Source organism: Mesorhizobium sp. M0243 (genome assembly GCF_040321775.1).
In the GTDB taxonomy this organism is placed as follows: domain Bacteria; phylum Pseudomonadota; class Alphaproteobacteria; order Rhizobiales; family Rhizobiaceae; genus Mesorhizobium.
Genome location: NZ_JAMYSF010000005.1, coordinates 167,899 through 279,356, shown reverse-complemented (window position 1 = coordinate 279,356; position 111,458 = coordinate 167,899). Strand labels below are relative to the sequence as shown.

General features: G+C 63.9%; 109 protein-coding genes, 1 tRNA gene and 2 pseudogenes (2 of these 112 only partly in view). 59 read left to right on the top strand and 53 right to left on the bottom strand.

Annotated elements, in window-relative coordinates; translation table 11 throughout:
• A protein-coding gene (locus tag NKJ11_RS09345) for a nucleotidyltransferase domain-containing protein (RefSeq protein ID WP_245472976.1) crosses the window boundary here: on the top strand, positions 1-515 show its 3' portion. Its footprint begins 298 nt before the window's first position; only the last 515 of its 813 coding nucleotides appear in the window; its start codon lies beyond the left edge, outside the window; it ends in the stop codon at positions 513-515.
• Entirely contained in the window at positions 512-1,141 is a 630-nt protein-coding gene (locus tag NKJ11_RS09340; RefSeq protein WP_352793124.1) for a YceH family protein, read from the top strand. Before NKJ11_RS09345 ends, NKJ11_RS09340 begins: the two co-directional genes overlap by 4 nt.
• Before the next feature lie 51 nt (positions 1,142-1,192).
• Here the strand turns inward: NKJ11_RS09340 and NKJ11_RS09335 are convergent, their stop codons facing one another.
• On the bottom strand, positions 1,193-1,618 hold the full coding sequence (locus NKJ11_RS09335) for an OsmC family protein (RefSeq protein ID WP_023811251.1): 426 nt from the start codon (positions 1,616-1,618) through the stop codon (positions 1,193-1,195).
• Between the two features lie 220 nt (positions 1,619-1,838).
• Between NKJ11_RS09335 and NKJ11_RS09330 the strand changes: the two genes are divergently transcribed.
• The 3 genes from NKJ11_RS09330 (at position 1,839) to NKJ11_RS09320 (ending at position 3,081) form a co-directional block, all read left to right on the top strand.
• A complete protein-coding gene (locus tag NKJ11_RS09330; protein WP_352677521.1) occupies positions 1,839-2,060 on the top strand; it encodes a hypothetical protein in 222 nt (73 codons plus the stop codon).
• Positions 2,057-2,413 carry a YciI family protein gene (locus NKJ11_RS09325; protein WP_352772628.1) on the top strand — a complete coding sequence of 119 codons (357 nt, stop codon included), beginning with the start codon at positions 2,057-2,059 and terminating at the stop codon, positions 2,411-2,413. Before NKJ11_RS09330 ends, NKJ11_RS09325 begins: the two co-directional genes overlap by 4 nt.
• Positions 2,414-2,553: 140 nt before the next feature.
• Positions 2,554-3,081, top strand: coding sequence for a hypothetical protein (locus NKJ11_RS09320; protein WP_352793123.1), 528 nt, complete (start codon positions 2,554-2,556; stop codon positions 3,079-3,081).
• Between the two features lie 240 nt (positions 3,082-3,321).
• On the opposite strand, the gene NKJ11_RS09315 is transcribed toward NKJ11_RS09320, so the two are convergent.
• The gene (locus NKJ11_RS09315; protein ID WP_352793153.1) at positions 3,322-4,599 is read right to left on the bottom strand and encodes a ubiquinone biosynthesis hydroxylase; all 1,278 of its coding nucleotides are present in this window, start codon (positions 4,597-4,599) and stop codon (positions 3,322-3,324) included.
• Positions 4,600-4,696: 97 nt separating this feature from the next.
• Between NKJ11_RS09315 and tesB the strand changes: the two genes are divergently transcribed.
• The 7 genes from tesB to NKJ11_RS09280 all read left to right on the top strand — a co-directional run bounded on the left by tesB (position 4,697) and on the right by NKJ11_RS09280 (position 12,853).
• The gene (gene tesB, locus NKJ11_RS09310; RefSeq protein ID WP_013528888.1) at positions 4,697-5,572 is read left to right on the top strand and encodes an acyl-CoA thioesterase II; all 876 of its coding nucleotides are present in this window, start codon (positions 4,697-4,699) and stop codon (positions 5,570-5,572) included.
• Positions 5,573-5,789: 217 nt separating this feature from the next.
• Positions 5,790-6,128 carry a P-II family nitrogen regulator gene (locus NKJ11_RS09305; protein WP_013528889.1) on the top strand — a complete coding sequence of 113 codons (339 nt, stop codon included), beginning with the start codon at positions 5,790-5,792 and terminating at the stop codon, positions 6,126-6,128.
• Positions 6,129-6,159: 31 nt separating this feature from the next.
• Positions 6,160-7,581, top strand: a complete 1,422-nt coding sequence (locus NKJ11_RS09300; RefSeq protein WP_352793122.1) for an ammonium transporter — start codon at positions 6,160-6,162, stop codon at positions 7,579-7,581.
• Positions 7,582-7,836: 255 nt separating this feature from the next.
• Positions 7,837-8,112: a hypothetical protein gene (locus tag NKJ11_RS09295; RefSeq protein ID WP_013528891.1), complete on the top strand. Its 276-nt coding sequence runs from the start codon at positions 7,837-7,839 to the stop codon at positions 8,110-8,112.
• 261 nt (positions 8,113-8,373) lie between these two features.
• Positions 8,374-11,043, top strand: coding sequence for a DNA translocase FtsK (locus NKJ11_RS09290; RefSeq protein WP_352793121.1), 2,670 nt, complete (start codon positions 8,374-8,376; stop codon positions 11,041-11,043).
• A gap of 151 nt (positions 11,044-11,194) precedes the next feature.
• A complete protein-coding gene (locus NKJ11_RS09285; protein WP_023811243.1) occupies positions 11,195-11,878 on the top strand; it encodes an outer-membrane lipoprotein carrier protein LolA in 684 nt (227 codons plus the stop codon).
• A gap of 168 nt (positions 11,879-12,046) precedes the next feature.
• Positions 12,047-12,853 (top strand): exodeoxyribonuclease III, encoded by an 807-nt coding sequence (locus NKJ11_RS09280; RefSeq protein WP_352793119.1) that lies wholly within the window; start codon positions 12,047-12,049, stop codon positions 12,851-12,853.
• A gap of 29 nt (positions 12,854-12,882) precedes the next feature.
• Here NKJ11_RS09280 and NKJ11_RS09275 read toward each other — a convergent pair whose 3' ends face one another.
• The 4 genes from NKJ11_RS09275 to NKJ11_RS09260 all read right to left on the bottom strand — a co-directional run bounded on the left by NKJ11_RS09275 (position 12,883) and on the right by NKJ11_RS09260 (position 16,381).
• Positions 12,883-13,662: a DUF8692 domain-containing protein gene (locus NKJ11_RS09275; protein ID WP_164892947.1), complete on the bottom strand. Its 780-nt coding sequence runs from the start codon at positions 13,660-13,662 to the stop codon at positions 12,883-12,885.
• A 122-nt stretch (positions 13,663-13,784) separates the two neighbouring features.
• Positions 13,785-14,867, bottom strand: coding sequence for a glycosyltransferase family 9 protein (locus NKJ11_RS09270; RefSeq protein ID WP_352793118.1), 1,083 nt, complete (start codon positions 14,865-14,867; stop codon positions 13,785-13,787).
• Positions 14,868-15,121: 254 nt separating this feature from the next.
• Positions 15,122-15,577 carry a cyclic nucleotide-binding domain-containing protein gene (locus NKJ11_RS09265; protein WP_023811239.1) on the bottom strand — a complete coding sequence of 152 codons (456 nt, stop codon included), beginning with the start codon at positions 15,575-15,577 and terminating at the stop codon, positions 15,122-15,124.
• A 120-nt stretch (positions 15,578-15,697) separates the two neighbouring features.
• A complete protein-coding gene (locus NKJ11_RS09260; RefSeq protein WP_013528898.1) occupies positions 15,698-16,381 on the bottom strand; it encodes a response regulator transcription factor in 684 nt (227 codons plus the stop codon).
• Positions 16,382-16,525: 144 nt separating this feature from the next.
• Here NKJ11_RS09260 and NKJ11_RS09255 point away from each other — a divergent pair, with 144 nt between their 5' ends.
• A complete protein-coding gene (locus tag NKJ11_RS09255) occupies positions 16,526-17,062 on the top strand; it encodes a L,D-transpeptidase family protein (RefSeq protein ID WP_352793152.1) in 537 nt (178 codons plus the stop codon).
• A gap of 87 nt (positions 17,063-17,149) precedes the next feature.
• Here NKJ11_RS09255 and NKJ11_RS09250 read toward each other — a convergent pair whose 3' ends face one another.
• Positions 17,150-17,416, bottom strand: a complete 267-nt coding sequence (locus tag NKJ11_RS09250) for a hypothetical protein (RefSeq protein ID WP_352442088.1) — start codon at positions 17,414-17,416, stop codon at positions 17,150-17,152.
• Positions 17,417-17,547: 131 nt separating this feature from the next.
• On the opposite strand from NKJ11_RS09250, the gene gcvA reads away from it, so the two are divergent.
• Positions 17,548-18,483, top strand: a complete 936-nt coding sequence (gene gcvA, locus NKJ11_RS09245; protein ID WP_352442089.1) for a transcriptional regulator GcvA — start codon at positions 17,548-17,550, stop codon at positions 18,481-18,483.
• Between the two features lie 73 nt (positions 18,484-18,556).
• Here gcvA and NKJ11_RS09240 read toward each other — a convergent pair whose 3' ends face one another.
• From NKJ11_RS09240 to tsaD, 6 genes are all read right to left on the bottom strand, one after another.
• Positions 18,557-18,973 (bottom strand): DUF1761 domain-containing protein, encoded by a 417-nt coding sequence (locus NKJ11_RS09240; protein WP_352793116.1) that lies wholly within the window; start codon positions 18,971-18,973, stop codon positions 18,557-18,559.
• A gap of 50 nt (positions 18,974-19,023) precedes the next feature.
• Positions 19,024-19,680, bottom strand: a complete 657-nt coding sequence (locus tag NKJ11_RS09235) for a class I SAM-dependent methyltransferase (protein ID WP_352793151.1) — start codon at positions 19,678-19,680, stop codon at positions 19,024-19,026.
• Entirely contained in the window at positions 19,677-20,102 is a 426-nt protein-coding gene (locus tag NKJ11_RS09230; RefSeq protein ID WP_352612988.1) for an EVE domain-containing protein, read from the bottom strand. The genes NKJ11_RS09235 and NKJ11_RS09230 overlap by 4 nt, the downstream gene beginning before the upstream one ends.
• Before the next feature lie 117 nt (positions 20,103-20,219).
• A complete protein-coding gene (locus tag NKJ11_RS09225; protein WP_127269714.1) occupies positions 20,220-20,516 on the bottom strand; it encodes a YciI-like protein in 297 nt (98 codons plus the stop codon).
• A gap of 33 nt (positions 20,517-20,549) precedes the next feature.
• The gene (locus NKJ11_RS09220) at positions 20,550-21,569 is read right to left on the bottom strand and encodes an NAD(P)H-dependent glycerol-3-phosphate dehydrogenase (protein WP_352612986.1); all 1,020 of its coding nucleotides are present in this window, start codon (positions 21,567-21,569) and stop codon (positions 20,550-20,552) included.
• Positions 21,566-22,651 (bottom strand): tRNA (adenosine(37)-N6)-threonylcarbamoyltransferase complex transferase subunit TsaD, encoded by a 1,086-nt coding sequence (tsaD, locus tag NKJ11_RS09215; RefSeq protein WP_352613018.1) that lies wholly within the window; start codon positions 22,649-22,651, stop codon positions 21,566-21,568. Before tsaD ends, NKJ11_RS09220 begins: the two co-directional genes overlap by 4 nt.
• A 101-nt stretch (positions 22,652-22,752) precedes the next feature.
• On the opposite strand from tsaD, the gene hemC reads away from it, so the two are divergent.
• From hemC to NKJ11_RS09185, 6 genes are all read left to right on the top strand, one after another.
• The gene (hemC, locus tag NKJ11_RS09210) at positions 22,753-23,679 is read left to right on the top strand and encodes a hydroxymethylbilane synthase (RefSeq protein WP_352612984.1); all 927 of its coding nucleotides are present in this window, start codon (positions 22,753-22,755) and stop codon (positions 23,677-23,679) included.
• A 1-nt stretch (position 23,680) separates the two neighbouring features.
• Positions 23,681-24,397 carry a uroporphyrinogen-III synthase gene (locus NKJ11_RS09205; RefSeq protein WP_352612983.1) on the top strand — a complete coding sequence of 239 codons (717 nt, stop codon included), beginning with the start codon at positions 23,681-23,683 and terminating at the stop codon, positions 24,395-24,397.
• Between the two features lie 110 nt (positions 24,398-24,507).
• The gene (locus NKJ11_RS09200) at positions 24,508-26,004 is read left to right on the top strand and encodes a COG4223 family protein (protein WP_352612981.1); all 1,497 of its coding nucleotides are present in this window, start codon (positions 24,508-24,510) and stop codon (positions 26,002-26,004) included.
• Positions 26,005-26,014: 10 nt separating this feature from the next.
• A complete protein-coding gene (locus tag NKJ11_RS09195; RefSeq protein ID WP_352612980.1) occupies positions 26,015-27,616 on the top strand; it encodes a heme biosynthesis protein HemY in 1,602 nt (533 codons plus the stop codon).
• Between the two features lie 36 nt (positions 27,617-27,652).
• Positions 27,653-28,132: a tellurite resistance TerB family protein gene (locus NKJ11_RS09190; RefSeq protein ID WP_352612978.1), complete on the top strand. Its 480-nt coding sequence runs from the start codon at positions 27,653-27,655 to the stop codon at positions 28,130-28,132.
• Between the two features lie 15 nt (positions 28,133-28,147).
• Complete coding sequence (locus NKJ11_RS09185) at positions 28,148-28,864, top strand: glutamine amidotransferase (protein ID WP_352612976.1); 717 nt, start codon at positions 28,148-28,150, stop codon at positions 28,862-28,864.
• Between the two features lie 96 nt (positions 28,865-28,960).
• Here the strand turns inward: NKJ11_RS09185 and NKJ11_RS09180 are convergent, their stop codons facing one another.
• The 8 genes and pseudogenes from NKJ11_RS09180 to NKJ11_RS09145 all read right to left on the bottom strand — a co-directional run bounded on the left by NKJ11_RS09180 (position 28,961) and on the right by NKJ11_RS09145 (position 38,306).
• Positions 28,961-29,269: an NIPSNAP family protein gene (locus NKJ11_RS09180; protein WP_023811223.1), complete on the bottom strand. Its 309-nt coding sequence runs from the start codon at positions 29,267-29,269 to the stop codon at positions 28,961-28,963.
• Between the two features lie 49 nt (positions 29,270-29,318).
• On the bottom strand, positions 29,319-30,557 hold the full coding sequence (locus NKJ11_RS09175) for an MFS transporter (protein ID WP_352793115.1): 1,239 nt from the start codon (positions 30,555-30,557) through the stop codon (positions 29,319-29,321).
• A 162-nt stretch (positions 30,558-30,719) separates the two neighbouring features.
• Complete coding sequence (locus NKJ11_RS09170; RefSeq protein ID WP_352612974.1) at positions 30,720-31,820, bottom strand: aminotransferase class I/II-fold pyridoxal phosphate-dependent enzyme; 1,101 nt, start codon at positions 31,818-31,820, stop codon at positions 30,720-30,722.
• Between the two features lie 180 nt (positions 31,821-32,000).
• Positions 32,001-32,462 (bottom strand): Ros/MucR family transcriptional regulator, encoded by a 462-nt coding sequence (locus NKJ11_RS09165; protein ID WP_023811220.1) that lies wholly within the window; start codon positions 32,460-32,462, stop codon positions 32,001-32,003.
• A gap of 215 nt (positions 32,463-32,677) precedes the next feature.
• Positions 32,678-33,397 (bottom strand): ROK family protein, encoded by a 720-nt coding sequence (locus tag NKJ11_RS09160; RefSeq protein ID WP_352612972.1) that lies wholly within the window; start codon positions 33,395-33,397, stop codon positions 32,678-32,680.
• A 12-nt stretch (positions 33,398-33,409) separates the two neighbouring features.
• Positions 33,410-34,786 carry a glucose-6-phosphate dehydrogenase gene (gene zwf / locus NKJ11_RS09155; RefSeq protein WP_352793113.1) on the bottom strand — a complete coding sequence of 459 codons (1,377 nt, stop codon included), beginning with the start codon at positions 34,784-34,786 and terminating at the stop codon, positions 33,410-33,412.
• 22 nt (positions 34,787-34,808) lie between these two features.
• Positions 34,809-35,822, bottom strand: a complete 1,014-nt coding sequence (gnd, locus tag NKJ11_RS09150; protein ID WP_352612968.1) for a phosphogluconate dehydrogenase (NAD(+)-dependent, decarboxylating) — start codon at positions 35,820-35,822, stop codon at positions 34,809-34,811.
• A gap of 64 nt (positions 35,823-35,886) precedes the next feature.
• A pseudogene (locus NKJ11_RS09145) lies at positions 35,887-38,306 on the bottom strand (glucan 1,4-alpha-glucosidase).
• 401 nt (positions 38,307-38,707) lie between these two features.
• On the opposite strand from NKJ11_RS09145, the gene NKJ11_RS09140 reads away from it, so the two are divergent.
• The 9 genes from NKJ11_RS09140 (at position 38,708) to NKJ11_RS09100 (ending at position 49,841) form a co-directional block, all read left to right on the top strand.
• The gene (locus NKJ11_RS09140) at positions 38,708-39,988 is read left to right on the top strand and encodes a sensor histidine kinase (protein ID WP_352793112.1); all 1,281 of its coding nucleotides are present in this window, start codon (positions 38,708-38,710) and stop codon (positions 39,986-39,988) included.
• Positions 39,988-40,710: a response regulator transcription factor gene (locus NKJ11_RS09135; protein WP_127318792.1), complete on the top strand. Its 723-nt coding sequence runs from the start codon at positions 39,988-39,990 to the stop codon at positions 40,708-40,710. Before NKJ11_RS09140 ends, NKJ11_RS09135 begins: the two co-directional genes overlap by 1 nt.
• 81 nt (positions 40,711-40,791) lie before the next feature.
• Entirely contained in the window at positions 40,792-41,793 is a 1,002-nt protein-coding gene (locus NKJ11_RS09130; protein WP_502905789.1) for a YihY/virulence factor BrkB family protein, read from the top strand.
• Between the two features lie 194 nt (positions 41,794-41,987).
• Positions 41,988-42,878, top strand: coding sequence for an SMP-30/gluconolactonase/LRE family protein (locus NKJ11_RS09125; protein WP_352793111.1), 891 nt, complete (start codon positions 41,988-41,990; stop codon positions 42,876-42,878).
• Between the two features lie 90 nt (positions 42,879-42,968).
• Complete coding sequence (locus NKJ11_RS09120) at positions 42,969-43,982, top strand: ABC transporter substrate-binding protein (protein ID WP_023811211.1); 1,014 nt, start codon at positions 42,969-42,971, stop codon at positions 43,980-43,982.
• Between the two features lie 49 nt (positions 43,983-44,031).
• Positions 44,032-45,501, top strand: a complete 1,470-nt coding sequence (locus tag NKJ11_RS09115; RefSeq protein ID WP_352793110.1) for a sugar ABC transporter ATP-binding protein — start codon at positions 44,032-44,034, stop codon at positions 45,499-45,501.
• A gap of 1 nt (position 45,502) precedes the next feature.
• Positions 45,503-46,483: an ABC transporter permease gene (locus NKJ11_RS09110; RefSeq protein ID WP_352750671.1), complete on the top strand. Its 981-nt coding sequence runs from the start codon at positions 45,503-45,505 to the stop codon at positions 46,481-46,483.
• 3 nt (positions 46,484-46,486) lie between these two features.
• Positions 46,487-47,434, top strand: a complete 948-nt coding sequence (locus NKJ11_RS09105; protein ID WP_023811208.1) for an ABC transporter permease — start codon at positions 46,487-46,489, stop codon at positions 47,432-47,434.
• Positions 47,435-47,768: 334 nt separating this feature from the next.
• Complete coding sequence (locus NKJ11_RS09100) at positions 47,769-49,841, top strand: 3-hydroxyacyl-CoA dehydrogenase NAD-binding domain-containing protein (protein ID WP_128304133.1); 2,073 nt, start codon at positions 47,769-47,771, stop codon at positions 49,839-49,841.
• Between the two features lie 29 nt (positions 49,842-49,870).
• On the opposite strand, the gene NKJ11_RS09095 is transcribed toward NKJ11_RS09100, so the two are convergent.
• Complete coding sequence (locus tag NKJ11_RS09095) at positions 49,871-50,677, bottom strand: response regulator transcription factor (protein WP_127270019.1); 807 nt, start codon at positions 50,675-50,677, stop codon at positions 49,871-49,873.
• Between the two features lie 114 nt (positions 50,678-50,791).
• On the opposite strand from NKJ11_RS09095, the gene NKJ11_RS09090 reads away from it, so the two are divergent.
• The 6 genes from NKJ11_RS09090 (at position 50,792) to NKJ11_RS09065 (ending at position 56,660) form a co-directional block, all read left to right on the top strand.
• Positions 50,792-51,928, top strand: a complete 1,137-nt coding sequence (locus NKJ11_RS09090; RefSeq protein WP_352793108.1) for an ABC transporter ATP-binding protein — start codon at positions 50,792-50,794, stop codon at positions 51,926-51,928.
• Positions 51,909-53,072 (top strand): ABC transporter substrate-binding protein, encoded by a 1,164-nt coding sequence (locus tag NKJ11_RS09085; RefSeq protein WP_023811205.1) that lies wholly within the window; start codon positions 51,909-51,911, stop codon positions 53,070-53,072. Before NKJ11_RS09090 ends, NKJ11_RS09085 begins: the two co-directional genes overlap by 20 nt.
• Before the next feature lie 73 nt (positions 53,073-53,145).
• A complete protein-coding gene (locus NKJ11_RS09080; RefSeq protein ID WP_352750666.1) occupies positions 53,146-54,009 on the top strand; it encodes an ABC transporter permease in 864 nt (287 codons plus the stop codon).
• Positions 54,009-54,821, top strand: coding sequence for an ABC transporter permease (locus tag NKJ11_RS09075; protein ID WP_128304128.1), 813 nt, complete (start codon positions 54,009-54,011; stop codon positions 54,819-54,821). Before NKJ11_RS09080 ends, NKJ11_RS09075 begins: the two co-directional genes overlap by 1 nt.
• A 10-nt stretch (positions 54,822-54,831) precedes the next feature.
• Positions 54,832-55,593 (top strand): SDR family NAD(P)-dependent oxidoreductase, encoded by a 762-nt coding sequence (locus tag NKJ11_RS09070; RefSeq protein WP_352555545.1) that lies wholly within the window; start codon positions 54,832-54,834, stop codon positions 55,591-55,593.
• Positions 55,594-55,895: 302 nt separating this feature from the next.
• The gene (locus tag NKJ11_RS09065) at positions 55,896-56,660 is read left to right on the top strand and encodes a hypothetical protein (RefSeq protein WP_352793107.1); all 765 of its coding nucleotides are present in this window, start codon (positions 55,896-55,898) and stop codon (positions 56,658-56,660) included.
• 119 nt (positions 56,661-56,779) lie between these two features.
• Here the strand turns inward: NKJ11_RS09065 and NKJ11_RS09060 are convergent, their stop codons facing one another.
• The 9 genes from NKJ11_RS09060 to NKJ11_RS09020 all read right to left on the bottom strand — a co-directional run bounded on the left by NKJ11_RS09060 (position 56,780) and on the right by NKJ11_RS09020 (position 64,988).
• Positions 56,780-58,288, bottom strand: a complete 1,509-nt coding sequence (locus tag NKJ11_RS09060; protein ID WP_352793106.1) for an aldehyde dehydrogenase family protein — start codon at positions 58,286-58,288, stop codon at positions 56,780-56,782.
• Between the two features lie 20 nt (positions 58,289-58,308).
• The gene (locus NKJ11_RS09055) at positions 58,309-58,653 is read right to left on the bottom strand and encodes a cupin domain-containing protein (RefSeq protein WP_136618026.1); all 345 of its coding nucleotides are present in this window, start codon (positions 58,651-58,653) and stop codon (positions 58,309-58,311) included.
• A gap of 23 nt (positions 58,654-58,676) precedes the next feature.
• The gene (locus NKJ11_RS09050; RefSeq protein WP_352442114.1) at positions 58,677-59,018 is read right to left on the bottom strand and encodes a cupin domain-containing protein; all 342 of its coding nucleotides are present in this window, start codon (positions 59,016-59,018) and stop codon (positions 58,677-58,679) included.
• Between the two features lie 17 nt (positions 59,019-59,035).
• On the bottom strand, positions 59,036-59,386 hold the full coding sequence (locus NKJ11_RS09045) for a cupin domain-containing protein (RefSeq protein WP_352442115.1): 351 nt from the start codon (positions 59,384-59,386) through the stop codon (positions 59,036-59,038).
• 232 nt (positions 59,387-59,618) lie between these two features.
• A complete protein-coding gene (locus NKJ11_RS09040) occupies positions 59,619-60,893 on the bottom strand; it encodes a glycosyltransferase (protein WP_352613387.1) in 1,275 nt (424 codons plus the stop codon).
• A gap of 12 nt (positions 60,894-60,905) precedes the next feature.
• Entirely contained in the window at positions 60,906-61,979 is a 1,074-nt protein-coding gene (locus NKJ11_RS09035) for an ABC transporter ATP-binding protein (RefSeq protein WP_352613385.1), read from the bottom strand.
• A complete protein-coding gene (locus NKJ11_RS09030) occupies positions 61,976-62,770 on the bottom strand; it encodes an ABC transporter permease (protein WP_023811194.1) in 795 nt (264 codons plus the stop codon). The genes NKJ11_RS09035 and NKJ11_RS09030 overlap by 4 nt, the downstream gene beginning before the upstream one ends.
• Positions 62,763-63,605 (bottom strand): ABC transporter permease, encoded by an 843-nt coding sequence (locus NKJ11_RS09025; RefSeq protein WP_352442154.1) that lies wholly within the window; start codon positions 63,603-63,605, stop codon positions 62,763-62,765. The genes NKJ11_RS09030 and NKJ11_RS09025 overlap by 8 nt, the downstream gene beginning before the upstream one ends.
• Before the next feature lie 318 nt (positions 63,606-63,923).
• Positions 63,924-64,988: a polyamine ABC transporter substrate-binding protein gene (locus NKJ11_RS09020; RefSeq protein ID WP_023811192.1), complete on the bottom strand. Its 1,065-nt coding sequence runs from the start codon at positions 64,986-64,988 to the stop codon at positions 63,924-63,926.
• 239 nt (positions 64,989-65,227) lie between these two features.
• Here NKJ11_RS09020 and NKJ11_RS09015 point away from each other — a divergent pair, with 239 nt between their 5' ends.
• Genes NKJ11_RS09015 through NKJ11_RS09000 form a run of 4 tightly spaced genes read left to right on the top strand, consistent with a single transcriptional unit; the run spans position 65,228 to position 70,149 of the window.
• Positions 65,228-66,166, top strand: a complete 939-nt coding sequence (locus NKJ11_RS09015) for a GntR family transcriptional regulator (protein WP_352722579.1) — start codon at positions 65,228-65,230, stop codon at positions 66,164-66,166.
• A gap of 10 nt (positions 66,167-66,176) precedes the next feature.
• Positions 66,177-67,460: a glycosyltransferase gene (locus tag NKJ11_RS09010; RefSeq protein WP_352793104.1), complete on the top strand. Its 1,284-nt coding sequence runs from the start codon at positions 66,177-66,179 to the stop codon at positions 67,458-67,460.
• A 5-nt stretch (positions 67,461-67,465) separates the two neighbouring features.
• Complete coding sequence (locus NKJ11_RS09005) at positions 67,466-68,845, top strand: glutamine synthetase family protein (protein ID WP_352750660.1); 1,380 nt, start codon at positions 67,466-67,468, stop codon at positions 68,843-68,845.
• Between the two features lie 2 nt (positions 68,846-68,847).
• Positions 68,848-70,149, top strand: coding sequence for an NAD(P)/FAD-dependent oxidoreductase (locus NKJ11_RS09000; protein WP_352793103.1), 1,302 nt, complete (start codon positions 68,848-68,850; stop codon positions 70,147-70,149).
• Between the two features lie 238 nt (positions 70,150-70,387).
• Here the strand turns inward: NKJ11_RS09000 and NKJ11_RS08995 are convergent, their stop codons facing one another.
• On the bottom strand, positions 70,388-71,158 hold the full coding sequence (locus NKJ11_RS08995; protein WP_352793102.1) for an IclR family transcriptional regulator domain-containing protein: 771 nt from the start codon (positions 71,156-71,158) through the stop codon (positions 70,388-70,390).
• Positions 71,159-71,278: 120 nt separating this feature from the next.
• Here NKJ11_RS08995 and NKJ11_RS08990 point away from each other — a divergent pair, with 120 nt between their 5' ends.
• The 7 genes from NKJ11_RS08990 to NKJ11_RS08960 all read left to right on the top strand — a co-directional run bounded on the left by NKJ11_RS08990 (position 71,279) and on the right by NKJ11_RS08960 (position 79,003).
• Positions 71,279-72,136 carry a CoA transferase subunit A gene (locus NKJ11_RS08990; RefSeq protein WP_023811186.1) on the top strand — a complete coding sequence of 286 codons (858 nt, stop codon included), beginning with the start codon at positions 71,279-71,281 and terminating at the stop codon, positions 72,134-72,136.
• A complete protein-coding gene (locus tag NKJ11_RS08985) occupies positions 72,133-72,930 on the top strand; it encodes a CoA-transferase subunit beta (protein ID WP_352722575.1) in 798 nt (265 codons plus the stop codon). The genes NKJ11_RS08990 and NKJ11_RS08985 overlap by 4 nt, the downstream gene beginning before the upstream one ends.
• A gap of 1 nt (position 72,931) precedes the next feature.
• A complete protein-coding gene (gene pcaF / locus NKJ11_RS08980; RefSeq protein WP_128304112.1) occupies positions 72,932-74,137 on the top strand; it encodes a 3-oxoadipyl-CoA thiolase in 1,206 nt (401 codons plus the stop codon).
• Between the two features lie 154 nt (positions 74,138-74,291).
• Positions 74,292-75,323, top strand: a complete 1,032-nt coding sequence (locus NKJ11_RS08975) for a BMP family protein (protein ID WP_352613373.1) — start codon at positions 74,292-74,294, stop codon at positions 75,321-75,323.
• A gap of 172 nt (positions 75,324-75,495) precedes the next feature.
• Positions 75,496-77,007 carry an ABC transporter ATP-binding protein gene (locus NKJ11_RS08970; protein WP_502900189.1) on the top strand — a complete coding sequence of 504 codons (1,512 nt, stop codon included), beginning with the start codon at positions 75,496-75,498 and terminating at the stop codon, positions 77,005-77,007.
• Positions 77,007-78,062 carry an ABC transporter permease gene (locus NKJ11_RS08965; protein WP_127329777.1) on the top strand — a complete coding sequence of 352 codons (1,056 nt, stop codon included), beginning with the start codon at positions 77,007-77,009 and terminating at the stop codon, positions 78,060-78,062. Before NKJ11_RS08970 ends, NKJ11_RS08965 begins: the two co-directional genes overlap by 1 nt.
• On the top strand, positions 78,059-79,003 hold the full coding sequence (locus NKJ11_RS08960; protein WP_352793101.1) for an ABC transporter permease: 945 nt from the start codon (positions 78,059-78,061) through the stop codon (positions 79,001-79,003). Before NKJ11_RS08965 ends, NKJ11_RS08960 begins: the two co-directional genes overlap by 4 nt.
• Positions 79,004-79,211: 208 nt before the next feature.
• Here NKJ11_RS08960 and NKJ11_RS08955 read toward each other — a convergent pair whose 3' ends face one another.
• The gene (locus NKJ11_RS08955; RefSeq protein ID WP_352722573.1) at positions 79,212-79,979 is read right to left on the bottom strand and encodes an SDR family NAD(P)-dependent oxidoreductase; all 768 of its coding nucleotides are present in this window, start codon (positions 79,977-79,979) and stop codon (positions 79,212-79,214) included.
• Positions 79,980-80,269: 290 nt separating this feature from the next.
• Here NKJ11_RS08955 and NKJ11_RS08950 point away from each other — a divergent pair, with 290 nt between their 5' ends.
• Positions 80,270-80,425: a hypothetical protein gene (locus NKJ11_RS08950; RefSeq protein WP_023811179.1), complete on the top strand. Its 156-nt coding sequence runs from the start codon at positions 80,270-80,272 to the stop codon at positions 80,423-80,425.
• Between the two features lie 109 nt (positions 80,426-80,534).
• The gene (locus NKJ11_RS08945; RefSeq protein WP_127414918.1) at positions 80,535-81,476 is read left to right on the top strand and encodes an LLM class flavin-dependent oxidoreductase; all 942 of its coding nucleotides are present in this window, start codon (positions 80,535-80,537) and stop codon (positions 81,474-81,476) included.
• A 229-nt stretch (positions 81,477-81,705) separates the two neighbouring features.
• On the opposite strand, the pseudogene NKJ11_RS08940 reads toward NKJ11_RS08945, so the two are convergent.
• The 5 genes and pseudogenes from NKJ11_RS08940 to NKJ11_RS08920 form a co-directional block, all read right to left on the bottom strand.
• A pseudogene (locus NKJ11_RS08940) lies at positions 81,706-82,376 on the bottom strand (cysteine hydrolase family protein).
• Between the two features lie 36 nt (positions 82,377-82,412).
• Positions 82,413-84,137, bottom strand: coding sequence for an ABC transporter ATP-binding protein (locus NKJ11_RS08935; protein WP_352442124.1), 1,725 nt, complete (start codon positions 84,135-84,137; stop codon positions 82,413-82,415).
• A 109-nt stretch (positions 84,138-84,246) separates the two neighbouring features.
• Entirely contained in the window at positions 84,247-86,250 is a 2,004-nt protein-coding gene (gene fhuB, locus NKJ11_RS08930; protein WP_352793100.1) for a Fe(3+)-hydroxamate ABC transporter permease FhuB, read from the bottom strand.
• Complete coding sequence (locus tag NKJ11_RS08925) at positions 86,247-87,107, bottom strand: ABC transporter substrate-binding protein (RefSeq protein ID WP_352772706.1); 861 nt, start codon at positions 87,105-87,107, stop codon at positions 86,247-86,249. The genes fhuB and NKJ11_RS08925 overlap by 4 nt, the downstream gene beginning before the upstream one ends.
• Before the next feature lie 25 nt (positions 87,108-87,132).
• Complete coding sequence (locus NKJ11_RS08920) at positions 87,133-89,316, bottom strand: TonB-dependent siderophore receptor (RefSeq protein ID WP_352793099.1); 2,184 nt, start codon at positions 89,314-89,316, stop codon at positions 87,133-87,135.
• Between the two features lie 215 nt (positions 89,317-89,531).
• Between NKJ11_RS08920 and NKJ11_RS08915 the strand changes: the two genes are divergently transcribed.
• The 4 genes from NKJ11_RS08915 to NKJ11_RS08900 all read left to right on the top strand — a co-directional run bounded on the left by NKJ11_RS08915 (position 89,532) and on the right by NKJ11_RS08900 (position 92,767).
• The gene (locus NKJ11_RS08915) at positions 89,532-90,323 is read left to right on the top strand and encodes an ATP-binding cassette domain-containing protein (protein WP_164762277.1); all 792 of its coding nucleotides are present in this window, start codon (positions 89,532-89,534) and stop codon (positions 90,321-90,323) included.
• A 65-nt stretch (positions 90,324-90,388) separates the two neighbouring features.
• Complete coding sequence (exbB, locus tag NKJ11_RS08910; protein WP_352442128.1) at positions 90,389-91,354, top strand: tonB-system energizer ExbB; 966 nt, start codon at positions 90,389-90,391, stop codon at positions 91,352-91,354.
• Positions 91,355-91,358: 4 nt separating this feature from the next.
• Positions 91,359-91,826 (top strand): TonB system transport protein ExbD, encoded by a 468-nt coding sequence (exbD, locus tag NKJ11_RS08905; RefSeq protein WP_352793097.1) that lies wholly within the window; start codon positions 91,359-91,361, stop codon positions 91,824-91,826.
• Positions 91,823-92,767, top strand: coding sequence for an energy transducer TonB family protein (locus NKJ11_RS08900; protein WP_352793096.1), 945 nt, complete (start codon positions 91,823-91,825; stop codon positions 92,765-92,767). Before exbD ends, NKJ11_RS08900 begins: the two co-directional genes overlap by 4 nt.
• A gap of 150 nt (positions 92,768-92,917) precedes the next feature.
• Here NKJ11_RS08900 and NKJ11_RS08895 read toward each other — a convergent pair whose 3' ends face one another.
• From NKJ11_RS08895 to NKJ11_RS08870, 6 genes are all read right to left on the bottom strand, one after another.
• Positions 92,918-93,241, bottom strand: coding sequence for a hypothetical protein (locus NKJ11_RS08895; RefSeq protein WP_352793095.1), 324 nt, complete (start codon positions 93,239-93,241; stop codon positions 92,918-92,920).
• A gap of 121 nt (positions 93,242-93,362) precedes the next feature.
• Entirely contained in the window at positions 93,363-93,620 is a 258-nt protein-coding gene (locus NKJ11_RS08890; RefSeq protein WP_352793093.1) for a hypothetical protein, read from the bottom strand.
• A 4-nt stretch (positions 93,621-93,624) separates the two neighbouring features.
• Positions 93,625-93,879, bottom strand: coding sequence for a hypothetical protein (locus NKJ11_RS08885; protein ID WP_023811699.1), 255 nt, complete (start codon positions 93,877-93,879; stop codon positions 93,625-93,627).
• A 67-nt stretch (positions 93,880-93,946) separates the two neighbouring features.
• Entirely contained in the window at positions 93,947-94,909 is a 963-nt protein-coding gene (locus NKJ11_RS08880) for a SagB/ThcOx family dehydrogenase (protein WP_352793091.1), read from the bottom strand.
• A gap of 530 nt (positions 94,910-95,439) precedes the next feature.
• Positions 95,440-96,189, bottom strand: a complete 750-nt coding sequence (locus NKJ11_RS08875; RefSeq protein ID WP_128304096.1) for a helix-turn-helix domain-containing protein — start codon at positions 96,187-96,189, stop codon at positions 95,440-95,442.
• Between the two features lie 326 nt (positions 96,190-96,515).
• A tRNA-Ala gene (locus NKJ11_RS08870) sits at positions 96,516-96,591 on the bottom strand.
• Between the two features lie 259 nt (positions 96,592-96,850).
• Between NKJ11_RS08870 and NKJ11_RS08865 the strand changes: the two genes are divergently transcribed.
• Together NKJ11_RS08865 and NKJ11_RS08860 are read left to right on the top strand one after the other, a co-directional pair.
• Positions 96,851-97,141: a YggT family protein gene (locus tag NKJ11_RS08865; protein ID WP_023811703.1), complete on the top strand. Its 291-nt coding sequence runs from the start codon at positions 96,851-96,853 to the stop codon at positions 97,139-97,141.
• A gap of 13 nt (positions 97,142-97,154) precedes the next feature.
• Positions 97,155-97,472 carry a DUF167 family protein gene (locus NKJ11_RS08860; RefSeq protein WP_128304095.1) on the top strand — a complete coding sequence of 106 codons (318 nt, stop codon included), beginning with the start codon at positions 97,155-97,157 and terminating at the stop codon, positions 97,470-97,472.
• A 17-nt stretch (positions 97,473-97,489) separates the two neighbouring features.
• Here NKJ11_RS08860 and NKJ11_RS08855 read toward each other — a convergent pair whose 3' ends face one another.
• Genes NKJ11_RS08855 through NKJ11_RS08845 form a run of 3 tightly spaced genes read right to left on the bottom strand, consistent with a single transcriptional unit; the run spans position 97,490 to position 100,186 of the window.
• Positions 97,490-98,371, bottom strand: coding sequence for a MurR/RpiR family transcriptional regulator (locus tag NKJ11_RS08855; protein WP_013528979.1), 882 nt, complete (start codon positions 98,369-98,371; stop codon positions 97,490-97,492).
• A gap of 10 nt (positions 98,372-98,381) precedes the next feature.
• Positions 98,382-99,449 (bottom strand): ABC transporter ATP-binding protein, encoded by a 1,068-nt coding sequence (locus NKJ11_RS08850; RefSeq protein ID WP_352793090.1) that lies wholly within the window; start codon positions 99,447-99,449, stop codon positions 98,382-98,384.
• A gap of 2 nt (positions 99,450-99,451) precedes the next feature.
• Positions 99,452-100,186, bottom strand: coding sequence for an SDR family oxidoreductase (locus NKJ11_RS08845; RefSeq protein ID WP_352793150.1), 735 nt, complete (start codon positions 100,184-100,186; stop codon positions 99,452-99,454).
• A gap of 270 nt (positions 100,187-100,456) precedes the next feature.
• Between NKJ11_RS08845 and NKJ11_RS08840 the strand changes: the two genes are divergently transcribed.
• The 4 genes from NKJ11_RS08840 (at position 100,457) to NKJ11_RS08825 (ending at position 105,392) form a co-directional block, all read left to right on the top strand.
• Positions 100,457-101,689 carry an ABC transporter substrate-binding protein gene (locus NKJ11_RS08840; RefSeq protein WP_352793089.1) on the top strand — a complete coding sequence of 411 codons (1,233 nt, stop codon included), beginning with the start codon at positions 100,457-100,459 and terminating at the stop codon, positions 101,687-101,689.
• 491 nt (positions 101,690-102,180) lie between these two features.
• Positions 102,181-103,050 carry a carbohydrate ABC transporter permease gene (locus NKJ11_RS08835; RefSeq protein ID WP_023811708.1) on the top strand — a complete coding sequence of 290 codons (870 nt, stop codon included), beginning with the start codon at positions 102,181-102,183 and terminating at the stop codon, positions 103,048-103,050.
• Between the two features lie 11 nt (positions 103,051-103,061).
• Positions 103,062-103,886, top strand: a complete 825-nt coding sequence (locus NKJ11_RS08830; RefSeq protein WP_128304144.1) for a carbohydrate ABC transporter permease — start codon at positions 103,062-103,064, stop codon at positions 103,884-103,886.
• A gap of 24 nt (positions 103,887-103,910) precedes the next feature.
• Positions 103,911-105,392, top strand: a complete 1,482-nt coding sequence (locus NKJ11_RS08825; protein WP_352793088.1) for a M81 family metallopeptidase — start codon at positions 103,911-103,913, stop codon at positions 105,390-105,392.
• 114 nt (positions 105,393-105,506) lie between these two features.
• Here the strand turns inward: NKJ11_RS08825 and NKJ11_RS08820 are convergent, their stop codons facing one another.
• The 6 genes from NKJ11_RS08820 to NKJ11_RS08795 all read right to left on the bottom strand — a co-directional run bounded on the left by NKJ11_RS08820 (position 105,507) and on the right by NKJ11_RS08795 (position 110,799).
• Positions 105,507-107,561 carry a M3 family metallopeptidase gene (locus NKJ11_RS08820; RefSeq protein ID WP_352793087.1) on the bottom strand — a complete coding sequence of 685 codons (2,055 nt, stop codon included), beginning with the start codon at positions 107,559-107,561 and terminating at the stop codon, positions 105,507-105,509.
• A gap of 97 nt (positions 107,562-107,658) precedes the next feature.
• Positions 107,659-108,093 (bottom strand): nuclear transport factor 2 family protein, encoded by a 435-nt coding sequence (locus NKJ11_RS08815; RefSeq protein ID WP_352793086.1) that lies wholly within the window; start codon positions 108,091-108,093, stop codon positions 107,659-107,661.
• Complete coding sequence (locus NKJ11_RS08810) at positions 108,090-108,734, bottom strand: carbonic anhydrase (RefSeq protein WP_027037320.1); 645 nt, start codon at positions 108,732-108,734, stop codon at positions 108,090-108,092. Before NKJ11_RS08810 ends, NKJ11_RS08815 begins: the two co-directional genes overlap by 4 nt.
• 148 nt (positions 108,735-108,882) lie before the next feature.
• Positions 108,883-109,653 carry a DUF429 domain-containing protein gene (locus NKJ11_RS08805; protein WP_352793085.1) on the bottom strand — a complete coding sequence of 257 codons (771 nt, stop codon included), beginning with the start codon at positions 109,651-109,653 and terminating at the stop codon, positions 108,883-108,885.
• Positions 109,650-110,534, bottom strand: coding sequence for a pyridoxal kinase PdxY (gene pdxY / locus NKJ11_RS08800; protein ID WP_352632363.1), 885 nt, complete (start codon positions 110,532-110,534; stop codon positions 109,650-109,652). The genes NKJ11_RS08805 and pdxY overlap by 4 nt, the downstream gene beginning before the upstream one ends.
• A gap of 13 nt (positions 110,535-110,547) precedes the next feature.
• On the bottom strand, positions 110,548-110,799 hold the full coding sequence (locus tag NKJ11_RS08795; protein WP_352555505.1) for a hypothetical protein: 252 nt from the start codon (positions 110,797-110,799) through the stop codon (positions 110,548-110,550).
• 162 nt (positions 110,800-110,961) lie between these two features.
• On the opposite strand from NKJ11_RS08795, the gene NKJ11_RS08790 reads away from it, so the two are divergent.
• Positions 110,962-111,458: the 5' portion of a LemA family protein gene (locus NKJ11_RS08790; protein WP_023811716.1), read on the top strand. 142 nt of this gene lie beyond the right edge of the window; 497 of the gene's 639 nt are visible here — the first part of the coding sequence; the start codon lies at positions 110,962-110,964; its stop codon lies off the right edge, out of view.

Below are 111,458 nucleotides of genomic sequence, written 5' to 3'. Positions count from 1 at the left end.
CGGTCATCGTCGAATGGGCAAAGTCACCGATCGTCTATGAGGAAGTCGCGGGATTTCGCCGGCGCCTTCTCGACCTGTTGGCTGAGATCGTCGATCCGGCAAAGGTTTCGCATCACTATCTCGGACTTGCACGGTCGCATGTCGCCAAGATCGGCAGTTTCTCTGGCGAGGTGAAGCTGAAGAAGCTGTTTTATCTCATTCGGCCGCTGGTAGCGCTGGACTGGATGGAGCAGCACGGCTTTGCCAGCCTGCCTCCGATGAATCTTGGCGAGTGCCTCGACCAGACCGAGATACCCGCACGGGCATGCGACGAAATCCGCAGCCTGATCGAGCGGAAAAGCCAGACGCGGGAGATGGGGTCCGGTCTCACCCCGACGGCAATCGCGCGCTACCTTGAGGCCCGTTATGGACACTATGAAATGAATCTTGCTGGCACGGTCAGGGATGAGGGCCGCCAAGCGCACAATCGAGCCCTTGCAACCGATTTTTACCGCCGGGAGGCTGAACTTCAATGAGCGATGACCTTCCCATCCTTTCCCCCATCGAAGCCCGCATCCTCGGCTGCCTGATCGAGAAGAAGGAGCTGACGCCGGATGTCTATCCGCTGACGCTCAACGCGGCACTGGCCGCCGCCAACCAGAAGACGGCGCGCGAGCCGGTGATGGCGCTGGAGCAGACCGAGGTGCATCGGGGGCTGAAGCTGCTCGAACAAAAGGGGCTGGTGAGGCAGATGTTCGGTTCGCGTGTCGAGCGCTACGAGCATCAGATGGCGCAGCGCTTCTCGCTGACCACGCCGCAGACCGCTTTGATCGGCCTGCTGTTGCTGCGCGGGCCGCAGACGGCCCATGAATTGTCGGCGCGCACCGAGCGCATGGCACGGTTTTCGTCGATCGAAGATCTGCGCGCCGAACTCGACATGCTGATCGGCCGCCGACCGCCACTCATCCAGGAAATCCCGCGAGGACCGGGCCAGCGCGAGGACCGCTACGTGCATCTCCTCAGCGGCCCGGTGGACGTTGCCGCCCTTTCGGTGCAGCGAAGTGCATCGGCCCTGCCTGCTTCCGACCTGGACGCGCGGTTGGAGGCACTGGAGCAGGAAGTCGCCGCACTGCGTGCTCGCCTGGACGCGCTGGGAGCATAGGCCGGCGCGCGCCTGGCGTTCGCGCCGGGTCTTTACACGGATGCAGCGCTTTCAGCCGAGCCGGGCATCAAGCGATACGTTTATGGCGCCGAGCGCCTTCGAGACCGGGCATCCGGCCTTGGCCTTTTCAGCCAACTCCCCAAATTTCGCCGCATCGATGCCAGGCACCTTGCCGACCACGGTGAGTGCGCTCCCGGTGATCCCCGTGCCGGGAACCAGCGTCACCACGGCCTTGGCGTCGAGTTCGGCGGCGGGGGTGCCGTTCTCGGCCAGGAAATGCGAAAACTGCATGGCAAAGCAGCCGGCGTGCGCGGCGGCGATCAGTTCTTCCGGGTTGGTGCCGGATTTGCCGCTTTCGTCCTCGAAGCGTGCCTTGAACGAATAGGGCGTGCCTTTCAGGGTCCCGCTCTGGGTGTCGAGCGTGCCTGTGCCCCCTTTCAGATCGCCTTTCCAGATGGCGTTTGCGGTGCGGTCCATGAATTCCTCCTTGTTACAGCGGTGGCGCCGGCCAGGCGGCGTTCCTCCCAACTATAGCGCGGGCGCGAGGGAAGGCCACCGCGCTGTTTGTGCGCGCATGCAGCGCCGGCGGACCGCGCCGAATCTTTTTTGAAAGAATGTGCGTGGAAAAATGTCGACTTGCATCGGCCCCGACCGTCCTGCGGGCGACCACGGATTCTCGTGGCGGATGGAGGTTCGGATGAACAATCTGTTTTCTGCTCATTGGACAAGCACCGGCCGAAGGGCTGATCTAGGGGAACGCGACCCGCTGCATGTGCCGCCCTCCGGCTTCGGCCGGCTGCTTGCGGCAGTTGCCATTATCGGCATTGCGATCAGCCTTCTCGATCATGTTGCTGCCGGCAAGGACTCAACCGATATCGTGATCGCCTATGGTTCGTCACAGCAAGGGAGCTGGAAATGAGATATGTCTGTCTGGTCTATGGCGAGGAAAAAGACCTCCATGCCATGACGCCGGAGCGTCTGGCCAAGCTCGATGCCGATTCCATGGCTCACGACCGGTCATTGGATCGGCGTGGGATGCTGATCGTCGCACAGGCGCTCCAATCGGTGAAGACGTCGAAGACGCTGCGGCGACGCCAGGGCAAGCGGCTGATCACCGACGGCCCGTTCGCCGAAACCAAGGAGCAGTTGCTCGGCTTCGTCATGATCGAGGCGGACAATCTCGACCAGGCGCTGGAGATCGCTGGCGAGATCCCGCTGGCCGAAATAGGCACTATCGAGGTGCGGGCGATCTACGATGTGCCGGGGTCATAGCCCCCGCCATGTGCTACAGCCACGCGGAAACCAAGACATTCGATTGAACGATCGTCCTGGTTCATTTCGTGCGCAACTTTTGCGTGTTGAAGCAAGGCGAGAGTTCTCCTATCGTCGCCGGGGTTCTTGGGGATTTCGACATGCCTTTCCTGATTGCTATCCTTGGCGTGATGGGCGCGGCGGCGTTCTGGTGGTACCGGATGAAGGCCATGAACGAGGCCGCGCGTGACGTTGCGGACGTTGTCGGGCGCGTACAGGGCAACATCCGCCGCAAGAAGCTGCGCAAGCAGGCAGCGCTGTCGCCGCTGACGGCGATCGATGATCCGGTCGTAGCGGCGGCTACGCTGATCACGTCGATCGTCTCCGAGGATGGGCCCATACTGCCGCAGCGCGAGGCCGTCATCCGCGCCGTGATTTCCGAGATCGCCGACAAGAAGAAAACGGACGAAGCGGTGGTCTACGCCAAATGGGCGGCGTCACAGATCGACGACACCACAATCGTCATCGACAGACTGGCGCCGTTCCTGCGCGAGCGTCTGGATGTCGCCGAGCGAAACGATCTGCTGCAGATGGTCAACCGGGCCGCCCAGGGCGGCGAGAAACGCCTCGAAATATCCGACCAGAGGATATTGCGGCTGCGGCAGAAGCTGGGTTTTGAGGTCAATTGATCGCATACCTTGGCGATTGGCGGAAACGCCCATCGCTTTCGTCATCCTGGGGCGGAGCAAGGAGCGAAGCGACGCGGCGCAGACCCCGGGATCCATGCCGCGACTCAAACGCGTCATCACGGTGCAGAATTCTGCTCCGCTGCATTCTTCAGCCAAGGTCGCGGCATGGATCCTTGGGTCTTCGCTCCGCTTCGCGTCGCTACGCCCAAGGATGACGACGTTGGGGATGCTGGCCGCGGGTCAAATCGCCTCGCCCTTCAACAGTCTTGGCGTGCCGGCGGACAGTCCCGACGCCTGGCGGATGAAGAATTCCTTCAGGCGCGGCATGCGTTCGACGAGGCCGAGGCCGATGTCGCGGACGGTGCGCAGCGGGCCGATATCGTTGGAAAACAGCCGGTTCAGCGCGTCGGTGGTGACACCCATCTGCACCGTGTCGAAGCGGCGCCACTGCTGGTAGCGCTCGAGCACGTCGAGCGCTCCGATATCCTGGCCGAGCCGGTCGGCCTCGACGATCACCTCGGCAAGGGCTGCGACATCCTTGAAGCCGAGATTGAGGCCTTGGCCGGCGATCGGGTGGATGCCGTGGGCGGCATCGCCGGCGAGCGCGATGCGGGGTGCGACGAAGGCACGCGCAATGGTCAAGCCGAGCGGCCAGGCGCGCGGCTTGTCGGCGACGCGGATTTCGCCAAGCTTCAGGCCAAAGCGCTGTTCGAGTTCGTGTTCGAAGAGGAGATCGTCACCGGCCACCAGCTTCTCGGCGTCGGGCGTACGTTCGACCCAGACGATCGACGAGCGGTTGGTGCCGTCCTCGCCGGGCTTGAGCGGCAATGTGGCGAAGGGGCCAGCCGGCAGGAAATGCTCTTCGGCGCGACCATTGTGCGGGCGTTCATGCGCCACCGTGCAGACGATGCCGGACTGGCCATATTCCCACTTCACCGTCTTGATGCCGGCCATGTCGCGCAGCTTCGAGTTGACGCCGTCGGCGGCGACCAGCAGCCGGGCCTTCAGCGTCGCGCCGTCGGCGAGATGCACGGTGATACCGGCGCCGTTGGTCTCGAACCCCTGCACGGCGACGCCTTCGATGATGTCGATGCCGAGTTTTTCGGCACTGGCCCGCAAGGCGCCGTTCAGCACCCTGTTGGCGACCATATGCGCAAAAGGCTCGCCCGGCGCCACTTCGCCGTCGAAGGTCAGGAAGACCGGACGCACCGGATCGGCGGTGCGCGAATCGGTGATAATCATCTCGGTGATCGCCTGCGCCTGGGGCACGATCTCGGCCCACACGCCGAGCTGGTCGAGCATGCGGCATGCGGCGGCGGCAATGGCCGAGGCGCGGCCATCCCTTTGCCAGGCGCCAGCAGGTGCGGCATCGACGAGAGCGATGGCTAGACCCGGTCGCGCCTGCTTCAGCGATATGGCGGCGGCCAGGCCGACATAGCCGGCGCCGGCGACCAGGACATCGAGCCCAGATCTTGTTTTCGCGTTTGCCCCGGTTTTCGTGTCCGCCTTGCGTTCCATCATCTTCGCTCCTGCGCGCCGCCGGGCCCTGCACCCTTGACTGCCTGTCCGTCCTGTCGGAAACCGCCATAACACTTCTACGACGAGGGCGCGAAATATGACGGCAGCCATGGACGAGCTTCTCGGCATTCTCGACCTCGAGAAGCTGGAACACAATCTGTATCGTGGTCGCAGCCCGCTGCTCGACTGGCAGCGCGTGTTCGGCGGCCAGACCATCGCCCAGGCGCTGGTGGCGGCGCAGCGGACAGTGGATCCCGATCGGTACGTGCATTCGCTGCACGGCTATTTCATGCGGCCTGGCGACACCAAGGTGCCGATCGTCTACGAGGTCGACCGTATTCGCGACGGCGGCTCCTTCACCACGCGGCGCGTGGTAGCGGTCCAGCACGGCCAGGCGATCTTTTCGCTCGAAGCCTCGTTCCAGCAGGATGAGGTCGGCCTGGAGCACCAGGTGCCGATGCCGCAGGACGTTCCGGGGCCGGACACATTGCTGTCGCAGCGCGAATTGCTGGGCAAATTCGGCGAGGCGGTGCCCGATGGCATCAAACGCTACTGGGAGCGCGACCGGCCGATCGAAATGAAGCCGGTGATGCTCAAGCATTACACCAGCCGCGAAAAACTGGAGCCAAAGCAGAACATCTGGATCCGCACCACCGGTCCGGTGCCGGCGGACCGCGCCATCCAGGCGGCGGTGCTCGCCTATCTTTCCGACATGACACTGCTCGACACATCGACCTTCGCGCATGGCCGCGCCATTTTCGACCGCGATATCCAGGCGGCGAGCCTCGACCACGCCATGTGGTTCCATCGCAGTCATGCGCTCGACGACTGGATGCTCTACACGCAGGACAGCCCGTCGACACAGGGGTCGCGCGGCTTTACGCGCGGGTCGCTGTTTGCCCGCGACGGCACGCTGATTGCCTCGGTTGCGCAGGAAGGGCTGATCCGGCTCAAGCGATCGCCTGCAGAGTAGGCATTTTTCAAAATTTGCCCAATTTTTAAGCAGATGCATCGCCGCAGCTATCAACAGGTTGCGTCGGAACGCTCCTCAATCTCTTTGTTTACAATGGGTTAACACACTGCTTCCGCACTTGGCACGGAGCTTGAATCCTCGTGGGCACTCTCCGGCTTTTTAGGATCGGTGAAGGTGTGCAAACGCGGGGGACCGCAACAGCGAAGGGTGAAACCTTATGAAAATTGTGATGGCAATCATCAAGCCGTTCAAGCTCGACGAGGTACGCGAAGCGCTTACCGCCGTCGGCATCCAGGGCCTGACCGTCACCGAAGTCAAAGGCTACGGGCGTCAGAAAGGGCATACGGAGATCTATCGCGGGGCGGAATACGCGGTCAGCTTCCTGCCGAAGATCAAGATCGAAGTCGCGGTCAGTGCCGACATGGTCGACAAGGCCGTCGAAGCCATCACCGCAGCCGCCAAGACCGGCCAGATCGGCGACGGCAAGATCTTCGTTTTCGGCATCGATCAGGCGGTGCGCATCCGCACCGGCGAAACAGACACCGACGCGCTCTGAGCGGCGATCACGTATTCCAATGGAGAGTTCAATGAATATTCCTTCCACCTTGAAGTCAGCGGCGCGCTCCGCGCTGCTCGGCTCGTTCGCGCTCGGAGCATTGGGCACGGTCGCCGCATTCGCGCAGGAAGCGGCTCCCGCCGCGGCCGCAGCAGCGCCAGCTTTCACCGTCGACAAGGGCGACACCACGTGGATGATGGTTTCCACCGTTCTGGTGCTGTTGATGACGGTTCCCGGTCTTGCGCTTTTCTACGGCGGCCTGGTTCGCAGCAAGAACATGCTGTCGGTGCTGATGCAGGTCTTCACCATCACCAGCGTGGTCATGATCATCTGGGTTTTCTACGGCTACAGCCTCGCCTTCACCCCGGGCAACGCCTTCGTCGGCGGCCTTTCCAAGATGTTTCTCTCCGGCGTCGATGTGACGACCCTGTCGGAGACCTTCACCAAGGGTGTCGCCATTCCTGAACTGGTGTTCGTCGTCTTCCAGATGACCTTCGCCTGCATCACGCCGGCCCTGATCGTCGGCGCCTTCGCCGAACGCGTCAAATTCTCCGCTTTGATCCTTTTCGTCATCCTGTGGGTCACTTTCATCTACTTCCCGATCGCTCATATGGTCTGGTTCTGGGGCGGCCCGAGCGCTTATAGCGATCCGACGGGCCTCATCTTCAGCTTCGGCGCTATCGACTTCGCCGGCGGCACGGTCGTTCACATCAATGCGGGCATTGCCGGCCTCGTCGGCGCGCTCATGATCGGCAAGCGCAGCGGCTACAAGAAGGATCTCATGGCGCCGCACTCGATGACGCTGACCATGGTCGGTGCTTCGCTGCTGTGGGTCGGCTGGTTTGGCTTCAACGCCGGTTCGAACCTTGAAGCGAACGCCTATGCGGTGCTGGCCATGATCAATACCTTCGTCGCCACGGCGGCGGCGGCGGTCACCTGGATCGTGCTTGAATCGGTGCTGCGCGGCAAAGCCTCCATGCTTGGTGCTGTTTCGGGTGCGGTGACCGGCCTCGTCGCCGTCACGCCTGCTGCCGGCTTTGCCGGCCCGATGGGCGCCATCGTGCTCGGCATCGTCGCGACCTTCGTCTGCTACTTCTTCGTCTCGGTGGTGAAGAACGCGTTCGACTACGACGACAGCCTTGATGTCTTCGGCGTCCACTGCATCGGCGGCATCATCGGCGCGCTCGGCACAGGCATCCTGGTCAATCCTGCCCTCGGTGGCGCCGGCATTGTCGACTATTCGACGGCCGACTTTGCTGCCGGCTATGCCGGCACGGCCACACAACTCCTGGCGCAGGCCAAGGGTGTCCTGGTGACCCTGTTGTGGTCGGGTATCGGCAGCGCCATCCTCTACAAGATCGTCGACCTGATCATCGGCCTGCGTCCGACAGCCGACGCAGAGCGCGAAGGCCTCGACCTCACCTCGCATGGCGAAGCGGCCTATCACTCGTAAGCCCTGTGCGAGGCGGCCTCGGCCGCCCCGCATTCTCCCATCCCGTCGTGACGCTCCCGAAAGGAGTTCACGCATTGAGGCCCGGATCATGTCCGGGCCTCTTTTTTTGGCAAGCCGTTCCGGCAATGCCCGGCTTCACGCAATCACGTTCGGGTGATCAGGTTTTTTGAGGAAACAACGACCGCTCTGGTTCCGAACAGTGGAGGCGATCGTCGTTCTGACGCTCGTGCCAACAACAGGGAAGGAAACCATCTCATGAACCTCAAGAACATCTGCCTCGGAGCGCTTGCTCTTTCCATGATCGGCGGCGTGGCTTTTGCCGGTGCTCTGGATGAGCCCGACAACATGGCGCCGTTCTTCACGGACTCCGGCATGAAAACCATGAAGCCGATGGCGGATTTCAAGACAGCCTTCATGGCCATGCCGATGGAAAAGCAGGAAGCGATGAAGAAGGAATGCCAGGATGCGGCGATGAGCAAGCCGCATGCGGAATTCTGCGCCAATGTGCAGGCGCTCGGCGGCGCCAACTGATTTGCCGCGATCGGGCCGAGACCCGATCTTTGTTCCAGACGACCAATGGCGGGCTGCCAGCCCGCCATTGTGTCGTTCGATGGAAGCTCCATCGGCCCGTCGTCCATCATTGCCTCATACGGCTCAACCGGCGGTAACGAGGTTTGATCATCTCAACCTCTTATAGTTAATGCGCCCTTAACCTTCCCACCGATAGTCTGAGACCCGAATCTGCCGGAGTGCGCCACGCACCCGGCGAGACCATGACAGACGGGGAAGAGCATGCGTTCAGGGGCTTCAGCACCGCTCGCGCTGGCCGATACGGGGCACGGCATCCAGGCGTTCGCGCGGCGTCAGGTCGGACGGCTGGTCGGCGTCGGCCTGTTCGCGCTGGCCGCCTTTGGCGTTGCCAGCCTTGCCACCTGGAATGTCGCCGATCCGAGTTTTTCCCACGCGACGAACAACACCGTCACCAACGCCATGGGCTATGCGGGTGCCGTGTTCTCCGACCTGGCCATGCAGTTCTTCGGCCTCGCCGCCGTCGCGGCCCTGGTTCCGACGGTCATCTGGGGCTTCCTGCTGTTTTCCGCGCGCGGTGTCGACAGGCTGCCCAAGCGCGGGCTGACCTGGTTCGGCTTCGCGCTGCTGGCCGCGGCGATGGTCGGCTGCGTTGTGCCGCCCAAGACCTGGCCGCTGCCCACCGGCCTCGGCGGCGTGTTTGGCGACATGGTGCTGAAGATCCCCGGCGTCGTCATCGGCGGCTATCCGACCGGGTTGATCGCCAGCATCATCGCCATCCTGCTGGCCGCGCCCGCACTGTGGCTCTTCGCCCATGGCTCGGCGCTGATCGGACGCAAGAACGGCTTCGCCGTGATGGAGGACGAGCCCGCCGCCGATCCGCGCGAGGACGACCTTCTGTTCGACAATGACGAGGACGAGGGCGACGAGGGCATCCTGGCACTCGGGGCAATTACTCATTGGTGGCTCTCGCTCCGCGCGTGGATGCACCGCCGCGCCTTGCGCCGCAGGCAGGAGCGGGACGAGTACGAGCCGGAGATGGAGCAGCGCTCCACCGCTTGGCGGCGCGCCGCAGAACGGGTCGAATCGGCCGAGTTTGCCGAGCAGCGGATGAGCCAGGATGGCCGCGCCCGCGTCGAGCCCGAATTCTTCGCCGCCATGGTCAATGACCGCAGCGTCTCGCTCGATCCCGACGATGCCGATATCTTCGACGACCGCTTCGACAATGCGGGCGAGGATGCCGATTTCGACGATGAGCCTGTCGTGCAACGCCGCGGCGCGCCGACCGCCAAGGTGCAGCCGTTCCGCTCCGACGCAGCCACCCGCGTCGAGGCGCCGGCGGCGCGCCCCGTGCCCGGCGCCCGCGTGCAGCGCGAGGCGCAGACATCGCTGATCGGCTCGGAAAAATTCGAAATGCCGTCGCTGCACTTCCTCTCCGAACCGAAGAACGTGGTGCGCGACGCCAGCCTGTCCAAGGACGCGCTGGAACAGAACGCCCGTCTGCTCGAAGGCGTGCTGGAGGATTTCGGCGTCAAGGGCGAGATCATCGCCGTCCGTCCTGGCCCGGTGGTCACGCTCTATGAGCTCGAACCGGCGCCCGGCATCAAATCGTCACGCGTCATCGGCCTGTCCGACGACATCGCGCGCTCGATGAGCGCCATCGCCTGCCGCGTCGCGGTGGTGCCAGGCCGCAACGCCATCGGCATCGAACTGCCGAACGCCAAGCGCGAAACCGTCTATCTCAGAGAGATCCTGGCCAGCCGTGACTTCGAGACGACGAAGGCCAAGCTGGCGCTGGCGCTGGGCAAGACCATCAATGGCGAGGCGGTCATCGTCGACATTGCCAAGATGCCGCACGTGCTTGTCGCCGGCACCACCGGCTCGGGCAAGTCGGTCGCCATCAACACCATGATCCTGTCGCTGCTCTACCGGCTGACGCCGCAGGACTGCCGGCTGATCATGATCGATCCGAAAATGCTGGAACTCTCGGTCTATGACGGCATCCCGCATCTGCTGACGCCCGTCGTCACCGATCCGAAGAAGGCGGTGGTGGCGCTGAAATGGACCGTGCGCGAGATGGAGGACCGCTACCGCAAGATGTCCAAGGTCGGCGTGCGCAACATCGACGGCTTCAACGCCCGCGTCAGCCAGGCGGACAAGAAGGGCGAGAAGATCTCACGCACCGTGCAGACCGGCTTCGACCGCCAGACCGGCGAGGCGATCTACGAGACCGAGAACCTCGATCTCGAGCCGATGCCCTATATCGTCGTCATCATCGACGAGATGGCCGACCTGATGATGGTCGCCGGCAAGGACATCGAAGGTGCCGTGCAGCGCCTGGCGCAGATGGCGCGCGCCGCCGGCATCCATGTCATCATGGCTACGCAGCGGCCGTCGGTCGACGTCATCACCGGCACCATCAAGGCCAATTTCCCGACCCGCATCTCCTTCCAGGTGACGTCCAAGATCGACAGCCGCACCATTCTGGGCGAGCAGGGCGCCGAGCAGCTGCTCGGCATGGGCGACATGCTCTACATGGCCGGCGGCGGTCGTATCCAGCGCGTGCACGGCCCGTTCGTCGCCGATGAAGAGGTCGAGAAGATCGTCGCGCATCTGAAGCTGCAGGGCGTGCCGGAATACCTCGACGCCATCACCGAGGATGACGGCGAGGACGACGACGAGCCGTCGGGCAAGGGTGGGTCCGGTGGCGGCAACAGCAATTTCGAGGATTCCGACGATCCCTACGATCAGGCGGTCTCCGTGGTGCTGCGCGACGGCAAGGCCTCGACCAGCTATATCCAGCGCCGGCTGGGCATCGGCTACAACCGCGCCGCCTCGATCATCGAGAAGATGGAGAAGGAAGGTATCGTCGGCCCGGCCAACCATGCCGGCAAGCGAGAGATCCTGGTGCCGACCGAAGACGACAAGTTCTGACTGGAAAGCCTGACCCTTGTGACATCCCGGTCCGGCAACCTTGAACCTTTCAAGGCGTTGAAGCGACCAAGGGACGCCCGACCCGCCAAATTTCAGCCTAACTGGGGGTCCAAGCACGGAACAACTCAGGAATCAGATGAGAGTGACCGACATGAAAAACGATCTTTCAGCGCTCAGCACATTTGCTCCCTCCCGGCGTCAGTTGCTGGGCCTCGGCCTGGCGTTTGCGGGGGCGGCAGCCTTCAACGCGGTGCCCGGCTTCCAGGTGCTGGCTTCGGCGCAGGCGGCTGTGCCGGCCGCTGCGCAGAAGATCGCCGACCACTTTTCCTCGGTCAAATCGATGAGCGGCGAATTCGTGCAGTTCGGCCCCAAGGGCGAGCAGACCGGCGGCAAGTTCTTCCTTGAACGGCCAGGCAAGATCCGCTTCAACTATGACGGCTCTTCGAATTTCCGGGTGATTTCAGACGGCCAGTCGGTGGTCATCCTGAACAAGAGGCTCAACACGTCCGATCTCTATCCGTTGTCGAAGACGCCTCTGAAGCTGCTGCTCGACACCAGGATCGACCTCTCCGGCGACCGCGTCAAAAGCGTCAAGCAGGAGGATGACCTCACCACCATCCAGCTCGCCGACAAATCCGTATTCGGCAATTCGAAGATCACCATGATGTTCGATCCGAAAACCTTCGATTTGCGGCAGTGGACGATCACCGACGCGCAGGGCAAGGATACGACGGTGATGATCTTCAACACCAAGGAAGGCGTCAGCTTCGCGCCGGATACTTTCGCCATCGACTACACGGCGAACCGCGAGCTCAACACCAACAAGGCGCGCTAACCCAGTTGTTATAGCTGTGGAAAGCACCGGGGCCGCGCCTCGTCGGGCGTGGCCCGGCTTGTCTTTGCGGCCCGCGGCTGGCAATTTCCCGGGCTGACTCCGTCAAAAGGCGTCTTCCCCGCCGGAACCCATCGGTTCTGGTCGGCCGCACGCTGTCCTGGATTGCCAATGCCCTTCTCCATCGCCACCTGGAACATCAACTCCGTTCGCCTGCGCATGCCGATCGTCGAGCGCCTGCTCGTGGAGCAGGCCCCCGACGTGCTGTGCCTGCAGGAAACCAAGGTTCCCGACGACCTGTTTCCCGAAAAGGCTTTCCGCAAGCTCGGCTACGAACACATCGCCTTCCATGGCCGGAAGGGCTACCACGGCGTAGCAACCGTGGCGCGGCGGCCGATCGAATTGGTCGAAAAGCGACGCTTTTGCGAAATCGAGGATAGCCGGCACCTCTCGGTGAGGGTGCGGGCCGGCGGCAAGGCGATCCTGCTGCACAATTTCTACGTCCCGGCGGGCGGCGACGAACCGGATCCCGTCATCAACAGGAAGTTCAAGCACAAGCTCGACTTCGTCGCCGAGATGAATGCCATTCGGGCAGAACATGACGAGGTGTCCGGCTCGGTGCTGGTCGGCGACCTCAACATCGCCCCGCTCGAGCATGACGTCTGGTCGCACAAGCAATTGCTCAACGTGGTCAGCCACACGCCGGTCGAGACAGAAAATTTCGAGGCGATGCGGCGCGCCGGCGACTGGGTCGACCTGATGCGGCTCAACGTGCCGCATGAGCAGAAGCTCTACACCTGGTGGAGCTATCGCGCGCAGGATTGGGAGCTGTCCAACCGCGGCCGCCGTCTCGACCACGTCTGGTCGTCGCCGAACCTGGTGCCCAGCTTTTCCGGCTACGAAATCCTGCGTCCGGCGCGCGGCTGGGAGCGCCCGTCGGACCATGTGCCTGTGATCGCGCGGTTCGATCTGGACTAGCCTGCTTGAAGATGCGGGGCCTGCGGCAGTCAGTCGGTAGAGGTGGAGTCGGCTGGATCCACCCACGGACGGCCCAATCGTGTCACCATCGCCGCGTACCCAACGGCACCTGCCGCCCAAAGGAAGATGCCAAGCTCTTTGACGACGTCTTCGGCGATGGCGGCCGCAGAACCAGGGGTAGGAAACAGCTCTCCGAGCTGGTCAATCGATGCTGACATCGCAAGCAGGAAGCCTGCGGCCACAAAGACGATCGTGCCGTCGAATGTCTTTCGTCGCAGCCGAAAGAACCAGAACAACCCGGCGGCGGCGTAGACAATCATCGGAACGATCTCCGGTATCCCTACAATGGGCAGCACGTCCTCATGGATCAACAACAGGTCATCGAGGCCCAAGAACAGGGTAAGACCGCCGAGAAACGTGCAATCCCATCGATGCGTGAGCAGGCCAGCAAACAGGGTGGCAGCGCCGGTGCCGATCCATAGCGAAGCACCCAGGGACGAAATCCACCCCGTATAGAAGCCGACTTCGGCGGCTGCAGATGGATCTCGATAAAAGATCCAAGCGTCCAGGCCACGAATTTGCGCGATGAACAGCGCGGCTAAGAGCATCGCAACATTAATCGCCGTCGCCGCCAGTACGACCAAGCGCCAGGCTATTATCCATTCGCCGCCATGCTTTGTGTTCAGCGCGTTGTTCTCTGGCATTGCTATTCTCATTGAGGACTGAGAGGAACTCCACTGGAACCAAAGTACGACAGCCGCCAGATTTGCCGCCGAGAACTTCGCCTGCATTGTGCCGGTGGTCACCATGATTGCAGCGCTTCGCCCCACCGAACCCATTATACCATGGCGTCGATGTTCAGGTGAGGCTGGCCTGCAAATGGCCGACCTGAATCTCAACGCGCTTCGAAGCGCGCCAAATGAATTCAAGTTCAAACCGCGCGCTTCAAGTCTTCATGCATGTCGTTATCGCGAAATTGCTGGACTGACAGGCCTGCGAGATCCGGCAGATGGGGATGGTCGCGGCGGCGCGTCGCCAGCATCCGTTGCGCCGCTTCGACGATTGTCGACGCAGGCACATCGGCGACCAGGCCGGTCGGGCTTGCAAGACGGGATTCGATCACGTCCACGCAGTTCGAAAGCGGCCTCCAACGGGCCATGTTGGCGCCGCCACTGAGGATAACCATCGGCGTCATCACGGTTGCCATGAGATGTGCGGTACCGCCTTCGGCGCCGATGTAAAGATCGGCAAACTCGCCGAGCGCCAGCAAGATGTCACCGATATCGACACCCTCGATCGCGGCGGAATCGACAAGCCGCAGCTTCGGTACGCGCTGAGCCAGTTCAGCCATATCGGGACCATCGCCGGGAGTTTTCACATAGAGAAGGTCCGCCCCGTCGGCGATCAGGCTGTCGGCGATCGCGGCAACCTGATCCGCCGACATGCGCTTGCTGGCGCTGCCGTGCGCCGCGATAATGATCAACGGAGCATGCTTGCCGTCCGCAAGGCCCCTGGCCGCCGCTCGCGCGGCCGGGCCAGGCTCCAGCCGATGATCGAAAGGCAGCCGCTTGCCGGCAAGGCGTTCGATGAGGCGGTGGTAGCGCCAGGCATTGTGCCCGGGTCGTGCTTCAGGCCTTTGGCCCAGGCGCCAGGAAAGGGCGAAAGCCGGAAAGTTTGCCTCATAGGCGATGCCGCGGCCGAGCAGTGATGCCGAGGCTTGAAGCAGCCAACGCGCCGAGATGCGGAAATCGACCACGGCCAATCGCCCCTTGCCGTTGCGGTGACCGGCGATCAGGCGCGCCAGGGGCGTCCGCACATTGATCGCATCGACCAAATGGCCGGCATGGCGATTGAGGCTATGTTCAAGGGACGACGACCGGGTGGTTCCGTAGACGATGAAACTATCGGGGAATGCCGTTCTGGCGGCGCGCAAAGCCGGAATCCGGATTAATCCGTCGCCGAACGCGTCATTGCGGGAATACAAGATAATCGTCTCGTACCGCCCTGATGGCATGGCTCGCTCCCCCCAGGAGCCTGGTGGTGATGGCGCCTGCTGTGCCGGCCGCCTTCGAGGTGCTTTAGGATTTCACCTCATGCCTGTCAACGGACCCTTGCCCCTGGATCCGGGCGTCCGGATGAACGAACCTTGGCGATTCCCGCTCCGGCCGCAGTGCGCCACGATCAGGTCATCGCGGCCAATGTCGTTGAAAAGCGCTGCCGCGCTTCCGCCTTTGGCCGCGACACAACAGCTTCGCAGGCGGGCAGCCTTCAGCCAGAGAAGCGCGGCGCCAGTTCCTCGATGCGGCGGATCATCGCCTGAAATTCCTCCGAGATGCGCTGGTGGAGCTTGACCGCGATCTCGGGATATTCCTCCAGGATGCGGCGGAACATCTTGCGGCTGAGCCGCATCACTTCGGAATCGATCTCGGCCGAGGCGCTGGTCAACCGGTTGGTGTCGGCGATCAACGCCAGTTCGCTCAGGATTGTGCCGGGGCCTGCCGTGCCAATTGGGATGCGTTCACCACCCTGCTCCCGGTAGAGCACGATGCGCCCACTGACGACGATATAGGCGGAATCGGCCTCATCGTCCTCGCGATAAAGCTTGTGGTTGGCAATCAGCCTGGTGTTCTCGGCGCCAAAGGCGAGCAGGCGCAATTGTTCCTGCGTGAAGCCCTCGAAGAGCCTCACGGCGGACAGGACGCGGATGTCGTCATCCAGCGCCATCTAGCTATGTCCCCGAACCGACAGTCCGACTCCTCCTCTGCGAGTTCGATCCAAACCACCCTCCAACTGGATCGTACCCGAAAGCGGCCCCGCCCGACCGCTCATTGGATAATGAAATGTTTAAGGAACCAGCTTGTAGCCGCCGCTTTCTGTCACAAGAATTTCCGCATTGGAAGGATCGCGCTCGATCTTCTGGCGCAGCCGGTAGACATGGGTTTCCAGCGTGTGCGTGGTGACACCGGAATTGTAGCCCCACACCTCCTCGAGCAGCACGTCGCGCGTCACCACCTTCTGGTCGGCGCGATAAAGATATTTGATGATCGAGGCTTCCTTCTCCGTCAGCCGCACCTTGCCGCCGCGCGGGTCAAGCAGCAGTTTCTGGCTGGGCTTGAAAGTATAGGGCCCGACCGAGAAGGTGGCGTCCTCGCTCTGCTCATGCTGGCGCAGCTGCGCCCGAATGCGCGCCAGCAGCACGGCAAAGCGGAACGGCTTCGTCACATAGTCGTTGGCGCCGGCCTCGAGACCAAGAATCGTATCCGAATCGGTGTCGTGACCGGTCAGCATGATGATGGGCGCCTTGTAACCGCCCTTGCGCAGGATCTTCACCGCTTCGCGGCCATCCATGTCGGGCAGCCCGACGTCCATGATGAGCAGATCAATGAGGCCGCCGCGCGCTGCGGCGACACCTTTTGCCGCAGTCGATTCCTGCAGCACGTCGAATTCCTCGTAAAGGGATAATTGCTCGACCAGTGTGCCGCGCAGGTCATCATCATCGTCGACGATCAGTATGGTGCGTGAAGTCATGGATCAATCCGTTGTTTTGAAAAGAAAATTCAGTTGACCGCTGCCTGTTTATGCGGAAGCTGACCGGCGCAACAGCCGTTCACAGTGATTTGTTCCGTGGCACGATCATACAAGAAAAAACACGATCGCAATGCAGCCGGCGCAATTTTGCGAAAAGGGCTGCGTGTGCTGACCGTGCGGGCCAAGCCTGGGCATCCAAGCCAGGGCCTGCTGCAGGCCGGTAAAACGGTGTTTGCCTGTGCGTTGGGGCGCGGTGGCATCTCGGCCGGCAAGCGCGAAGGCGATGGCGCCACGCCGCTGGCCGCGATGCGGATACTGTCGGGGTATTTCCGGGGAGATCAGTTCTCCAGCGGCCGCAGGACCCGTCTGGCGATGACGCCGATCGGGCCCGATCTGGGCTGGTGCGAAGTGCCTGACGACCGCAACTACAACAGGCCCGTCAAGATACCCTATGGCGCCAGCCACGAACGCATGCGGCGCGACGACCGGCTCTACGACGCCTGTCTTGTGCTCGACTGGAACCTGTCGCCGCGCCGGCGCGGGCGCGGCAGCGCCATCTTCTTCCATCTGGCGCGCCCCGGCTTCACGCCGACGCAAGGCTGTGTGGCTGTCACGGCTCGTACGATGGCGCGACTGCTGCCGCTGCTGTCGGATCGGACGGTGGTGAGGGTGGTAAGATAGTAGGGGAGTAGGGGAGTAGGGGAGTAGGGGAGTAGGGGAGTAGGGACAGTCCCGGCGCAGCCTTAATTTTCCTATTCCCCTATTCCCCTATTCCCCTATTCCCCTACGACCAGGTTTCTGCCAGCCGATGTCTAGCAGGCCCAGCCGGCCAAGTTCTCTGTCCATTGCGCGAGCGACGTCGCGACGCTCGCCGCCGATATCGCGCAGTTGGCGATCGGAGAGATCCTCGACGTCCTGGTAGGCAATGTCGCGGCGGGCGAGGCGTATCGCGATCCGGGCGTGACGCAGCCAGTCGAGGGTTTCGGCCAGCCAGGCCGGGCGGGGTGTCGATGAATTCAAAACGATGATGGACATGGTTATGATCCGTTGTCTCCGGATATCAAATCCGGCTTGATGATGTGTCGATGATGGGATCATGCCAGATTGAAATCCCTGCGAGAAACGAGTAGTTTTCTCTGGATCATCAAGTTTTATTTGAGGATAGGATGGCTCGTCTTCTGCCCGGGACTCGTGCCTTGAGGACGCTGGAAGCAGCGGCCCGGCACCTCAATTTCACCCGCGCCGCCGACGAGCTCGGCCTGACACCGGCCGCCGTCAGCCATCAGATCAAAGAAATCGAGGATCAACTCGGGCTGGTGCTGTTCACACGCACCAGCCGCACCATCCGGCTCACCGAGGCGGGGACGGTGCTGTTCGACGCCTCGGCCGACGCGCTCGACCTGCTTGGCCGGGCCGTTTCGCGGGCGCAAAAGCTGGCGCGCGGCACCGCCCTTTTAAAGGTAACGCTCGACGCGCAGTTCGCGTCAAAATGGCTGATGCGACGCGTCGACGATTTTCGCAAGCATCACCCCGATATCGAATTGCGATTCGACATTGCCTATGAAGTGCGGGATTTCGAACTCGATGACATCGATGTCGGCATCCGTTTCGGCGCCGGCAAATATCCGGGTCTTCGCACCCACCGGCTGTTCGACAACATCCTCATTCCGGTGTGCAGCCCGAGCCTCTTGACGTCCGGTCCGCCGCTGCGTGAGCCGCGCGACCTCTTCAATCACACGCTTGCGCATATCGAATGGTCGCGGCAAGGCGTGACATGGCCCAACTGGCGGATGTGGATGGCGGCGGCCGGCATCAATGATTTCGACGACAGCCGGACCGTCGTCTTCGGAAACTCCACGGATGCCGTCCAGGCAGCGCTCGACGGCAATGCCGTTGCGCTCGCCGATTTCGCCATGGTGGCGAACGACCTTTCCCAGGGCAGGCTGGTGCAGCCTTTCGAACTCGGCCTGCGGGTGGCGCCCGAGTTCGCCTACTTCCTGGTCTATCCCGAAAATACCGCCGACGATCCGCGCATCGTCGCCTTTCGCGAATGGATGCTCGAGGAAGTCGCCAAGACGCGGACCACGGACAAAGGGCAGTAGGGCAGTAGGGATAGCAGTCGGTGCCGTTTGCCCCCTATTCCCCTACTGCCTTACTGCCCTACTCCCTTCTTGATCAGGTTGCCGCCGCGCCGAACCAGCCGATCACGGCGCCGATGATCAGCAGCACGCCGAGCCAGTGGCCGCCGTCGATGAGGGTCAGGTCCCAGCCGAAATTCTCGTAGCGATGGTTGACCGAGAGCGTCGTGGCGACGAAACCCAGCCAGAGCACAAAGCCAAAGACTAGTCCGGCGATCCATGTCGGCTCGCCGCCGGTCATCGCGCCGACGACCAGGGCCAATGTGGTGGCCATGACCAGTTCGGCGATGAAGCTGATGACGAAGGGCAGCGGCGATTTTTTCATCGTCGCCGGATCGAGCTTGGCGGCCTTCAGCCACGCCTTGCTCAGGCCCATGTACCAAGCGGCGCCGAACAGCCACGCGGCGATCGCGGCAGCGACTACCGCCAGCCAGTTCACTGCTGAAAAATCCATGAGCTCCCCCTCTGATTTGTATGTGATGGAACGCCTGTTCGGCGATCGCGTCAAGCGAACCGCCAGACCGTCGTGCGCTTGACCAGCGCATCCTCCAGCGCCCGCGTGACGGCCACTTCATACACAGAAAGCGGCTCCAGCCCTGCCTTCGGCAGATACGACCGTCCGGGATCGCCGACGAGGATCTCGGCGCCGCGCGCCTTCAGCGTTGCGAACCATGGCATCAGCCGGTCCGCGAAAGATTTGTCGTAGAAAACATCACCGGCCAGGACCACGTCCCAACCTGCATCGGTGCCGATGCAATCCGTGCCGAGGAATTCGGTCCCGGCACCGTTGATCTCGCTGTTGAGCCGGATCGCGGTGGCACAGAACGGATCGACGTCGGTTGCGATCACCTTGGCGGCACCTGCCTTGGCGGCGGCAATGGCGACGAGGCCGGAGCCGGAAGCGAAGTCGAGCACGCGCTTGCCCCGCACCGTGCCGGGATTGTCCAGGACATAGCGGGCAAGGCCCTGGCCGCCGGCCCAGGCAAAGGCCCAGAAAGGCGGTGGCAGGCCGATCTCGACCAGCTCATCCTCGGTCCGCTGCCACAAATCATGCGCTTCGTCGGCAAGATGAAGCAGGATCTCCGGCACGTGCGGCGGCGCCATCAGCGCCGTGTTGTCGAGAATGAATTGCCTCGCGCTGTTGGGCGTCAGCGCCGTCACGGAGCCGGCGTCAAGCCGCCCATGCGGCAGACTTCCTTCCACTCGGCCGGCGTCACCGGCTGAACGGAAAGCCGGCCGAGCCGCACCAGCGCCATGTCGGCAAGCTTCGGATTGGCCTTGACCTGTTCCAGCGTCGGCGGGTTCGGCACATCCCTTACGGCGCGGATGTCGACGCATTCCCAGCGCGGATCGTCCGAGGTGGTGTCGGGATGGGCAAGCGCGCAGACTTCAGCGATGCCGACGACGTTCAGCCCCTCGTTGGAATGGTAGAAGAAGCCGAGATCACCGATCTGCATCGCCTTCATGTTGTTGCGCGCGGCGTAGTTGCGCACGCCGTCCCATTGCGTGCCGGCCTTGCCCTTGGCCTTCAGCATCACGAAGGAGAACTTGAATGGCTCGGATTTGAACAGCCAGTAGTTCATGTCTTTCTCCTCCTGGACTCTTTGTTTTGACGCAATTCCCAAGGGAAAGCGCTATGCGCTTTTCCCGGGAAAACCGTTTCACACTTTTCCTGGAATTACTCTAGCGGGCGACCGGGATTAACTAGCCGCCGGCTTGTTGAACGTCCAGTTCCACGGGCGGATTTCGACGCTTTCGAACAGCCCGGCCTTGGCGTAGGGGTCGGCGGCCGAGAGAGCCTGGGCGCCAGCCAGGTCGGACGCTTCGACGACCACGAGGCTGCCATTGGGCTTGCCCTCGGCATCAAGGAACGGACCGGCGAAGGCCAGCTTCTTGTCGCCGTTCAACCCCTCGAGAAAGGCAATATGCTCAGGCCGCGTGTCGAGGCGCACCTGCAGGCTTCCGGGCTTGTCCTTGCAAATCACAGCAAACAGCATCTTTTTTCTCCTGATCGTTCAAAGTCGTGGGGATCAATCGTTGGTTTCGGTCTTCAGCGGCCGGGTCATCAAGGCCGTCACAGCCTGCCGGACGGTGATGGCACCGTCCAGTATGGCGGCGACGGCGGCAATGATCGGCGCGTCGATGTTGCGCTCGGTGGCGATGCGGGCAGCGATCGCCGCCGTCGGCACGCCTTCGGCCAGCGGCAATCCGGCAAGCGGCTTGCCTTGCCCGAGCGCCAAACCATAGGCGAAATTGCGCGACTGGGTGGACGAGCAGGTCAGCAGCAGGTCGCCAAGGCCGGAAAGCCCCATCAGCGTCTCGGGCCTGGCGCCGAAGGCAGCGCCGATGCGGCGCAGTTCGACAAAGCCGCGCGTCACCATGGCGGCCTGGGCGCTGGCGCCGAGACCCGCGCCAGCGACAGCACCTGCGGCAATGGCGAAAACGTTCTTCAAGGCGCCGCCGATCTCGACCCCGATCAGGTCGTCGTTCGAATAGCAGCGCAGGTTTTCGGCGGAAAAGCGGGCGGCGAGATCGGCGGCCAATGCCTCGTCGCGGGCAGCGACCACAACGGCCGTCGGCAGGCCGCGGGCGACGTCGGTGGCGAAGCTCGGACCCGACAGAGCGGCAACCGGATTTAGCGGCAGGATTTCTTCGACGATCGCCGACAGCAAGGCGCCGGTCTCGCTTTCGATGCCCTTGGCACACAGAACCAGCGGGACACCGGCCGGCATATGGTCCTTCGCTGCCGCCAGCGTAGTCCGCAGCGACTGGGCCGGCGTCACCGCCAGCACGCAGTCGGCACCGTCGAGCGCGGCCCGGATGTTGCTCGTCGCCACGATGCCTGGCTGGAGCGCAATGCCAGGCAGATAGCGTGGATTTTCGCCGCGGTCGATCGCGGCGACGGTCTCCGGGTCGCGCGCGTAAAGGCGGACGAAATGGCCGGCGCGCAGCATGGCCAAGGCCAAGGCAGTGCCCCAGGCCCCGCCGCCGAGCACGGCAACGCGCCAGCCGGTTGGCGCGGTGTCGTTGCCGCTTGCCCGCTCGTTCATGCCTTGGCTCCGCGCCGGCCGGAGCCGACCATCGGCGCCGAGATGCTGTCCAGCGGCCAGCGCGAGCGCGGCACGAAATCGAAGCCGTTCTCCTGCGCCATGCCGGCGCGCAGCCGCTCGATGCCGGCCCAGGCGATCATCGCCGCATTGTCGGTGCAAAGCTTCAGCGGTGGCGCAATGAAGGTGAAGCCGGTCTCGGCACAGAGCCGCTCCAGCATGATCTTGATCGCGCGGTTGGCGGCGACACCACCGGCAACGACGAGGGCCGGGTTTTTCGTGCCGGGAAATGTCTGGCGAAAGCGCGTCAGCGCGCGAGAAACGCGGTCGGCCAGAGCATCGGCTACCGCTGCCTGGAACGAAGCGCAGATGTCGGCGACGTCCTGGTCGCTCAGCGGCGCAATGGCGCTCGCCGCCTGGCGCACGGCGGTCTTGAGGCCGGAGAAGGAGAAGTCGGGCTGGGCCGAGCCCTTCATCGGACGCGGAAAGGCAAAGCGCGAGGCATTGCCGGCCTGTGCCGCCTTTTCGACATTCGGTCCGCCGGGATAGGGCAGGCCGAGCATCTTGGCCGTCTTGTCGAAGGCTTCGCCGAGCGCGTCGTCGATGGTCGTTGCCCAGCGCTGGTAGTCGCCGACGCCGCGCACGGCGACGATTTGCGTATGGCCGCCGGAGACCAGCAGCAAGAGATAGGGAAAGTCGAGCCCGTCGGTCAGCCTTGCGGTCAGCGCATGGCCTTCGAGGTGGTTGATGGCGATCAGCGGCTTGTTCGCCGCCGCGGCGATTGCCTTGGCGGTCATCAGCCCGACGATCAGCCCGCCGACCAGGCCGGGACCGGCTGTGGCGGCAATCGCGTCGATATCGGCGAGCGCCGTGCCCGAATCGGCAAGCGCCGCCTCGATGATGCCGTCCAGCGCCTCGACATGGGCACGCGCGGCGATTTCCGGCACGACGCCGCCGAACGCGGCATGTTCCTCGATCTGGCTGAGCACGATGTTGGACAGGATTTTCGGCGCGGCGTCGCCGTCGATGGCCACCACGCTGGCGGCGGTCTCGTCACAACTCGTCTCTATGCCCAGCACGCGGATCAATTCGTCGCTGTCCCTAAAGATTGTATCATGGGGCTTTCCCCGTTAGGAGAACCCCGGAAAAGCCTCGCTTGCCGGGGGGTTATCACGGACTGCGCGCCATGCAAACAATCTTGAGAATCGGAACACGCGGCAGCCCGCTGGCGCTGGCACAGGCGCATGAAGCACAGGCGCGGCTGATGGCCGCGCATGGCATGCCGGCGGAGGCGTTCGAGGTGGTCGTCATCTCGACCAGCGGCGACCGCATCCAGGACCGGCCGCTGTCGGAAGCCGGCGGCAAGGGCCTGTTCACCAAGGAGATCGAGGAGGCGCTGCTGGCGGGCCGGATCGATATCGCCGTGCATTCGTCGAAGGACATGCCGACGCAACTGCCCGACGGTCTCGAACTCTCGGCCTTCCTGCCGCGCCAGGATGCACGCGACGCCTTTGTCGGCAAGGCGGCGAAGACGATCGCCGAACTGCCGCGCGGGGCGAAAGTCGGGTCGTCGTCGCTGCGGCGGCAAGCGCTGATCCGCCGGATGCGGCCGGATCTCGACGTGGTGATGTTCCGCGGCAATGTGCAGACGCGGCTGCGCAAGCTCGAAGAAGGCGTCGCCGCGGGCACGATCCTGGCCTATGCCGGGCTGAAGCGGCTTGGGCTCGAGCATGTCGTCACCGACCTGATACCGCTCGATGTCTTCCCGCCGGCGCCGGGGCAAGGCGCGATCGGCATCGAAACCCGTATCGGCGACCGCGATGTCGAAAAGATGCTGGCAGCCGTCCATGATGTGCCGACCGGCCAGGCGCTGGCCTGCGAGCGTGCCTTCCTGGCGGCGCTGGATGGCTCCTGCCGCACGCCGATCGCCGGCTATGCAGCGATCGAGGCCGAAAAACTGTCTTTTGCCGGGCTGATCATCTCGCCCGACGGGACGCAATCGTACACGGTCGAGCTGCAGGGACCGGCGCAAGACGCCGCCAGCATCGGCGGTGAAGCAGCCCGGAGCGTGCGTGCCAAGGCCGGCGAAAAGTTCTTCGACGGCTGGCTCTGAAATGCTTCGCGTCCTGGTCACCAGGCCGGAACCGGGTGCTTCGCGCACTGCGCGTCGGCTTGAGGAGACGGGCTTTCAGCCGGTTCTTTTGCCCCTGACCGAAACAAAGGCGTTGCCTGTCGCCGCCGGACTGATCCCGGACGATGCCGTCGCGGTGGCCGTCACCAGCGCCAATGCCGTGCGCCATGCGCCGGAAGAAATCATCGCGACGCTCGCCGCCTTACCTTGCCATGCGGTCGGCAAAAGGACGGCGCAAGCGGCGCGTCGAGCGGGGTTTTCGTCGGTCAGTGAAGGCCCGGGCGATGCGGAGGCGTTGGCCGACAGTCTCGCCGCCGATTTTTCTGGAAAGACGATTGTCTATCTCTGCGGGCGCGTGCGTTTTCCGGCGTTCGAACAGAGGCTCGTGACGGCGGGCGTTCGGGTCCACGCCGTCGAGACGTATGACACGCTGACAATGGGCTATCCGGACGAAGTCATCCTCGAACGCCTGTCCGGGCAACCTGCCGACGCGGTGTTGCTTTATTCAGCCAAGGCGGCGGCGGCGATGCAAATCCTGGCAAGACGGCCCGCTCTGCGCGGTCTCTTCGAAAAAACATGGGTTTTTGCGCTTTCCACTCGCATCGCCGCAGCCTTCGACGATGCCGCCAGTGAAAGGATCCGCATCGCGGCACAGCGTGACGAGGACGCACTGCTGGCGCTTTTGCAGGCGCCGCGCTGAGCCGCGTCATCACACCGCCCCTTTTCACCGCTTGGTGATGTGCTAGACCCTTTCTGAACCATCATGCGCCGCCAGGCGTTGAGACGAAGCGAATTGTGCGGAGCCCAGGCATGGTCAAGACGCCGAAGATGCGACACTCGAAAAGCCGCCGCGAGCCGGTGACCATCGATCTCGAGCCGGGCGCCGTCTCACGCATCGCCGACGAGGATGCCGCCAGGCAGGGGGCCCAGACAGACGAGGCGAAGGCCGAGGAAGCAGCGAATGCTTCGCAGCCCGAGGTTCCCGAAGAGCCGATTCATGCCGACCAGACCGATCTCGAGCCCTGGGAGCATACCGACGCCCGGGCCGAACCGGAGCAGCCGCCGGCAGCGGCGACAAAGCCCGCTAGCGAGGCCGAGATCCCTTATCCCGGATCGTCCGACGAGCCCGGATCGTCCGATGCGCCGGCCGGCAAGACCAAAGCCTATGACTACAGTTTCGAGGACGCATCGGCGAAGCGCACGCAGACTGACGGCAACAAGGCAAAACCCGAGACACGGGGCGAGAAAATGGCGCCACCACCTGAAAAGCGTGGCGGCCTCAACGGCGTCGCCGCCGGCATCATCGGCGGCGTCATCGCGCTGGTCGGCGCCGGCGGGCTGCAATTTGCCGGCCTGCTCGGCGCGCCGGGTTCCGGTGCCGGCGTCTCGCTCGATGGCGTCAATGGCGACATCGCCTCGCTGAAGACCGAAATCGCCGGTTTGAAGGACGCCGGCGGCAACGGCGATGGAGCGGCCAAGATGGTCGGCCTGTCCTCGGGCCTTGAACAGGTCAAGGCCGATGTGGCGGCGCTGAAATCGGCTGTCGAGAAAGGTGGAGCAGGCGACGCAGCCGGGGTCGCCGCACTGGGCGACAAGGTCGCGCAGATCGAGACGGCGGTCGCCGCCCTCGGCAAGGCCGGCAGCTCGGCGCCGGTCGATCTCGGTCCGCTCAACGAGAAACTGGCAGGCCTCGACGCGCTGGTGAAGTCGGCCGGCGAGGCTACGACGGCGCAGGAGGGCCGGCTGACGGCGCTGGAGCAGTCTGTGTCGCAGCTGTCCGGCAAGGTCGAAGCGGCGGCGGGACAGCCGAAGATCGCGCTTGCCATCGCGGCGTCGGCCTTGAAGGCGGCGCTTGAGCGTGGCGGGCCGTTTTCGGCCGAACTCGAAACCCTCGCTGCGATTTCGCCCGATGCGCCGCAGCTTGCGGCACTGCGCGCCTATGCTGAAAAGGGCGTTCCGACCCGCGCCGAGATCGCGTCGCAGGCTGATGCCGCCGCCAATGCCATGGTCACAGCCGCGACGCCTGTCGATGAGAATGCCGGCTTCGTTCAGAGCCTTCTGTCGAGCGCCGAATCGCTGGTCAAGGTCAGGCCGATCGGTGCCGTCGAAGGCGCCGGCGCACCGGAAACCGTCGCGCGCATGGAGGCGGCGGTCAACCAGGGCGATTACGCCAAGGCACTCAGCGAGTATGAAACGCTGCCCGAGGCCGCCAAGGCCGCTGGCGCGGACTTTGCCGGCAAGCTGAAGGCACGCATCGAGGTCGAAACCCAGGTCGATGCGCTGATCTCGGGCGCGATGAAGGCATGAGGGCAACACAATGATCCGCCTGCTCGCCTTCCTCATCGTCGTTTTCGCGCTCGGGCTGGGCTTTGCCTGGCTGGCCGACCGGCCGGGCGACATGGTCGTCACTTTCAACGGCTATCAATACCAGGTCAGCCTGATGGTGGCGGCGGTGGCCGTCGTTGCCGTGGTCGCCGCGGTGATGATCCTGTGGTGGCTGCTTAAGTCGCTGTGGAACAGCCCCTACACCATCTCGCGCTATTTCCGTGTCCGCCGCCGCGACCGTGGCTACCAGGCGCTGTCGACCGGCATGATTGCCGCCGGCGCCGGTGATGGCGCGCTGGCCCGCAAGAAGACCAAGGAAGCCGCCAAGCTGATCCGTTCCGACCAGGAGCCGCTGATCCACCTGCTGGAAGCGCAGGCGTCGCTGCTCGAAGGCGATCATGAAGGCGCGCGGCAGAAATTCGAAAGCATGCTCGACGATCCGGAAATGCGGCTGCTGGGCTTGCGCGGGCTTTATCTGGAAGCCGAACGGCTCGGCGACCGCAACGCCGCCAGGCATTATGCCGGCCGTGCCGCGGTGATGGCGCCGCAGCTGGCCTGGGCGGCGGAATCGACGCTGGAAGAGCTGACCGCGCGCGGCGACTGGGACGGCGCCCTGAAACTGGTCGACGCGCAGAAATCGACACGGCAGATCGAACGCGATGCCGCCAACCGCCGCCGCGCCGTGCTGCTGACCGCCAAGGCACAGGCGCTTGCCGACAGCGATCCCGCTGCCGCCAGGACGGCGGCGATCGAGGCCAACAAGCTCAGGCCCGATTTCGCGCCCGCCGCCGTTGCCGCCGCGGCCGCATTGTTCAAGCAGAACGACGTGCGCAAGGGCTCGAAAATCCTCGAGGCGGCGTGGAAGGCGGAGCCGCATCCGGAAGTCGCCGAGCTCTATACCCATGCAAGGCCGGGCGACGCCGTGCTCGACCGCCTCAACCGGGCGAAGAAGCTGCAGGAAATGAAGAAGAACCACGCCGAATCGTCGATGACGGTGGCGCGCGCCGCGCTCGACGCACAGGATTTCTCGACCGCCCGCCGCGAGGCCGAGGCGGCGATCCGGATGGACCGCCGCGAGGGCGCCTACCTGCTGCTCGCAGACATCGAGGAGGCCGAGACCGGCGATCAAGGCAAGGTGCGGCAGCTGCTGTCCAGGGCGGTGCGGGCGCCGCGCGATCCGGCCTGGGTCGCCGACGGCGTGGTGTCGGAACGCTGGGCGCCAGTATCGCCGATCACCGGCCGGCTCGACGCCTTCGAGTGGCGCGCGCCGATGGAGCGTCTTGGCCAGTTGATCGACAGCCATGATGACGTGCCCGCCAGCGCGGCGCCGGTCATCGAAGCATTGGCAAAGCCGACGAGCGAAAAAAGGCCGGTCGAGGTGATCGATGATGCCGGTCCTGACACGTTTGCGGGCAAGGATGCCGAGCGCCACGAGGATCATGTCAGGCCGATCACGGCAGCGGCCTTCGCCGCGGTGCCGAGTGATGCGGAGGGCGTCGAGCCGGCCGAGGAGCTTGCGCGGCTGCCGGACGATCCCGGCGTCGATCCGGACGAGGAAGCGGAGAAATCGCCGCGCCGGTTTCGGTTGTTTTGAGTTGGGCAGGCCGTCAGGCCGTTGGGGTATGGATCTATGTTTGAACGCGTTCTGTCGTTTCTCAGGGATTTGCCGGCCGGTGCCGGCACGCATGCCAGCACGGACGATCCGCGCATCGCTGCCTCGGCGCTGCTCTACCATGTGATGAACGCCGATGGCGTGCGCCAGGATGTCGAGTGGGAGCGGTTCAAAGCGGTGCTGGCGGAGAGCTATTCGATCAGCGGCACGGAACTCGAAGCGCTTGCCGCCGCCGGCGAGCGGGCCGACAATGAGGCGATCGATCTCTATGCCTTCACCAGCGTCCTGAAGCGCCATCTCGATGCCGATGCGCGCAAGGCCTTCATCGGCCTGATGTGGGAAATCGTCTATGCCGACGGCGAGTTGCACGAGCTCGAGGACAACACCGTCTGGCGCGTCGCCGAGCTGATCGGCGTCGAACGCCATGATCGCGTCGAGGCGCGCCGCAAGGCGGCGGCGCACGCGCCGGGCGCCACCGGAACATCGAGCGACGAATAGGATCTTCGCCTTCCCATGCCGCGCCAAACGAGTTCGAAGCCAAAGATCCTGATCGTGCTGCATCAGGAGAGTTCGAGCCCGGGGCGTGTCGGCCACATGTTGCTGGAAGAAGGGTTCGACCTCGATATTCGCCGGCCGCCGCTTGGCGACGCCTTGCCCGAAACACTGGACGACCACGCCGGCACGGTGGTGTTCGGCGGCCCGATGAGCGCCAATGACGAGGACGAGTTCGTTCGCCGCGAGACCAGCTGGCTGGAAATACCGCTGAGGGAGAACCGGCCATGTCTCGGCATCTGTCTCGGCGCACAGATGCTGGTCAACTGTCTCGGCGGCAAGGTCGAAGGACACGGTGAAGGGCTGGTCGAGGTTGGCTGGTATCCCCTGAAGGCGACCGAAGCCGGCAAGCAACTGATGCACTGGCCGGAGATGGTCTACCAGTTCCACCGCGAGGGTTTTTCGCTGCCCAGGGACGCGACGCTGCTGGCGACCGCCGAAACCTATCCCAACCAGGCCTTCCGTTACGGCGACAATGCCTGGGGCATCCAGTTCCATGGCGAACTGACCAGGGTGATGATGCAGCGCTGGGTGGTGCGCGGCGCGCATCGCTTCGAATTGCCCGGTGCCCAGCCCGGCCGCGATCATCTCGGCGGCCGGCTGATCTGGGACATGCATCTCAAGCGCTGGCTGGACGAGTTTTTGCGGATGATTTTCGGCAAGCCGAGCAATGGCTAAAGCGCGTCGCGTTTGAACGGATTCAGGCGCCGCGCTTTAGGTCTTTGTCTTTATGCATGTAGGTCTCCCAAAACCGGGGCCACTTTGCGACATGCATCAAGGTTCGAGCACCGGCCGCAGGAAGCTGCGCTCGTAGCTGAGAATGCTGCGATTGCGTTTTTCCATTTCAAACACTTCCTGGCATTCCGGGTCGGCAGCCATACGCTTGCGATAGTCCTCGTAGGCGGCGAGGCTCGGGAAGCTGAACATGGCAAAAGCGACATTGTTAGCCCCCTCGCTCGGAAGGAAATAGCCGTGATGGTTTCCGCCGAGGCGGTTGACCAGGCCTATCCAGCGACGGCCATAGTCTTCGAACTCGGCAAGCTTGTAGGGGTCGATGACATATTTCAGGTAGCAAGTGATCATGGGAGCTCCTGTGTATAGGCGAGGCATGTCGGCTGTCAGCCGTAAGAGATCAGTTGCGTCCGTTGAGGTGGCGCTCCTTGCGCAGTTGCGGGAACAGCACCATCCACAGGCCCGCGACGGCGATGGCGCCGATGCCGCCGATCACCACGGCCGGCACCGTGCCGATCAGTGCGGCCATCGTGCCGGCGCGGAATTCGCCGACCTCGTTGGAGGCTCCGACAAAGACCTGGTTGACGGCGTTGACGCGGCCGCGCACCTCGTCGGGCGTCCACAGCTGGATCAGGGTCTCCCTGATGTAGACGCTGAACATATCGGTGGCGCCGAGGCCGGCAAGGGCTACGATCGACAGCCAGGTGATGGTCGAAAGGCCGAACAGCACGGTGAAGGCGCCGAAAGCGGCGACGAAGCCGAGCATGATCTTGCCGGCATTGTCTCGCAGCGGGTGACCGGCAAGCCAGACGGCGACGCAGATGGCGCCGATGCCCGGCGCCGAGCGCAGCAGGCCGAGGCCCCAGGGGCCGAGTTCCAGAATATCGCGGGCATAGACCGGCAGCAGCGCCGAGGCGCCAGACAAAAGCACGGCGAAGAGATCGAGCGAGATGGCGCCGAGCACGATCTTCTCGCTCCAGATATAGCGAAAACCGGCAAACAGCGTTTCCATCGTCGGCTTGTCGGTGACGCCCTGCTGCGCGGGCTTGGGAATGGTGAAGATCAGCAGGCCCGCCACGAGCATCAACACAGAGGCCACTCCGTATGCGATCTCGGGCGAGACTCCATAGAGAAGGCCGCCGGCAACCGGGCCTACGATAGTCGCCGTCTGCCAGGCGGATGAATTCCAGGCAATCGCATTGCCGAAATCCTCCGGCGGCACCAAATTGGCGAATAGCGACGACGAGGCCGGTCCGTAAAAGGCGCGCGCCAGGCCAAACAGCGCCAGCACGATGAAGATCGGCAGCGGGCTGACGAGGCCCCGCAGCGTGAAATACAGGAGAACAAGCGCACAGCATGCCTCGACCACAGTCGCCAACGCCATGATCAACCGGCGGCCGAAGCGATCGGCGACGACGCCGGTGACCAGCACCAGCAGCAGTGAAGGCAGGAACTGAACGATGCCGACAATGCCGAGATCGAAGGGATCGCGCGTCAAATCATAGACCTGCCAGCCGACCGCGACAGACACGATCATGGTGGCGAATGTGGTGAGGAAACGTGCCGCCCAATAGCTCAGGAAGGAGCGATGGCGGAACGCGGCATAGCGCTGATCCGGCGATATCTGTTCTGCTGTCATGATTTAAGAGGCCCCGTTGCAGTGACGTCAGCTGGCGGGGCACTTCCACGATGGGCGCTGGTCCGGCTGGCGGAACTTTTAGCTCAGTTCGCAGCGGATATGCGTTAAAATCAGTGCTGGATCAAGGAATTTTCAGCCTGCTCCGTCACCGGCACGCGTAAGTTACTGCCGCAGCGCGGCGGAGATGGCATCAAGGCCGCCGCGCAATTCGGCTTCCGTCGGCCAGCCAAAGCCGACGCGGAAGAAGCGCTTCTCCATCTCGAACCAGTGGCCGGGCCCGACATAGGTGCCATGGTTTTCCAGCAGATTCACATAGAACCGGTCGAGGTCGAAGCCAGGTTCGACATTGAGGCGCGGGAAGCCTACGACACCGCCTTCGGGCCGCACCCAGTCGACCAGCGGTTCGCGATCGATCCAGGCCTGGACGATGTCGCGGCGCTTGGCCATTTCGGGCAGCAGCGTCGCCAGGAAAGCGTCCCGGCGCTCGAGCATGCCCCGTGCAATGCCTTCATCGATAACGCTGCCGCAAATGCCGATCTGCTCCTTGGCGGCGAGGAATTTTTCCTGGAGCGCCGCGTCCCGGGTGATCAGCCAGCCGATGCGGATGCCGGGAATGCCGAAGGCCTTGGACAATGACGAGACGCTGATCGCCTTCGGGCTCAGCGAGGCAGCGGTCGGCAGCCGCCGGCCGTAGGAGAGGTCGCGATAGGTCTCGTCGACCAGCAGATGGCAGTTGCTGCTTTCGGCAAGCGCCACCAGGGCATCGAGTTCGGTTCGGCTCATCATCGTGCCGGTCGGGTTGTGCGGGCAGGTGACGCTGATCAGCTTCGTGTCCGGCCGCATCGCCGCCTTGACGCGTTCGACATCGATGGCAAAGCCTTCCTCGAAGGCCAGGTCGACAAAGCCGATCGCGCAGCCGATCGCCCTTGGGGTTTCGATGTTGGTGGCGTAGTTGGGCCTGATGACGACGAGATGGTCATTGGCCGACAAAAGCGAGGTCGAGATGATGAACAGCGCGCCCGCGGCACCGGCGGTGACCAGGACATCATCCGGTGAAATGCCGGCATCCTGCGCCGAGATCAGGGCACGCAACTGCTTGTCGCCGCGATGCTCGCCATAGAAAAGCGTGAGATCAGGCAGCGACAGGCCGATGTCGGAGAGCTTGTGGTCGGCGATCGAACTTTCCGAAAGATTGTAGCGGATACGGTCGTAGCCGTATTCTTCCGGCGCTTCTTTCTCGATCACCATCCTGGTGTAGTTCATGGCTCGCTCCCCAAGGCCCCGTCCGTCCATCCAAGCCATAAAAACATCAAGCCTGCCAAGGCGGATTCGCCGGCAGGCTTCTGTTCCAGTCGTCCTAACTGTTGGCTCAGGACTGAACTAGATCTCTGCTTTAGGCAGGTCGTCGTCCCAAAACCGCTGCGCACTTTTGGGCGACATGCCTCAGGCCGAGGCCTTGGCCTTCCTGCCCTTGGCGGGTGCCTTCACGGGGGCCGCCTTGCGGCCGAGGCCGATCGATTTCGCCAGCAGCGAACGCGAGGCCGCATAGTTGGGAGCGACCATCGGATAGTCCGACGGCAAGCCCCATTTGGCGCGATAGGCGTCCGGCGTCAGGCCGAAATGCACGCCCAGGTGACGCTTCAGCGATTTGAACTTCTTGCCGTCTTCGAGGCAGATGATAAAATCGGGCGTCACCGACTTCTTGGGGTTGACCGCCGGGACCAAGGGGGCAGCCACCGGGACCGCAGGCTTGCCGAGCCCGTTTATCGAGGCGCTGACGCTGGCGATGAGGTCGGCCAGGCCGGAGGCGGGCAAGCGGTTCTTCTCGACGTAAGCGGACACGATGTGAGCGGTCAGCTCGAGCAGATCGATGTCTTTACGGGCACTGTTGCTATCGTCGGTCACTCTATTTCTCCGTCTACAGCGAATGACCTGAAAATCGGATTCGACTTCCGGAAAGGATCATGCGCGAAATCAAAATGCTATGGCGTCCTTCGTGCGTCCACGGGACGAATGGCGTTGGTGTAGCGCGGAATTCCTAGTCGGCAAATCTGCGTATTGCAACGACTTGATGGCATATCACACGTTATTTTGAACAACTATATTAAACAATAACAGTATCAGACTATCAGCGCCTTGTCGCGCCACAAACGAAACCCGCCTTCAAAGGCGCGTGTGTTGTCGCCGCGCCTGGAGTCGGCGGGCAATTCATCGAGCTTGTCGACGTTGCCGCCGCCAATCACGACATAGTCCGGCTGCATGGCGGCACGGAGCCGGTCGACGACGTCGAAGACGTATTTGCGCCATTTCTTCTTGCCGCGCTTTTCCAGGCCGCGTTCGCCGACATAATCCTCGAAACTCCTGCCCTTCTTGTAGGGCAAATGCGCGAGTTCCATCGGTTGGGCGACGTTGTCGGCAATCATCGCCGCACCGAGACCGGTGCCGAGCCCGAGGAACAGCATACGCCCGCCCTCGTAGCTGCCGATGGCCTGCATCAGCGCGTCATTGACCACTTTCACCGGTTTGCCGAACGCGCCCGCAAAGTCGAATCCAGCCCAGCCCGTGCCGAGATTGGCGGGGTCGGCGAGCGGCCTGTTGTGATTGACCGGGCCGGGATAGCCCATCGAGACGACGTCGTAGGACAGGCCTTCGGCGAGCTTGTTGACCGTATCGATCATCTGCCGCGGCGTCAGGCCCGGCCCCGAATCGGCGCGGCGCTCCTCGCCCCCGGCGCTGGTGAGGATCTTGACGTGCGAGCCGCCGATGTCGATCGTGAGCACGATTTTTTCAGTGTCCGGCTTCTCGGTGCCCGATGCTGGTTGCTTCACTTTCTTGGCCATCGTGTGATCCTCTCACTTCACCGGATCGATCCAGCCATTGGGCGGTCCGAACCCGGCCATGACGTCCGCGGGTCCCCATGTGAGCGGCTCGTAGAGGTGCGGCGGCGTGGTGTCGCCAAGCACCGGGCCGACGATGCGCCAGGCCAGTTCGCTGGCGTCCTGGCGGGTGAACAGCTGGCCGTTGCCGTTCATGGCATCACCGATCAGCCGCTCGTAGGGCGGCATGTCGCTTTTGCTGTCGTCGAGCGCCGTCAATTCCACCTGCTCGCCGATCATGTCGTCGCCCGGCGCCTTGCGCTGTGCTCCGATGGCGATCACCACCTGCGGGTCGATGCGGAAGCGGACGTAGTTCTGGTCGGCGGGCTTGATCGGATCGAAGACATCGAGCGGCGGCCGCTTCAGCCGCACCACCACTTCGGTGACGTGCACCGGCATGTTCTTGCCGGCGCGGATGAAAAACGGCACGTCCTGCCAGCGCCAGGTGTCGACGAAGAAACGCACCGCCGCGAAGGTCTCGACCGGCGAGTTCGGCGCTACGCCGGGTTCGGCGAGATAGCCGGTGAACTGGCCACGCACGACATCGTCTTTGGTCAACGTGCGGATGGCGCGCAGCACCTGCACCTTCTCGTCGATCAGGTCATCGGCGGAACGGCCGACAGGCGGCTCCATGGCAAGCAGCAACAGGATGTTGAGCAGATGGTTCTCGATGACGTCCCTGATGCAGCCGACATCGTCATAGAAACGGCCACGTCCCTCGACGCCGAAATCCTCGGCCATGGTGATCTGCACGCTTTCGACGTAGTTGCGGTTCCAGATCGGCTCGAGGAAGGAATTGGCGAAGCGGAAATAGAGCAGGTTCTGGATCGCTTCCTTGCCCAGATAATGGTCGATACGGAAGATCGACTGTTCGTCGAACACCAGATGCAGGACGCGGTTCAGCCAGCGCGCCGATTGCAGATCGTGACCGAAGGGCTTTTCCACCATCAGCCGTGCGCCATGCGCGGTGCCTGATTGCTCCAGCCCCTGGACGACGGTCTCGAACATGGTCGGCGGCACCGCCATGTAGTGCAGCGGCCGCTGTGCGGTGCCGAGCGCGCTCTTCAGTTTCTCGAACGTCGCTCCATCGCGGTAGTCGCCGCTGACGTAGCGCAGCAACGAGGCGAATTTGGCGAACGCTTTCTCGTCGATCTTGCCGAGCGCATTGACGATGCCGTCGCGGGCGCGCGCCTGCAACTGCTTGAGATCCCAGGCGTCGAAGGCGACGCCGATCACCGGCTCGGTGAGCGTGCCCTTGGCGACCATCTGGTAAAGGGCTGGAAATATCTTCTTGTAGGCGAGGTCGCCGGTGGCCCCGAAGAGCACCAGCGTGTCGGACCGTTCCTGGCTCATGCGCGTGTCTTTCCCCGTGTCGTCACTTGCCGGCCTTCGGCTTCTCGACATGGCCGCCAAAGGCATAGCGCATGGCGGAGAGCAGCTTGTCGGCGAATTCGGATTCGCCCTGCGAGGAGAAGCGGTCGAACAGCGCCGAGGACAGCACCGGAGCCGGCACGCCGGTGTCGATAGCCGCCTTCAGCGTCCAGCGACCTTCGCCGGAATCCGAAACGCGGCCGCCGAAATTCACCAGGCCCGGATCGCTTTTCAACGCGCCGGCCGTCAGGTCGAGCAGCCAGGAGCCGATAACGCTGCCATGCCGCCAGACCTCGGCCACCTGGGGAAGGTCGATGTCGAACTGGTAGTATTGCGGGTTTTCCAGCGGACTGGTCTCGGCGTCCGCCGTCCGTTGCCGCTTGCCGGCATTGGCCGACTTCAGGATGTTCATGCCTTCGGCATAGGCGGCCATGACGCCATATTCGATGCCGTTGTGCACCATCTTGACGAAGTGGCCGGCGCCGCTCGGTCCGCAATGCAGATAGCCGAAGGGCGCGGTGCCGGCATCCGCAGGCGGATTGGAGCCGGCATCGGCGCCCGGCGCCAGCGTGGCGAAGACCGAATCGAGGTATTGCACCGCCACATCGGGACCGCCGATCATCAGGCAATAGCCGCGCTCCAGGCCCCAGACCCCGCCGCTGGTGCCGACATCGACAAGATGGATACCCTTGCCGGCCAGTTTCGCGGCCTGGTCGACGGCGTCGTGATAGTAGGAATTGCCGCCGTCGATAACGATGTCGCCGGGCTCCATCAGGGCCGCCACCTGGTCGATGATCCTGCCGGTGATGGCTGCCGGCAGCATCAGCCACACGCAGCGCGGCTTGGCGAGCTTGCCGACGAATTCTTCCATTGAAGCCGCCCCCAGCGCGCCGTCGGTCACCAGAGCCGCGACGCTGGCCGGGTTGATGTCGTAGACGACGCATTCGTGGCCGTCGCGCATCAGGCGGCGGACCATGTTGGCGCCCATCCGGCCCAGTCCCATCATTCCGATCTGCATGGTTTCGTCCCTGTTTGCTTGGAGATTTGCGGGGTTTATCGGGGGAAGGTCTACTGGCTATGATCTACTGGCCATCTTGGTCGCCCGATATGACGGAGAAGTCGACATTCTCCCAATCGCCGGTCCCGGGCCAGAGAAAAGTGAAGGTCAGCGTGCTTCCCTCGGGGAGGCTTGCCGCGGGCAGATCGGCAAGATGGATGCCGAAGGCGTTCTCTACCGTCTGGCTGTCATGGGCGGTCGCCCAGTTGTCGGTGCTCCAGTGGACTGTAGCCGGGTCCAACACTTCGACGCGCAACGTCTTGCCGGCTGGGACCGTGCGGATCTTGTTGTTGAACCGCCAGGTTCTGAACGGGGATACGGTCTTGTCCTCGATATAGCGCTTGACGCCTTGCGGCGGCATGTCGAAGACCGCGCCGTCGCGCAGCGAGCGCAGCAGCTTGATATGCTCCGAATGCGCCCAGACCAGCGGCATGGCGCTGCCCGAGGGGCGGCCATGCAGCAGTTCGCGTTCCGGCAGATCGGCGCCGTCCCAGACCTGCTCCGGCAACAGGCCGCCCGGTCCGGCCGAGCCTTCCAGCGCTGCCAGCAGGCTGGCTGCCTTTTCCTCGTGTCCAGCCGCCAGCTCATAGTGGGCGCGTTCGCCGGCCAGCAGCGGCCAGGGGCGACCCTGGCCGGTGCCATCGAAGGGTGCGCCGTCTTCGTGCTCGCCATAGCCATCGCCGTTGTAGCGGTACCAGAGCGGCCCTTGCGGCAGATCGCAGCGCAATTGCGCGTCGATGACCTTAACCGTGTCTGTCATGCGCGGATCGTCGGCCGCCGCAGACCGAAACGGACAAGTGCCAGTGCATCCGGGCTGACGATCTCCTTGGCGGGCCGATCCGTGTCGCCGGGCGGCCGGTTCTTGATCGGGACATAGCCGTCCTTCGGCGAACCGGCCTCGGCACTGTCGGGTGGTGCTATGCGGACATAGTAGCCTTCGACGCCGACTTGACTGCAGATCGCCGTGCCGGTGACGTAGGTCCAGCGCTCGACCTGGTCGTTCCAGACGTCTGATGTCTCGCGCAGATAGGTCGCGGCGTCTGTCTTGCCGCAGGCGTCGAGCAGGTCTGCCGCGGCAAGCAGTGCGGCGATTTCGACGGCGAGCGTGAACGGGCTGTAGCCGGCATCCTCTTCCCAGCGGTCCTCGCCGGTGACGGGTCCGTTGCGCACGACATAGCCGGCGGCGCGCTCGATCATTGGCAGGAAGGTCATGAGCCTGGCGCGCGGCAAATGGCCGGCGCGGCGCAAAGCATCGGCCAGCAGCAGCGGAAAGGCGCATTCGTCCATCTGGATGCCGGGCCAATAGGCCGATCCGTCGAGCCAGGCGTTCTGCGGCCAATGGCCGTCCGGCTGCTGGATGGAGCTGAGGTAATCGAGGATTTGCAGGGCCGAGGCAGCATCGCCGGCAGCAAGAAAGCCGCCCGCCGTCTCGACCAGATCGCGTGGCCAGACCAGATGGTAGCCGCCGAGGTCGTCGTCACCCTTGTTGAAGCCCCACGGGATCGACAGGCTGGCGACCGCGGCGCCCGGTGTCGCGATCGACCGGTGCATCGCCAGTACCGCGGTGCTGGTGCGATAGCTGTTGATACCCGATGATGCCGTGTGTCGATCTAGCGGCAGCAGGCCAGTCTGCCATTGGCGCCAGTTCTGGAGGTAGGATTTCGCCGCGGGTTCAAAACCCTGCTTCAGGCTGGCGAAAGCATGTTCCGCGGCCTCGTCTGATGTCGCGCCAAACCCAAGCGCCAGCAAGGCCTTGGTCTCTGTGGCGGAAAAGCCGATCTCGCCCGTCAGCGCGACATTGCCGTCCTCGGCCCGCTGGCAAGCCGGATCGAGTTCTCCGATGTTGTGGAGTTGCTGCCAGCCGTCGGAAAAGCCGACATAGCCGGCCGAACCGGTCTTCCAGGGCAGCGACGAGGCCAGCGCCAGGCAAGAGCCGCGCCCCGAGGCGAACAGCACGGGCTTTCCTTCGTGCTCGCCGACCCAGGCGGTGTTGCCCATGCCGGCATTGACCAGATGCGGCGCCAGAAGCGCGTAGACGCGGTAGTCACCGGGCATCCCTTTCAGCGCCGTGAAGGTGATTTCCTGCAGCAGCGCCGGGCGCTCCGGGTCGGCGAGGATGCGCTTTTCGATCCGCCAGGCGCCGTCATTCGCCGTGTTGACCAGCCGGTAGGCGGGCACGCCGTCCTCGAACGGTTCGATCGTATGCACGGCATCGCGTTTCTCTTCCGAAAAATAGCCGCCGGGGCCGGTGACGATCAAGCCGAGGTCGCGGGTGCAGGCGCTGTCGACGCGCGGATAGTAGACTTCGTTGAGGATGCCGTGGCTGATCGTGAACCAGATCCGGCCGGCCGGCGAAAGCGACGTTCCGACGCCACTCTTGGCGCTTGATGTCCAGCGCGCCGGGATTCCCGGGGCGCCCGGAGCAACGTTTTGCGTCACTGGCATTCTGTTTCGGTCTCCTGGCCTCCTCCCTAGACCAGGACGCGAACCCTTTACAATCATTGCACCGCAAGTTGATCGGGCGGGCCAACGGCAGGGCAACGAACTCGGGCTGACGGGTTTCTTCGGAGCCTTCGCCCGCGCGTAGCTGACGAAGCATCAAACGAAAAACCCGCCTGTGCGGCGGGTCACTGGCGCAAATCAGCACCATGGACAAAAATGTACCATAGCTGAGGGCACGCAGTCAAGAAAAAATTCCTATACCGCCACAAGGCTGCCGACACCGCCGAGCTGTCGTCAGCTCTTTTGTCAAGCTGAGTGCGGGGCCCTATGGCCAACGGCGCCGTCGTTGACAGCGGCGGCGGCATGCGTCCACTATTTCGCGGCACGGGAGGATCGTGAAAACAATGGCGGAAGTGTCCCTGGTCCTGATGGACCGGCTGCTGGCGATATCGCGGGCGCTTGCCGGCCATATCGATCCCGGCACGGCGTTCCGCGCGACCGCCATCGAGATCGGCTCGCTCATTCCGCACGACCACATGGATCTGGCGGTGCTGTCGCATGACGGGCGCCGGCACGCCTGTTACGAAGCCGGCTTCCACACCAGCTGGAGCGAGCTTGCCCAGCATCCGCTGCCGACCGAAGTCAGCCCGATCCGCTCGGTGCTGTGGGGCGAAGTCCCCTATCTGCTCGCCGACGACGCGTTGAGCGACGAGCGGTTCCATTTCGCCACCGCTATCGACGGCCCGATCTTCGCCGCCAGGCTGCGCAGCCGCATCGTCGTGCCGCTCAGGGCGCGGGGCGGCATCATCGGCGCGCTCAACATCAGCCGGCACGAGGTCGACTGCTACACGCTTGCCGATGTCGCGGTCGCCCAGCAATGCGCCGACCTGATCGCGCCCTACATCTTCGCGCTGATCCAGACTGAGGAGGCGCGCCGCGCCATGCTGGCCGAGAGCGAGGCGCGCAACCGCGTCGAGCTGCTGCGCGTCGGCGCCTCGCAATTGACCGAAGGCATGGAGCGCGAACGCCGGCGCATGGCCATGGACCTGCATGACCAGACGCTTGCCGATCTCGCCCGCATCGCGCGCCAGCTTTCGGCGCTTCGCGGCCAGGGCGTGGCGCGGGCGGCACAGCTTGCCGATCTCGAAAAGGAGGTCGCCGGCTGCCTGACGGAACTGCGCCACATCGTCGACGACATGCGGCCGAGTGTGCTCGAACTGTTCGGCCTGCGCGACGCGGTCGAGGCGCATCTCAACCGCAGCGTCGCCAGGGCCAAGCCGCCGATCGCCGTGCGCATCGCCGACACCAGCGGCGGTGGCGCCGACAGCCTGTCCGAGCCAGTGCGGACCGCGCTCTACCGGATCGTGCAGGAAGCGATCAACAATGCCGTGCGCCATGCCGCGCCGCACCGCATCGACGTGCTGCTGGCGTCGACCGCGAGCGTGCTGCGGGTGATCGTGACGGATGACGGCCAGGGCTGCGGCGCTGTTGATCCGGCCGCGTATGGCGGCATCGGCCATATGCACACGCGGGCAGCCCTTATCGGGGCGCGGCTGCGTATCGGCCAGGCCGGCCGCAAGAACGGCGGCACCCGTGTCGTCGTCGAGATCGACCGCCAGCCGTCGCGAGACCTGGCGGCGGCTGCAGCGGTTCCTGGCGAGCTCGCCGTATCGGAGGCCATGTGATGCTTGTGATGATAGCCGAGAATGACGGGCTGCACCGTAGCTTCGCGCGGCGAACGGTGGAGCAGTTGTGGCCCGGCGACGTCGAGGTCATCGAAGCGAGTGACGGCGAGGACGCCATCAACCTGGCGGCCGAACGCGAGCCACTGCATGTCGTGCTCGATTTGCAGATGCCGAAGGCGACGGGAATCGAAGTTGCCAAGGCGATCTGGAACCGTCGCGCCGGCACGCACATCCTGTTCTGGTCGAATTTCGCCGACGAAGCCTATGTGCGCGGCGTGGCGCGCATCGTGCCGCCGGGCTCGGTCTATGGCTATGTGCTCAAATCGGCGACGGAGGAGGGCATGCGGTCCGCCCTGCGCGGGGTTTTCCGCGAAGGCCACTGCATCATCGACCGCGAGATCCGCGGCATCCAGCACCGCGTGCAGGACAAGTTCGAGGGCATCACCGACGGCGAATATGAGAGCCTGATCGACATCGCGCTCGGCCTGACCGACCGGGCGATCGCGGCGCGGCGCGGCCTGTCGATCCGTGGTGCGCAGAGCCGCATCAAGCACTGCTACGACAAGCTCGGCATCGTGCCGGCGGAGGACGGTGCCGGCGATGCTTCCGTGTTCAACTCGCGGACGCGGGCGATCTATCTCGCCATGGCGCGCGGCCTGATCAACATCGACGCACTGCGCCGCGAACAGGACCGGCTCGATGCCTGGCTGGCGGAGCACTGAAACAGCGGCGGCCACGCCCCGGAACTTCGGAAGGTCCGGCGCATTGCTAGTGAACGCCAACTCGATGCCTGCGGACCCGAAGTGCGACCCTCAATCACAGATTCATGGCACCTGGTGCGTGAAAGCATAGTCGGCTTCATCAACGATAATGCGCTTAGTCATGGTGCGGCGATGGCTTTCTATGCCACCACCTCGCTGGCGCCGATCTTGCTGATCGTGGTTGCGATTGCTGGACTCGTCTTCGGCCACGATGCCGCACAATTGGCCTTGTCCGCGCAGATATCAGGGCTGATGGGACCGGAAAGCGCCGATCTCCTGAAGACTGCGCTGGAAAGTGCATCCGACAGTCTGTACGGCACCTGGGCCGCGATCATAGGGCTGGTCACCTTGCTGGTGGCCGCGTCTGGTGTCTTCGGCGAAATGCAGCAGTCGTTGAACACAATCTGGAAGATCGAACCGCAAGGCAACTCCCTGTCGCGTCTGGTGCGGGCGCGGGCCGCCAGTCTGGGGTTGGTGGCCGCACTCGGGTTCCTGTTGCTGGTCTCTCTCATCGCAAGCGCCGCGATTTCGGCACTGGGCGCTTTCATCAACGCCTATCTGCCGTTCGGAACGATCATACTCAGCGGGATCAATGGCGTCGTTTCGTTTGCGCTTATCTCCGTGATGTTTGCCGCCATTTACAAGGTTTTACCCGATCGAACTTTGGAATGGCGCGATGTGGCAATTGGCGCTGTCGGGACCGCGGCCCTGTTCACATTGGGAAAATCGCTTATCGGCTGGTACATCGGCACCAGCGCGATTGCGTCTTCGTATGGCGCCGCCGGCGGCCTCCTCGTCATATTGCTCTGGGTTTACTACTCGTCGGAAATTTTCCTCCTCGGTGCCGAGTTCACGCGCGCCTATTCCGTTCGGCACGGCAGCCGGTCCGATCTGAACACCTTGGTTCACAGCCCTCAACCCACGCAGCAAGACCCATTTCGCGCAGGGCAAAAATCCAACGCTGCCGGCGTGGTCGTGCTTGTGGCGGTGGCTTGCGCGAGCGCAACCTTGACCGCGCTTTTGCGGCGTGTTCGCCGGCCCTGATCTGGCGTCGCCCTATTCTATGCTCGATAGGCAGGGCCGACTGTGCAAACGCACAGTCAGCCCTGCGCTTTGACCCGTATCGGCTCGTCGGGACCGCGCCTACGCTCTACTCCAACAAGAAGACTGTATCGGGAAGCGCTCATGCCATTCGTCACCATGCGGAGTAGCACGGCTGTTCGCGCCGGGAGCCGATGATGTCGGTGTCGGCGCGTGCGCGCCATTCCGGCTTCGACGACGTCGTCGGCGATGCGACCATTGAGACGCTGGCGAGCGGCTTCGGCTTCCTCGAAGGGCCGGTCTGGCACCCCTACGAAAAATGGCTGGTCTTCTCCGACATTCCGGAAAGCCGGATGTATCGCCGCAATGCCGAGGGCGAGATCGAGCTGTTCCGCGCGCCGAGCCACAAGGCCAATGGCAACACGCTGGACCGCCAGGGGCGGCTGGTCACCTGCGAGCATGCGACGAGCCGGGTGACCCGCGCCGAGCCCAACGGCAGCGCGACGGTGCTTGCCACGCACCATCAGGGCAAGCAGCTCAACAGCCCGAACGACATCGTCGTCGCCACCGGCGGATCTATCTACTTCACCGATCCGGGCTATGGCCGGAAGGAATTCTATGGCGTGCCACGCCCGCAGGACCTGCCGTTCCAGGGCGTCTACCGCATCGATGGCGACGGCGCCCGGCTGACATTGCTGGCCGACGATTTCGGGCAGCCGAACGGGCTGTGCTTTTCGCTGGACGAGTCGCGGCTGTTCATCAACGACACCGAACGCGGGCACATCAGGGTGTTCGGCGTGGAAGCCAATGGCGACCTCAATGGCGGCGCGGTGTGGGCAGTGACCGAGGGCGAGGGGCCGGGAGCGCCCGACGGCATGAAGATCGACAGCCGCGGCAATCTTTACTGCACCGGTCCCGGCGGCATCCACATTTTCGACGCGTCGGGCGCCATTCTTGGCGTCATCCGGACGCTGGAAGATTGCGCGAATTTCACCTTCGGTGACGACGATCTGCAAAGCCTCTACATCACGGCGTCGACGTCGCTGTACCGGCTCAGGGTGCGCGTGCCGGGATTGAGACTGTTTTGAGCTCGCGACAATCCGTGCTCAAATCAGAGTTGAGGCCGGGGTCAAAGCCGGTGGGAATGCAGCAGTCAACACATCTGGGAGGATAACGACATGAAGAAACTGTTCGTTCTGGGCGCTCTGGCGGCAATGCTCGCCTCGGGCACGGCGCTGGCCGACACCAGTGGCAAGAAAATCGCTTTTTCCAACAATTATGCCGGCAATTCCTGGCGGCAGGCGATGCTCGACAGCTATGGCATCGTCACCAAGAAGGCGGTCGCCGACAAGATCGTCGGCGCGGCCGACATCTTCACCACCGCCGACAAGGAGGTGCCGACGCAGGCAGCACAGGTGCAGAACCTGATCCTGCAGGGCTATGACGCAATCGTCATCAACGCCGCCTCGCCGGATGCGCTCAACGGCGCCATCAAGCAGGCCTGCGATGCCGGCATCGTCGTCGTCTCCTTCGACGGCACGGTGACCGAGCCTTGCGCCTACCGCGTCGTCGTCGACTTCAAGGACATGGGCAAGCAGGAAATCGAGCAGATGGCCAAATTCCAGCCCAAGGGCGGCAATCTTCTGGAAATCCGTGGGCTTGCCGGGACCTCGATCGACGATGCCATCCATGCCGGCATCCTCGAAGGCGTCGCCGCCCATCCCGAGTTCAAGATCGTGGGTTCGGTGACCGGCGACTGGGACCAGACGACGGCGCAAAAGGCGGTGGCGACCATCCTGCCGTCGCTGCCCGACATCGTCGGCGTCGTCGACCAGGGCGGTGACGGTTACGGTGCGGCCCAGGCCTTCGCCGCCGCCGGCAAGCCGCGTCCGACCATCATCATGGGCAACCGCCAGGACGAGCTGCAGTGGTGGAAGGAACAGAAGGACAAGGACGGCTACCAGACCTGGTCGGCCTCGATCGCGCCCGGCGTCTCGTCGCTCGCCTTCTGGGTGGCGCAGCAGGTGCTCGACGGCCGCACCGACATTCCGCACGATCTGCTGGTGCCGTACCTGGCCTTCACACAGGACGATTTCGAGGCCGAGCTGCCGAAGATCCCCAAGGGCGGCGTCGCCAGCCACGAATACACGCAGGAAGACGCGATCGCGGCCATTAAAGCCAACATCAAGTGAGCATAACGGCAGCGTTGCCGTCCGTATCGCCGAGCGGATATCGTTGAGCATGCCTGAAGGGAACGCTGACATCATCAGACTGAACGGCGCCGAAAAGCATTTCGGCGCCGTTCGCGCACTGGGCGGCGTCGATTTTCACGTCGGTCCCGGCGAGTGCGTCGGTCTCGTCGGCCATAATGGCGCCGGCAAATCGACGCTGATGCATATGGTGGCGGGCACGCTGGTGCCCGACAGCGGGCAGATCGGCGTGCATGGCGACACCGAGGACAATTACTCGGTGGCACGGGCGCAGCAACTCGGCATACGCTGCGTGTTCCAGGAATTGTCGCTGTGCCCCAATCTCAGTGTCGCCGAGAACACGCGCATCAACCATGCTTCGCTGCGCGGGGTTGGCTGGCGGCGCAAGGCCGCCGAGCTGATCGCCGCCAAGCTCGACGAGATCTTTCCGGGTCACAGCATTTCGGCGTCGGACATCGTCGGCGACCTGTCGATCGGCCGGCGCCAGATGGTCGAGGTGGCGCGCGCCTTCACCGCCACTCAGGACCGGCTCGACCTCGTCATCCTCGATGAGCCGACCTCGTCGCTCGACGCGCATACGGCGGGCCAATTGCTGGCCTTCGTGCGCCGCTTCGTTGCCGGCGGTAAAAGCTGCATCCTGATCTCGCATGTGCTGGGCGAGGTGCTGCGCAACGCCGACCGCATCGTGGTGATGCGCGACGGCAAGGTGGTTGTCGCCGACGCCGCCAGCGCCTTCGACCGCGACCGGCTGGTGACGGCGATGGGCGGCGCGGAAGCGCGCCAGAAGATCGCGGCGCAAATCGCGGCTGCCAAGCCCGCCGCCAGTCCACTGCGGGTCCGGGCGCGGCCCACTGCGCAGAAGGACGGCACCGACCTTGTCGCCTGTGCCGGGGAGATCATCGGCCTTGCCGGGCTGGCGGGACATGGCCAGACCGATCTGCTGCTGGCGATCTTCAGCGCGGCGTCGCGCGCCCGGACCGGTATCGAGGTGACGGCACCTGTGGCGCTGGTCGCCGGAGACCGTCAGTCGGACGGCATTTTTCCGCAATGGTCGATTGCTGAGAACATCGGCATCCGCTCGCTGGCGCGGCTGCGCAGCGGGCTGTTGATCTCGCCGCAGCGCGAGGCCGAGCTTGCTGCATTTTGGCAGAAGAAGATCGGCATCCGCACGCCTGATATGAACAACAACATCTTTTCACTGTCGGGCGGCAACCAGCAGAAGGCGCTGTTTGCGCGTGCGCTCGGCTCGGACGCGCAGATCGTACTGATGGACGACCCGATGCGCGGCGTCGATATCGGCACCAAGCTGGAGGTCTATGATCTCGTGCGCGAAGAGGCTGCCCGAGGCCGCACCTTCCTCTGGTACACCACGGAAACCGAAGAGCTCGACAATTGCGATCACATCTATGTCTTCAAGAACGGCCGCATCGTCGCCAATCTGCGCCGCGACGAGTTGACCGAAGAGAAGATCATCCAGTCCTCCTTCGGCGACGCGGCCTGAGATGACGACCGCCAGCCTCGACACCGCCGCCGGGACATCCGCCGAACGTGGCGCGCTGGCCCGTGCCCGCCTGCTGCGCGGGCTGCTGCCGGCGCTGTCGCTGGCGCTGGTGCTGCTCGCCATCGCCTGGCTCAACCCGCGCGCCATCAGCTATTTCGGCTTCAGCCTGATGCTGAACCTGGCAATCCCGATCGCGCTGGCGACGATCGCGCAGATGTTCGTCATTGCCGGCAATGAGCTCGACCTGTCGATCGGCACCTTCGTCGGCTTCGTCGGCTGCGTCACGGCGACCTGGCTGAAGGACGCGCCGCTCATCGGTGCCGTCATCCTGCTCGGGTCGATTGGCGTCTATGCGCTGCTCGGCGCGCTGATCCATCTGCGCAATTTGCCTTCCATCGTGGTGACGCTCGGCATGAGCTTCGTCTGGCAGGGCCTCGCCATTCTCGTTTTGCCCAAACCCGGCGGCAAGGCGCCGGACTGGCTGCTCGGGCTGATGGCGTTCAAGCCGCCTTTCGTGCCGTTCCCGATCATTGCCGCGCTGCTCATCGGCCTCATCGTCCATTTCGGCCTGATGCGCACCTCCTATGGCGTGATCTTGCGCGGCTCCGGCGGCAATCCGGCGGCACTCGGGCGCGCCGGCTGGTCGCTGCTCAAGACCAAGATCGTGCTGTTTGCGCTCGCGGGTCTGTTCGGCGTGCTGTCCGGCATGGCGCTGATCGGCATCACCACCTCGGCCGATGCCAATATCGGCAATGGCTACACGCTGCTGGCGATCGCCGGCGTCATCCTCGGCGGCGGCGAATTCGTCGGCGGCCGGGTATCGCCGATAGGTGCTGTGATCGGCGCGCTGACGCTGGCGCTGGCCGCATCGCCATTGCTCACCTTCATGCACATCCCGCCCGACTGGCAGGTGGCCGCCAACGGCGCCATCCTGATCATCGTGCTGGCGGCGCGGGTGCTGATCAGCCGCAAGGAGAGGTGAGCGATGACATCGGTGAAATCGCTGCTCACCAAACCCTGGATCTGGTCGTTCATTGGCGCGCTTCTGGTGTGGCTGGCGACGATCGCCTTCACCGGCGGTTATGGCGCCGGCGGCATGGTCACTGCGGCCCTGTCGCTTGCGGTGTTCACCGTCATTGTCGGCGTCGGCCAGATGTTCGTCATCACGCTGGGTCCGGGCAATGTCGACCTGTCGCTGCCGGCCAATATCGGCCTTGCCAGCGCCGTCGCGATGAAAGTGATGGACGGCAACGATTCCATGATCGCGGTCGGGCTGCTGGCGGCGCTTGCCTGCGGGGCGGCGATCGGCGCCGCCAACTATCTGCTGATCTGGGCGCTGCGCATCCCGCCGATCATCGCCACTTTGTCGGCCAGCTTCATCATCCAGTCGATCGACATCAGCTACGGACGCGGCTTGCAGATCAAGCCGCCGCCGGGCTTCGCCGATTTCGCCAACCGGCAGGTGCTGGGCATTCCGGTGCTGGCGATCCTCACCGTGCTGTTCACCATCGGTGCGGCCGTCGCCCTGCAGCGTATGATCTATGGCCGCTCGGTGCTGGCGATCGGCCAGAACATTCGGGCGGCGTGGCTCGCCGGCGTCAATGTCGGCCGCATCCGCTTCCTCACCTACACGCTGTCGGGCGCGCTCGGCGGCATCGACGGTGCGCTGCTCGCCGGTTATTTCCGGGGCGCCAATGTCGATATCGGCAATGAATATCTGCTGGCCTCGATCGCCGTCGTGGTCATCGGCGGCACGTCGGTCGCCGGCGGCAAGGCCAATGTGCCTGGCGTGTGGGGCGCGGCGCTGTTCCTGGTGCTGCTTTTGACCATGCTCAACACGTTTGGGGTGAGTGCCGGGGTGCGATTGCTGCTCACGGGGCTGATCATTGTCGGGGTGATCACGGCGGCGGGCGGGCAGAAGGCGCCGCGGTAGCGGGAGCAGACGCCGACGCTGGCGGGACAGCACCCCCCTCTGGCCTGCCGGCCATCTCCCCCGCAAGGAGGGAGATCGGCAGCTTCGCCGTTTCGTCCGCCTTTCAACGTTGAAAATTGGGAAGGCCGTCGTGACGTCCGATCTCCCCCCTTGCGGGGGAGATGCCCGGCAGGGCAGAGGGGGTGTGAAGGATCTCTACTTCGGCGATGATGGCAGCCGGGCACCTCGAGCCGCTAATCATTGTGCCAGGCCTCCCTCTGGTTTCCATCCACGTCATAGCGCTGTAAATCCAATCGCGCGGCTGCAGGCCGTTCACCATTGTCCGGAGGTTTGCGTGTCCGATTTTGTGAAGGTCAGCCGCGACGGCGACGTCGCCGTCGTCACTATCGACAACCCGCCGGTCAACGCGCTGAGCTTTCATGTCCGCGAACCGCTGATGCAGGCGCTGGTTGAGCTGCGGGATGATGCTTCGGTTGCCGCCATCGTCATTGCATGCGCCGGCCGGACCTTTGTCGCCGGCGCCGACATCACCGAATTCGGCAAGCCGATGCAGCAGCCCGAGCTGCGCGCCATCGTGGCGACGCTGGAGACCATCGCCAAGCCGACGGTCGCCGCCATCCACGGCACCGCGCTCGGCGGCGGGCTGGAGCTGGCGCTCGGCTGCCATTTCCGCGTCGCCGATGCCGGCGCCAAGCTCGGCCTGCCGGAGGTCAAGCTCGGCCTGCTGCCGGGCGGTGGCGGCACGGTGCGGTTGCCGCGCCTGGTCGGCGCGCTGAAGGCCTTGAAGATGGTCGTTTCCGGTTCACCGGTCGGTGCGACCGAGGCGCATGCCGCCGGTCTCGTCGACGCCGTCTTTGAAGGCGATCTGGCCACCCATGCCGTGAACTTTGCCAGGGAAATAGCCCGCAAGGGTGGTCCCTTCACGTCGGTGCGCGATCGCAATGAGGGGCTTAAGGAGACCGACCTCGCGGCTTTCGACGCCGAGGCTGCGGATCTTGCCAGGAAAGCGCGCGGGCTCGAGGCGCCGATCGCCTGTGCGCTGTCGGTGCGCAATGCCGTCACACTGCCCTTCGACGCGGCGCTGGCGGCGGAGCGTGCGCTGTTCGTCAAACTGGTCGCCGGCGACCAGTCGCGAGCGCAGCGGCATTTGTTCTTCGCCGAACGTGAGGCGGCAAAGCTTGCGGGCAAGGACACCGTCAAGCGCCGGATCGCCCGCGTCGGCGTCATCGGTGCCGGCACGATGGGCGGCGGCATCGCCATGGCTTTCGCCAATGGCGGCTATCCCGTAACCTTGCTGGAAACCAGCCACGAGGCCCTGCAGCGCGGCCTGGCGACGATCGACAGGAACTACTCGGTGTCCGTCACGCGCGGTTCGCTAAGCGAAGTCGCCAAGCGCGAGCGGCTCGCCCAGTTCAAGGGCTCCACCGACTATGCCGATCTCGCCGATTGCGACCTGATCGTCGAGGCGGTGTTCGAAGACATGGCGGTCAAGAAGGAGGTGTTCGGCAAGCTCGATGCCGTGGCCAAACCGGGCGCGATCCTCGCCACCAACACCTCCTATCTCGACATCAACGAAATCGCCGCCTCGACCTCGCGGCCGCAGGATGTGCTCGGCCTGCATTTCTTCTCGCCGGCCAATGTCATGAAGCTCTTGGAGATCGTGCGCGCCGACAAGACCGCGCCCGATGCGCTTGCGACCGTCGTCGACCTAGCGCGGCGGATCGGCAAGGTGGCCGTTGTGGTTGGCGTCTGCCACGGCTTCGTCGGCAACCGCATGCTGGCCGCGCGCGGCTCGGAATCGGAAGCGCTTCTTCTGGAAGGCGCGACGCCCAGCCAGATCGACCAGGTCTTCACCGATTTCGGCTGGCCGATGGGGCCTTTCCAGATGGGCGATCTCGCCGGTCTCGACATTGGCTGGCGCAACCGCAAGGCGCGTGGCCTGTCGGCCGTGATCGCCGACACGCTGTGCGAACAAGGACGTTTCGGCCAGAAGACCGGCCGGGGGTTCTATCTCTACGAGAACGGTTCGCGTACCCCGGCCCCGGATCCGGAGGTCGAGGTGCTGATCCGCGACAAGGCCGCCGAGAGGGGCATCGCGCCGCGCGCGATCAGTGCGGAAGAAATCATCGAGCGCACGCTTTACCCCCTGATCAACGAGGGCGCCAAGATCCTGGAGGAAGGCATAGCGGCCCGTGCGTCCGACATCGATGTCGTCTGGGTCAATGGCTACGGCTTTCCCATGGGCAAGGGCGGACCGCTGTTCTGGGCTGGCCTTGAAGGCCCGGGCAAGATTATCGAGCGGCTCGAGTACTGGCATCAGCGGACGGGCAAGGATGTGTTCAAGCCAGCGCCGTTGCTGAAGCGGATGGCCGAGACCGGATCGTGGGAAGCCGGCGCAACAGCCTGATCAAACGGCGGACTGAGGGGTGGTAGGAATTATCGTATCCGCGCGTCGATGATCTCGACGAAACGTGCGAACAGGCCGGCCTGCGACTTGATCTTGAGCTTGCGGTAGATGTTGCGGCGATGGACCTTCACGGTTCCCGGCACGATGCGCATGGCCCTGGCGATCGATTCCGTCGAATGCCCCTGCAGCACCAGGTCGACGACATGTTTTTCGCGCGGCGTCAGCGACAGGCTCTGCCAGATGTGGGCGCGGTCGAACTCGTTGACCGGAGTAGTCGTCTCGTCCTGCTGCGCCTCTGCCGGTTCGTCGGCCGGAAGGGCGGGCCAGCGCAGCCTGGCGAAGCTGATCACCGCCGGCGCCATGTCGCGAAGCAATCTGGCATCGGCGGTGCCGAACGGGCCTGAGGCGCGCAGCCGCATCAGTGAGAGCACCAGCGCATCCTTGCCCGGCAGCGGCACGAAGAAGCCGACCTCCTCGGCCAGCCTGGTCTGGCTATAGTAGGAGCGGAAATACTCGCTGGCATAGAAACGGTCCGGCGCCAGTTCGCGCATGCGCCAGAATCCTTCCTTGCGCTCGACCGCAGCGTGGTGGAACGGGTCGAGCAGATAGGGTCCCTCCTGATAGAGCGCGACGAAGACGTGGCTTTCGGCCGGCGAGAAGGTTTCGAACAGCAGCGGCGGGCGCGCCGCGCCGCGATAGCCGAAGACCACGCAGTGGTCGAAGCTGACATGGAGCCGCAGCCAATCGACCAGCGCATTGCCGAACAGGTCGCCGCTGGTCTCCCGCGTCGCCGCGACGAGCGTGGCGAGCTGGCTGTATTCGTCGCTGCGGGACAATCTATACCCCCTTAAACGAGAAAATAGATCAGATATACCACCTGAGAGGTATATACTAGCCGCCATTGGCTCTGGTAGCGTCCCGATATTGCCCTGTCGCTGGAGCCTACAGCCTTGACCGCAGTGCCAGACATCGAGTTTCGCGGCGTCACCAAGCGCTATGGCGCGGTGACCGCGGTCAGCGGCATCGATCTCGCTGTCCCGCCCTCCGCCTTTGTCGCGTTGCTCGGGCCGTCCGGCTGCGGCAAGACCACCTGCCTGCGCATGATCGGCGGCTTCGAACAGCCGAGCGAAGGCCGGGTGTTCATTCGCGGCCAGGACATGGCCGGCACGCCGCCCTACCGGCGGCCGGTCAACATGGTGTTCCAGCAATACGCGCTGTTTCCGCATCTCGATGTCGAGGACAATGTCGCCTACGGGCTACGCCAGGCGCGGCCAAGGCTATCGTCACACGAGATCGCCTCAAGGGCGGGCGAAGCGCTCGAAATGGTGCGGCTCGCCGGCTATGGCCGCCGCAAGATCCACGAGCTGTCCGGCGGCCAGCAGCAGCGTGTGGCGCTTGCCCGTGCGCTGGTCAACAAGCCGGCCGTGCTGTTGCTCGACGAGCCACTGGCGGCGCTAGACAAGAAGCTCCGCACCGATATGCAGATCGAGCTGCAGAACCTGCAGCGCGAGATCGGCATCACCTTCGTGCTGGTCACGCACGACCAGGAGGAAGCGCTGTCGATGAGCGATTTCGTCTGCGTCATGAATGGCGGCCGCATCGTCCAGCTCGGACAGCCAAGCGAGATCTATGACGAACCGGCCGATTTGTTCGTCGCCGATTTCGTCGGCAAGACCAATCTCTTGAGCGGTACCGTCGCCGGACATTCGGGCGATCTGGTGGAGGTGGCGCTTGCAGACGGCACCGTCATTGCAGCGCGCAAACGAACCGCCCTGCAGCAAGGCGAGGCCGTTTCGGTCAGCCTGCGTCCTGAATCGCTCAGTCTCGGCGCTCAGACAGGCGGCCCATTCAAAGGCGTCGTCCGCAACCGGATCTTCCTGGGCTCGACGGCGGAATACGCGATCGAGGTCCAGGGCATCGGAACGCTGCTGGCCAAGGCCGATCACCTGATCGGCCACGGCAATCTCTTCAAGCCGGGTGAACCCGTCGCCATCGGCTTTGCCTCCGGAACGCCGCTGGCGTTTGCGGAGACCAAGAACAACGGGGCCAACCAGAGGGTAGATAAACATGTCGAAATCATATCGTGACGGACTGCCGATAAGCCCTGAAAACTTCGTCGACCAGCTGATGCGCCTCAAGCGCGGCTCGATCGGCCGCCGCGACTTTCTTGGCCTCACCGGCCTTGGGATTGCGACGGCGGTGATGGCGCGCGAGATCGGCATCATGCCGACACCAGCCTTTGCCGCGGAAAGCCTTGGCGACCGCATGTCGATCGCCACCTGGCCGAACTATCATGACCCGGCGACCTTCGAGAACTTCAAGAAGGACACCGGCGTTGCCGTCGAGGTCAACGTGTTCGGCTCCAACGAGGAGATGCTGGCCAAGCTGCAGGCGGGCGCCTCGGGCTGGAGCCTTTTCGTGCCGACCAACTACACGATCTCGACTTACAAGAAACTCGGCATCATCGAGCCGCTGGAGATGGCGAAACTGCCGAATTTCGATGGCTCGCAGGAGGATCCGCGGTTTACCGGGGAAGGCACGATCGAAGGGGTGACCTATGCGGTGCCGAAGAACTGGGGCACCACCGGCTTTGCCGTCAACACCAAGAAGCTGACCAAGCCGATGACCAGCTGGAAGGAGTTCTGGGACACTGCCATGGCGGAAGGCGACAGCCGCACCATGGTGCATGACTACCAGCTGACCACGATCGGCAATGCGCTGAAATATTACGGCTACTCGTTCAACTCGCTCAAGCAGGACGAACTGGCCAAGGCGGAGGAACTGCTGCTGAAGGTCAAGCCGCATCTGTTCGCGGTCTCCTCCGACTACCAGCCGGGCATGCGCGCCGGCGACGCCTGGATGACGATGTGCTGGACGAACGATGGCGCGCAGCTGCATCGCGACATTCCGGAGATCGCCTATGTGCTGGGCAAGGAAGGCGGCGAGATCTGGACCGATTTCTACGCCATTCCGAAGGATGCGCCGAACAAGCCGGCCGGCTACGCCCTGCTCAACTATCTGATGAATCCGCAGGTGGCGGTGAAGGAGCACCTGGCCAATGGTGCGCCGTCCACCGATGCGCGGGTCAACAAGCTGCTGCCCAAGGAAGTGCTCGACAATCCGATCCTCTATCCGGCGGCCGACCTGTTGACGCCGCTGGAATTCGGCGCGGCGGCAACGCTGACGGATCCCGGCCGCGCCGAATTGATGGCGCGCTTCAAGTCGGCCTGAGCGACGGCCTCGAATTCTTTTCGGATAAGTTGACCGGCGGGTTCATACCCGCCGGCACGGGGCAAATCTCTCCATGCACGGCAGCCGTCTTCGCAGGAATTTTCTGACCGCCATGCTGCTCGGTCCGGCGACCGCGTGGCTGGTGGTGTTTCTGGTGCTGCCATTCATCGCCATCGCCGTGTTCAGCGTCGGGGAGCGGGCGCCGGAAGGCGGCTATCAGGCGGCTTTTACCTTCGCGCAATATGCCAATCTTCCAGCGCGGGCGACCGCCTTCTGGAACACGATGGTGCTGGCGCCGATAGGGGCGCTCGCCTGTCTGCTCGTCGCTTATCCCGTTGCCTATTATCTCGCCTTGCGCGCACCGCAGCGCTGGCGGCTGATCCTGCTGGCGCTGGTCGTCATCCCGTTCTGGACCAGCCTCCTGATGCGGACCTATGCCTGGATGTATATCCTGGGCGGGCGCGGCATCCCGGCTCTGCTGTCCTATATCGGTTTCGAGGATATCAGGCTGATCAACACGCCGGGCGCGGTGCTGCTCGGCATCGTCTATGGCTACTTGCCGCTGATGATCCTGCCGATCTATGTCAGCCTCGAGCGGCTCGACCGCAGGCTGCTGGAAGCCTCCGCCGATCTCGGCGCGACGCCGCTCTCGACCTTCCTCGGCGTGACCCTGAAACTGTCGTTGCCGGGCGTGATGACCGGCTTCTCGCTGGTCATGATCCTGCTGCTGGGCGAATATCTGATCCCGACGCTGCTTGGCGGCGGCAAGGTGTTCTTTATCGGCAATGCGCTGGTCGACCTGTTCCTGCAATCGCGCAACTGGCCGTTCGGTTCGGCCATCGCGATCACGCTGGTGCTGGTTTCGGTGGTGGTGCTGATTGCCGCCAATCGCATTTCGACCCGGGTTTCGGGCGCCCGCCGGGTGGATCTGATCTGATGCGCACCTTCGTCATTGCCGTCTTCGCCTTCCTCTATCTGCCGATCGCCCTGGTCGTGCTGTTCTCCTTCAACGCCGGCCACCATGCCAGCGAGTTCACCGGCTTTTCGGTGCAATGGTACGGCAAGGCGCTGGCGAACCCGTTCCTGGTCGAAGCGCTGAAGAACAGCCTGTTCATCGCCACCACCAGCGCCTTGCTGGCGGCGTTCTGCGGCACTGCGGCGGCACTCGGCCTGGCGCGTGTCGGCATCAGAACACGCGCGGTCTTCGATGCGCTTCTGGGCGCCGCGATCGTCGTTCCGGGCGTCGTCATCGGCATTTCGACACTGGTCGCGCTCGTCCAGCTGTTCACGGTCGTCAATCCGTTCCTCGCCTCGATCTGGCCCGACGACCAGCCGCCGCGCCTGGCGCTCGGCTACGGCTCGATCATCGCAGCGCACGGCCTGTTCTCCATGGCGCTGGTGACGATGATCGTCGGCACGCGGCTAGGCAGCCTCGACCGCAATCTGGTCGAGGCGTCGAGCGATCTCTACGCCACGCCGTTGACGACGTTCCGCTCGATCGTGCTGCCGCAGATCATGCCGGCCATCGTTGCCGGCTTCCTGCTCGCCTTCACCTTTTCCTTCGACGATTTCATCATCGCCTTCTTCGTCGCCGGCGCGCAGACGACGCTGCCGATCTATGTCTTCGCGTCGATCCGGCGCGGCGTGACGCCGGAGATCAATGCCATCGCGACGATCGTGCTCGTCGCCTCCGTGCTGCTCGTGGTGCTTGCCCAATGGCAATTGCGCCGGCGCAAGCCGTCGAACTGAAAGTCGCATCATGATCCTCAAAGACCGCATCGCCGTGGTGACAGGCGCCGGCTCCGGCATCGGGCGCGCCGGCGCCATGATCATGGGCAGGGAAGGCGCGGTGGTCGTCATCGCCGACAGGGATGAGGCCGCCGGCGAAGCAACGGCTTTGGACATAAGGGCAGTGGGTGGCCAAGCCGAGGCAATCGCCACCGATGTCGCTGATGACGCAGCGGTCGAGCAACTCATTGCCGGCACGCTGGACAGGCATGGTCGCATCGACATCCTGCACAATCACGCCGGCATCCAAGTCGGCGGAACGCTGACCGAGGTCGAGGTCGGCGGCATGGACGCGTCATGGCGGGTCAATGTGCGGGCGCAGTTCCTGGCGGCCAGGATGGTCATGCCGTCGATGATCGCACGAGGCAACGGCGTCATCCTGAACACCGCCTCCAATTCGGGTGTGTTCTACGACCGCGAGATGATTGCCTACGCCACCTCCAAACATGCGGTGGTGGCAATGACGCGGCAGATGTCGCTCGACTATGCCCGGCACAATGTCCGCGTCAACGCGCTCTGTCCGGGCTGGGTCGACACCCCGTTCAACGAACCGTTCATCGCCCAGATGGGCGGACGCGAGGCGATCGAAACCTATGTCCGCACCAAGATTCCGATGGGGCGCTGGGCCAGCGCCGATGAGATCGCCGAAGCGATCCTGTTCCTCGTCTCCGACCGCTCATCCTTCATGACCGGTCAGGCGCTGGTGATCGATGGCGGCGAAAGCATCGGCTGAGACCTATGCTTTCGTCATCAACCTCCTTTATTTCAGCGCCTTTCCAATACACTGCTCTACGACCTTCCTGGTGCCGCTGGTCGGCAGATAGGACTATGGTCCGGCCGGCATGGGACTTCAGTGCCATGGCCGATCAAGAGCGTTGATTTGTGTTTAATATCAATTAGTTATGGTGCCGGCGGGTTGTCAGATCGCGTATTGAGACAACATTTGTCTAAAGTTTACTCTGTACAATTAGTAATTCCTCATACGACGGTCGCCTAGCGGTGGGCGAAGGGCGGCGATTCCCCGAGGAGATTACCATGACAAACCGAAAAACTCTGTTCGCGGCGCTTGCCGCATTGGCGCTTCTGGCATCTCCGGCGCTCGCCGGAGCCGGCGGCAATGGCCACGGCGGCGGCAATGGCGGTGGCAACGGCAACGGCGGGGGCAATGCCGGCGGTAACGGCGGCAATAGCAATGGCAAGAGCGGCGCTTCGCACGGCAAGTCTTCGTCGGCTCGGGGGCAGGTGGCAAAGGCCAAAACGGACGACACCACGGTCGACAAGACCACAAAGGTCTCGTCGGTTCCCAAGGAGAAGAACATCCACGCCAAGCTCGGCCGGCTGAACTCGCTTCAGCGCAACATCAACGCCTATATGAACTCGAAGAGCAAGAAGTTCGCTGCCATCCAGGCCTTCGTGACGCAGTCCGCCAAAGCCAAGGTCGCTCAGGCCGCCGCTGAAGCGGCCCAGGAGAAGCTGGATGCGCTGAATTCGCAGTTGAACGCGCTGACATCGCTGACGCCCGAGCAGATTGCGGCCATGACGCCCGAAGATCAGGCGGCCTTGCCTGGGAAGATAACGGATCTGGAGGCCGAAATCACTGCCCAGGAGGCAGAGGTCACCGCCGCCAATGAGGCGGCTGCCGCGGCAGAGGTCGGCACCGATGATGCATCGCTCGACGCGGCGCTGACGGACATGGCCAACAAGCCGGTCGACGCTGCGGTCACGTCCTGGGCTCAGGGCGTCCTTGCCGACAAGATCGACCAGACGGCCGCCGCGATGGAAGCAGAAACGACGCCGTAACGACTTGCCGTCGAAACGGCAGTAGCCAATCGATGAAAGATGCCGCCGGGCCCCGCCCGGCGGCATTGCTTTTTCCCGGCCATGGACTGGCTATCCGGAGCTGGCGAGGTTCGAAACACTCAGACGTGCTTTCGGCCGCCGGTCTCGCGGAACCAGCTGTCGGGATAGGGATACCACCATTCCTGGATTGTCGGCTTGTGGTCGATGATCACCATTTTGGAGCGGCGGAAGGCGTCGAGCCCCTGGCGTCCGAGCTCGCGGCCGAGGCCCGAGGCCTTCCAGCCGCCGAAGGGCAAGGCATCATTGTCGATCAGCGGGTTGTTGACCCAGACCATTCCGGCTTCGAGCCGTTCAGCCGCCTCGTGGGCTTCGGCCAGATCGGTGGTGAAGACAGAGGCGCCGAGCCCGAACGGGCTGTCATTGGCAAGCCGGATCGCCTCGTCGAAATCCCTGACCCGGCAGATGGCGGCGACCGGTCCAAAGCATTCCTCGCGCACGATTGCCATGTCCGGGGTGACGCCGGTCAGGATCGTCGGCTCGTAGAACCAGCCGGTGTTGTGTGCCGGAGGGATGCGTCCGCCGGTGACCGCCTCGGCGCCGTGGGCGATGGCATCGTCGACAAGACGCCTGACTTTGGTCCGCGCGCTTTCGCTGACCAGCGGTCCGATCTCGGTCTTGTCCATGCCGTTGCCGATGCGCAGCGCCCGCGTCCTTTCGGCGAACAGCTCGACGAAGCGATCATGCACGGCATCGACGACGAAGAAGCGCTCGGCCGAGGTGCAGACCTGGCCGGTAAGGTGGAAGGCGGCGGTGACGCTGCCGGCCGCCGCGATCTCCAGTCGCGCGTATTGGCTGACGATCAGCGGATCGCTGCCGCCGGCCTCGATGACGCACGGTTTCATGCGCTCGGCGCAGGCCACCGCCACCGCCTTGCCGGCGGCGACCGAGCCGGTGAAGGCAACCGCATGGGTGCGGTCGGAGGCGATCAGCGCCTGTGCCGTGGCAGCGCCGCCGGGCAGGCAGGAGACCAGCCCCTCCGGCAGCGAGCGGAACACGGTCATGTAGTCCAGCGTCGACAGCGTCGTCGCCTCGGCCGGCTTGATGATGCAGGCATTGCCGGCGGCGAGCGAGGCGGCGACCGTCCAGCACATCAGCAGGATCGGGAAGTTGTAGGGCATGATGTGGACGGATACGCCATAGGGCTCGTAGCGCGCATACTGGAACGAACCGGCCTGTGTCGTGCCGGCGATCTTGCCGGCATCGTCGCGCGCCATCTCGGCGTAGTAGCGGAAGATCGGCGCGCAGTTGGCGATCTCGCCGATCGCTTCGGGGTAGGGCTTGCCCATCTCGCGCACCATCAGTTCGGCGCAGCGGGTGAAGTCCGCCGCCTCGATGGCGTTGGCGACGGCATGCAGGTGCTTGGCGCGGCTCTTGGCGTCGAACTTTTTCCAGGCGGCCTGCGCCCTGGTCGCCGCCGTGAGCGCGGCATCGATCTCGCCGTCGGTGGCCGCAGCGATCGCCCCGACGGTTTCCAGCGTCGCCGGATCGATCACCGGTTTGCTCGCGCCGGCCATCGGCTGGTAATCCGGATTGACGAAGAAGGTCGGCCGGTCAGGGGAGAAATCCATGGACATCCTCTCGGATCCGCTCAGCGGATCATGTAGACCTTCTTGATCGTCTCATGGACGGTGCAGACGCCCTTCCAGTCCTGCGGGAAGAAGGCCGCCGTGTCCGGTTCGATCTCGATGACTTCGCCGGATTCATGCACATAGGTGCAGCGCCCTTCGAGGAAGTGGCAGAACTCGTCGCGGGTGACATGGCAATGCCATTTGCCTGGTGTGCAGACCCAAAGCCCGCATTCGGAGCGGCCCTCCGGCCCCTTGTGCAGCAGCTTGCCCGATGTGTGGGACTGGCCCTCGATCATGGTCGGGATGACACCCCAGTCGACGAGGTCGGTAATAGTGAGCGGGGATTTCATGATGGGTGTGGTCATATCGATTTCCTTGAAAAGGGGGCTCACCGGCACATGAAGGCCTTGGTCAGCGTTTGCGTGATGATGGAGATGCCGGTCCAGCCGGCGGGAAAGAACACAAGCGTGCCGGCCTCGACCGGGATCTCTTCGCCGTCGTCATGGATATAGCTGCCACGGCCTGAGAGGAAATGGCAGAACTCGTCGGCGCCAAACGTGACCTTGCGCGTGCCCGGCGTACACGACCACAGGCCGCATTCGCTCGATCCGTCCGGGTTCTGGGACAGGATCCTGCCCGAGGCGCGCGGCGAACCGGAGAGCGTGTTGCTGCCCGCGCCCCAGTCCTCCAGTTCCACGCTCGAGGCCTTCGGCCAGTGCGGTGTCGGCATGTCGTTAAGCTCCGTGGTCAGGCCAGCATGTAGACGTTGCGCATGGTCTCATGCACGGTGCATTCGCCTGTCCAGCCAGCCGGGAACATGACCACAGTCCCGGCGGAGATTTCTATCAGCTCACCGACATCTGACCGGTAGGTCGCGCGGCCGGTGACGAAATGGCACAATTCGTCGCGCGGGATATTGAGGCGCCAGCGCCCCGGCGTGCACACCCAAATGCCGGATTCCGGCTGGTTGTTCGGGCCCTTGTGCACGAGCCTGCCGGTCGAGTGCGAAGTGCCTGACAATGCGTCGGGTTGGGCGCCCCAGTCGACGAGATCGGTTCGGGTGGAGGCGTGGTGGAGGTGTGGTGCGGAGGAGGTCATGCGGAGGCTTCTGCGCGATGGTTGCTATTCATATGCTGCGCCAGGGCACCCCCCTCTGGCCTGCCGGCCATCTCCCCCGCAGGGGTGGAGATCGGATGTCGTCTCGACTTTCGCCAATCACCGGGATTGCAGAGTGAGACCCTGTGGCGAAGCTGCCAATCTCCCCCCTTGCGGGGGAGATGGCCGGCAGGCCAGAGGGGGGTGCTCAGGCTCGGCGTATCAACGACTTCAATCACAGCAGCGCCTCCAACAAACCCGCCGCCTTTTCCGGCCCATTCTGCCCCTGCATCTGTGCCGATGTCTTGGCCAGCTTTGCCTTCATCTTCGGGTCGGTCAGACAGGCCTCGATCATGGCAACCAGCTCGGCATCGGTCCAGTCGTAGCGCGGCATGCCGAAGCCGTGGCCGGTCTCCTCGACGCGGGTGGCGTTATCGTGACCGTCCCAGACATAGGGCATGATGATCGCCGACTTGCCGAAATAGAGGCACTCTGTGAACGAGTTGTTGCCGCCGTGGTGAATAACAGCGTCGACCTGCGGGATGACCGAAGGCTGCGGGAACCAGCTCTCGACGATGACATTGCCGGGCACGTCCGTGTACTGGTCTTTGTAGCCGCCGACATTGACCAGCGCCCGGTAGCGCGTCATGCCCAGCGTCGCGATGATGCGCTTCAGCAGCTCGACATCGCCGGCGCCGAGACTGCCGAAGGAGACATAGAGCAGCGGCCCGTCGTTATTTTCAGCGAAGGTCGGCACCGTGTAAGGCTTCTCCTGCCGCACGCAGCCTTCCAGGTACTGAAACTTGGCCGGGTCGAGTGGATGGCGGCGCTTGAACTTTGCCGCTTCGGGATAGAGCAGCAGGTTCAGATGGGGCGAGGCCTCAAAGAACTGGCCGATCGGATAGGACGCCTCGTTGTTGGCAGTCAGGAAGGCGTTGAAGTCCTCATGGATCGGCTCGATCACCGCGTTGAAATGGTCGCGGTAGCGCTGGTGACCGGCATGGTCGTTCTCGCCGCAGCCGGAGAGATGCGGCGGGATGTCTTCGTCCTCGATCTCGTTTTCCGAGCAGGAGATGACACGCACCCACGGCTTGCCGTACTGCTTTATCGCCGGGAACAGGATGACGTTGTCGACGCAAATGACATCCGGCTTGATAGCTGAGAGAACGCGCGGCAGATCCTTCTGCGCCCATTTGGCGCTGTCGACGATCGCCGTCCAGCAATCCTTGACGTAATTGTCGACCTGGTCGTAAGGCGATTTGCGGAAGTTGGGGATGTGGCCGTTGATGAAATCCTCCCAGAATTTCGCCATCTGTTCGGGCGGCATCGGCTCGGACAAGTTCACCGGATGCGCCTCGAAGCCGTAGCCCTTGTAGACATCGACAAAGCCGGGGTCGGACAGGAAAACGGCCTTGTGGCCGCGCGCCTCGACCGCCTGGGCGATGCCGACGGAATTGAGCGCCGGGCCGTAGGCCGCTTCTGGAAAAAACGCGATCGTCTTCTGCGCCATCAGGCTTCTCCTTTATTCTGCGAAAACTCTGACATCGGCGGCGTCCCAGCCGAGTTCGACCTGGTCACCCGAGGCGACCGGCCGGCGGTCGGCGGCATCAGCGGTGACGCGCACCAGGAACGGCTTTGGCGACAGGCCCGTGCGGACATGCAGTTGCAGGTCGAGCCCCTGATAGGCCAGCGCCTCGACCGTGCCGGTGGTGCGGTTGGCGGTCTGAGCTTCTGGGAACAGCCGGATGCGCTCCGGCCGCACCGAAGCGACAGCGGATGCGCCGGGCGAGAGCGTTGCTGGAACCTTGCCGGATATTGGCGCGCCATTCGCGGCGACAACCCCATCGGTGGCGGCCTTGCCCGGCACAAAATTCATCACGCCGATGAAGTCGGCGACGAAACGGTCGGCCGGATGCTCATAGATCGCGTGCGGCGTGTCGCATTGCAGCAGCCTGCCGTCCTTGAGCACCGCCATGCGGTCGGCCATCACAAGCGATTCTTCCTGGTCGTGGGTGACGATGACGAAGGTGATGCCGACCTCATGCTGCAGGCGCTTCAATTCCAGCTGCATGGCGCCGCGCAGTTTCTTGTCGAGCGCGCCAAGCGGCTCGTCGAGCAGCAGCAGCCGCGGCCGCTTGACCAGCGCGCGGGCCAGCGCGACGCGCTGCTTCTGGCCACCCGACAATTGCTCCGGCTTGCGGTCGGCGAAGGGGACCAGCTCGGTTGTCGCCAGGATGGCGTCGACGCGGGAGTGGATTTCTGGCGCCGGCAAGCGCTCCATCTCCAGGCCGTAGGAGACATTGGCGCGGACGCTCATATGCGGAAACAGCGCGTAAGACTGGAACATCAGATTGACCGGCCGCTTGTTGGGCGGGGTTTTCGCAATGTCGTGACCGTCGAGCAGGATGCGCCCGCCACTAGGCGTCTCGAAGCCGGCCAGCATGCGCAGCAGCGTGGTCTTGCCGCAGCCCGACGGGCCGAGCAGTGCGAAGAACTCATTCTCGCGGATGTCGAGCGAGATGCCGTCGACAGCCGTCACCCGGCCGAAATTCTTCGACACCTTGTCGATGGCCAGCAGCGTGCGCGGTTCGCTCATTGGCCTATGATCCCACGGTTGAGCCGCTGCGACAGGGTCAGCGCGGTGATCGAGACCGCCATGACGATGGTCGCCAGTGCGTTGATCTCCGGCGTGATGCCGAAGCGGATCATCGCGTAGATCTGCATCGGCAGCGTCGTCGAGGAGCGGCCGGCGCCGGCGGTGAAGAAAGCGATGATGAACTCGTCGACCGAGAGCGTGAAGGCGAGCAGCGCGCCTGCGATCACCGCCGGCGCGATGACCGGCAATGTCACCCGCCTGAAGGTGGTGAGCGCGGAGGCGCCGAGATCGGCGGAAGCCTCGACGATCGACCAATCAAAACTCTTCAGCCTGGCGCGCACCACCGAGCAGACAAAGGCAAGGTTGAAGACGACATGGGCGAGGATGATGGTGTGCAGGCCCATGGTCAGGTTGAGCATGGAGAAGAACGAAAGCAGCGCGATCGCCAGGACGATGTCGGGAATGATCATCGGTGCGAAGATCAGCGCTTCGAGTCCCCTGCCATATTGCCGGCGCATCTCGATGCCGATCGCCAGCAGCGTGCCGAGCAGAGTGGCGATCGCGGTCGAGACCAGCGCCACGATCAGCGTGTTGAGCGCAGCGGAGAGGATCGCCGAATTGCCGGCCAGCGAGGCATACCATTTCAGCGAAAAGCCCGACCATGCCGTCGGCAGCCCGCCTTCGTTGAAGGACAGCGCCACCAGCACGGCGATCGGGATGTAGAGGAAAGCGAAGACGAGGCTGAGCACGAGCCAGAGCGTGCGCCGCGTGGCGGGAGAGCGCTCAGCCATCGGTGTCTCCGCCGGCTTGCGCGGCGTGGCCCGAGGCGCGATTGGCGGCGAGCGCCTGCGCCATCAGCACCAGAAGCATGATGGCGATCAGCGCCATCGCGAGCGCGGCGCCGAACGGCCAGTCGTTGGCGGTCAGGAACTGGTCGTAGACGAGGTTGCCGATCATCTGGAAGCGGCCGCCGCCGAGCAGCGCGGGCGTGACGAAATTGCCGATCGACAGCACGAAGACGAACACCGCGCCGGCAGCAATGCCGGGCACGGTCAGCGGCAGGATGACACGGCGGAATGTGGTCATGGCGGAGGCGCCGAGGTCGCGCGAGGCCTCGGCGAGTTCCGGGTTGAGGCGAGACAGTGGCGCGTAGCAGGCGAGGATGACAAAGGGCAAATAGTTGTAGATCAGGCCGGCGATAACGGCGCCTTCGGTGTAGAGCATCGACGGTGGCTCGCCGGTGTAGCCGAACCAGCGCAGCAACTGGGTGATCAATCCTTCGCGGTTGAGCAGCACGATCCAGGCATAGGTGCGGATCAGGTAGTTGGACCAGAAGGGCAACACGGCGAAGAACAGGAACACCGGCTGCAGCCGGCGGGGTGCCGCTGATATCGCATAGGCGGCGGCGTAGCCGATCACCACCGCGATCAGCGTCGCGGTGCCGGCGATGCGCGCCGAGTTGAGGAAGATGCCGGCATAGAGCGGGTCGAAGACCAGCCCGAAATTCTCCAGCGTAAAGGTGTATTCGATGCCGCCATAGATACCGCGCCGGAAGAAGGCGAGCGCCAGCACCAGCGCGCACGGCACCACCATCAGTGCGGTCAGCCAGACCAGCGCCGGGGCCATCAGCAAGGAGGAGCGAGAGGGTAGGTGCTTCACGAAGTGCCCCCCTCTGCCCTGCCGGACCCGGCCTTTCGCTTTCGCTTCGGGCGTTCGTCGTTCGGAAAGCCAAGAATTTGGCTTTCCGTCCGTTGCGCGGACCACTTCTCACCCCCTTCAAGGGAGGAGATCGGCAGTTCCAACCTTTCGCTTACTTTGAAAAATCGAAGATTGGCGAAAGCAATGCCACAGCCAATCTCCCCCCTTGAGGGGGAGATGGCCGGCAGGCCAGAGGGGGGCGACACGGAACGCAAGCTTGATTCCAAGATGCTGCTGGAACAGTCCCTACTGCGCCGCCTTGATCTCGCTGACGATCTTCGAATAGTCGCGCTGGGCGTCGCCGACGTCACGCAATTGCTCGAACTTGACGAGGTCGGCCACCGGCATCGCCATGTTGGGGAATTTGGCCAGGAAATCGGCAGGCAGGCTTTCCATGGCCGGCTTGTTCGGCACCTTGTAGTCGATGTTCTGCGCTGCCCAGGCGTGGTTCTTGGCGTCGAGCATGAAGTTGATGAACTGGAAGGCGGCGTCCTTGTTGGCGGAGGCCTTCATCACCACCATCGTGTCGACCCAGAGGTCCGAACCTTCCTTGGGAATGACGTATTTGATCTCGGGTTTTTCGGCGATGCCGTAATTGCACCAGCCGTCCCAGGCCTGCACCATCAGCGCCTCGCCGGACACCAGCTTGGAATAGAAGGTGGTGTCGTCATAGGCGAGCAGGGTCTTCTTGGCCGAGATCAGCAGATCCTTGACCTCAGCCATCTTGGCCGGGTCGGTTTCGTTGACCGAATAGCCCTTGTCGAGCTGGCCGGCGGCCAGCAGCCAACGGTCGGTCGCCAGCATGGTGGTCTTGCCCTTCAATTCGTCGGAGGGCGCGAGCAGGTCGCTCCAACTGGTTGGTGCGACCTTCATCAGGTCCGAGCGATAGCAGAGGCCGGTGGTGCCCCAGGTGTAGGGCACCGAGAATGCATTGCCGGCATCGTGAGGCAGCTTGGTTGCTTCCGGATAGAGGTTGGCGAGGTTCGGTATCTTGGTGTGGTCGATCGGTTCGGTCAGGCCGAGCTTGTTCAGCACCTCGGCGAAGGGCGAGGAGACAAAGACCACGTCATAGCCCTTGCCGCCGGCGGCGATCAGCTTGCCCATGATCTCTTCATTGGTGGCGTGCACCACCACTTCACCCGAAACGCCGGTCGCGGTCTTGAAGGCGGCCATCGCGTCGGGCGCCATGTAGCCATCCCAGTTGGAAATGACGAGATCAGCAGCCATCGCCGGCGCGGACAGCGCCAAGGCCAGGCCAAGTGCGAGCGAAGATGTTTTCAGCGCACGGCGCCGCAGGCTGGTAGCGGTCATGACAGACTCCCATTCCGGTTGATCGTCGAATTTCATTCGCCGGACCAACGCCTGCGACCTTGCCGCTGCCTCGATCCTGTTCCCTCGGTCTTTTTCTCGCCGATTGTCCTGACAGTACTATTGCAGAAAAAAGTACGTCAATCCATAATTTGTCAAGCGATCGAGGAATCTGGCCGATTGCGTCCGTGCGGGCGATCGGTCAAATCAATGCGGTCATGTCGTTTTCCACTGGACCAGTCATGCAAGCCGTAGCCAGACGACCTCGCACCAACCATCTCGATCTGGCGCAGCGCATCCTGGATGTGGCGCGGCAGCGCGGCTTTGGGCCCGGCGCACGCTTGCCGGAGCAGCAGATCGCCTCGCTGTGCAATGTTTCCCGCACACCGGTGCGGGCAGCGCTCGGCCTGCTTGCGGAGCGAGGCGTCGTACGCTGGGAGGCGGATTCCGGGTATCATCTGGCCATCGACCTCACCGCGCAGGCTTCGGTCGCCACGGAATTGCCCGCTGCCGAGGAGGACGAGCTGGCCGAGGCGATCCTGCGCGACCGGTCGGCGCGGCGGCTGGACCAGACAGTGACCGTTGCGGGGTTGATGCGGCGCTACAGTGCCGAGCGCAAGACGGTACTAAAAGCGCTCAACAAACTGACCGAAGAGAATCTGCTGGACCGTGCGCCCGGCCAGTCCTGGCTGTTTCGACGCACGCCAGACGATCCGGAGGCGCAAGGCGACAGTTATGAATTCCGTCTGCTGCTGGAGCCCGCGGCCATCCTGACGCCGGGTTTCCGGCTGGATGGCGCGCGGGCGGCGACGTTGCGCCAGGGCATGGAAGCGCTGGTGGCGCTGCCGGACGCCGCCTTCGACACACGCGAGTTCCAGCGGCTGGACATCGATTTTCATGGCATGCTCGCCGAAGGCTGCGCCAACCGCTTCGTGGCCGACGCACTCGCCGATCACCTCAGGCTGCGCCGGCTGCCGGGCATCTATGCCGGCGTCAACGTCTTCCGCCTGCGGCAATCGCTGCGCGAACACCTTGTTATACTCGACCATCTTGAAAGCCTGCAGTATGAGGTGGCTGCCGATCTGCTGCGCATCCACCTGCGGCTCTCCCGCAACCAGCGACCGCAAGCGGCCAGTCGCGGGGCGCCTGCCCTGTTCGGCATGATCAGCCGGCCGGATTGACGAGGATTAATTGACGCGTAAAGCCAGCCCGACCATCGCGCTGTTCCCCGAAGCAAGCTTCGGCGCGGCGTTGAATTGCGTCGGCATCGCGCAGGCGCTGCGCGCGAGAGGCGCCCGGCCCGTCTTCATCTGCCATGCCGGCTTTTCCGGCGTCTTTGCCGACTATGGTTTCCAGGAATACCAGCTGCCGACCGACGAGCCGCTGAGCGACAGCGAACGCCAGAGCTACTGGCAGGCCTTCGTGCGCAGGCACCTGCCGCATTTCAGGCTGAGCCCGATCGACCAGCTGGAAACCTATGTCGCGCCGACCTGGCAGGCCATCGTCGACACCGCGGTCAATGCCGAGGCGCCGCTGCGCCAGTTGCTGGCGCGGCTGAAGCCGGACGCGGTGGTTCTCGACAATGTCATCATGTTCCCGGCGATCGCCGCCGCCGGCTGTCCCTGGGTGCGTGTCGTCTCCTGCGCCGAGACCGAGCTGCCGGATGCACAGGTACCGCCCTATCTGTCGGGGCTTGGCGTCGACGACCCGCAACGCGCCGCGTTCGAGGCCAGGTATCTGGCGGCTTGCACGCCCGCACATGATCGCTTCAACCGCTTCCGGATGGATGCCGGCCTGGCGCCGCTGCCGAAGGGCCTGTTCCTGGAGACGTCGCCCGACCTCAATTTGCTGCTGACGCCTTCGATCGTGCGCCGCGAGCGCGCCGAGCCGCTCGACCCGGAGCGCTTCGTCTATCTCGAAGGCTGCGTGCGTTCGGAAGGGCCATTCGAGGTGCCGGTATTTCCGCGCAATGGCGGGCCGCTGGTCTATGTCAGCTTCGGTAGCCTCGGCGCCATGGATGTCGGGCTGATCGAGCGCATGCTGGCGGTGTTCGACAGGCTGCCGGCCCGCTTCATCGTCAATGCCGGCGGCCTGCGCGACGCCTATCGCGCAGTGCCCGACAATGTCTATCTCGACGCCTGGTTTCCGCAGCCCTCGGTCGTGGCGAAGTCGGATCTGTTCATTCATCATGGCGGCAACAACAGCTTTTGTGAGGCGCTGCGCTTCGGCGTGCCGTCACTGATCATGCCCTATTGCTGGGACGGACACGACAATGCGCGCCGCGCCGGAGAAGCCGGCGTCGGTGACCATATCGGCCGCGACGCCTGGACCGAAGGAGTGTTGGAGAGAGCCATTCTCGGCCTGCTGGCCGACGATGCCATGCGCACCCGCCTCAAGGACAATGCAGCCCAAATGGCGCTGAAACCTGGAACGGATGTGGCCGCGCAAACCATACTCTCTCTGATACGGACGTGAACGAAATGCCTGACAACAACACGAACATCTCGCTCTCCAGCGGTACCGATGCCAAAGCCTGGCTGGTCCGGCACGGCATCAACGAAGTCGAGTGCCTGGTGCCCGACATGAATGGCGTCCTGCGCGGCAAAGCGCTGCCTACGGCCAAATTCCTCCAGGCGCTTGAAGACCGCGCGCTCTATCTGCCGAGCAGCGCTTTCCTGGTCAGCATCGACGGCCGCTACTCCGGCTCGATCGACGAGGGTTTTGCCTATTCGGATCCGGACATGCGCATGGTGCCTGATGTATCGACGCTCTGCCTGGCGCCGGGTGCCGCTCCCGGCAAGGCCTATGTCTTTGCCGATGCCTTCCATATGGACGACCGGCCTTGGATGGCCTCGCCGCGCCATGTGCTGCGCGCCGTGCTCGATCTCTACGCCAAGCGTGGCTGGCGGGCGGTGGTGGCGCCCGAGCTGGAATTCTATCTCACCGCGCCCAATCCCGATCCGGACCGTCCGCTGACCGCGCCAGTCGGTGGCAACGGCCGAGCCGAGACAGTGCAGCATCCCTATGACATGGCCGCGCTCGAGGAGTTCGAGCCGGTGATCCGCCGCATCTATGACTACGCTGCGGCGGCCGGACTGCCGCTCGACACGCTGATCCACGAATCAGGTACGGCGCAGCTTGAGATCAACTTCCTGCATGGCGATGCGCTGCCGCTGGCCGACAAGGTGCTGCTGTTCAAGCGGCTGACGCGACAGGCCGCGCAGCAAAGCGGCATGCACGCCACCTTCATGGCCAAGCCGATCGCCGCACAGGCCGGCAGCTCGATGCATCTGCACATGTCGGTCATCGACGAGGCCGGCAGGACGTTGTTTGCCGGCAGCGACGATGCCGACACCGCAATGTTCGGCCATTTCATCGGCGGCCTGCAGAAATATGTCCCGGAAATCATGCCGCTGTTTGCGCCCAACGTGAACTCTTTCCGCCGCATCAGGCCGAACCACAGCGCGCCGGCCAACATCGAGTGGTCGCATGACAACCGTTCCTGCGGCCTGCGCGTGCCGGCCGGCGGCCGCTCCGCGCGGCGGGTCGAGAACCGGCTGCCGGGCGCGGATTCCAATCCTTACCTGGCGATAGCCGGCTCGCTGCTTGCCGGCTATCTCGGCGTCGAACAGAGACTGGCGCGGTCGGCCGAAGCGTCGGGCAATGCCTACAAGATCAAGAGCACGCTGCCGAAAACCATGGAGGAGGCGCTCGATCGTTTCGAGGCTTGCGGCCCGGTGCGTGAACTGCTGGGCGAGGATTTCTTCCAGACCTATCTGCGCGTCAAGAGCGTCGAGCTCGACCTTTTCCAGGGCGTGGTGACCAGCTGGGAACGCGACCACCTTCTGCTGAAGGTGTGACTATGGCTTGCAGTTCAACGGGCTTCAATTCGGGCCTCGATATCGCCAAATCCTATTATGTCGCCACCGCCAATCCAGCGCCGGACCATCCGGCGCTCGCCGGCGATGTCGATGCCGACCTGGTGGTGGTCGGCGGCGGGTGCACAGGGTTGTCCGCCGCCCTTCACGCCGCCGAGCGTGGGTTGAAGGTGGTGCTGCTCGAAGGCGGCAAGATCGGCTGGGGGGCGTCGGGGCGCAATGGCGGCCAAATGATCCCCGGCCTGCGCAAGGGCGCCAAGGGACTGGTCAAACTCTACGGGCCGGAGCGGGCAAAGGTGCTGTTCGATCTTGCCTTCGAGGCGCGCGGGCTGGTGCTCGATATTATCGAGCGGCATGCCATCGACTGCGATCTCAGGCTGACCGGCCATCTGGTCGGCGCGGTCAACGGCTCCGACCTTAGGGATCTCGAGGAAGAGGCCGAGTGCCTGGCCACGGTGATGAAGTTCCCGCATGCGGAAATCCTATCGGCGGCTAAAGCCCGAGCCAAGGTCGATACACCCTACCATGGCGCGATGTATGAGCCGCTCGGCGGCCACATGCATCCGCTGAACTATACGCTCGGCCTTGCCCGCGCAGCGGTTGCTGCCGGCGTCACCATCCACGAGAATTCGGTCGCCGTGCGGCTGGAGCGTGAGCCTTCGATCCGGGTCTCGACCGCAAAGGGATCGGTTCGGGCCAGACATGTCGTGCTGGCGGGTGACGCTCTGCTCAACGGGCTGGAGCCGCGCGTCAACAGCCGCATCATGCCGGTCGGCAACTACATCGTCGCCACCGAGCCGCTTGAGGGCAAGCGCAACGTCATCCCGGCCAATGTCGCGGTCTCCGATGCCCGCTTCGTCGTCAACTACTACCGGATGTCGGCGGATGGACGCCTGCTGTTCGGCGGCGGCGAGCGCTACACGCCTTCACCGCCGGCCGATATTGCCGGCTTCGTGCGGCCGCACATGGAAGCCACCTTTCCGCAACTCAAGGGCTGCCGCATCGATCACGCCTGGGGCGGGCTTGTGTCGGTGACGACGTCGCGACTGCCGCATGTCGGGCACTATGGTGAGGTCTATTTCGCGCATGGTTATTCCGGCAAGGGCGTCATCCTGTCGACGCTGTCCGGCAAGCTGCTGGCCGAAGCGATCACCGGCGATGTCTCGCGGCTCGATCTGTTCTCGACGCTGACCCCGATGCCGTTCCCGGGCGGCACGGCGCTGCGCGGTCCGCTCTATGTGCTGGGCATGCTTTGGTACGCGATGCGGGATCGCATCAAGCATTGAGGGGGCGTTGCTGCAACGGCACAAATAGTACCGTAGCGATCCTTCACACCCCCCTCTGTCCTGCCGGACATCTCCCCCGCAAGGGGGGAGATTGGCAGGTTCAGCGCTGCGATCACCCGACAGCGGTGGAGATTGGCGAAAGCCGAGATGAGAGCTGATCTCCCTCCTTGCGGGGGAGATGGCCGGCAGGCCGGAGGGGGGTGCTGTCCCGCCGACGTCGAAGGTTGGATGAAGCTTCTTAAACCACAAAGAAATCCTCGATGCGCTGCTTGGCCTCCAGTAGTGCCGGCAATATCTCCCGCTCCATCTCCGCGACGGAGAAGCGTGCCGACTGGGTCGAGACGTTGATGGCCGCGACCGTGCGCTCCGCTCGGTCGCGGATCGGTACGGCGACCGAGCGCAGGCCGAGTTCTAGTTCCTCATCGACGATGGCAAAGCCGTCAGCCTTCGCCTTGGCGATGGCGTTGGCTAACAAACGCCTGTTGGTGATCGTCTTCGGCGTCCGTCTCTCGATGGTCGCCTGGCCGAGGAATGCGTCCAATTCCCCTGATGTCAGCCCGGCCAGCAGGATGCGCCCCATCGAGGTGCAATAGGCCGGCAGCCTGGTGCCGACATCGAGCGACACGCTGAGGATGCGGCGGCCGGGAATGCGGGCGACATAGACGACATCCTCACCCGACAGGATGGCTGCCGAGCAGGCCTCGTTCAGCTGAGCGGCGACCGCGCGCATGATGGGGGCGGCGAAGGCCCATAGCGAGGCGCCGCCGAGCCAGGTGCGGGCAACCGTCAGCAGGCGCGGCGACAGCGAGAACACGCGGCCGGCCTGTGTTGCATAGCCGGTGGCGGTGAGTGTCAGCAGGAAGCGGCGGGCGCCGGCGCGGGTCAGGCCCGCTTCCTCGGCCATTTCAGTCAACGTCATGCCCGAGGGATGGCGGGCCAGGATCTCCATGACGGCAAGGCCGCGTTCAAGCGAGCCGACATGATCACGGGAAACAGCCTCTTCGTCCATCTTGTCTCCGCAGAACGACATCGGCGTCAGGATTGACTCCACGCCTCTGCTCAGCATAGAAAGTATCGCATATAAAACATATGTTCACAATACGAACTTTCTCAGCCTGGAGCCGATGCGATGGTCAAGTTCCTGCCGCTCAAACAGGCCGTGGCCGAGAATTTGAAAGATGGTGACACGGCTGCCTTCGAGGGCTTCACCCATCTGATCCCGACGGCAGCGGCGCATGAGGCGATCCGCCAGGGTTTTCGCGACCTGACCTTGATCCGCATGACGCCGGACCTGATCTACGACCAGATGATCGGCATGGGCATGGCGAAGAAGATCGTCTTCTCCTATGTCGGCAATCCCGGCGTCGGCCTGCTGCGCCGCGCCCGCGATGCCATCGAGAACGGTTTCCCGCGCTCACTTGAAATCGAGGAGCACAGCCATGCCGGCATGGCCAACGCCTATGAAGCGGGTGCTGCCGGCCTGCCCTGCGCGGTGTTTCGCGGCTATCGCGGTGCTGGCCTCGCGGCGGTCAACCCGAACATCAAGTCTGTCACCTGTCCGTTCACCGGCGAGGTGCTGGCCGCTGTTCCTTCGATCCGGCCTGACGTCACCTTCATCCATGCGCAGAAGGCCGACAAGAAAGGCAATGTGCTGGTCGAAGGCATCATCGGCATCCAGAAGGAAGCGGTGCTGGCGGCCAAACGCGCGGTGGTGACGGTCGAGGAAGTGGTCGACAATTTCGACGATCTGCACCCCAATCTGACCGTGCTGCCGCGCTGGACGATTGCCGCGATATCGGTCGTGCCCGGAGGCTCGCATCCGTCCTACGCGCATGGCTATTATGCGCGCGACAATGCCGCCTATCTCGAATGGGACGAAATCGCCGCCGACCGCGAGAAATTCCAGGCGTGGATGCGGGCCAACGTCATCGAGAAGAGTGCCGGCGATTTCGAGGCCCGGGTCGAGCATCTGAGGAAAGCGGCATGAGCGACAATCAGGGCTTCACCCCCAACGAGATGATGATGATCGCCGCCAGCCGCGCGCTGCGCAATGACGATGTCTGTTTCGTCGGCATCGGCGCGCCATCCGCCGCTTGCAATGTGGCACGGCTGACGCATGCGCCCGACATCACCTTGATTTACGAGAGCGGCACGATCGGCACCGCGCCCGACGTGCTGCCACTGTCAATCGGCGATGGCGAATTGTGCGAAACCGCCGTCACCACCGTCGCGGTGCCGGAGATGTTCCGCTACTGGCTGCAGGGTGGGCGCATCTCGATCGGCTTCCTCGGTGCGGCGCAGCTCGACAAGTTTGGCAACATCAACACCACGGTCATCGGCGATTATTTTCACCCAAAGACCAGGCTGCCCGGCGGCGGCGGCGCGCCAGAGATCGCGACGTCGTCGAAGGAGATCTACATCACCATGGCGCAGACCAAGCGCGGCATGGTCGAGAAGATCGATTTCTTCACCTCCTTCGGCCATGGCGAGGGCGGCGATCATCGAAAGCGTCTGGGCATCGACACCGCCGGCCCGACCTTGCTGATCACTGATCTCGCCATCTGGAAGCCGGATCCGGTGAGCAAGGAATTCACCGTCGTGTCGCTGCATCCAGGCGTCACGCGCCAGCAGGTGCAGGAGAGCTGTGGCTGGGTGGTTAAGTTCGGCGAGGCGCTTGACGAAACGCCGGCGCCAAGCGAACTCGAACTCAAGACATTGCGCGACCTGCAAGCCCGCACCAAGGCGGCGCATGAGCGAACCGGAAAAACAAAGGCTGCATGACATGGCCGAGGCCTATATCTGCGACTACATCCGCACGCCGATCGGCCGCTTCGGCGGCTCGCTGTCTTCCGTGCGTGCCGACGATCTCGGCGCGATACCCCTAAGAGCATTGGTCGAGCGCAATCCCGGCATCGACTGGCTGGCGGTCGACGACGTCGTCTATGGCTGCGCCAACCAGGCTGGCGAGGACAACCGCAACGTGGCGCGCATGGCGCTGCTGCTGGCCGGCTTGCCGAAGGAGGTACCGGGCTCCACCGTCAACCGCCTGTGCGGCTCCGGCATGGATGCGCTGACCATCGCAGCCAGAGCTGTCAAGGCTGGCGAAGCGGAGTTGATGATCGCGGGCGGCGTCGAATCGATGAGCCGGGCACCCTTCGTCATGCCCAAGGCCGACACGGCGTTTTCGCGCAATGCCGAGATTTACGACACCACCATCGGCTGGAGGTTCGTCAACCCGCTGATGAAGAAGCAGTATGGCGTCGATTCGATGCCGGAAACTGGCGAGAACGTCGCCGAGGATTTTGCCGTGTCGCGGGCCGACCAGGACGCCTTTGCCGTGCGCAGCCAGGACAAGGCGATCGCTGCACAAGCCAATGGCCGGCTGGCGAAGGAAATCACAGAGGTGACCATCCCGCAGCGCAAGGGCGATCCGATCGTCGTCGCGAAGGACGAGCATCCGCGCGCGGGCTCAACGGTCGAGGCGCTGGCCAAGCTGCCGACACCGTTCCGCCAGGGCGGCACGGTGACGGCCGGCAATGCCTCCGGCGTCAATGACGGGGCGGCGGCCCTGATCGTTGCCTCCGAGGCAGCCGTGAAAAAGTATGGCCTGACGCCGATCGCCCGCATCCTCGGCGGCGCTGCCGCCGGTATTGCGCCGCGCATCATGGGCATCGGCCCGGTGCCGGCGACGCAAAAACTCTGCGCGCGGCTTGGCCTGACACCAAAACAGTTCGATGTCATCGAGCTCAACGAAGCCTTTGCCTCGCAAGGCATCGCCGTGCTGCGCCAGCTCGGCATTGCCGAGGATGCACCGCACGTCAACCCGAATGGCGGAGCCATCGCGCTTGGCCATCCCCTGGGCATGTCGGGTGCCCGCATCTCCGGCACGGCGGCGCTGGAGCTTCGCGAACGTGGCGGCCGTTATGCGCTTGCCACGATGTGCATCGGTGTCGGCCAGGGCATCGCGGTCGCGCTGGAACGGGTTTGATCGGCGGCCCTTGCTTGGCCGGCTAAGATCAAGAATCCGGTGCGCGGTTCAAATTTGACCACGTGGACAAAAGTCTGGCGTCGTTCCATACTTCCCCGTCTGACATTTTCACGAACAGCCGGCTCGACACGGCTGTCGAACAGAGGGGAATGCAATGGAAAACCGGAACAATAAATCGCAGACAAAACGCGAAGGGCTTTCGCGACGCAATGTGCTGGAGCTGGGCGCGCTTGGTTTGGCGGCAACGATGCTGCCGGGCGCCGCCTTCGCGGCGGACAAGAAGCTGAAGGTGGCGGCGATCTTCGCCACGCCGATCGAGGAGCCGTGGGACAACCAGATCCATGTCGCCTTGCAGAGGGCCGAGAAGGAACTCGGCATCGAATACAAATGGTCCGAGAAGGTGCAGACCGCCGATTTCAGCCGCGTCATGCGCGAATATGCGCAAGGCGGCTACCAACTGGTGCTGGGCGACGCCTTCGCCGCCGAGCGCGAATCGCGCCGCACCGCCAAGCAGTTCCCGAAGACCGCCTGGCTGTTCGGCTCCGGCGCCGGCCCGGCGGAACCCAATTTCGGGGTGTTCGACAACTGGATCCACGAGCCCGCCTATCTCTCGGGCATGATCGCTGGCAAGATGTCGAAGTCGGGTACGATCGGCGCCGTCGCGGCGATGGGCATTCCGGAGGTGAACCGGCTGGTCAACGCCTTCTTCGCCGGCGCCAGGGAGGTCAATCCCAACATCAAGAAGAAGGTCGCCTTCATCGGCTCGTTCTTCGATCCGCCCAAGGCCAAGGAAGCGGCGGTCGCGCAGATCGACGCCGGCGTCGACGTCATCTACGCCGAGCGCTTCGGTGTCATCGAAGCCGCGGTGGACAAGAAGATCCTCGCCATCTCCAACATGTCCGACCAGTCGAGTCTCGGCCCCGACACGGTCATCACCGGTCCGGTCTGGGACATGTATCCGACGGTCGAGCAGGCGATCAAACTGGTCAGGGCCGGCGTCTTCACCGCGCAGGACTATGGCGATTTCTCGCGCATGGCCAAGGGCGGCTCGCATCTGGCGCCCTACCACAAGTTCGACAAGACGCTGCCGGCGGACGTCAAGGAGCTGGTCGAAAAGAAGAAGGCGGAGATTCTGGAAGGCAATTTCCGGGTGGATGTGGACGAGAATACGCCGGTTTCGGATTGATTTCTTTACCCTCCCCCTTGTGGGGAGGGTCGATCCGCGAAGCGGAGCGGGGTGGGGGTCCTCGTAGGGCGCATCCCCACCCCGTCTCGCAATCTCCGCTTCGCTCCGACTGCGAGCCGACCCTCCCCACAAGGGGGAGGGTGAAGCAGAGCCTCTCTCCGCAGGAGCATCCTTGTCCGCCCCACTCATCGAAATGCGCGGCATCACCAAGAGCTTTGGCGCCGTCAAGGCGAACGAGGCCGTCGATCTCAGCGTCGCGCCCGGCGAGATCCTCGGGCTACTGGGCGAAAACGGCGCCGGCAAGACGACGCTGATGAATGTGCTGTTCGGCGCCTATGCGCCCGACGCCGGCGAGATTCTCATCCAGGGCCAGACGGTGCGGATCACCAGTTCCGCCGATGCGCTGGCCGCCGGCATCGGCATGGTGCACCAGCATTTTCACCTCGCGCCGCGGCTGACGGTGCTGGAAAACCTGCTCATCGGCATTCCCGGCAAGACAGGACGGATCGACCGCGCCGGCGGGCTGGCGCGGCTGGCCGAGATCGGCCGCCAGCATGGGCTGGTGCTTGACCCGGACCTGCCGGTCTCGGCGCTGTCGGTCGGCGAGCAGCAGCGGCTCGAAATCGTCAAGGCGCTGTTTCGTGGCGCCAGGCTGCTGATCCTCGACGAGCCGACGGCGGTGCTGGCGCCAAGCGAGGTCGACGGGCTGTTTTCGGCGTTGCGTTCTATGGCGGCGCAAGGTCTCGGCATCATCTTCATCTCGCACAAGCTCAACGAGGTGCGGGCGCTGACGCATCGCTGCACGGTGCTGCGGCATGGCCGCGTTGCCGGCCGCGTCGATGACCCGGCCAACACGACATCCTCGGAGATGGCAACACTGATGTGCGGCCATGAGATCGTGCCGCCGGCGCGGGGACCATCGGCGCCGGGTGCTGATGTGCTGACGCTCGACGGTATCTCAACCTCGCATCATTCGGGCACGGCGCTGCGCGACGTATCGCTTGCCGTCCGTGCCGGCGAAATCCTCGGCATTGCCGGGGTGTCGGGCAATGGCCAGCGGGCGCTGGCGGAGGTGATCTCCGGCGTGCGGGCGCCCGATGCCGGCCGGATGACGATTGCCGGCCAAAAGGTCTCGCGGTTCTCGCCGCGCGAGGTGCAGGCGCTCGGACTTGGCCGTATCCCGGAAGACCGCATGACGACCGGACTGGTGACCAATCTGCCGCTGGCCGATTCGATGGTGCTGCCGCGCATCGGCACCACAGCGTTCAGCAGCAGGGGCCTGCTCAAGCCCGATGCGATCCGCGCCTTCACTGAGGCGCAGATCAAGGCCTATGATATCAGGTGCCCCGGGCCGATGACCCGCGCCGGGGCGCTGTCCGGCGGCAATCTGCAGAAGGCGTTGTTGGCACGCGAGCTTGCCTTCGATCCGAAGGTGCTTGTTGTCTCGCAGCCGACGCGCGGCCTTGACATCGGAGCCGCCCGCTTCATCCACGAAAAATTCCTCGACATGCGCGCCAAGGGCTGCGGCATCGTCGTCATTGGCGAGGATCTCGAAGAACTGCTGGTGCTCTGCGACCGCATCGCGGTGATGTATGAGGGCCGCATCGTCAGCACGCTCGACAGCGCCGATGCAACGATCGCACGGCTCGGCCTGATGATGACCGGGGCGGAGGGCCACAGCTGATGTTTCGCCTGGAGGTCCGCAGCTCGACGCCGACCTGGTTCAACCTCGCTCTGCCATTGCTCGCGATCGGAGCAACGCTCATCTTGTGCAGCGGCCTTATTGCGCTGGCCGGCGCCGGCGTGCTCGAAGCTTATGGCGTGATGTTCACGGCGTCGCTGGGCGACAGCTATGCGATCACCGAAACGATGGTGCGTGCAACACCCATGATCTTCACCGGACTGGCGGTCGCGGTCGCCTTCCGAGCAAAATTCTGGAACATCGGCGCCGAAGGGCAATTGCTTGCCGGCGCGGTGGCCAGCTGCTTTGTCGGCGCCATTCCAATGCCGGGGCCGCTCGCCATGGTCTTGATGGCGGTGGCGGGCGCCGCAGCGGGAGCCGCAGTCGCGTTGGTGCCGGCGACGCTCAGAGTAAAATTCAAGGTCGATGATGTCGTCAGTTCGCTGTTGCTCAACTCGGTCATCTATTACGCCTTGATGGCGCTGATCGAGGGGCCGTGGAAGGACAGTTTCAGCGGCTATCCGATCTCGCCGCCGATCGAGGATTCGGCCAATTTCCCGGTGCTGCTCGAAGGCACGCGGCTGCATCTCGGCGTCGTCGCGGCACTGATCGCGGCGCCGCTGATCTGGTTCCTGATCGTGCGCACGACGCTCGGCTTCAGGATCAGGGTCACCGGCGAAAACCCGGAAGCCGCCAGATATGGCGGCATCCACGTCGAGCGGGTGCTGATCTCGACGGCGCTGCTGTCCGGCGCGCTGGCCGGATTGGCCGGCGTCGGCGAGGTCGGCGGCGTGCATTTCCAGGTGATGAGCGACATCTCGCCGGGCTACGGTTATTCCGGCATCGTCGTTGCGATGCTGGCGCGGCTCAATCCGCTCGGCGTCGTGCCGGCGGCGATCTTCCTTGCCGCCGTGATGACCGGCGCCGAGGCGATGTCGCGGGCGACCGGCGTGCCGGCCTTCCTCAGCGACGTCATCCAGGGCACCGCATTGCTTGCCATGCTTGTGGCGCTGCTGTTCACCGCCTATCGCATCCGCCGCGTCGGAGTTGCCCGATGAGCGCGGTGTTCGAACAGATATTCCAGGTCGGCTTCCTGGCCGCGATCATCCGCATTGCCACGCCGCTGGTTTTCGCGACGCTCGGCGAAATGTTTTCCGAGCGGGCCGGCGTGCTCAATCTCGGCATCGAAGGCATCATGCTGTTGTCGGCGATGACGGGCTTCACCGCCGCCAGCCTCACCGGCAGCCTGTGGCTTGGCGTGCTGGCGGCGGTGCTCACCGGCATGCTGATGGGCGCGCTGCATGCGCTGTTCACCGTGGCGCTCGGCCTCAGCCAGCACGTCTGCGGCATCGGCGTGACGCTGTTCTCGTCGGGCCTCGCCTATTTCCTCTACCGGCTGATCTTCGGCCAGCAATCAGTGCCGCCCAGCATCAAGGGTTTTCAGACGCTGCCGATCCCTCTCCTGTCTGACATCCCGGTGCTCGGGACGGCGGTGTTCAACCAGTTCGCGCTGGTCTACATGGCGATCCTCGCCATTCCGCTCGCCGCCTTCGTGCTCTACCGCACGCCATGGGGCCTGTCGGTGCGCATGGTCGGCGAAAACCCGCGCGCCGCGGATTCGGCGGGGGTCAGTGTCACCGCCACGCGCTTCCAGGCAGTCATCCTCGGCGGGGCGCTGATGGGGCTGGCCGGCGCCTTCCTGTCGATGGCGCAGTTCAACGCTTTCACCTTCGGCGTGGTGTCGGGGCGCGGCTGGGTGGCGATCGCGCTGGTCGTGTTCGGCCGCTGGGATCCGTGGCGCTCGGCGGGTGCGGCACTGCTGTTCGCCTTCGTCGATGCGCTGCAGCTGCGCATGCAGGCCAGCGGGCTCGGACACATCCCCTACGAGGCGTTCCTGATGCTGCCGTTCATCTTCACCATCGTCGCCATGGCGGTGATGTCGCGCAACGCGGTGGCACCGTCGGCGCTGCTCAGGCCGTTTCGGCGGGAAGAGCGGTAGCAAAGCTTGGGTTCCTCGCCCCGCAAAGCGGGGAGAGGTGGCCGCGAAGCGGTCGGAGAGAGGCCTGCGACGCTGGCGAGTTGTCGCCGAAGCAAGGCAAGGTCGAGCCATTCCCCCTCTCCGTCTCGGCTTCGCCGAGCCACCTCTCCCCCCATTCGTGGGGGCGAGGAACCCGCATCCTGCCAAGTTCGCGCCTTCTTTGAGCGTCTCACATCGCGGTAAAGCCGTTATCCACAAACAGATGCGTGCCGTTGACGAAGCTCGACTCGTCGCTGGCCAGGTAGAGCGCTGCCCTCGCCACCTCTTCCGGTTCGCCGATGCGGCCCTGCTGCGCGGCCAGCGCCGCGTCGGAGACGTCGACGCCGAGCCTGCCGAGGTCGGCGACCTCGCGCAGGCCGTGCGGCGTGCGGATGAAGCCGGGGCAGACCGCATTGCAGCGGATGTTGCGGTCGCGGAACTCGACGGCGATGGCGCGGGCGAACATGTGGCAAGCGCCCTTGGTGGTGTCATAGAGCACTTCGTTGGGAGTCGCCGCCACCGCCGAGATCGACGAAGTACAGACGATCGAGCCGCCGCCGGCCGCAATCATGCCGGGCAAAACGGCGCGCGTCATCAGGAACATCGAGCGCACATTGACGGCATGCAGCCAGTCCCATTCCTGGACCGTCGTCTTCAGGAAGGGTTTGATGACGATGGTGCCGGCGTGGTTGAACAGCACGGTGACCGGTCCGAGTTTTTCGATAGCACCCTTCACCGCCGTTTCGACCTGGGCTTCGTCGGAGACGTCGGCGATGAAATGCTCGGCTATCTGTCCCCGCGCGCGTATCGCCGCTGCGGTTGCGGCGGCCGCCTCGCCGTTGCGGTCGATGATCGCCACCTTGGCGCCTTCGGCGGCGAACAGCTCCGAAGCCGCTCCGCCCATTCCCGTCGCTCCTCCCGAAATGATGGCGACCTTGCCGGCCAGTCTTGTGCCCATTTTTCTGCCCCTGTGTGACGATTTCGCTTTGCTGGTTGGGCGATGCTACCGCGCCCGTGCCGGGCGGCCAATCCACGAATTGAGCGCAGCGAGGGCAAGGCCATAGGTCCATTCGGACGCAGAAGCAAAAAACGGACGCGCCATATGGATCGGCCGTCCGAGCGCTCCCTCTAAGCAAGTGCCTACCAACTTCCGGCATCATAGGAGAAAATTATTCTGTCTTTAGCCCAAAAATAGCAATCGACAAAGTCTACCAATTTTATAGATTAATCGCCGAGACGGAGGTCGATATGTCCTACATCCAGAACGCCCAGACGGATCGCAGCGCTCAGCGGTCGGCCAATGCCCAGGCCTTTCGCCCGGCCTATGCCGGGGCTTTCGCCTATCTCGTCTTTGCCCTTGCGTTCGTGTTCACCGGGGCAGTTGTTCTGGGCCTTATTCCCTGAGTCGTCAGATCGACCGGGGTTAGCTGCCCACCGCTTTCAGGCAATCGGAGTTGAATGAACCGAATCCTCGGCGTGCTTTCGCGCGCCCGACACAACGGAGGACATGGCAATGCCGATCGAGTTCACGCATATTCCGGGTAAGACCGCCGATGCCGCGGTTCCCTTTTTCTACGACTTTGCCGAGACCGCGACCAAGCTCGGGCTGATCGAGGATGGCGGCTTCCGCAAGATCGTCGTCGACGATTCGGCCGGGCTGCTGACCAACATGGATCTTGCGGCCCAAGTGCTCGATCGCACCTCGTCGCTGGAAGTCGTGCTCACCCATTGGGCGGGCGTGGTCGAACCGACCGTGGCAGCCCGCCAACTGGCGTCGATCGACAGGAAAAGCGGCGGACGCCTGGCGCTGAGGATGATCAGCGAGCCGCTGAGCGACGCCGACGCCGAAACACGGCCGGTCGGGCACACCGTCATCTGGCAGCGCATAGACGAATATCTGGTGCTGCTGAAGCGGCTGTGGTCGAACGACCGGCCCTTCGACCACGAAGGAACGTTCTACAGCATCAAGGGCGGCTACGTGCCGCGCAAGGGACCGCACGGCGCCGACCTGGTCATCCGCATGGGCGGGCAGTCCGGAACGGCACTCAAAGTTGCCGGCCGGCATGCCGATGTCTTTGAATTGGCGCCGGGCTCGATCGATGAGATCCGGCAATTGATGGAGCGGGTGCGCCGCTCCGCCGCCGAACATGGCCGGGCCGGCAAGCTGCGCTTCGCGCTTCCGGTCGGGATTCACCAAGGTGCTTCCGCCTCCGGCCACAAGGCAGTCGATGTTGCCGGGCCGCCAGCCCAGGCCGCCCTGTCACTGCTTGCCTATGCAGCCCTTGGGATCGATGAATTCATGATTGTCGGCGTCGACACGCCGCGTGAGATCGCAACGCTCGGCCGGGAAACCATCGCCCTGCTGCGCAATTCGCTGGCGCGTCGCGAACACGAGGCATTCCAGCCTGGGGCATATGCGTCTCGTGCAGGATTGGAGACGCGCGCAACGGGCTGAGTTCTGGCCTACAAAGCTATTCCGGTAACGCCGAGATCCTTCACACCCCCCTCTGGCCTGCCGGCCATCTCCCCCGCAAGGAGGGAGATCGACAGCTTCACCCGCAGCGCTCGTCTTGCCACGTTGGCGATTAGTGAAAGCCGAGATGACAGCCAATCTCCCTCCTTGCGGGGGAGATGGCCGGCAGGCCAGAGGGGGGTGCTGTCCCGCCGGCATTGATCTTGGCGCCCTAACTCGCCATGCCCGACAATCGCGACAAGCCTTCAATGACAGCGCTGGAATCAGCGAGCGCGCCAAAGACGCCATCCTTGTCACCATGTGAAGCGCTGCTTCGTGCGCTTGTCTGTCGCCGCTGGCGCAAGCGTCCGAGATCGTCAGGCATTGGAAATTCCGGTCGCAGGCTTCGCGCAGCGTGGTGTGGACGCAGACATCCGTCGTGCATCCGGAAAACATGAGATGCGTGATGCCTTGCGCGCGCAGGACAAGCTCGAAATCCGTATAAATGAAGGCGCTGTTGCAGGTCTTGTCGACAATGATGTCCTGCGGCGCCACATCGATCTCCTGAACGATCTGGAACCCCGTGCCCGAGCGCAGCAGGATATCGGTGCCGTCGAGACCGGCGCGCTTGCGGCGCCATTTTTCGTAAGGCGTCATATCGGCCATATCGGCCCGATAGCCCTGCCTCGTGTGGATGACCCTGACGCCGGCCTTGCGCGCGGCCGCGATCAGCCGGCTCACCGTCGGCAGGATCGCCCTTAGAGGCGACGGGTCATAGCCCTGCCTGGCGAAGTAGCCTGATGTCGAAAGGAAATCCTGCTGCAGGTCGATGACGATCAGCGCGGTGTTTTCGGCCACCAGCCTGCCGTCATAGGGGAAATCGAAGGGCGTTGCCTTGATCATCCGGGGCTCCCTGCTTTGGGCCGCCACCATAGTGGATCAGCGCGACGACACCAGATGCTGGGCGTCGTGCAGGCGCCGATAGATGCCGCCGGCGCGGAGCAGTTCGCTGTGCGAACCCTGTTCGACGACGCCGGACTCCGAGACGACGACGATGCGGTCGGCGCCGCGGATCGTGGCCAGCCGGTGTGCGATGACCAGCGTGGTCCGGCCCTCGGCAAGTTCGGCCAACGACTTCTGGATTTCGCGCTCGGTCTCGGTGTCGAGCGCCGACGTCGCCTCGTCGAGGATGAGGATCGGCGGGTTCTTCAGGAACATGCGGGCGATCGCCAGCCGCTGCTTCTGGCCGCCGGACAATTTTACGCCGCGCTCGCCGATGATCGTGTCAAAGCCGGCCGGCAGGCCCGATATCATGCCGTCTAGCTGCGCCCGCCGCGCGGCATCGGTGATGGCCTCGTCGGAGGCGCCGAGACGGCCATAGGCGATGTTTTCGCGGATCGAGCCGCCGAACAGGAAGACATCCTGCTGGACGATGCCGATCTGGCCACGCAGCGAAGCGAGCGTCATGTCCCTGATATCGATGCCGTCGATGCTGATCCGCCCGGCGCTGACTTCGTAGAACCGCGGCAGCAGCGAACATATGGTGGTCTTGCCGGCGCCCGACGGGCCGACGAAGGCGATGGTTTCGCCGGCGTGAATGGCGAGATCGATATCCCTGAGCACCGGCTTGCCGTCACCATAACCGAAGCTCACACCGCGATATTCGATGTCGCCCTTGAGCCCGCTGGCGGTAACGGCATCAGGCCGGTCGGCGATGTCGGGTTCGGTGTCGAGCAGCTCGGTGTAGCGGCGGAAGCCTGCAATGCCTTTTGGATAGGTCTCGATCACCGAATTGATCTTTTCGATCGGCCGCACGAAGACGCCGACCAGAAGCAGGAAGCCGACGAAGCCGCCATTGCTCAGGCCTCCCGTAATGACGAGGTAGCTGCCGGCGATCATGACCACGAGCTGGATCAGCCTGATGCCCATATAGTTCAGGGAATTGCTGGCCGACATGATGCGGTAGGCGTCGAGCTTGGTCTGGCGGTAGCGCTGGTTGTCATGCGCGAAAAGCGTGCGCTCATGCTCCTCATTGGCGAAGGCCTGGACGACGCGCATGCCGCCGACATTCTCCTCGATGCGGACGTTGAAATCGCCGACACGCCGATAGAGCGCCTGCCAGTTGCGCTCCATGCGGTCGCCGTAGCGCATCGTCACCCAGGCGATCAGAGGCACGATCACCGCCGTGATCAACGCCAGATGCATGTTGACCGTGAACATCAGCACGAAGGCGCCGGCGAAGGTCATGATGGCGATGAACAGGTCCTCGGGGCCATGATGCGCGATCTCGCCGATCTCCTCGAGATCCTTGGTGACGCGGCCGACGAGATGGCCGGTCTTGTGATTGTCGTAAAAGCGGAACGACAGTTTCTGCAGATGATCGAAGCTCTTGCGCCGCATCTCGGTCTCGATGTTGATGCCGAGCATGTGGCCCCAATAGGTGACGACCGCCATCAGCACCGTGTTGAGCAGATAGATCACCAGCAGCCCGGTCGAGGCGATGATGATCAGCGTCCAGTCCTGCTGCGGCAGCAGCTGGTCGACGAAGGTGCGGACCGCCATGGGAAAGCCGAGTTCGAGCAGACCGGCCAGCACCGCGCAGGAGAAGTCGAGCGCGAACAGCCCCTTCCAGGGCGCGTAGTAGGAAAGGAAACGTCTGATCATCGAGGTGAACCGCAAGCTGTCTTGATGGACGCGGCGAGGGCGCCGGCCGCCATCGATGGGCGCTGCTTACAATCGGCAGGGCAGGGCCGGCAATATGCCAGGGCCGACTTCATTGCCTGCCTTTCCACATCAGCGCCATGAAATAGGGGCCGCCCACGAAGGCGGCGATGAGGCCGGCCGGCACTTGCCAGGGAAAGATCAGCGTCCGCCCTGCCCAGTCGGCGGCAACGAGGATCAGCCCGCCTGTCATGGCCGAGGCCAGAAGCTGCGGCACGGCGCGGCGGAAGCCGAGCATGCGTGCGAGGTGCGGCGCCATCAGGCCGACGAAGCTCAGCGGGCCGATGACCAATGTCGCGGTTGCGGTGGCTAATGCGGTGAGCGCAAGCAATGTGGCGCGAACACGTCCCAGTCGCAGGCCAAGGCCACGCGCGGCGGTTTCGCCGAGCGGCAGTATATCGAGCCAGCGCGCGGTCAGCGGCGCCAGCGCGAGGACGGCGACCGCGATCGTTGCTGCGGTGAGGGCATCATTGGGTGTTGCGCGATAGGTCGATCCCGACAGCCAGGTGAGCAGGAAGTCCATGCGCGGATCGCCGCTGGCCAGAAGCAGCGCGGCGAAGGCGGACGCGACCGTCGCAACGGCGACGCCGGCAAGCAGCAGCCGTTCCGGCGACAGGGCATTGCGCCGCCCGGCCAAAACAACGATCGTCAGCGCCAGCATGGCGCCGGCGAGGGCGGCGCCGAGCATTGCCGCGCGGTCGAAGCCGTCGCTGAGCAGCAGCAGCGCCAGCACGCCGAAAGAGGCGCCGCCGGAAATGCCCAGGACCTCGGGCGCGGCCATCGGGTTGTCGGTCATGCGCTGCATCAGCGTGCCGGCGACGGCGAGCAGGACGCCCGCCGACAGGGCGACGACGACGCGAGGCGCGCGCAGGGCAAGCAGCTCGGTCAAATCCGCGGATGCGATCCAGTGCCAACCGCTTGCGCCACGGCCAAAGCCGATGGCGAGAACAACCGCGAGGATGAGCGCCAGCAGGCCCGCGATCAACGGCAGGCCGTTTGACGGCAGGCGTACCGACGACACCATGTCGGTCTGCCTTTCGGGAGTGGTTCGCATTCGCGGCAACAGGAACAGCAGCAGCGGCGCGCCGAGCAAAGCGGTCGCGGTGCCGGCGGGGATTTCGCCGGCGAACGGCAGATGCTGCACCAGACGGTCGGTGAGCCAGAGCAGGGTGCCGCCGCCCAGCGGCGACCAGACCAGGCGGCGGCCAAGCGTGCGCGCTCCGGCCAGCCGCGCCAGCGCCGGGGCGGCGAGCGCCACGAAACCGATGACGCCCACCTCGGCGACGACCAGCGCGCTGAGCGAGACGGCGACAGCCATGCCGGCAAGGCGGATGACGGCCGGCCGGGTGCCGAGCGATGCCGCGCCGTCGTCGCTGAGATCGAGCAGCCGGAGGGGTCGCCAGAGCAGGAACGCGGCGCAGATGCCGGCCAGCAGCCACGGCGCCAGAGCAACGACCTCCGCGTCGCCATTCTGCACCAGCGAGCCGCTCTGCCAGATGAACAGCTCCTCGGTGTATTCGCGGTTGAGCGCCATCAGCAGCGCGCCGGCCGAGCCGAAAGAGAGGCTGACGACGAGGCCGGCGATGATGATCGACACTGGCGAAAAGCTGCGCCCGCGCGCCAGTGCGAAAACGGCTGATGTGGCGAGCGCGCCGCCGGCCAGCGCCACGCCTTCGCGCCCACCTTCCAGCAGCCACGGTGCGTAAAGAGTGGCGGCCGCCAGAGCGAGGCTCGCTCCGGCATTGGTGCCGATCGTGGTCGGCTCGGCCAGCGGATTGCGCAGCACATGCTGCATGATGGCACCGGCGAGACCAAGTGCAGCGCCGGCCAGCATGCTGACAGCGACACGCGGCAGGAAGGCATAGCGATACAGCAACTGCGCTGGATCGGATGTGTCGGGGGCGGTGAGCGCCTGCCACCACAGGTGCGTAGGCAGAAGGTGGATGAGATCGAAGACGGTCAGCATCAGCGCCAGCCCCGCAGGCACGGCTACCAACAGGATAAGCGCGCCGATGCCGTCGCTCTGTCGCGGCAGGGACATTGCCTGGGCGATCATGCCGCTGCCACGAATTCGGCGAAACGCGCGGCAGCAGTGAGACCGCCGAACGGCCAGACCGGCGGAATGGTCCGCACTTGGCCGTTCCGGACGCAGGGCAGATTGGCCCAGAGCGAGCTGCGGGCAATCCTGATCCTGATGTGCGGCGGGATAGGATCGAGCGAGATCAGCTGCGCCTCGCCGACGGCGACCAGTTCCTCGATGCCGACCGTCGAAAAACCCCATTCATTGGTGGCGCCGGTCCAGGCGTTGACGAGGCCGAGCCGGTCGAGGACATCCTGCAGCAGGTTGCCGGCGCCGTAGACGCGGACATGGCGATCATCGAACATGCTGACGACGCAGACCGGTTTTTGCACCGCCCGCTCCAGCCTGGCGCGGGCGTGCGCGATCGAGGCTTTGATGCGCCCGACAAGGTTTTCTGCTTCCGCCCCACGGCCAAGCATGTCGCCAAGCTGCAGCGTCACCTGTTGCGCCTGCGCGTAAGGTGGAGCCTTGCCGCTGTAGAACGGAACGTTGAAGGTCGGCGCCAGTCTGGTGAAGCTGCTCTCGTCCAAGCCATAGCCATAGGCGCCGACGATCAGGTCGGGTCGCAATTCCCTGAGCAGTTCGAGATTGGGTTCGCCGCGCGATCCCAGGTCGACGGTGGCCTGCGGCAGTGCCGGGCCCTGCACCCAATCGCCATAACCCCTGATGTCGCCGACGGCGAGCGGCGACAGGCCGAGCGAGACCACGATTTCGGCCGACGTCCATTCCAGGCAGACGACGCGGGCAGGTGCCGCGCGTGCCATGCCGCCCGGCAAGGCGAGGCCGGTCGCGGCGAGGCCGGCAAGATACTGGCGCCGTGTCAGCGCCGCCATTTTGGGTCGGCCCGCCACCTTGCTTCTACCATGTGTATTTCACCGAACCGTTGATCCTGCGGCCCTCGCCGTAGAAGCAGCCGAAGCCCGAGGAGAAGCAGGAGGCGACGTAGCGTTTGTCGAACAGATTGCTGGCATTGAGGCTGAGCGTGGCGTTCTGCCAGGCGTAATGCACCGCCGCGTCGGCGAGCACGACCGACGGAACCTTGAAGCTGTTGGCGTCGTCGCCATAGGTCGAGCCGACATAGCGGACGCCGGCACCCAGGCCGAGACCTTCGAGCTTGCCGCTCATGAAGGTGTAATTGGCCCAAAGCGATGCGGAATGGGCCGGCACGCCGAAGGGCATGTTGCCTTCGTTGCTGACCCAGACGCCGTTGACGTCTTCGACAGCGGTCGCCTTGGTGATCTTGGTGTCGAGGTAGGTGTAGGCCGCTCTCATATCGAGGCCCGCATCCAGGCTCGCCACGGCTTCCAGTTCCACACCGCGCGAACGGATCTCCCCGGTCTGGAACAGATCGTTGGGTGAGCCCTCATTGCCGGAACGCACGACATTCTGCCGGGTCAAGTCGAAAACTGAGGCCGTGATGAAGGAATTCCAGCCGGTCGGCTGGTACTTCAGCCCGATCTCGTATTGTCTGCCGGTCTCGGGCACGAACAGATTGCCGTCGCTGTCGGCGCCCGCCACCGGCTGGAACGATTCGGAATAGCTGACATAGGGCGCAAGCCCGTTGTCGGCGAGGTAGACGAGCCCCGCCCGGCTGGTGAAGGCGTTGTCCTTCTGCTCGGGAATGTAGCCACCGGCCAGATTGTCGTAGACCTTGGCGTCCGACCAATCCTGGCGGCCGCCAAGGGTCAGCCGCCAGTTGCCGAGCTTGATCTGATCCTGCGCATAGAGGCCAACTTGCTGCTGGGTGGTGTCGGTATCGGTATAGGGCGTCAGATCACCGATCTTGTAGCCGTAGATCGGATCGAAGACGTTGAAACCGTCCTCGACGGTCCCTTCCGAGGCATAGTCGCGGTAAGTGTAGCGTTTGTAGTCGAGGCCGACGAGCAGCGTGTGGGCAAGCGGCCCGGTGTCGAAATCGGCTTGTGCCTGGTTATCGATGGTGACGCCGCTGAGCTTGGTGCCACCGGCATCTGCATAACGGTAGTAGTCGCCGCTTGAAGGTTCCAGGCCGTTCGAGTCCGTCAGTCCGCCACCAAAGACGCCTTCCTCGGAGTGGGTAAGGTGGACGTAGCGGGCATGCTGTCGAACCTGCCAGGTTTCGTTGAAACGGTGATCGAATTCGTAGCCGATCGAGGCCTGGTCGTTGTTGTAGGAGTCGAAGCCGGGTTCGCCGACGAACATGCTGTTCGGCAGGTGCTTGCCGTCCTTGCCCGGTATGACCGCGCCGTAGGCAGGCAGATACTGCATCGCCCATCCCGAGCGATCGCGCTGATAGTTGGCGAGGATGGTCAGGCTGGTGTCGGCATCTGGCTGCCAGGTGATCGCCGGCGCGATGAAGATGCGGTCGTCCTTGACGAAATCGGTCTGCGTGTCGCCCATGTGAGCGGCACCGGTGAGGCGAAACAGCAGCGACTTGTCGGCGTTCACGGCACCGCTGAAGTCGAACCTGCCTTCATACCGGTTGAAGCTGCCACCACCGAATTCGACCTCGCGCAGGTTTTCCTGGGTTGGCCGTTTGCTGACATAGTTGATGATGCCGCCGGGGCTTGCCTGGCCATAAAGCACCGACGCCGGTCCGCGCAGCACCTCGTAGCGTTCCGCGCCATAGGAATCGAGTGCGGTGAACAGGGTGAAATTGCTCTCCTTGAGCTGCAGCCCGTCCCTGTAGAAGACGCCGCTGGCGTTCGAAATGCCGCGCAACTGCAGGCCGAGGCCGCGATTGTCGGTGCCGTAGAGATTGCCGGTGGCGCCGGGTGTGTAGCGCAACGCGCTGTTCAGGCTGTCGACGGCTTGCGCTTCCATCTGGTCCCTGGTGATGACCGATATCGATTGCGGCGTCTCGATCAGCGGCGTGTCGGTCTTGGTGCCGGTGGAGCCCTTGGTGGCAACGTAGCCCTTAACCGGCCCGAATGCGCTTTCGACACGTTCCTGGACGTTGATCGGGTCCAGGGTGGTGGTGACCGTCTCCTGGGCCAGTGCATGGCCGCAGCCAAGCAGGGCCGGCAGCGACACCGTTGCGATCAGCAGGCGCTTGCGCGCCATCCGGTTCTGCCAAATCGGTCCATGTCCTGAAATCATCCGGTGCGCCTCCTATTTCCCAATTCCGTGCCGATATCGCCGGTCGCGACGATTTGTTGATCATTGCAGTCATCTTCAATGTTGACTAGTAAGGTCATGTTTCATAGTCAACCGGGCATGACCTGTCGAAAGCCGGAATCTGGAAATGCGGGCGGCCGCACTGGAGAAAAGCCATGAGCATGGCTGGAATTGATGCCCAGACTGCCTTCCATATCGATGCCGTACGCTTTGCCGTCGGCGAGCGGACGCTGCTCGGTCCGGTTTCGCTCGAACTGGAGCGCTCGCGCGTCTATGGGCTGATCGGCCACAATGGTTCGGGCAAGTCGACGCTTATCAAGCTCATGGCGCGCCAGCAGCCGGCGAGTTCAGGCGCCATCACTTTCGCCAGGCGTCCGTTGCCGCAATGGGGTGCCCGCGAATTTGCCCGCGCGCTTGCCTATCTGCCGCAGACGACGCCTGCGGCGACCGGCCTGACCGTGCGCGAACTGGCGACGCTCGGGCGCTATCCCTGGCATGGCGCGCTTGGCCGTTTCCGCGCCGAGGACAGGCAGCATGTCGAGGAGGCGCTGGCCCTGACCGATATGGAGGGTTTTGCCGACCGGCTGGTGGACGAATTGTCGGGCGGCGAGCGCCAGCGCGCCTGGCTCGCCATGCTGGTGGCGCAGAACGCCGGCGTCATGCTGCTCGACGAGCCGATCTCGGCACTCGACATCGCCCATCAGGTCGAGGTGCTCGGGCTGGTCAAGGAGCTCAGCCGCAAACGCGACCTATGTGTCGTCGTCGTGCTGCACGATCCCAACATGGCGGCGCGCTACTGCGACGAACTGATCGCGCTGAAGGACGGCAAGCTGCTGACGCGCGGCACGCCCGGCGAAATCATGCGCAGCGATGTGCTGAAAGGCATTTTCGGTGTGGAGATGGGCGTGTTCGCGCACCCCGTCACCGGCCAGCCTGTCGGCTATGTGCAGTGACAATATCTGATGCGGCGGCGGGAAATAAAAGGCGGCAGGCCGCTGTGAGAACAAGGAAGAAGCTGTTGTCGAGAACTGGTTTGTTGGCGGCGTTGGTCGCATCCGTCATCCTGTCGGCCGGCAGCGCGATGGCCCAGGAGCAACCCGCCGGTGCCGCGCCGGCGATCGAAACCCCCGCCGTGCCCGCAGCCCCAGCGCCGATTGCACCCGCACCCGCCGCACCGGCAGTCGCTCCGCCGGCCACAATGGCGCCTTCGCAGCCAGGCACGCAGCCGAATACGGCCGCGCCGGCCGAGACCGGACCTTCGACGGCGATGGAGATGACCTTGCCGCATGACCTGTCGCCATGGGGCATGTTCATGGCGGCCGATATCGTCGTCAAGGCAGTGATGATCGGGCTGGCCTTTGCCTCCCTCGTCACCTGGACGATATGGTTGGCCAAGTCGCTGGAGCTTTTCGGCGGCAAACTGCGCATCCGTCGCGCCGTGCGGGCGATCGGCGGGGCCGCCACGCTGAAGCAGGCCAGCCGTACCCTTGACCGCAGCGGCGGTCCCGGCGCGCTGCTGGTGCGGGCGGCCGAGGAGGAGACCGCACTCTCGGCCGGCGCGCTCGATCATGTCTCGGGCGACGGCCTCAAGGAACGGGTCACGTCGCGCCTGTCGCGCATCGAGGCGGCGGCGGCGCGGCGCATGTCGCGCGGCACTGGCGTGCTGGCGACGATCGGCTCGACCGCGCCCTTCGTCGGCCTGTTCGGTACGGTCTGGGGCATCATGAACGCCTTCATCGGCATCTCGCAGGCGCAGACCACCAATCTCGCAGTGGTCGCGCCGGGCATCGCCGAGGCGCTGCTGGCCACCGCGATGGGTTTGGTCGCGGCCATACCGGCCGTCGTCATCTACAACGTCTTTGCCCGTTCGATAGCCGGCTATCGGCAGATCCTCGCCGATGCCGCGGCCGGGGTCGAACGGCTGGTCAGCCGCGACCTGGACTTTCGCACCGTTGCGCCGGCAACGCCACTGGCGGCGGAGTAGCGCCATGGGAAGCAGAATCCGACAGGCCATGGATGATGATCTCGAGGAAAGCCACGAGATCAACGTCACCCCGTTCATCGATGTCATCCTGGTGCTGTTGATCATCTTCATGGTCGCGGCACCGCTGGCCACGGTGGATGTCAATGTCGATCTGCCTGGTTCGACGGCAACGCCCGCACCGAGGCCCGAGACACCGCTGTTCCTGACGCTGAAGGACGATCTGACGCTGGCGATCGGTAATGACAGCGTGCCGCGCCCGGCTTTCGCCACGACGCTGGACGCCAAGACCAAGGGCGACAAGCAGACACGCATCTTCCTGCGCGCCGACAAGGCGGTCGCCTATGGCGACCTGATGGAGGCGATGAACCTATTGCGCGGCGCCGGTTATCTGAAGATCGCGCTGGTCGGCCTGGAGACGGCTCCCGCGTCCAATTCTCCGGCGCCCGCAGCCACGGGTGCGTCGACGCCATGACGCAGGCGGTCGCTGTGCCCTCGGTCCAGTTGTCGCGCTTCGGTTGGCGCGACCTTGGCTTGTGGGCCGGTGCTGCCGCGCTGGTCCTTGGAGCCCATGTCGCGGTCGCCTATGCAGTGCAGAACCTCACAATGGTCACCGAAGCGGATGGCGGTCCCCCCCCCGCGCAGATGATCGAGATGGCACCGATGGTGGTGATGCCGGCCGTGGAAGAACAGGTCGCCGCGCTGGATGCGGTGACGCCAGATCAGACCGAACCGACACCGACGACCGAGCCGACACCTGAAGAACCGGTCGAAAAGGCGGAGCCGGTTGTCGAGCCGCCGGAAGCGGTCGCGCCAGACGAGACAGAACCCACCCAGACCGAAACGATTGAAGAGGTCGATCAGCCGCCGCCGGATGAGGTCGTCCCCGATGTTGCCGAGGCTGTCACGCCCGACGTCGTCATTCCCTTGCCGCAGCCGAAACCGGTCGAAGCTGTCAAAGACAAGAAACCGGTCGCGGCCAAGGCGAAAAAGCCTCTCGAGAAGCCCAAGCCGCGGCCTAAGAAGGAGAAGGCAGCCCCGCCGAAGACGGCAACCGCCACCAGCGCCGACGCACGGCCCGCGGCCAGGACCGCCGCGCCGAAGTCGGCCGAATCGACGTCTCGCTCCGGCGACTCCAGCAAATGGGACTCCCGTCTGGGTGCCTGGATCAAGCGGCACACGCGCTATCCCAGTTCTGCCAAGGCCCGACGCGTCGAAGGCAGGCCGTATGTCGCCTTCACGGTCGACTCGTCCGGCCGGGTCCTGTCCGCCAGGCTCTCTCGTTCCTCGGGGGATGCGGATCTGGACCGTGCGGCGCTCGCCGTGCTGCAAGGCGCCACGGTGCCGGCACCGCCACCGGAACTTGGTTCGCGTCTGAGCCGTACAGCGCCATTCGTGTTCAGCCTGCGCAACTAGAGCATTCACCGTTTCACGGAAACGGCGAGCTGCTCTAACTCTTTGTTTTGACGCAATTCTCTAGGGAAAGCGCTACGCGCTTTTCCCGGGAAAACCGCTTCACACTTTTCCTAGAATTGCTCTAGAGCCGAACTTGATCGGGCCGGCCTGTCAATAGGCCAGTGACAGGCTCAGGGCCTCGACCTGTTCGAGATAGAATCGGCATTTCGTGCGCAAGGGCCCGAGGCCCGGGTCATCGGCGGCGCCGTTGATCTCGATGGTCTGCATCATGAAGTCGAAATGGGCGTGGAAAGCGTCCACTGAACCCCAGAGACTGTCGGCCTGGCAGCTGTCGGCAATCGCCATCGAGACGAGTTGGCGGGCCTCGACCCGCGCCGCGTCAGGCGATGGCGGCCGCCTGGCGATCAAGACGTCGAGCCGGCTGAAAATGCTTTCCCTGGCATCGACGCTTCTGATGTTGACTATCATGTTCATGTGCAGGTCCCCCTTGGCATTCCAGACGCGCAATAGGTTCCGGTCCGAAATTGAAAAACTGGTGATCAGAGCATTTTCAGCGGCGCCAATGAACGCGTCGCGTTTGGGCGGGCGACATGCATCAAGCTTGAGCGACCGACTGCCGGTCCTGCGGGCAGGATGCAATCAGGGCCGGGATTGCGGTTGCATCGGAGGGGTGGCCCCTGATGATGTTGGCGACCTCGGCGTCGGCCTGCTCGAACCAGTAGACTATGTCGGCGCGGCGCAGGTCCGTCGCGGCCTTCTTCAGCAAGGGCAGCAGGCTTTGCAACGCGCACAGTGTCTCCCAACGGTTTGAGGAGGTCGAGCCGGCCACCGCGCATGCGGCTGACGATTGCATGTCGCTACGCTCTCCGTGGCTGGACGGCCCGGGTGTCTTTTGCCTGCGCCTTGGGGTGCAGCGGGTTGCCGCTGAGCTGCGCATGCCTGGCCGGCCGTGCGCCGCGAAGAACGTCGAAGGCCTCTGCATAGGCCATGCCGAGCAGATAGGAGATCATCGGAAAACGGCTGGCTTCGGCCATCTGCACGAGCTCATTGGTCATCGACGAAATATATTGAAGGCTATCGATTTCCGACTGGCGTAAGGATTGATTTGGCACGTGCTGCTCCTGTCTCTGATTGTACCTAGGGAACGCGTTACTGGTCGCGATGCACATAGTTGGTCGACTAATTGATGGATTGGCCCGCCGTCGAGGGATCTCTTTCCGGGGTCGAGAGGGTCAAGGCATAGATCGGTGCGTCGGTGAGACTGTCGAGACCAAGCAGCCGCTTGACCGCAGAATGACTGAGCGCGGCTGTCGGACATGCCGACAGGCCATGGTTGGTTGCCGCCAGCATGATGTTCTGGCCTATATGGCCGGCCTCGATCAGCACGACACGGTAGGCGTTGGCGTCCTCATATTTCCACATCGTGCGATCGAGCTTGGCGCAAAGCAGGACCAGGCACGGCATGGCGTCGGCCCACTCCTGTCCGCCGACCAGTTCGGAGATCTTCGGCAGATGGTTTGCGGAAATCCTGCCAAGGTCGTGATCCGCGGCGGAATAGTGATAGACACCGGGTTCGAGGCCATCGACGCCGAGCGCGACCACATAGGCCTCATAGGGATTTCGCGCGCCGCCTGAAGGGGTCATGCCGAGCGGCAGGGTGCCAACGCAATTGGCGGTCTCGCCGATGATGCCGAGCCCTGCGAACAGGCAATCGGAAAGCTGTTTGGCCGTGATGGTGGGCTGAGCCGCCGTGCGGTTGGTGCGGCGCCGCGCCATCAAGCTAAGAAGTTCATTGTCTTCCAGTGCATTCGGCAGCTGGATGGCGCCCGCGGAATTCTTGAGCATGAGGTTCGGCTGCGGCGTATGGCCGGCGCGTTCTATCTGCCGCTCTTCCGCTTGCTCGATGGTCATGTATTCGCTGTCCTGGACGCAGAAATGCATCAGCGCCGTCGGAAGCCCCCAACTCCATTGTCCTGAAAACTGTTCCTCCTGCTCGGCGAGAGGCGATCCGGCTGTGACCAGGGCGGAGAAATCGAGCAACTGGGGAACGACAGCCTTCAACTCGGACTTCGACCATCCATGGGCGCGGGCAATGTCCGCCGTCGATGCCCATTTGTCCCACGATGCGAGAAGGCCGACCATGTCGGGGCTGCATTCAAACACGCTTCTGGTCAGGAAGTTGCATGCCGTGACCTTGTTCGGTCCGGGGTAGAAAACAAGCGTTTTAGAAGAGCGCATTTTCATGAAGCTGGTTGCCATCTGCGGAGCCGAGGCGCCGACAAGCAAGACGCTCGTCGGCGCAGAACGGCTTCAGCGCTTGTTGTAGTGCATGCCCTGCGAAAAGAAGACGGCCTGCGTGCCGGCGGCAATCGTCAGCTTCGGAGCATTGGTCGCTTTCTTGGCCATTTTCATCCCTTTCCTGACCCCAATTTGGGATCCATTGAAAGACCCCCAGAACGGGATCCGCGTGAAGAAAGGTAAGGTCGGAAGAGTTAATGGTTTGTTAAAATTATAGTAAAACCACGAGCCTAAGACGGGCCTGTGGATTATCTTTCCTGGCATTAAAGTGTAAAATATCGATTTTATTCAGATACAGAGTAGACAATCGTTGGCATACGCTTTATCGGCGTACGCTTATTCTTATTTGGCGTAAGACACGACGATCCGAGGGGTTAGCCCAACCCGTCCCGGGTGAGGCTGACAACCAGTTGATCGACGCCCGGATCGTCGAGATTGATGACATGCGCCATGCTGATGGCATCCCTTCGGTGGATGTTGGCGATGTCGCGCCGCATGATGACGGACACGAATGCCGGGCCGGCCTCCGTCAGTAGCATGGCCTTGCCCATCAGCACCGGTTCGGAGATGGGAGCCCATTGCACGGAGATCAGCGACGGCTCCCCGGTCTGGCGGCGATTGATGCCGCTGAAATAAATCCAGTTCAGCCGCGAGATCGCCACGCCATAGTGATTGCCGCGCGCTCGTGCCCAGGTCGATCCCCGGCGCTCCGACCATCCGGTGACCCTTCGGAAGGTGACCAGTTCGGCTTCGCGCCGCACGAAGGTCACCGAGCGCATCAGGAGGTCTAGGCGGCCCGGGATCGAGAAATAGGTGAAATAGGTGCCGCCCGCGATCGAAGGACTGGGAGGGCGGATCATCTGGTTGAACAGGCTCTCGGACACCGGCGGCAAGCCACGCATCGCCGGCTCGGGTGCGCCGGGATCCTGGTACAGTTCGGCCTCGTCGATCCGAAAGTAATCGCATATCAGCTTGGCGGTGGCCTTGTTGGGAACGGTCTGCCCTTGCAGGTAGCGTTCGAACTGCGTGCGGTTGATGTGCAGCTCACGGCACACCGCACTTACGGAGGCATGTTCCTTGCATAGCCGTCTAAGGTTTACAGCGAGATTCTCGCGAATTGACACGTCTTTGCTTCCGCAGGCGGATTTTTCATTTCGACTCGAAATCGATATAGCGCCTCCGGTCGCCCCCGCCGAAACGCCCTGGTCACAACGCACAGAAAAACTGATTTGGTAACGTCAATTTAGTGGGGTGGTTTCCAAAAAAAACGGAAACAATCGGTGAGCGCTTCCGCCATAAGTCCAATTGACAAAAATTTTGCCGGATATTGCGAAATAGGCGATGTAGCGCGGCCTTTTAAGGTGCGCTGGGCACAGCAATGCTAACGCGGGGCAAGCCGGGACGAGCGTCGCGGACCGCATCTGGCGCGGAGAGTGGAGAATTATTCCACTGGTGGAGCTGAGGAGGATCGAACTCCTGACCTCGTCATTGCGAACGACGCGCTCTCCCAGCTGAGCTACAGCCCCGTCCAGCGGATGGGCGCATTTATCGGGCGCCGCGGTTTCCTGTCAAGGCGGAGGTTTGCCGAAATCCAGTGCCGTCAAGCGTCGAGCTGGCGCCGGCGGAAAGCGGCCCTTGCCGGTTTTGTGTAGTCGTGCCTTCGTTGGGGTGTCGCGACATGCAGCCCTACAGGTCCGACCGAGCCGGCATTGGCGCCCCACAGAAAGGCGGCCCTTGCCGGCTTCGCGTGCAATGGCTACATGTCGGCAACAATTGGAGACCGGCATGCTCGCCCTCATTCAAACAATCGTCATGGCGCTTGACCTCTACTGGTGGATCATCATCGCCTCGGCGATCTTTTCCTGGCTCTACGCCTTCAACGTCGTCAATTCGAAGAACCAGTTCGTCGGCAGCATCGGCAACATGCTCTACCGGCTGACCGAGCCGGCGTTGCGGCCGATCCGCCGCTTCATGCCGGACCTTGGCGGCATCGACATCTCGCCGATCATCCTGCTTCTGATCCTGTTCTTCCTGCGGCAGTTTCTGCTCACCACGGTGGCGCCTCTGATCCTGTGAGCAGGATGACCTTATGAGCACGCCGTTTCGCCTGCGCGAAAACGGCGCCGAGTTGTTTGTCCGGCTGACGCCAAAGGCTGCGCTGGACAGGCTCGAAGGCTTCGAGGCCACGGCGGACGGGCGAAGCCATCTGAAAGCGCGCGTCCGCGCCGTACCGGAAAACGGCGACGCCAATCATGCGCTCGAAAAGCTGCTGGCCAAGGCTCTGGGCGTGCCCGGGTCCGCTGTCTCGGTTGTCGCCGGCGGCACCGCGCGGCTGAAGACCGTGCGCATTGAAGGCGATCCGGCGACGTTGGCGAATAGCATCGAGGCGCTCGGCCATCAGTCCTGATGTCCTTGCCGGAGGGTTCAATCGCCCAATGGCAAACGCGGATCGTCGACTTTCAACGTGTTCACGCTCTGCTTGATGCGGCGCAGATTTTCCAGAACCCTTGGTCCGCGCGTCTCGGCGACCGAGGTGACGATCATGTCGACGATCGACAGCAGCGCATAGCGCGACGATGTCGGCTTGTAGATATTGCCGTCCTCGAGCGACTGGAAATGGATGACCGTGTCGGCGACCTTGGCGAGTGCGGAGTCCGGCGGGGTGATGGCGATCGTGGTGGCGCCATATTGCTGGGCGACCTGCACCGCATCGATGACCGATCGCGCATAGCCGGAGACAGAGAAGGCGATCAGCGTGGTGTCAGGGGTGGCGACGGCGGCGTACATGCGTTGCAACTGTCCGTCGATCTGCGCCAGCACCGACACGCCAAGCCTGAACAGCCGGTTCTGCATTTCGGTCGCCATCATGGACGAAATGCCACCGGAGCCGATGCACAGCACATTACCGGAAACAGCGATGCGTGCGGCGACGGCGACCAGCGTCGTCATGTCGAGGTTTTCGCTGGCGCGCTGGATGGCCGATATCGCCGCTTCGGTGATGGCGGAAGCGATGCGCTGTTCGCGGGCATCGCGGCTCAACGGTTCCGGCGACAGATACTGGCCGCCGATGGCGATGGCCTGCGCCAGATAGAACTTGAAGTCGCGCAGGCCCTCGCAGCCGAGATTGCGGCAGAACCGCGTCACCGTTGGCTCACTGACGCCGACGCGGGCGGCAATTTCCGAGATCGCTGCCTTGGAGACGAAATCGAGGTCTGCCAAGACGAAGCCGGCCAGCTTGCGATCCGACTTCGTTCCGTCCTGCGACATCAGCTGCAGGCGCGTGATGATGTCGGCCGGCGTCTTCATGCTGCTATTTTCATAGAGGCAGCCCCGTCGCCTTGTCGAACAGATGGATGTTGCCGGGATCGACCGAGACCGGGAGCAGGTCTCCCGGCCTGACCGGCACCCTGTCACGGAACACGGCACGTACCGTATCAGCACCGATAGCGCCGTAGACATGGGTTTCGGAGCCGGTGGGCTCGACGACATCCACCCTGATCGCCATCGCGTCGACAGCCTCGCCGATGACAAAATGTTCGGGCCGGATGCCGGCCTCCACCGCGCTGTCCGCCGGCACCTGTTTGCCGGCAAGCGCAAGCCGCCCGCCACCGGCCGACTCGAACCAGCTTTTCTCAGATGATGTCTTGAGCGAACCCGACACAAAGCTCATCGACGGTGAGCCGAGGAAGGAGGCGACGAACTTGTTGGCCGGGTGGTCATAGAGCTCCAGCGGCGCCCCGACCTGCTGGATCCTGCCCCGGTCCATCACGACGATGCGGTCGGCCATGGTCATGGCTTCGATCTGGTCGTGGGTGACATAGACGATCGTCGATTTCAGCCGCTGGTGCAGCGCCTTGATCTCGACGCGCATCTGCACGCGCAGTTGCGCGTCGAGGTTGGACAAGGGCTCGTCGAACAGGAACACCGACGGCTCGCGCACGATGGCGCGGCCCATGGCGACGCGCTGACGCTGGCCGCCCGACAGCTGGCGGGGGTAGCGGTCGAGATAGGAGAAGAGATTGAGGACGCCGGACGCCTTCTTGACCTTCTCGTCGACCACGGTGCGCGTCTCGCCGCGGATCTTCGGGCCAAAGCCGATATTGTCGGCTGCCCTCAGATGCGGAAACAGTGCATAGGACTGGAACACCATGGCGATGTTGCGCTGCTGCGGCGGCAGCGCGTTGGCGCGCACGCCGCCGATCAACAGGTCGCCCGACGTGATCGTCTCCAGCCCGGCCAACATGCGCAGCAAGGTCGACTTGCCGCAGCCGGACGGGCCGACCAGGACGACGAACTCGCCGCTCTTGATGTCGAGGCTGATGTTCTCGAGGATCTTGTGCTGCCCGAAGGATTTCGACAGATCACGAAACTCGACATCGGTCATGGTCACGCTCCCAGAATGTCGTCGATGAAGGGTAGGCAGCCGGCGGTCAGTCCCGCGTCCACCGGCATCACCACGCCTGTTATTCCCGATGCGCGATCGGACGCAAGGAAAGCGACGGCTTCCGCCACTTCCGCAGCGTTGACGATACGGCCGAGCGGATAGAGCCGCTGCAATTTGCCGAGGATTTCGGGATCCTTGGCAAGGCGGTGGTCCCAGGCGGCGGTGCGGATCGATCCCGGGCAGACGACATTGGCGCGCAGGCCGCTGCGGCCGAGCTCGACGGCGATCGCCTTGGCATAGGCGTTGATGCCGGCCTTGGCGGCGGCATAGGCCGGATTGCCGAAATGCGCGATGGCGTTGACCGACGAGATGAAGACGATGCTGCCTGAGCCGCGGCCAGCCATCACCTTGACCAGCGGGTCGGCGAAGTTCATCACGCCAGTCAGGTTGAGATCGAGTTCCTGCTCTATTCTGTCGGGATCGAGTGCTGAAATCGTCTCGGCGCGCGTCCAGCCGGCATTATTGACGAGAATGTCGGGCACGCCATCCCGGTCTAGGATCGTGGCGACCGCCGTGGCTATCGATGCCTTGTCGAGAAGATCGAAGACATGGCGGGAGGCAAGGTGCGGACTGTCCAGCGCCTCGCTTGACTGATCGCAACCGACGACCCTGGCGCCTCTTTGCGCCATCAGCGCCACGATGGCCGTGCCGAGGCCGCCGCCGGCACCCGTCACCACGACAGTCTTGCCCTCGAACTCGGCCCGGCCTTCGAACTTGGCCCTGCCTTCGAACTCGGCCCTGCCTTCGAACTCGGATTGCGAAACCACCGTGCGTCATCCTCCGGGAGTTCTGACAGATCGCAGAAGGCCTAGGCCTGTAAATGTAATTAAGCAACAGAATAATCCGCTTGCAAGCCTTCAAATCATCGATAATGTAGGAAAGTCACATAAATCTTCTGCTCCGGCACGAAGAAGCGCGCAGGCGCAAATCAAAATGGGAGAGATCAAATGAGCCTTGCAAAATGGACTGTCGGCCTGATGGCCGGAATGAGCATGCTGGCAATTGCGGCGCAGGCGGATGCGGGCGAGGTGCGGGTCACCGTGGCCGAGTACAGCGCCAAGACTGCTCCCTATTTCGCCGACGTCAAGAAGGAATTCGAGGCGGCGAACCCCGGCATCACTGTCAAGTTCGAGGTGGTGCCATGGGACGTGCTGCTGCAGAAGCTGACCACCGACATCACCGCCGGCACCAATGCCGATCTGTCGATCATCGGCACGCGCTGGCTGATCGACTTCGTCCAGCAGGATGTCGCCGAGCCTCTCGACAGCTACATCAAGCCTGACTTCAAGGACCGCTTCATCGACACCTTCCTGTCGCCCTCGATCATGGACGGCAAGACCTACGGCCTGCCGATCGCGGCCTCGGCGCGCGCCATGTACTACAACAAGGAGCTGTTCGAGAAGGCCGGCATCGCCAATCCGCCGGCAACCTGGACCGAATTGCAGGAAGACGCGCGCAAGATCAAGGCGCTGGGGTCCGGCACGTTCGGTTTCGGCCTGCAGGGCAAGGAGATCGAGACCGACGTCTACTACTACTATGCGATGTGGTCGCAGGGCACCGAGATCCTCAACAAGGACGGCACTTCGGGCCTGAGCACGCCAGGTGCGCTTGAAGCCGCCAAGCTCTACAAGTCGATGATCGACGAAGGCCTGACCGAACCCGGCGTCACCTCCAACAACCGCGAGGACGTGCAGAACCTGTTCAAGCAGGGCAAGGTCGGAATGATGATCACCGCACCGTTCCTGTCCAACCAGATCAAGGACGAGGCGCCGAATCTGAAATACGGTGTGGCGGCCATTCCCGCTGGACCGACCGGCGCGCGCGGCACTTATGGCGTGACCGATTCCATCATCATGTTCAAGAACTCCAAGAACAAGGACGAAGCCTGGAAGCTGCTCGATTTCCTGTTCACCACGGAGCAGCGCGCCAAGTTCACGCAAGGCGAAGGCTTCCTGCCGGTGAACAAGGAAGAGGCCAAGATGGACTACTACGTCAACAATGCCGATCTGGCGGCGTTCACCGCGCTCCTGCCCGACGCCCGCTTCGCGCCGGTCATTCCGGGCTGGGAGGAGGTCGCCCAGATCACGTCGGACGCCATGCAGAAGATCTATCTCGGCGGCGACCCCGAGGCGGGCTTGAAGGAAGCGGCGGCGAAGGCCAACACCGTGCTGAAGAAATAGGGGCCGTGCTGAAGAAATAGGGCGTATCTCCCTGCGCCCGTGGCGCGCTCCGCTCAGGCGGGCGCGCCACATCTTGCAGACTTGAGCAGAAGGACAGTTCGTCGATGTCAGCGCCACCCCAGCCAGGTTCCTTTCCTCTCCCTCCGGAGGGGGGAGAGGTGGCTCGGCGAAGCCGAGACGGAGTGGGGGAACCACCTGGCAACCGCCGCGTACGGACATAGGAAGGGCACTAGGCGCAAGCATAAGCCTCGCCTTGCGTCTAAAGGTCGACCCCCACTCCGTCGAGCTTCGCTCGACACCTCTCCCCCGATCGACGGGGGAGAGGAAGGACCCCTTTCCGCAACTGCTGCGGAGGACGGGCAGGCAGGTGAGGGGCCGACGATAGCAAGGAATCCTAAAGCGGTGCCCTGAGAAGAACGAGGCGGGATTAAGTCAATCTGTTAGGCCACCGCAATCCAATCTCCACCCGAAACTCGGTATAAAGCCAGCCGATGCAAAATCGTTTCTTGCCCTATCTCCTGACCTTGCCCAGCCTGTTTCTGGCGGCGGTGGTCATCTTCTGGCCGGTCTGGGACCTGATCCAGATCTCGACGCATGAGGTCAGCCGCTTCGGCCAGCTTCGCGACTTCAACGACTTCGCCAATTTCGCGGCACTCGCTGCCGATCCCGATTTCACGGCCGCGCTCTGGCGCACCGGCCAATGGACGGTGATGGTGGTCGGCGGTGCGCTTCTCTTGTCGATCCCGGTGGCGATGATCCTCAACACCGATTTCTATGGCCGCGGCATCGCCCGCGTCATCATCATGCTGCCCTGGGCGGTGTCGCTGACCATGACCGCGGTGGTCTGGCGCTGGGCGCTGAGCGGCGAAAGCGGCATGCTCAATTCGGCGCTGATCGGCCTCGGGCTCATCGATCACAACATCCAATGGCTGGCGAGCGCCGAGACCGCTTTCCCGATGCAGGTGCTGATCGGTATCCTGGTGACGGTGCCGTTCACGACGACGATCTTTCTCGGCGGGCTGTCGTCGATCCCGGACGACCTCTACGAGGCGGCGGCGCTCGAAGGAGCGACGCCGCTGCAGCAGTTCCGCGAGATCACCTTTCCGCTCCTGAAACCGTTCATCAACATCGCCATCGTGCTCAACACCATCTATGTCTTCAATTCCTTCCCGATCATCTGGGTGATGACGCAAGGCGGGCCGGCCAACTCGACCGACATCCTGGTCACCCATCTCTACAAGCTGGCCTTCCGCATCGGCAAACTGGGTGAGGCATCGGCGGTGTCGCTGGTGATGTTCGCCATATTGCTGGTCTTCACCATGATCTATGTGCGGCTGGCAATGCGGGAGCAACGCACATGACAAATCGGCTCATGACGGGCAAGCTGAAGCGCTCCATCATCGCCTGGCTGCTGCTGGCGCCGCTGATCGTGGTGACGCTCTTTCCCTTCGCGGTGATGTTCCTGACCGCGGTCAAGCCGAGGCAGGAAGTGCTGTCGCCGACCTGGTGGCCGAGCGAATTCCGCTGGTCGAATTTTTCCGACATGTGGGTGGCGACCGGCTTCGGCCAGGCGCTGCTCAATTCGCTCTACGTGTCTGTGATCGCCACAGTCGGCGCCATCCTGATCTCGGTTCCGGCGGCCTATGCGATGTCGCGCTTCCGCTTTGCCGGCTACGGCGCCTTGCGCCAGTTCCTGCTGATTTCGCAGATGATCTCGCCGATCGTGCTGGTGCTTGGCCTGTTCCGGCTGATGGCGGCCTGGGGCCTGGTCGAGAGCACGACGGCGCTCGGCTTCATCTACATGGCCTTCAACGTCGCCTTCACGGTGTGGATGCTGCAGAGCTATTTCGACACCATTCCGCGCGATCTCGAGGAGGCGGCCTGGATGGAAGGCGCCGGCCGCTGGCTGACCTTGCGCAAGGTGTTCCTGCCGCTCTGCCTGCCGGCGATCGCGGTGACGGCGATCTTCACCTTCATCAATGCCTGGAACGAATTCGTCGTGGCGCTTACCATGCTGCGCAGCCAGGAAAGCTACACGCTGCCGATCCAGGTGTTCTCGCTGGTCGCTGGCCGCTACACCATCGAATGGCACCACGTCATGGCCGCGACGTTGCTGGCGACCTTGCCGGTGGCCATCCTGTTCATCTGGCTGCAGCGCTACCTCGTTCGCGGGCTGGCGCTCGGGGCGGTCAAATAGCGCCTATTCACGGACGGAGCTTTCATGCGCATCTTCACCGCCTCGCTGGCGACAGAAACCAACACCTTCTCGCCGGTGCCGACCGACAGGGCTTCGTTTGAGATGGCCTTCTATGCCGGCCCCGGCAAGCATCCGGAAACACCGACACTGTGCTCCTCGCCGATGGTGGCGCTTCGCCGGCGTGCAGTGGCCGAAGGCCTTGATGTCATCGAGGGCACCGCCACCTGGGCGGAGCCGGGCGGCCTGGTGCAGCGGCAGACCTATGAGGCGCTGCGCGACGAGATCCTTGGCCAGCTCAAGGCAGCGCTGCCGGTCGATGCCGTCATCCTCGGCCTGCATGGCGCCATGGTGGCGCAAGGCTATGACGATTGCGAAGGCGACCTGCTCGAACGGGTTCGCGCAATGGTCGGGCCGGAGGTGGTGATCGCCGTGGAACTCGATCCGCACAGCCATCTGACGCCGAAGCGCGTGGCGGCCTCCGACATCCTCGCCTACTTCCTCGAATTTCCGCACACCGATTTCTACGAGCGCGGCGAGCATGTCGTCGAGCTTGGGCTTGCCGCGGCGAGGGGCGAGATCAAGCCGGTCATCTCGACCTTCGATTGCCGCATGATCCAGGTCCTGCCGACCAGCCGCGAGCCGATGCGCTCTTTCGTCGACCGCATCAAGGCGCTGCACGGCAAGGACGGCGTGCTGTCGGTCTCCGTCATCCACGGCTTCATGGCGGCCGACGTGGCCGAGATGGGCACGCGCATCCTGGTCGTCACCGACAATGACAAGGCCAAGGGCGACGCGCTGGCGGAACGGCTCGGGCGGGAACTCTACGCGCTGCGCGAAAAGACGGCGATGACGATGCTGAGCGCCGCCGACGGCATCGATCGGGCGCTGGCCGTGCGCGCCGAGAATCCGGGCAAGCCGGTGGTCATCGCCGATATCTGGGACAATCCCGGCGGCGGTGTGCCCGGCGACGGCACCTTCGTGCTGCGCCAGATGCTGGCGCGTAGCCTGGACAAATTCGCCGTGGCGACGATCTGGGATCCGATCGCCGTCACCTTCTGCCTGGCGGCCGGCGAGGGCGCGGTCATCAACCTGCGCTTCGGCGGCAAGGCCGGGCCGCAGGCCGGCGAGCCGATCGATGCGCGCGTGCGCGTGCTGAAGGCGGTTCCGGAGGGTTGGCAGAGTTTCGGGCCAAGCCGGGTGACGCTCGGGCCGACGGCGCTGGTCCGCCTCGAAGGCACCGAGGTAGACATCATCCTCAACACCAATCGCACGCAGACCTTCGAGCCGGATATCTTTTCCAACATCGGCGTCGATCCGCTGGCCAAGGACGTGCTGCTGATCAAGTCGACCAACCATTTCTACGCCGGCTTCGAGCCGATCGCCGCCGAGATCATCTATGTCTCGGCGCCAAGTTCATATCCCAGCAATCCGGCGGTGACCGATTACAAGAAGCTGACGCGGCCGGTGTGGCCAAGGATTGCGGATCCGTGGAAGGTGGCTGGGTAATCTCCCCCCTTGCGGGGGAGATGTCGCCGAAGGCGACAGAGGGGGTCGTCGCGCGTGAAGCGCCAACCTTCTTCTGCCGCAGCAGGTCGAGTCCGGTCGAACCGACCCCCAGCGCTACACCAGCCCGCGCTTCACCATCATTGCTTCCGGCGACGGCATCTTGCCGCGAAATGCCGTATAGAGCTCTTCCGGGTCCTTCGAGCCGCCAGCGGCATAGATGTGCTTCCTCAGCCGTTCGGCCAGCGCCGGGTTGAAGGGGTCGCCGGTCTCCTCGAAGGCGGCGAAGGCGTCGGCATCGAGCACCTCCGACCACATGTAGGAGTAATAGCCGGCCGAATAGCCGTCACCGGAAAACACATGGCCGAAATGCGGGGTGCGGTGGCGCATGGCGATGGTGTCAGGCATGTGCAGCTTCGCAAGCGTTTCGGCCTCGAAACGAAGTGGCTCCTGCGGGGCATCAGGCCGTGCATGGTAGGCCATGTCCATCAAGGCGGAGGCGGTGAATTCTACCGTTGCGAAGCCGGCGCCAAACGTGCGCGCGGCCAGCATCTTGTCGAGCAGCGCCTTGGGCATCGGCTTGCCGGTCTTCACATGCAGCGCGTGCTTTTCCAGCACCGCCGGCACGGTCAGCCAATGTTCGTAGAGCTGCGAGGGCAGTTCGACGAAATCGCGGCTGACGGAGGTGCCCGAAACCGAGGGCCAGGTGACGTCGGTCAGCATGCCGTGCAGAGCATGACCGAATTCGTGGAACAGCGTTTTCGCCTCGTCCACCGACAGCAGCGCCGGCTCGCCGGCCGGCGGCTTGGCGAAGTTCATGATGTTGTAGATGACCGGGCTCGCACCGTGGCCGAGCCTGTAGCCGGATTGCAACGCGCTCATCCAGGCGCCAGAGCGCTTTGACGGCCGGGCGAAATAGTCGGCCAGGAACAGGCCGTGCTCGCTGCCATCGGCATTCTTCACCACGAAGACGCGGGCATCCGGATGCCAGGCCGCGATGCCCTTTTTCTCTTCGAAGGTGATGCCGAACAACCGTGTCGCCACATCGAAGCAAGCGTCGATGATGCGGTCGAGCTGCAAATAGGGCTTCAGTTCCGCCTCGTCGAAGGCGAATTTTTCCGCGCGCAGTTTCTCCTGGTAGAAACGCCAGTCCCAGGCAGCGAATTTTTCGTTGCTGCCGGCCTCCGTCGCCAACCGTTGCAATTCGATCTGGTCGCTTGCTGCCTTCTCCAGCGCCTTCTCCCACACCGGATCGAGCAGCGCGTGTACCGCCTTCGGCGTCTTGGCCATGGTGTCATCGAGCTTCAGCGCGGCGAAGGAGGCATAGCCGAGCAGCTTTGCCTTTTCGACCCGCAGGCGCAGCATGTCGCGCACCACGTTCGTGTTGTCGGTGGTGTCGCCATTCTGCCCGCGCATGGTGAAGGCGCGGAAGGCGATCTCGCGCAGGTCGCGGCGTTCGGAGAAGGTCGAGAACGGCTCATAAATCGAGCGCGACAGAGTGACGGCATAGCGGCCCTTCTGGCCACGCATTTCGGCGGCCTCGGCCATGGAGCTTTTCACGAAATCCGGCAGGCCGGCAAGGTCGGCGTCATCGAGGAACAGCGCCCAGTCGCGCTCGTCGGCCAGCACATTCTGGCCGAAAGCCGTGCCGAGCGAGGACAATTCCTCGCTGATGCGTGCCAGCCGTTTCTTGCCGTCGGCGTCGAGCTTGGCGCCGGAACGGACGAAGCCCTTCCAGGTCTTTTCCAGCACCCGCAGGGTCTCTGCGTCGAGCTTCAGGCTCTCGCGGCGCTGGTAGAGATCGTCGATGCGGGCAAACAGCCGCTCATTCATCGAAATCGCCGAGAAATGCCTGGACATTTTCGGCGAGATGTCGCGCTCCAGCGCCTGGATCGTCTCGTTGGTGTAGGCGCCGGCGCGGCACCAGAAGATCGACGAGACGCGGTCGAGCGCTTCGCCGCCGAGTTCCAGCGCGGCAAGCGTGTTCTCGATGGTCGGCGCATCCTTGCAGCCGGCGATCGCCTCGATCTCGGCCTCGTGCGCCTTCAGCGCCGCGTCGAAGACCGGGGAGAAGTCGCCGTCGCCAATGCGCGTGAAATCGGGCAGGCCGAGCGGCCCCTGCCACGCGGTTAGCGGAGGGGCGGCGAGGTCGACGGCTTTCGTGGAACGCATGGACAGTCTTTCGCTGGTGAGGGCAGGCAGGTGGGTGGTACCCGATGTAGGGCGCGGCTGGCGGACCCGCAATATGCGGATTTGGCCGATATCGGCCTCAGAAGCCGTCGCAGTTCCCGGCGATCGTGGCTTGCGAACTGGCGGTGATGCGGTTGTCGCTTACCGCGAAGGTTTCGTGCATCAGCATGTCGTTGTTGGGGAAATCGTAGCAGGCGACCACCGTGGTGACGCCATCTTCGCTTTTCTCGACCCTGTGCCGGATTGCCGCACCGGCAACCGCACCTTTCCACTCGTCGATCGAAGCGATGAATTCCTGCTTGCTTTGCACGATGCCGAGGTCGTCCAGCTTGATGCGGACATCGTCGGCGAGCAGGTCGGACAGTTCGGTGCGGTCGGCGACCAGCAGCGCCGAATACCAGCGGCTGATGAGAGCACGATCATCGGCGCGGGCGGCAATAATCGCTATCAGCAGCGCGGCCGCCGTCAAAGCGGCCGACCTGATGTTCACCACCTTGCGCGCCGCTGTGTTCATCCCAGCTCCGGCCGTTCGAAATCGCCGGTCTCCTTGTTCATCGTCCAGAGTTCGCCGGTCGAGATGTCGAACCAGGCCCCATGCAGCGACAGTCGCCCCTTGCCCTCGAGAATCGAGACGCAGGGAAAGGTTCTGAGGTTGGCGATGGAATAGCGGATCGAGATGCGCTCCAGCGCGGTCTGGCGCTCCGACGCGGTCATGAAGGTGCTGGAGGAGACGGTTTCGGCCGCCGGCGCGATCAGGCTCATCCACTTGCCGATGAAGTCGCCCGGCGAAAGCGGCGCGGAATTGCTGTCGAGCGCGGCACGGATGCCGCCACAGCGGCCATGGCCCATGACGACGATGTTCTTGACCTTGAGGCTCTGCACGGCGAATTCAAGCGCCGCCGAGGTCGAGTGGAACTCGCCGTCGGGAGCATAGGGCGGCACCAGATTACCGACATTGCGCAGCACGAAGAGTTCGCCGGGCCCGGCGTCGAAGATCGCCTCGGGCGCCGAACGCGAATCGCAGCAGGCGACGATCATCGTCTCCGGCGCCTGGCCTTCCCGAGCGAGATCGCGATAGCGCCCGCTCTCTGTGAGATAGCGGCCATTCATGAAATTGCGGTAGCCGGCGAGAAGATGTTCAGGGAGATGGGACATGGGCGGCGTCTGGAGCCTTTCCGGGTTGGATGCGGCAGCTCGTTGCGGTCTAGAGAGGCTCTAGCGGCAAAAGCCGGTCGCGAGCAATGCAGAATTATGAGGGCTGGCTAGAAATGCCATGCATCGAGCGCAACCTTGGCCAACAGCGTTACGCCCAGATGGCGACAGGAATGCCAAAGCTGTCGCGGCGCGGCGGGTCGGGCAGCGGCCGTGCCTCACCGCTGGCGATGCGACCGGCGATCAGCATCATTGCGGCCGCGTCGAGGAAATCATCGGCGGCTGCGCCGCGCGGTGGCGGCTGGTCGAGAAAGCCCGTCTCATAGCCATGCCGGCAAAGCAGAGCCTTGCGTTCCGTCATGCCGGCCGGATTGACGCTGCCCTTGATCTTCTTCGGCAGCTGCATGGCCTGATCGCCGTTCAAGCAGCAGAAAGCGACTTCCGGATGCGATTCGTAGACGCGGCCGCGCAAATCGGGTCGCGCGATCAGCAGGGCGTCGATCTCGCGAATCTTGGCAAAAATGCCGAAGGCCTGGATCGAGACGCCACGCGGCGGGTCGGATGTGGTCATGGCCACCTCGCTTGCCCTGATGTGCGCGGCATACCAGGCTTCGATGGTGGTGAAGCCGTTGGTGTCGGCATAGAGCGCGGCGCGGGAGGGGATCGAGAAGACGCTGGATTGGCGTGCCCCGAGCAGCGGCCGCACCAGCGCTTCGGGGCCGCGACCGCCCTTGCCCGAAAACTCGGGCAGGCCGATCGGCATGTCGACAGCGATGACAGTATCTGTGGGAAGCGATGCGAGCAGGGCAGTGAAGGTTGCAAAGACACCGACCGACGGTGCCATGCCAGAAGCGCGCCGGACGGCGATCCAGCCGGCCTTGCAGCCGTCGACGCCGACAAGCACGGCCTCAGTCGACGTCACGCCCGGCGGCCCCGCCCCGGATGCGTGAGGTGGCGAAGCTGGACCATCGCCATCGGATGCGACAGGCTCTGCGCATCGGTTTCGAGCTGCAGTTCGTCGCCGCCGCGCTTGGCGGTGCGCGCCAGGATCTCGTAGACCGCCGCCGTCGTCGATTGCAGCGCCTTGATCGGCGGCTGGCCGGACAGGATACGTGCCAGATAGACGGCCGCCGTCAGATCGCCCAGGCCATTCGGCGGCTTGTCGATCAGGCGATGTTCGGCGAGCAGCGCCTGGCTGCTATCGAGCAGGAGATTGCCGGTGCCGCCCATCATCATCGACGGCGCCGAGGTGACCAGCATGGTCGATGGTCCGGCGTGGAGCGCTGCCGCGATCGCCGATTTCAGGTCGGGCAACGCGGCGCCGGCCATCCATTCCAGTTCGTAGCGGTTGGGGGTGGCTATGTCGGCGATCGGCATCAGCCGGTCGCGCATGGCTATGGCGGTGGGCTCGGGCACGTAGAGGCCGCCCGAATCACCCATCACCGGATCGCAGATATAGACGGCGCCGGGTGTCCTTGCCTTGACCGCGGCGACCAGCGAGGCGACGGCCTCGGCCTGGCCGGCCTCGCCGAGATAGCCGGACAACACGGCGCCGACTTCACCCAGCCATGGCGCCCGCTCGAGATCGGCCATCAGCGTCTTGAACTGGTCGAGCGGCGGTACGATCCGCGTTGCCCGTCCATGGCCGGGATGCCAGGGCAGGATGACGGTCGGCACCGCCCAGACCGGGAAACCCAGGGTCTCCAGCGCAAAGACGGCGGCCCGGTTGCCGACCGAGCCGCGCGCGACATGGCTGGAAATGACGATGACCGCACGCGGCGCGTCGGTTTGTTCGGCGCTCATTGTCGTTTGATTCCTAACTGCCCCGGATGACGTAAAGCACGAGCCAGACCATCAGGCCCAGCGCCAGCAGCAGGCCGAGCGTGCGGCCAAAGCGGGTGCCCCAGACTTCGATCGGATCGGCGCGATCAGCATCGGCCGCGGTGACGTGATCGTGCATGCCTTTCGCGGCCCGCCCCGCAAACGAGTCGCCCGCCGGATTCGTCTCGTGCGCGATGCGCTCGAGGATACGGCGCGATTCCTTCTCGCTGTCCTGGCGCTCCGCCATGATGATGTCCCGTTTTGCAGGACCTTATCGCGTTCGTACGGCCAATCACAGAGCCTTGCAGCGGCATTGGGCATGCCAGGCGAGGGCTGCCGGCCCGGGCGGTTTTCTTGCGCGCTGATTGTGGTAATGCTTCGCGTGCAACTTCTACCGAGGGACCCCATCATGTTTGCCCAGCGCCTTGCCTCGCCGTCCACGTTCCGCACGCTGCCCGCCTTCCTGATGATGGCGATCGTGCTGCCGCTGCTTGCCGGCTGCGGCTACAACACCATCCCCACAGCGGAAGAAAACGCCAGGGCGGCATGGAGCGAGGTGCTGAACCAGTATCAGCGCCGCGCCGACCTCATCCCCAACCTGGTCGAGACGGTGAAGGGTTATGCCTCGCACGAAAAGGATACGCTCGACGCGGTGGTCGAGGCACGCGCCAAGGCAACGCAGATCACGGTAACACCGGAAACGCTGAAGGATCCCGAAGCCCTCAAGAAGTTTCAGGATGCCCAGGCGGGGCTGACCAGCGCGCTGTCGCGGCTGATCGCGGTCTCGGAGGCCTATCCCGACCTCAAGGCCAATCAGAATTTCCTGGCGCTGCAAGCCCAGCTCGAAGGCACCGAGAACCGCATCGCGGTGTCGCGGCGCGACTACATCCAGGCGGTCAGGGACTA

Bases quoted from the DNA above. Each gene is read 5' to 3' on its own strand.
- NKJ11_RS09340 (WP_352793124.1), top strand. From the start codon at position 512: ATGAGCGATGACCTTCCCATCCTTTCCCCCATCGAAGCCCGCATCCTC.
- NKJ11_RS09335 (WP_023811251.1), bottom strand. From the start codon at position 1,618: ATGGACCGCACCGCAAACGCCATCTGGAAAGGCGATCTGAAAGGGGGC.
- NKJ11_RS09330 (WP_352677521.1), top strand. From the start codon at position 1,839: ATGAACAATCTGTTTTCTGCTCATTGGACAAGCACCGGCCGAAGGGCT.
- NKJ11_RS09325 (WP_352772628.1), top strand. From the start codon at position 2,057: ATGAGATATGTCTGTCTGGTCTATGGCGAGGAAAAAGACCTCCATGCC.
- NKJ11_RS09320 (WP_352793123.1), top strand. From the start codon at position 2,554: ATGCCTTTCCTGATTGCTATCCTTGGCGTGATGGGCGCGGCGGCGTTC.
- NKJ11_RS09315 (WP_352793153.1), bottom strand. From the start codon at position 4,599: ATGGAACGCAAGGCGGACACGAAAACCGGGGCAAACGCGAAAACAAGA.
- tesB (WP_013528888.1), top strand. From the start codon at position 4,697: ATGACGGCAGCCATGGACGAGCTTCTCGGCATTCTCGACCTCGAGAAG.
- NKJ11_RS09305 (WP_013528889.1), top strand. From the start codon at position 5,790: ATGAAAATTGTGATGGCAATCATCAAGCCGTTCAAGCTCGACGAGGTA.
- NKJ11_RS09300 (WP_352793122.1), top strand. From the start codon at position 6,160: ATGAATATTCCTTCCACCTTGAAGTCAGCGGCGCGCTCCGCGCTGCTC.
- NKJ11_RS09295 (WP_013528891.1), top strand. From the start codon at position 7,837: ATGAACCTCAAGAACATCTGCCTCGGAGCGCTTGCTCTTTCCATGATC.
- NKJ11_RS09290 (WP_352793121.1), top strand. From the start codon at position 8,374: ATGCGTTCAGGGGCTTCAGCACCGCTCGCGCTGGCCGATACGGGGCAC.
- NKJ11_RS09285 (WP_023811243.1), top strand. From the start codon at position 11,195: ATGAAAAACGATCTTTCAGCGCTCAGCACATTTGCTCCCTCCCGGCGT.
- NKJ11_RS09280 (WP_352793119.1), top strand. From the start codon at position 12,047: ATGCCCTTCTCCATCGCCACCTGGAACATCAACTCCGTTCGCCTGCGC.
- NKJ11_RS09275 (WP_164892947.1), bottom strand. From the start codon at position 13,662: ATGGTGACCACCGGCACAATGCAGGCGAAGTTCTCGGCGGCAAATCTG.
- NKJ11_RS09270 (WP_352793118.1), bottom strand. From the start codon at position 14,867: ATGCCATCAGGGCGGTACGAGACGATTATCTTGTATTCCCGCAATGAC.
- NKJ11_RS09265 (WP_023811239.1), bottom strand. From the start codon at position 15,577: ATGGCGCTGGATGACGACATCCGCGTCCTGTCCGCCGTGAGGCTCTTC.
- NKJ11_RS09260 (WP_013528898.1), bottom strand. From the start codon at position 16,381: ATGACTTCACGCACCATACTGATCGTCGACGATGATGATGACCTGCGC.
- NKJ11_RS09250 (WP_352442088.1), bottom strand. From the start codon at position 17,416: ATGTCCATCATCGTTTTGAATTCATCGACACCCCGCCCGGCCTGGCTG.
- gcvA (WP_352442089.1), top strand. From the start codon at position 17,548: ATGGCTCGTCTTCTGCCCGGGACTCGTGCCTTGAGGACGCTGGAAGCA.
- NKJ11_RS09240 (WP_352793116.1), bottom strand. From the start codon at position 18,973: ATGGATTTTTCAGCAGTGAACTGGCTGGCGGTAGTCGCTGCCGCGATC.
- NKJ11_RS09230 (WP_352612988.1), bottom strand. From the start codon at position 20,102: ATGAACTACTGGCTGTTCAAATCCGAGCCATTCAAGTTCTCCTTCGTG.
- NKJ11_RS09225 (WP_127269714.1), bottom strand. From the start codon at position 20,516: ATGCTGTTTGCTGTGATTTGCAAGGACAAGCCCGGAAGCCTGCAGGTG.
- NKJ11_RS09220 (WP_352612986.1), bottom strand. From the start codon at position 21,569: ATGAACGAGCGGGCAAGCGGCAACGACACCGCGCCAACCGGCTGGCGC.
- hemC (WP_352612984.1), top strand. From the start codon at position 22,753: ATGCAAACAATCTTGAGAATCGGAACACGCGGCAGCCCGCTGGCGCTG.
- NKJ11_RS09205 (WP_352612983.1), top strand. From the start codon at position 23,681: ATGCTTCGCGTCCTGGTCACCAGGCCGGAACCGGGTGCTTCGCGCACT.
- NKJ11_RS09200 (WP_352612981.1), top strand. From the start codon at position 24,508: ATGGTCAAGACGCCGAAGATGCGACACTCGAAAAGCCGCCGCGAGCCG.
- NKJ11_RS09195 (WP_352612980.1), top strand. From the start codon at position 26,015: ATGATCCGCCTGCTCGCCTTCCTCATCGTCGTTTTCGCGCTCGGGCTG.
- NKJ11_RS09190 (WP_352612978.1), top strand. From the start codon at position 27,653: ATGTTTGAACGCGTTCTGTCGTTTCTCAGGGATTTGCCGGCCGGTGCC.
- NKJ11_RS09185 (WP_352612976.1), top strand. From the start codon at position 28,148: ATGCCGCGCCAAACGAGTTCGAAGCCAAAGATCCTGATCGTGCTGCAT.
- NKJ11_RS09180 (WP_023811223.1), bottom strand. From the start codon at position 29,269: ATGATCACTTGCTACCTGAAATATGTCATCGACCCCTACAAGCTTGCC.
- NKJ11_RS09175 (WP_352793115.1), bottom strand. From the start codon at position 30,557: ATGACAGCAGAACAGATATCGCCGGATCAGCGCTATGCCGCGTTCCGC.
- NKJ11_RS09170 (WP_352612974.1), bottom strand. From the start codon at position 31,820: ATGAACTACACCAGGATGGTGATCGAGAAAGAAGCGCCGGAAGAATAC.
- NKJ11_RS09160 (WP_352612972.1), bottom strand. From the start codon at position 33,397: ATGGCCAAGAAAGTGAAGCAACCAGCATCGGGCACCGAGAAGCCGGAC.
- zwf (WP_352793113.1), bottom strand. From the start codon at position 34,786: ATGAGCCAGGAACGGTCCGACACGCTGGTGCTCTTCGGGGCCACCGGC.
- gnd (WP_352612968.1), bottom strand. From the start codon at position 35,822: ATGCAGATCGGAATGATGGGACTGGGCCGGATGGGCGCCAACATGGTC.
- NKJ11_RS09140 (WP_352793112.1), top strand. From the start codon at position 38,708: ATGGCGGAAGTGTCCCTGGTCCTGATGGACCGGCTGCTGGCGATATCG.
- NKJ11_RS09135 (WP_127318792.1), top strand. From the start codon at position 39,988: ATGCTTGTGATGATAGCCGAGAATGACGGGCTGCACCGTAGCTTCGCG.
- NKJ11_RS09125 (WP_352793111.1), top strand. From the start codon at position 41,988: ATGTCGGTGTCGGCGCGTGCGCGCCATTCCGGCTTCGACGACGTCGTC.
- NKJ11_RS09120 (WP_023811211.1), top strand. From the start codon at position 42,969: ATGAAGAAACTGTTCGTTCTGGGCGCTCTGGCGGCAATGCTCGCCTCG.
- NKJ11_RS09115 (WP_352793110.1), top strand. From the start codon at position 44,032: ATGCCTGAAGGGAACGCTGACATCATCAGACTGAACGGCGCCGAAAAG.
- NKJ11_RS09110 (WP_352750671.1), top strand. From the start codon at position 45,503: ATGACGACCGCCAGCCTCGACACCGCCGCCGGGACATCCGCCGAACGT.
- NKJ11_RS09105 (WP_023811208.1), top strand. From the start codon at position 46,487: ATGACATCGGTGAAATCGCTGCTCACCAAACCCTGGATCTGGTCGTTC.
- NKJ11_RS09085 (WP_023811205.1), top strand. From the start codon at position 51,909: ATGTCGAAATCATATCGTGACGGACTGCCGATAAGCCCTGAAAACTTC.
- NKJ11_RS09080 (WP_352750666.1), top strand. From the start codon at position 53,146: ATGCACGGCAGCCGTCTTCGCAGGAATTTTCTGACCGCCATGCTGCTC.
- NKJ11_RS09075 (WP_128304128.1), top strand. From the start codon at position 54,009: ATGCGCACCTTCGTCATTGCCGTCTTCGCCTTCCTCTATCTGCCGATC.
- NKJ11_RS09070 (WP_352555545.1), top strand. From the start codon at position 54,832: ATGATCCTCAAAGACCGCATCGCCGTGGTGACAGGCGCCGGCTCCGGC.
- NKJ11_RS09065 (WP_352793107.1), top strand. From the start codon at position 55,896: ATGACAAACCGAAAAACTCTGTTCGCGGCGCTTGCCGCATTGGCGCTT.
- NKJ11_RS09060 (WP_352793106.1), bottom strand. From the start codon at position 58,288: ATGGATTTCTCCCCTGACCGGCCGACCTTCTTCGTCAATCCGGATTAC.
- NKJ11_RS09055 (WP_136618026.1), bottom strand. From the start codon at position 58,653: ATGACCACACCCATCATGAAATCCCCGCTCACTATTACCGACCTCGTC.
- NKJ11_RS09050 (WP_352442114.1), bottom strand. From the start codon at position 59,018: ATGCCGACACCGCACTGGCCGAAGGCCTCGAGCGTGGAACTGGAGGAC.
- NKJ11_RS09045 (WP_352442115.1), bottom strand. From the start codon at position 59,386: ATGACCTCCTCCGCACCACACCTCCACCACGCCTCCACCCGAACCGAT.
- NKJ11_RS09040 (WP_352613387.1), bottom strand. From the start codon at position 60,893: ATGGCGCAGAAGACGATCGCGTTTTTTCCAGAAGCGGCCTACGGCCCG.
- NKJ11_RS09035 (WP_352613385.1), bottom strand. From the start codon at position 61,979: ATGAGCGAACCGCGCACGCTGCTGGCCATCGACAAGGTGTCGAAGAAT.
- NKJ11_RS09030 (WP_023811194.1), bottom strand. From the start codon at position 62,770: ATGGCTGAGCGCTCTCCCGCCACGCGGCGCACGCTCTGGCTCGTGCTC.
- NKJ11_RS09025 (WP_352442154.1), bottom strand. From the start codon at position 63,605: ATGGCCCCGGCGCTGGTCTGGCTGACCGCACTGATGGTGGTGCCGTGC.
- NKJ11_RS09020 (WP_023811192.1), bottom strand. From the start codon at position 64,988: ATGACCGCTACCAGCCTGCGGCGCCGTGCGCTGAAAACATCTTCGCTC.
- NKJ11_RS09015 (WP_352722579.1), top strand. From the start codon at position 65,228: ATGCAAGCCGTAGCCAGACGACCTCGCACCAACCATCTCGATCTGGCG.
- NKJ11_RS09005 (WP_352750660.1), top strand. From the start codon at position 67,466: ATGCCTGACAACAACACGAACATCTCGCTCTCCAGCGGTACCGATGCC.
- NKJ11_RS09000 (WP_352793103.1), top strand. From the start codon at position 68,848: ATGGCTTGCAGTTCAACGGGCTTCAATTCGGGCCTCGATATCGCCAAA.
- NKJ11_RS08995 (WP_352793102.1), bottom strand. From the start codon at position 71,158: ATGGACGAAGAGGCTGTTTCCCGTGATCATGTCGGCTCGCTTGAACGC.
- NKJ11_RS08990 (WP_023811186.1), top strand. From the start codon at position 71,279: ATGGTCAAGTTCCTGCCGCTCAAACAGGCCGTGGCCGAGAATTTGAAA.
- NKJ11_RS08985 (WP_352722575.1), top strand. From the start codon at position 72,133: ATGAGCGACAATCAGGGCTTCACCCCCAACGAGATGATGATGATCGCC.
- pcaF (WP_128304112.1), top strand. From the start codon at position 72,932: ATGGCCGAGGCCTATATCTGCGACTACATCCGCACGCCGATCGGCCGC.
- NKJ11_RS08975 (WP_352613373.1), top strand. From the start codon at position 74,292: ATGGAAAACCGGAACAATAAATCGCAGACAAAACGCGAAGGGCTTTCG.
- NKJ11_RS08965 (WP_127329777.1), top strand. From the start codon at position 77,007: ATGTTTCGCCTGGAGGTCCGCAGCTCGACGCCGACCTGGTTCAACCTC.
- NKJ11_RS08960 (WP_352793101.1), top strand. From the start codon at position 78,059: ATGAGCGCGGTGTTCGAACAGATATTCCAGGTCGGCTTCCTGGCCGCG.
- NKJ11_RS08955 (WP_352722573.1), bottom strand. From the start codon at position 79,979: ATGGGCACAAGACTGGCCGGCAAGGTCGCCATCATTTCGGGAGGAGCG.
- NKJ11_RS08950 (WP_023811179.1), top strand. From the start codon at position 80,270: ATGTCCTACATCCAGAACGCCCAGACGGATCGCAGCGCTCAGCGGTCG.
- NKJ11_RS08945 (WP_127414918.1), top strand. From the start codon at position 80,535: ATGCCGATCGAGTTCACGCATATTCCGGGTAAGACCGCCGATGCCGCG.
- NKJ11_RS08935 (WP_352442124.1), bottom strand. From the start codon at position 84,137: ATGATCAGACGTTTCCTTTCCTACTACGCGCCCTGGAAGGGGCTGTTC.
- fhuB (WP_352793100.1), bottom strand. From the start codon at position 86,250: ATGATCGCCCAGGCAATGTCCCTGCCGCGACAGAGCGACGGCATCGGC.
- NKJ11_RS08925 (WP_352772706.1), bottom strand. From the start codon at position 87,107: ATGGCGGCGCTGACACGGCGCCAGTATCTTGCCGGCCTCGCCGCGACC.
- NKJ11_RS08920 (WP_352793099.1), bottom strand. From the start codon at position 89,316: ATGGCGCGCAAGCGCCTGCTGATCGCAACGGTGTCGCTGCCGGCCCTG.
- NKJ11_RS08915 (WP_164762277.1), top strand. From the start codon at position 89,532: ATGGCTGGAATTGATGCCCAGACTGCCTTCCATATCGATGCCGTACGC.
- exbD (WP_352793097.1), top strand. From the start codon at position 91,359: ATGGGAAGCAGAATCCGACAGGCCATGGATGATGATCTCGAGGAAAGC.
- NKJ11_RS08900 (WP_352793096.1), top strand. From the start codon at position 91,823: ATGACGCAGGCGGTCGCTGTGCCCTCGGTCCAGTTGTCGCGCTTCGGT.
- NKJ11_RS08895 (WP_352793095.1), bottom strand. From the start codon at position 93,241: ATGAACATGATAGTCAACATCAGAAGCGTCGATGCCAGGGAAAGCATT.
- NKJ11_RS08890 (WP_352793093.1), bottom strand. From the start codon at position 93,620: ATGCAATCGTCAGCCGCATGCGCGGTGGCCGGCTCGACCTCCTCAAAC.
- NKJ11_RS08880 (WP_352793091.1), bottom strand. From the start codon at position 94,909: ATGGTCGGCCTTCTCGCATCGTGGGACAAATGGGCATCGACGGCGGAC.
- NKJ11_RS08865 (WP_023811703.1), top strand. From the start codon at position 96,851: ATGCTCGCCCTCATTCAAACAATCGTCATGGCGCTTGACCTCTACTGG.
- NKJ11_RS08860 (WP_128304095.1), top strand. From the start codon at position 97,155: ATGAGCACGCCGTTTCGCCTGCGCGAAAACGGCGCCGAGTTGTTTGTC.
- NKJ11_RS08855 (WP_013528979.1), bottom strand. From the start codon at position 98,371: ATGAAGACGCCGGCCGACATCATCACGCGCCTGCAGCTGATGTCGCAG.
- NKJ11_RS08850 (WP_352793090.1), bottom strand. From the start codon at position 99,449: ATGACCGATGTCGAGTTTCGTGATCTGTCGAAATCCTTCGGGCAGCAC.
- NKJ11_RS08840 (WP_352793089.1), top strand. From the start codon at position 100,457: ATGAGCCTTGCAAAATGGACTGTCGGCCTGATGGCCGGAATGAGCATG.
- NKJ11_RS08835 (WP_023811708.1), top strand. From the start codon at position 102,181: ATGCAAAATCGTTTCTTGCCCTATCTCCTGACCTTGCCCAGCCTGTTT.
- NKJ11_RS08830 (WP_128304144.1), top strand. From the start codon at position 103,062: ATGACGGGCAAGCTGAAGCGCTCCATCATCGCCTGGCTGCTGCTGGCG.
- NKJ11_RS08825 (WP_352793088.1), top strand. From the start codon at position 103,911: ATGCGCATCTTCACCGCCTCGCTGGCGACAGAAACCAACACCTTCTCG.
- NKJ11_RS08820 (WP_352793087.1), bottom strand. From the start codon at position 107,561: ATGCGTTCCACGAAAGCCGTCGACCTCGCCGCCCCTCCGCTAACCGCG.
- NKJ11_RS08815 (WP_352793086.1), bottom strand. From the start codon at position 108,093: ATGAACACAGCGGCGCGCAAGGTGGTGAACATCAGGTCGGCCGCTTTG.
- NKJ11_RS08810 (WP_027037320.1), bottom strand. From the start codon at position 108,734: ATGTCCCATCTCCCTGAACATCTTCTCGCCGGCTACCGCAATTTCATG.
- pdxY (WP_352632363.1), bottom strand. From the start codon at position 110,534: ATGAGCGCCGAACAAACCGACGCGCCGCGTGCGGTCATCGTCATTTCC.
- NKJ11_RS08795 (WP_352555505.1), bottom strand. From the start codon at position 110,799: ATGGCGGAGCGCCAGGACAGCGAGAAGGAATCGCGCCGTATCCTCGAG.